Consider the following 115,343-nt stretch of genomic DNA (forward strand, 5'->3'; position numbering starts at 1 on the left):
CCACTCGACGCAATCCTCGATCAACTCGTCGAGATCACCCCACCCACCGACGACCCCACCGGCGTCCACACGTACTCGCAGCTGCGCCGATGGATACTGCTGCGCAACCTCGCCGATCACCAGATCGCCACCCACGCAGCACACCTCGACGATCTCGGCGTCGCGGAAAAGGCGGGTTCGACCACCAAGAAGCTGGTGATCGAGATGGGACTTCCACCTGCAGCAGCCACACGCACCGCCCGCATCGCCGAGCATCTCGGCACGCTGGGCAAGGTCGAAACCTGCGCCGCCGACGGCCGCCTCGCGGGTGAAGTTGTCGACGCCGTCGTGCGCGGAATGTCGACGATCGAGAAACGTTCCCCCACACAGCTCTCCGACGACGACCACGCCATCTACGAAACAGAGCTCCTCACCCAGGCCCTGTCGGGGGCCACCCCCACCGAAATACAGAAACACGCCCAGACGATCGGCAACACCATCGCCGACACCTCCGACAACGGAGTCCCCGCGAGCGACGACCGCACCCTTGACACGCTCTCCCACCACACGACCGATGACAGTCGCGTCGAGATCCACGCCAACGTGACGCAAGTCGTGGGCGAGAAGTTCATCGCCATGATCGACGAACGCAGCGTGCCCCGGCCCGAACCCGACGGGTCGCCCGATCGACGCTCGGCCGCCCAGATCCGCGCGGACGCACTGGAGGTGCTGTTAGATCAAGCTGCCGCAGGTGCGGCGATGGACACCATCGGCACCCCCAGAACCCAAGTGGCGTTGACCATCCCCGCCACCGGCGACCCCGCCACACTCCCCTGGACGGGCTCTGTCACCAACGCCATCGCCCGACAACTGTCGTGTGACGGTTCCTTGACCGAGATCATCATCGACGGCGAGACAGTGCCACTGCAGATGGGTCGCGAACGACGACTCTTCCCAGCCCACCTACGCAAGGCGATCATCATCCGCGACCAGACCTGCATCAAATGCGGTGCGCCGCCATCCCATACACAGGTCCATCACATCCAACACTGGACCGACGACGGTGACACCGACCTCGACAACGGCTGCCTGCTCTGCCAACGCTGCCACACCCAAGTCCACCACAACGGCTGGGACATCGTGCTGGGCTTCGACCGCCACCCGTGGCTCATCCCGCCGACCGCCATCGACCCGCAACGCCGCGCCCTACCCGCCTACAACCGCCGCACCATGCGACTCGACGACATCGCCGCCTGACACAGACTTACGCGCCAGCACCTTCAGCACCCGGCGTTCACCGAACATTAACCGGGACCGCATCCGTACCTTGACAACTCCACAGTGAAACACAGAGCCGCGCAATCGGTTCCGTTCCCGCCCAGCATCGCTGGGCGGGAACGGAACCGGTGACTACGGCGCGGTCGCCGAGAGCCCCGCAACGCGGAGGACTGTAGCCCGTCGAGGACGGCAGCCCGGATTCAGAACCCTTCTTGACCTGAAACCTTGCCAAGAGCAGGGGAATTCAGTATGTCCGGTTCGGCGCTGCACTGCGGCGCGATGGGGCCTACCAGGACCTCCTCGCCAGTCTCACCGCTCACGGACTCGCTGGTTCCGCGGCATCGGACTACGCCGAGATTCGCGACATCGTGGACCGCACCGGACTGTCGGTCGATCAGGTTCGCATGCTTCAGGATTGGGCCGACAGCAACCCGCTGATCCGCCAGCAGTACTTCGCGCGGACCGCGGTCACCGACCGCCTGTGGGATCTGACGTTCGAGATGCGGGGCGGAGTGGCCGCGTCGACCAGAGTCGGTCTACGCGCGCTCGGCCCGGTCGGCACCGTCGTGAGCACGGGCCTGGTGCTCCACGAGTTCGCAACCGCCGAAACGCCGCGCGACTTCGCCCACGCATCCGTCGAGGCCGCTGCAACAGCCGCACCCGTCCTGGGCCTGGTGGGTTGCGTGTTCGGTCCTGCCGGGTGCGTGGTGGGTGTGGCGGCCGGTACCGCGGCCGGCCTCGGACTCTCCGGCGGCAATGCCGTGGCCCGGCTGTGGTGGACTCGCTGGAGGCCTGATGCCCGCTCAGCCGGCGGGGGCCGTCGGCGGAGCCCTCACCGCCGCGTGCTCGGTCTCACCGCCGCGTCCGCGGTCACCGCGTCGAGCGCGTCCGTGAACGGCGGGATGAAGAACCGGGCACCGAGGACGCAGCATGCGTGACCACCGTCGACCTCGAAGCGCTGCGACCCGGGGATGCCGTCGAGCAGCAGTTGCTGACGTTCGGGTTCGACGACGCGGTCGCGGGTGGACACCACGACGGCGGTCGGGACATCGATCTCGTCGAGCCAACCGCGGGAGTCGAATCGCCCCAATCCGTTCCCGAATTCGCCGAGATGTGACAGCGGCGTCGAGAAGAACTGCCGCAGCGCCCAGACGGACGTATGCGACGTCGTCTTGTCGAGGTTCTTATCGGAAATGCGCGGAAGCATCCGGTAGAGCGGCGCGAGAATGCGACCGGTCCGTTGCGACGACCTCTGATGCCGGGGGTCGCTGGTGCTGAAGAACGGTCCCGTCGAGCAGAGCACCAGGCCCGACACCCGCTCGGGATGACGACGCCACACCAACTGGGCGATGCCGCCGCCCATCGAGAATCCGGCGGCGACGAACCGGTCGATGCCGAGGACGTCGGCGACAGCGGCCACGTCGTCGGCGCAGTCACGAAGATCGAAGTTCTCCGACTCGATACCGCGACCGTGCCAGCGGGCGTCGAGGGTGATCACCCGGTAGCGGTCGTTGATCGCCGGGATCGTCGGATACCAGCACAGCAGTCCGGTCGTCAGCACCGAATGCAGCAGGAACACCGCCGGCGCGTCGCGGGGTCCCGAATCGGTGACGTAGGCGCGGCCGCGACCGGGCAGGTCGAGCATCTGACCTTCGGGAATGTCCGTCGCCGGGTACGGCTTGAAGACGTGGCGGACTGCTCTGGCGGCACCGTTGAGAAACTCGGGGATCACGTTTACAAAGCTACGTGAGATGCTGGTCACATGATCGACATCGCCCGTCCGAAGATCGAGGGGTCGATCGCCATGGCCGACGGTGATCGTCGCATCGGGTTCGCCGAATACGGATCAGCCACCGGACGAGCCATCATCTGGCTCCACGGCACGCCCGGAGCGCGCCGGCAGATCCCCGTCGAGGCCCGCGGATTTGCCGCTGAGCGGGGGGTTCGTCTGATCGGACTGGACCGGCCGGGTGTCGGGTCGTCGACGCCGTACCGGTACGACAAACATCGCCGCCTTCGCCCCCGACCTCGCCGACGTGCTCGAAGCACTCGGCATCGACGAGTTCGCGGTCATCGGACTCTCCGGCGGCGGGCCGTACGCGCTCGGTGTGGCTCACGCGATGCCCGACCGGGTGGTCGCGGTCGGCATCCTCGGCGGTGTCGCACCGACCATCGGCCCCGACCGCATCCCCGGCGGCGCGATGCGGCTCGTTCCTGGCGCCGGCGGTCGGTGTCGCGGGGTCGCAGATCGGGCAGGTCCTCAGTGTCGCGCTCCGCTTCGCACGGCCGGTCGCCGAGCCGGCCATCAGCGTCTACGGACGGCTGTCCCCCGCCGCCGACCGCGAACTGCTGCAACGGCCGGAGTTCCGGGCGATGTTCCTCGACGACCTGCTCCACGGCGGCCGACGTGCGATGGAGGCGCCGTTCGCCGACGTCGTCGTGTTCGCCAAGGACTGGGGCTTCCGCGTCTCCGACGTGCAGGTCCCCGTGCGCTGGTGGCACGGCGACCACGACCACATCATTCCCTACGCCCATGGTGAGCACATGGTGTCGTTGCTGCCCGACGCCAAGCTGTTCGAGCTGCCCGGCGAAAGCCACCTCAGCACCCTGCACATGGCCACCGACATCATCGACGAACTGCTCGCCATCTGGGATCAGGCGCGGGCTGTGAAGTAGAGCGCGCCGGATTCCATACCCGCACAATTCACTCGCGCTACGGCTTTTCCGTTCGTCAGCGGCCACTGCAGTAACTGCTGTTGCTGGTGCTCACCAGAGTGGCCCATTTCTTTAGCACGCGTGAAAGATGCTGAAGCACCGTTCTTTTGACGACGCGAAGGCCTGTGGAGAAACCTGGCAGTCGAACGCCTGTTCGAGTACATTGGAGTCATGGCGGAGCTCACCACACTTCTCGACCAGCTCATCGAGATCACCCCACCCACCGACGACCTCACCGGCCGAACAACTTTCGAACAACTCGACACCTGGCGGTTGATAGGCAACGTCGCCGACCACCAGATCGCGACGCATGCAGAAAAACTCGATGATCTACACGTTGCACAGAAGGCTGGTTCAACCACCAAGAGATTGTTGATCGAGATGGGATTCGCACCCGCGGTCTCCACACGCGCGACCCGCATCGCGGAGAACTACTCGAGCTTGAGCAAGGTCGAGGCCTGCGCGGCCGACGGACGCCTCTCCGCCGACGTCGTCGACGCCATCGTGCGCGGCATCACGACCATCGAGAAACGCTCCCCCACACAGCTCTCCGACGACGACCACGCTATCGGCCCCTACCCGCCTACAACCGCCGCACCATGCGACTCGACGACATCGCCGCCTGACACAGACGCTCGCGCAGCAGGGTTTCGATACGGCTCGTCGCAAGCTCCTCGCCTACTCAACCAGCAGGGGTACCCGACATCTGCCGGGACCGCATCCGATCCTTGACAACTCCACAGTGAGAACACAGGGCCGCCCAGTCGGTTCCGTTCCCGCCCACCGTCGCTGGGCGGGAACGGGTCCGGTGACTACGGCGCAGTCGCCGAGAGCCCCGCAGCGAGGCCCAGCACGACGGCCATCAGCACCAGTTCGACGACGGCGTTGCGGATCGACGCGGCCTCGGTCAGTCGGTGGCGTTCGGCGGCGGGCACCCATCGTCGTCGATGCCAGAGGGCGACGCCCACCAGCGCCGCCAGGATGACGACCTTCGCCAGCAGAATCCGACCGTAACCGGTGGTGAACAGGGCTGACAGGCCGTCGATCTCCGTCAGTGCGGCAACCACGCCGGTCACCGCGATCACGCCGACGGCCCACGGCGCACGCTGCGAGAACACCGGCAGGCTGCGCGCCCACCCGGACCGGCCGCGGACCGCGATCACCATCGCAACGAGCAGACCGCACCACCAGGCGGCGGCCAGCGCGTGGGCGCCGACGAGGAACGGGCCGAAGGCGTCGTTGCCGGCGTGCCCGGCGATCGCGGTGGCCAGCACCCCGACCGCCGCGAGCACCCCGACCACGAGGACCGGGATCTCGACCGCGGTCAGCAGATCGAGCACCGCCCACACGACGATGAGCAGACCCGCGACCAGCGCGACCATCTCGGAGGCGCCAGAGTTGAGGACCTCGCCGAAGTCGCCGGCACTCACCTCGAGCACGTCCGTGCCGGACCGATCGGCGGTGCGCACCCAGGCGCTGATCAGCGTCGCCACCACCCAGACGCCCGCGAGTGCACCGATCAGTCTCGACGACGGCTCGGCGTCGACCGTGGGCAACAGGCCGAGGCCGAGAACCACGACGCAGACGCCGAGCGCGAGGGTCGCGGGAATCGCCACCGTGTCCGGCCCGTCGGGGCGGGCGAGCAACCAGCTCACCAGCAGTCCGGCGAACAGGGCCGGGACACCGGCCACGACCCTCACGCGTCAGCTCCGCGTCTTGGGGCGGCGGGTCAGCCAGAACACGACACCGAGACCCACGACCAGCACCACGACGGCACCGACGATGAAGTACCACACCGGGATTCCGTCATCGGACTGGTCAGCGGAGGCGTCGGCGAGCGGACCCGGTTCACCATTGCCGGCGACCGTCAGCTCGAAGCTGCGCTGCCCGCTGATGACATGTCCGTCGGCGGAGGTGACCCGGTAGTTGATCGTGTACTTCCCGGTCGGGCCGAGTTCGCGCACGCCGACACTCACAATGCTGCCGTCGACCTTGGGGTCACCGGACTGCCAGAAATGATCGTCGGGTCCGACGACGTTGAGCACCGCGTACGCCGACTGGATTCCCTCGTTGAAGGTGAGGGTGACGGTCGGCGGACCCGCGGGCAGGCTCGCGCCGTCGGCGGGATCGGAGGACACGAGACGCGAATGCGCCGACGCCACGGGCGCCGACCAGGTGCCGACCAGACCCAGGCAGGCGAGCATGGCCAAGGTCAACAGGAGCGAACGGCTGAGCGGGAGTGCGCGCTTACGCATTGCCACGTCCATTGCGTCGGGCAACCATCAACGCCGCGACACCGAAGACGGTGCCCAGTGCGCCGACGACCAGTCCGATACCGCCGAGCCAGCGGGCGGAGGAGTCGGCCTGGGCGGTCTCCGTCGCCTGCGACTGGGGCACGTCGGTGCCGTTCTCGGGCGCTGCGGCATGGTGTGCGCCGTGTCCGTCGCCGCCCGCCGCGAGGGTGATGGTCGGTGCGGGCTTCTCGGGCTCGGTGCCGTCGGCCGGGGTCGGCTGATTCCAGTCGGCCTTCTCGCCGTCGGCATAGGTCTGCAGCGTCGGGAGGGTGACGGTCTCCTGCTCGGGGAAGGGGCCGCCGGAGAAGCGGAACTGCCCGAACTGGCCGACCGGGACACCGGGCGAACCGGGTTCGGCGGTCCAGGTGATCTCGGTGACCAGGTCGTCCTTCTTGGTGACGACCGACTTCCAGCCGCTCATCACCTCCGGGCGCGCCGACTTCAGGCCGGGCAGGGTCACGCGCAGTGACGTCGTCGGAGCCGCGTCGGACTCGTTGGGGACGACCAGCGTGACGACGCCGTACCCACCCTGGGTGACGGTCGGGGCGTTGGCGGTGACGTGCGCCGACGCCGCACCCGCCCCGGTCAGGGAGGCGACACCGACGACTGCGGCAGCGGCGGCGGGCAGGACGAGGCGGCGAGCGGTCGTGGCCCGCGTCAGGACAAGGTTCTTCATCTGGGTTCTTTCTCAAGAGTTCGGAAGTCTGGCGTTGCGCACGACAGCACCGAACCGTCGAGGGTTCGGTGTGGTGGCGCGGGTCAGAAGCCGAGCGGAGGTCCACGAACGCCGGTCCCGCCGACGGGCGGAGCGGCGAGAACACCGGGTTGCGTCCAGAAGACCGGGCGTGCACCGGGCGCGAGCAATGCGGCGGGCGGCATCAGCGACGCGATGACCGACCCGATGACGGCCAGCATCTGCGCGCCGACGACGATCAGCACGGCGCTGAGCGGGATCGCGACGAGGTGCGTCAACAGCATCGGCAACGCCGGGGCGTCGTGGCCGGCGTGTGCGGCGTCGGCGGCGAGCGACCAGTGACCCGCGACCTGCGCGGCGGCCAGGATGCCGACGGCCGACGCGGTGGCCGGGACGAGGCGTCGGCCTCGGGTCGCCGGTTGCAGGAGCATCGCCGCGACCACACCGATCGCCGCGGTGAGCACCAGGCCACCTGAGCTGGGCATCTGGTCGCCGGCGGCACCGTGCGCGGCGATCGCGACGGCGGGCACCACACCGGCCGCGGCGACGCGTGTGAACACGTCGGGCGTGCGGACGGTGCGTGACATGGCCCCATCCTAAGGAGTGGGTCCCCGCGCAACCGACTCACCCAACCCGGCCAACTCGTCGGTGCGCGGTGAAAGAATCGACAGCATGTCGCTTTCACCGGCTCCTGTCGAGGTACGCACGGTCGAGGTCCGCGAGCTGTCCTCGCCCGACGAACTCGAAGAACTGATGCGGATCTTCGACGACGTGTGGCGGCCGGACCCGACGAGACGCCCGGTGGGCATCGACATGCTGCGGGCGTTGTCGCATTCGGGCAACTACGTGTCCGGCGCTTTCATCGGCGATCACCTGGCCGGCGGAAGTGTCGCGTTCCTGTCGGCGCCGGCCGGCGAGGCCCTGCACAGTCACATCACCGGGGTCTCCCGACGCGGACGCGGCCACCATGTGGGCTACCTGCTGAAGATGCATCAGCGGAAGTGGGCGCTGGCGCGTGGACTGACGACGATCACGTGGACCTTCGATCCGCTGGTCGCGCGGAACGCGTATTTCAACATCACGAAGCTGGGCGCGCTGCCGGTCCACTATTACGAGGACTTCTACGGCGAGATGGGCGACGAGCTGGGCGGCGACGCCGACTCCGACCGGGTGCTGGTGTCGTGGGCGCTCGAGGACCGTCTGCCCGAGGCCGTCGATGGTGTCGGGAGTGTGGAGGCGCTGATCGCCGACGGTGCGGTGCCGGTGATCGACGATTCCGACCGGTCGCGTCCGGTCGCCCATCACGAGCGGGTGGCCCCGGACGCCACCGTGGTGGTGGCGTTGCCGCGGGACGTCGAAGCGATGCGGGTGAGTCATCCGCTCGACGCGGCGCGGTGGCGGATCGCGCTGCGGGACGCGATGTCGCCGTTGCTCCTCGAAGGTGAGGCGCGACGGTCGGTGCGGTTCCTGCGGTCGGGTCACTACGTGTTCGGTCCGGCAGGGTCGGGGGTGCGGTGAGCGTCGAACTGACCCCCGCGGATTGGGGCCGGTACCCGCACACACTCGCCGACGTCCTGCCCGCGGTGTCCTCTGCGCTGGGAATGTCCGCATCGTCGGACCTGGTTGTGCCACCTGGCGATTCGGTGGTGGTGTTGCTCATCGACGGGCTCGGGGCGACGCTGCTGGAGGAGTACGCGGATTCCGCGCCGACGCTGCGCGAGCTGACCGCGACCACGCTGCGTGCCGGATTCCCGGCGACCACGGCGACCAGCATCCTGAGTCTGACGGTCGGGGCGGCGTGTGGCGTGCACGGGATCATCGGATACAGCTTCCGGCCCGACGACGACTGTCGGACACGGGGATCACGCCGGGTGCTGAACTCGCTGCGCTGGAGTCTCGACGACGCGCACGGCCCCTCGGCGCTGGTCACCTATCCCCCGGCTCTGGTGCGGACTCACCCGGGCAGTCTGGAAGCGCTTGCGGATGAGGGCGCTCGGGTGACGTACGTGATGCCCGGGGAGTTCCGCGGCACGGGTCTGACCCTGGCAGCGTTCCGCGCGCCCGGCCAGTACGTGCCGGCGGTGACCCCCGACGGGGTGCGCGACGGCGTCTTGGCCGCCGTGCGCGGACACAGTCGTCATCGCCGGTTCGTGTACGCCTACTACAGCGAGTTGGACACCGCGGGACACATCCACGGTCCTGGTTCTCCGGAGTGGCTGGAGAAGCTCCGGATGGTCGATCGGCTCGTGGCCGATCTCGCCGCCGAGTTGCCCTCCGGGACAACACTGCTCGTCACCGCCGACCACGGGATGATCACCGCCGACCGCGCCATCGACATCGACACCGCGCCAGAACTTCTCGACGGTGTCGACGCCGTGGCCGGTGAGGCGCGTGCGCGGCACGTGTACGCGACGTCCGGTGCTGCCGATGACGTCCTGAAGGCATGGTCGGGGTATCTCGGCGACGCGGCGCACGTCGTCACGCGGGAGCAGACCATCGACGAGGGGTGGTTCGGACCCGAGGTGACCGACGCGGTGGCGCGTCGGATCGGGGACGTGGTCGCGGTGGCGCGGGACTCGGTGACGCTGACACGCTCGACGAGCGAGACGATGGAGTCGAAGATGATCGGCCACCACGGCGCCTGGACGGCCGCGGAACAGCTTGTGCCGCTGGTGATCGCGCAGGGGTGACTCCTGCTGGCCGAGCAGCCCCCGCTGACCGGTAGCTGCCCACGCTGACCGGTAGCTGCCCACGCTGGCCGGTAGCTGCCCACGCTGGCCGGGTACCCCCCCTGCTGGCCGAGTAGCGACGACCGAGCGCAGCGAGGACGCCGCGTATCGAGGTCACGCCACCGGCGCATCCTCGTCGTCGGTCACCAGGTCCAGGCGCACGCCGAGGAGGCGGACCGGGCGGTCGATGTCGAACTTGCTGAGCAGGTCGGCGACCACGCCTTCGAGTTGATCGAAGTCGAGGCTCGGGGCGGGGAGCTTGCGGGATTTGGTGCGCGTGTAGAAGCTGGTGGTCCGGACGGTCACGGCCACGCGGAACGGGAGGCGTTCCTCGGCGACGACCTGGTCGAGCAGCTCGCGCAGCAGTTCGGCTGCCGCGGTACGCATCTCGGACGGTTCGGCGATGTCGGCCGCGAACGTCCGCGACTTGGAGTGCGACCGGGCGAGCCACGGTTCGGCGGTGATCGTCGAATCGCCACCGCCGCGGCACAACACGTACAGCCAGTTGCCCTGGTGCGGGCCGAAGGTGGCGATCAGGTCGTCGCGGGGTGTGGCGATCAGGTCGTTGACGGTCTCGACGCCGTTGGCGGCGAGTTTGGCCGACGTCTTGGGTCCGACGCTCCACAGGTCGCGAGTCGCCCTCTCCCCCATCAGGTCCAGCCAGTTGCGGTCGTCGAGCAGGAACACGCGCGGCGCATCGACGCCGTCGTCGGGCGTGGCACCGGGCGGCCGCTTGGCGAATCCGGTGGCCATCTTGGCGCGCTGCTTGTTGTCGCTGATGCCGACGCAGCTCGTCAGGCCGCAACGGTCGAGGATGTCGCGGCGGACCCGTTCGGCGAAGTCGACGATGGCGGCATCGTCGAACGGGTCGACCTCGGCACCCCGCGCACTGACACCGAGGTACGCCTCATCCCAGCCCCACACCTCGACGGGATGACCGGTCCCGCGCAGCACATCCATGACGTCGGCCGACGCGGCGTCGTACGCACCCATGTCCAGCGGCAGATACACCGCGTCGGGCAGCTTGCGGTAGGCAGCACGCAGCGGCATCCCGGCCCGCACGCCGACATCCCGCGCCTCATACGACGCGCAGGTCACCACCTTGCGGGCCTCGGTCGGATCGCCGTTGCCGCCGACGATGACCGGGACACCGACGAGCTCCGGACTGCGCAGCCGCTCGACCGACACCTGGAACTGGTCGAGGTCGACGTGCAACAGCCACCGATAGCGTTGCGAAACCGACGTGGTCACCCCGCCAGGGTAACCACGGACCGGCGATCAGTCGCCGCAGTCAGTCACCGCAGTCGGTCGCCGAAGTCAGACAGCGATACGGACGTCGATCTCGCCGAGTCCCACGCTCCGGCACGACGTGCGCAGCGAATGCGGGTTGTAGCGCAGCACCGACAACCCGCGGTTCGTCTCGGTCGACCAGCCGGCGAACGACTCACCCGCCTCGGCGATGAACCCGGTCAGCGCCGAGAGCGACGATGCGTCGAATGCGGCCACCGTGTGGGTGAGCACCTTCTCCAGCAGCGCACGGTCACGATGCAGCGGCGGCGGAACCAGATTCAGTGCGGGAGAAGCTGTTCCACAGTTCGTCGGATCGGTGAGCGCATGAACCGCGACGAGCAGGAAAGCGAGCGAGACGACGGCCCGCGAGGTGGGTTCCCCCGCCCGGCCCGGATACGACTGGATGAGGTGGCACACCTGCACCGGGCGCGGCGGCGTGGCATCGGCAGCCTCGCCCGAGCCGGGCTCGAGGAGCCCCAGTGCAGCCAACACCTCTTGCTGAGCGGACGAAACCGTCTCCGCGGCAAGCGCATCGGCATGCATCCGCTGCAATTGGGCGACGATCGCCTGGTGGCGTCGCGCCGCGTCGTCGATCTCACGGACCAGATGTTCGGTCAGTCCGAAGGTCGACGAATAGTGGGTCAGCGCCTGATATCCGGGCAGCACGATGTGCTGCTCGATGGCGATGGCCTCGGCGATTGCCGACGGTTCGAGAAATTTGCGGACGCTTCGCTTGGACGCGCGCGCCGACAGAGTCCTGGTCAACTGAGCCCTCCACACATGTAGACCACTGATGCTCCGAAATGGAATTCCCACCCCGGTGTTGACCCCCTACGCTTCGACACCCCCTTCGATGCCGTTAACGAAGCGCACGATCACAATAGCGAGGATTCGGACAAACCGTGAGTCGAATGACTGAAAACTGCGGAATTCGGTCATTTCGGATACCGATGCGCAGCGCAATGGGCCTTTTTACCCAGACTCGGTCGGCACATCGGCCCCCCGACACTTCACCGAAGACCCTTCCTTTCCCGCGCCCGGCGGGTTTCACTCGATTCAGAGGCTTCGACGGGAGGACTCGAGACGATGCACGCAGTGACGTTGACCGGACATCTCGACGAACCGCTGTCGCGGTGGCTGTGGCTGATCAAATGGTTGCTGGCGATACCGCACTTCCTGATACTGATCGCGCTGGACATCGCGTTCTTCTTCTGCACCGTCGTGGCCGGCTTCGCGATCCTGTTCACCGGTCGCTATCCGCGTGGCCTGTTCGACTTCAACGTCGGGGTCATCCGGTGGAACTGGCGCGTCGCCTTCTACACGCACTCCGCGTTCGCCACCGACCGGTATCCGCCGTTCGCGCTGCGTCGAACCGACTATCCCGCCGACTTCGATGTCGTGTACCCCGAGCGGTTGTCCCGTGGCCTCGTGCTGGTGAAGTGGTGGCTGCTGGCAATCCCCCACTACCTCATCCTCGCGGTACTCGCCGGCGGGTGGCTGGGCGGCCCGCTGGCCGTCGGATATGTGGCCCAGGGCGACGACGGCCGGGTGACCATCGCGCCGGTGCTGGCGCTCGTGGCGTTCTTCGCCGCAGTCGCGCTGCTCTTCACCGGCGCGTACCCGCGCGGACTGTTCGACTTCGCGATGGGCATCAACCGGTGGCAGTACCGGGTGTGGGCGTATGCGGCGCTGATGCGAGACGAGTACCCACCCTTCCGGCTCGATCAGGGCGGGGACGAACCGACCGACTCGACAGGAGCCCGCGATGTTGCGGTTCCTCTCCCGTGAGTTGCACAGCTGGCGGCTGATGCACGCCTCGTCCAACCGGCTCGTCCGTCCGACGGACCGGGTGGAAACACTTGTGCTGCTGGCGCTCTGGGTGTCGGCCCTGGCGGGCCTACTCGTCGCACTGACCATTGGCGGCAACACGTATGCCACCCACAAGGCCGCCGTCGAGGTCCAGGGACCGCGACATTCGGTGAGTGCCACCGTCGTCACGATGCCCAAGCCGGACGACGATTCGACCATCGTCGCCTGGCGGCGGCCCGACGGCTCGCGCGCCACCGCCGCGGTGGACACCGAACGGCACGACCGCGTCGGCCGGGTCCGCATCATCTGGCTCGACGACGAGGACAAGCCGGCGGACCCGCCGCGCACCACCACCACCGACGCCGTCGTGGAGGGCATCATGGCCGGACTCGGTGTCGTCATGCTGACCACCCTGGGCTGGTGGGGGCTGGCCCTTCTGGTCCGGGCGGCCGCCGACCGGCATCGCATGCGACGGTGGGAGGCCGAGTGCTGGAGTTCGACATCGACAGCCACCGCTGAGGGCCGGCCACGATGACCGTGCCCGACGAGATGGATGTCGATCCCCAGGAAGACATCCAGCAGCTGCTGAGCGACCTCGGATCGTCCCCGAACGGGTTGTCCCTGCGCGAGGTCGAGCGGCGCCGCCTGATGCACGGGCCCAACACACTCACCAGAACCCGCGGGAGCCGCTGGTTCGGTCAATTGCTCCGCCAGCTGACCCACCCCCTCGCGCTGTTGCTGTGGGTGGCCGCACTGCTGGCGTGGATCAGCGGTTCGCAGCCGCTGTCCGTGGCGATCGTCGTGGTGATCGTGATCAACGCGGCCTTCGCCTTCGTCCAGGAACGCCATGCCGAACGGGCGGTGGAGGCGCTGGCCGACATCATCCCGGTGACGGCCCGCGTGATCCGGGAGGGGCCGGAGGAGGAGATCCCGGCCTCCGAACTGGTGCCCGGTGACGTCATCCACCTCGCCGAAGGCGACCGGGTATCGGCCGATGCGCGACTCATCGGCGGTTCCGTCGAGGTCGATCTGTCCACGCTGACCGGTGAGTCGGTTCCCGTGCACCTGCAGACGCAGGCCGCCGCCGGCACCGGGCCGATCGTCGAGGCGACCGACATCGTGTTCAGCGGAACGAATGTCGTGGGCGGGGACGGCCGCGCGGTGGTGTTCGCCACCGGGATGCACACCGAACTCGGGCACATCGCCTCGCTGTCGCAGCGGATCGGTCACGACGAGAGTCCGCTGGAGCGGCAGGTGAAACGGGTGGCGTGGCTGATCGCCGCCGTGGCCGTCGCGATGGGACTCGCCTTCATCCCGCTCGGCACGGCGCTGGCCGGCCTCTCGCTGCGCGATTCGGTCAACTTCGCGATCGGGTTGCTGGTGGCCAACGTCCCCGAGGGACTGCTGCCCACCATCACCCTCGCCCTGGCGCTGGGCGTTCGCATCCTCGCGCGCAACGGTTCGCTGGTCAAACGGATCTCGGCGGTGGAGACACTCGGGTCGACGACGGTGATCTGCACCGACAAGACGGGCACCCTGACACAGAATCGGATGACGGTCACGCAGATCTGGACACCGGCCGGCGTCGTCGGACTCCCCCTCGACGGAACCCCGTCGGCCTCGCTCCGACATGTGGCACAGGTGATGACCGATTGCTGTTCGGCGACCATCGATGTCGACGAGTCCGGGACGATCACCGAGTTCGGCGACCCCACCGAGCTGGCGCTGCTCCGGGCGGCGTCCGGTCTCGGGGTCACCCCGCCCCGTGCCGGCGATTCCACGGCCTCCCGCACCACGGGCGGGCCGGCCGCAGTGCGCCGGACGTTCGCCTTCGATCCGGCACTGCGGCGGATGTCCACGGTCGTGCCGACCGCCGACGGCGGACGGGTCAACGTCAAGGGCGCACCGGAGGAGGTCCTCGAGCTGTGCACACACCTCGCCGATCGAGCGCTGACCGCCACGGACCGTGCGGAACTCCACGCGCTCATCGCCCGCTGGGCCGGTCAGGGTCTGCGGCTGCTCGCCGTGGCGTCGAAGTCCGTCGGCCCGGCACAGGTGGGCACCATCGACCGTGCCGGCGCCGAACGTGATCTGACGCTCGACGGCATCGTGGCGATGATGGACCCTCCCCGCACGGGTGTCCGTGAGGCCATCGACGTCTGCCATCGCGCGGGCATCCGCATCATGGTCGTGACCGGCGACCATGCCCTCACCGCACGGGGGATCGCCGAGGGTGTGGGCATCGGCTCCCATCACGGACTCGAGGTGATCAGCGGACCCGATCTGGATGCGATGCCCGAGACCGAACTCGACCGGCTCCTGGAGCGCCGCACCGAACTGGTCTTCGCCCGCACCTCCCCCGAGGCCAAACTGCGGATCACCGACGCGCTGCGCGATCTGGGCGAGGTGGTGGCGATGACCGGGGACGGGGTCAACGACGCACCCGCGCTGCGCAGGTCGGACATCGGTGTCGCGATGGGACGCAACGGCACCGACGTGGCCCGGGAGGCGGCGACGATGGTGCTGACCGACGACAACTTCGCCACCATCGTCACCGCGGTGGCCGCGGGTCGTCGTGTCTACGACAACGTCCGCAAGTTCATCGTGTACATCTTCGCGCACGCCACCCCGGAGGTCGTGCCGTTCCTGATGTACGCCCTGTCCGGCGGCAACATCCCACTTCCGTTGACGGTCATGCAGATCCTCGCCATCGACCTGGGCACGGAGACACTTCCCGCCCTGGCCCTGGGTCGCGAGAAGGCCGAACCCGGTCTGATGAACCGGGCACCGCGCCGCCGGACCCAGAACGTCGTGGACCGGGAACTCCTGTTTCGGTCGTGGGGACTCCTCGGCGGGGTGTCGACGATCCTGGTGGTGGCCCTGTTCCTCGGCACGTTGTGGCGGGGTGGCTGGCACTTCGGCGACCCGGTGGACAGCGGCCCCCTCCACTCGACGTGGGAACTGGCCACGACCATGACCTTCCTCGGCATCGTCGCCTGCCAGTTCGGCACCGCGATGGCCTCACGGTGCCAACGCGCACCGCTGAGTTCGATCGGCGTGTTCAGCAATCGGCTGTTGTTGTGGGGCTTCGCCTTCGAGCTCACCTTCGTCGTGGTGGTGGTCACGGTGCCGGCGTGTCAGGACCTCTTCGGCACGACGACACCGCCGGCGGATCTCCTGGTGTGGCTGCTACCCATGCCCGTCGTGGTCTGGGGTGCCGACGAACTGTACCGGTGGGCGCGGCGCCGAGGGCAGGCGGATGCCCGCTCCGCTCACTGATCGTCCACGTCCTCGAGGTCGGCTCCGGACAACCAGGCCTGCGAATCGTCGATGCCGACGTGCGGAGGCAACGGCGGCAGGCGGGTTCCGAACACCTCGTGGGTGAGTTTGCTCAGTGCGCGACATTCCTCGGCCCAGGACATCCGTCCGGCAGGTGTCGTCTCGTAGGTGCGGCGCTTCTGGTATCCGATCATCTCGTCCTGGGCGGCGAGGAGGCCGCGTCCGATGAGTTCGTCGAGAACCAGACGTAGGTCGCTCGGCTGCACCCGGTAGCCGCGGCGCACCAGCTCCTCGAGGACTCGGTCCTGCGTGCCCGGCTGCAACGCGATACCCAGGATGTGCACCCGTATCGCGGCGCGTTCGATCGCTTTCATCGCCGCTCCTCCCTTCGTCGGGGATCCTTCCACAATGCACCGGATCGGGTGTGCCCGAAAGGGTCGCAGTGCCCCGATTCGACGGGTGTGAGCGCAGGTCAGCCCGCCCGCGTCGAGGAGCCCCGATCTCCTCCCCGGTGCCGGACACCACGGCATGAGTCGAAATGCCCTTACGGGACGGCCCGGACCGGAGGAGATTTGGATCGGAGGCCATCTGGCGACCGCATACCCTTCCGGAGGTGATTCACGTGCCGCACATACTGACCGTCACGATGAATCCCACGCTGGACATCCACTCGACCGTCCCGCGCTTGCTGCCGAGCTCCAAGATGCGTTGTGGCCATCCGCGTTACGACCCCGGTGGGGGTGGTATCAACGTCGCTCGCGCGGCGACGCGGCTCGGCGTCACCGCCACCGCGGTCTTCACGAGCGGCGGGTACACGGGGCAGCGGGTGGAGTCGCTGCTCGCCGCCGACCCCCTCGAGGCATGCCCGGTACCGGTGGCCGAACCCACCCGTGAGTCACTGGTGATCGTCGACGAGCACAGCGGCGAGTGCTACCGGTTCGTGCTGCCCGGTCCCCACCTGGAGGCCGACGAGGAGCTGCGGTGCCTGAAGGTCATCTACGAGAATGCCTCGGCGGCCTCGATGCTGGTGGTCAGCGGCAGCCTCCCGCCGGGGTGTTCACCGGGTTTCTTCGGCGCGGTGTCGCGAATCGCCGCTCATCACGGGTGCCTCCTCGTCGTCGACACCAACGGCGCCGCGCTGCCCTGGGTGACCGGCGCCTTTCTCGTCAAACCCAGTGTGCGGGAACTGCGCGACCTGACCGGCGCCCCACTACCCGATCGTGCCGCGCAGGTCGCGGCCGCCCGGGACCTGATCCGTCACCACATCAGTGAGGTCGTCGTGGTGTCGCTGGGCGCGCAGGGCGCGCTGGTGGTGACCGCCGACGAGGATCACGATGTCGCCGGGGTGCCGGTGCCGGCAGGCGTGGGGACCGGGGTGGGTTCGGGCGACAGCATGGTCGCCGCCATCGCGGTCGCCCTCACGCGGGGATGGCCGATCGTCGACGCCGTCCGCTACGGCACCGCGGCCGGTGCCGCGGCGATGCTCACCCCGGGTACCGAGCCGTGCCGGGCACAGGATGTCGATCGGCTGTACGGGCAGACATCCCCGGTGTCGTCGGCGTGACCACCGGGGCGGGCGACTAGGAGTCCCCGAGCCGTTCGTGGATCACCGCGTCGACGAGCAGGCGCCGTTCGGCTCGAGCGACGTGCAGCCGTGTCGCGGCGACGGCGTCGGGGTTCACCGACACCGAGGTGATCCCCATCTTCACGAGCAGTTCCGCGAATGCCGGGTTGGTCGACGGAGCCTGCCCGCACAGCGACGAGGTGATCCCGCAGCGGCGCGCCGTCGAGATGATCTGGGCGATGGCGTCGAGGACCGCCGGGTCACTCCCGTCGAACAGTTCGGCGCACGATTCGGAGTCACGGTCGACGCCGAGCATCAGCTGGGTGAGGTCGTTGCTGCCGATCGACACCCCGTCGATGCCCGCGTCGACGTACTCCGGCAGCCAGTAGATCACCGAGGGGACCTCGGCCATCACCCAGCGATGCAGCCCGCGGTGATCACCGAGAGGGCTCTCGTCGATCAGCTCCAAGCAGCGTTCGAGTTCCCAGCGGGTCCGCACGAAAGGCAGCATCAGATGCAGGTTCGGGTGGCTCTCGCGTGCCCGTGCGAGCGCCTCGAGCTCGAGCCGGAAGACCTCCGGCTCACGGACGTATCGGTAACAGCCGCGGAAGCCGATCATCGGATTGCGTTCCTCCGGCTCGAACTCCGCACCACCGTCGAGGCCACGGAACTCGTTGCTGCGCAGATCGGTCGTCCGGTACACCACCGGCCGGGAACCGAACGGTCCGGCGATGGAGGACAACGTGTCCGCCATCGCCGAGACGAAGGCGTCCGACTCGCCGGCGGCGATGACCGCCCGCGGATGACGGCCCGACAGCGCCTCGGTCAGCATGAACTCGGCACGCAGCAGGCCCACGCCGTCGACGTCGGTCGCCCCCACCTCCGCGGCATGCGTGGCGGAGGCCAGGTTCACGTAGATCTTGGTCGCGGTGATCACATCCGAACGCGGTTGCGGCGCCGAGGCTTCCGTCGTCCGCGCGACAGTGGGCCGCGCCGTCCGGCCGGCGGTGACCTCACCGGAGCCGCCGTCGACGGTCACCGTCGCACCCTGCTGCAGATCGGTTGTCCCGGTGCGTGTTCCCACGATGCACGGCACGCCGACCTCACGGGCGACGATGGCGGCGTGACAGGTGATGCCACCCCGATCGGTCACCACCGCCGACGCGCGCCGGATGGTCGGCAACCAGTCGGGGTCGGTCATCGGGGCCACCAGCACCTCGCCGTCCACGAGCTGGTGCCCGTCGCGCGGTGAGTGCAGGATGCGGACCTGTCCGGTGGCGATTCCGGGGGCGGCCGCGAGGCCGTGCACCAGCACCTTCGCGCGGGGTGGCGCCACCGACCCCTGCGTATCGGCGCGGCCCGTCGTGGTCTGCTCATCGGACAGTGTGGTGATGGGCCGGGACTGGACGATCCAGATGTGGCCCTCGGGATCGACGGCCCATTCCATGTCCTGCGGGCGGCCGTAGTGTTGTTCGGCCTGCAACGCCATCCGCGCGATGGCCTGCACGGTCGCCGGTTCGATGACCGGCTCGGACCGGCCGGCCGGCACCGGTTCACGGCGATCATGGCCGTCGTCACCGCGCACGATCCGGAACTCCTGGTTGCCCAGACTGGTCTGCAGTATCGAACAGTCCGTTCTCGACACCAGGAAGGTGTCGGGGGTGACCGCGCCGGACACCACGGCCTCGCCGAGTCCTTCGACGGCCTCGACGACCAGATGATCGAGGTTCCCGGTGACCGGGTCGGCGGTGAAGACGATGCCCGCGGTCGCCGACGCCACCATCTTCTGCACGACGACAGCCATCAGGGGCTCGGAGGTCAGGCCCTTCTCCGCGCGATAGGTGATCACGCGGGGTGAGAACAGCGATGCCCAGCACCGCACGATCGCGACCAGCAGATCGTCCGGACCGCCGATGTTGGTGAACGTGGCGTTCATCCCCGCGAAGGAGGCGTCCTTGCCGTCCTCGCCGATCGCCGACGACCGCACCGCCACGTTGACGTCGGAGCCGCCGTCGGCCAGCCGCCGGTATGCGGCGAGCGCCTCGGCAGAGATCTGCGGCGCGATACCGGCCTTGGTCACCATCTCCGCCATCCGGTTGCTCAGGTCGTCCATGCGTGCGTCGTCGCCGACGGCCGACAGCGCCTCCCGATGGGTGGCGAGCAACTCGGCGCGAACCCCGCCGTGTTCCATCGAGACCGCGAACGATTCCGCGGTCAGCGCGAATCCGTCCGGCACCGGGAGTCCCGCGGTGACGAGTTCGCCCAGGTTCGCGCCTTTGCCCCCCACCAGTGACAACTGATCGAATCCGAGCTCCGAGAAGGTCAGCACGTGCGTCATATACCCACGATGGTCTTTCCTCGGGCCTTCCCCTAGTGACCAACGGCGACGGCGGAAGTGACCAAAGTCCATGTCTTCGCTTCGACGAGGTCGACACCAGGTGTGTTCCGACGTTCGTCTCCCGGCCGGAGGCCATTCGGCACTTGAGCCGCGGCGGGTCGGCGGGGTCGAATGACGGTGACGGAACCGTCCGACGGAAGCCGGGGAATCATGGTGACCCTCCGACACTCGACTCGCACCTGAGATGGCCACTCCGCATCCCGTACCGTGGCCGCGGGCGCTGATCGCCTTCGGGCGATGCTCCGCCGAGGTCGTGCGGTCCCTGATCGGGCGGCGACTCCACCAGCCGCTGCCGAACCTCGGGCGCGTCGTCGCCTTCGCCGACGGGACCACCGCCACGGTCTACCGCGAGACGCGTCGCGACAACCATCCGGTCACCGAGCCGGTCTGCCTCGTCGTCTCCTTCCGGTTGCGGTGGGTCGACGGCAACCGGCTGGCGCACCGCGTCTTCCGGGTGGAGAGCGTGTGCAACACCGTTCTGTTCGCGGGCTTCGACGGATTCGTGTCGAAGCTGTGGATGACCGCCGACGGCGACAATCGTTACCGCGGCATCTACGACTGGGACGGGTACGACAGCGCCGTCGACTACGTCAGCGCCCTGTGGTGGCCGCTGATGGTGGTCGCCGAACAGGATTCGATCCACTACCACGTGGTCGGCGACCGGACGCGGGATTCGCTCCTCGCCGGTGGCGGCCCCGTCCCGGATCAGCGTGAGTGGTGGCGACCGGTGAGGCGGGGCGGATGAGGCGTCGGCTCAGCCGGCGTCGAGAATCTCCCGGGCCCACCGATCCACGTCGTCCCAGTCACGGGCGTCACCGTATTTCCCACCCATGAGCCGGAACAGGATCCGGCCGAATCCCGGCCAGTCACCCCGCGCTATGGCACCGGCGAACGCACGATGGGATCGCAGGGCCCCGCTCGCCTCGATCGCGGCGACCGCGCGCGGCAGCGGAGTGCGTGGACGCAGGAAGCGTGCGACCCGCGGTGACAGGAAGGTCGAGGTCGCGCCGACCGAGGAGACCGAGAACGCCCACACCGGGCTTCCGGAGTCCTTCGCCACCGACTCGGCGACCTGCTCGGCTTCCGGCAGCCACTGCCCGTTGTGAATGGCGCTGCCGATCACGAGCCGGTCGGCCCGGTCCGGGCTCCGGTCGCCCTGCAGCGGCCAGAGTTCCACCGAGTCCCCGCCGTTCCGCAACCCGTCGGCGATCCGTTGTGCGATTCCCTCGGTGGCTCCATGAGCGCTCCCGTACGCGACCACGGTGTGCATGTCGAAACCCCGATCTCTCAGCTGGACGACGCCGTCATGGTATCCCCGTTCACCCGCGCTCCGGGCTCACAACGGCCCGCTCGGTCAAGAGGTCGGGTAGATGTCCTTCGACCCTCCTGCCGGGGGTGCGCCCGAGCGTTCAATGGTGGTGTCCCCATTCACTCGCGACGACGGAGGACCATCATGGCCACACCAACACACCACACGACCCGCTCCCTCCTGCCCGACATCGCCGACCTCTTCTCGACCATCCCCGCCGTCGGGATGCTCCGCCCCAGCGGTCACCTGATCCGGGTGGAGGAGGAGCTCGCCGACGACAAGTACGTCGTGCGCGCCGAACTCCCCGGCGTCGATCCCGCCAAGGACATCAACGTGACCATCCTCAACGGGATCATGACGATCACCGCGCAGCGCACCGAACGCAGCAGCCACGACGGCCGCTCCGAGTTCTCCTACGGTGAGTTCACCCGGTCGATGTCCCTGCCGAAGGGCTTCGTCGAGGACGACGTGAAGGCCGGCTACCGCGACGGGATACTCACCGTCACGGTGCCGCTGACCGCACCGAGCAACCCCGGAAAGCAGATCAAGATCGAAAGCTCCTGAAACACTTGAGCACTCGCGTGCGCCTGCTGGCCAAACCGTCGGCCGAGGCGCTCCTGCTGGCGGCGACCGTCACCGCGTTCGTCGCCGGCGGGGCGTTCTGGGTGGCGGGGTCGGACCGGCCCGCTGACGGGCTGTGGATCGCCGGCACCGTCATCGCGCTCATCCCGTCGCTGTGGTGGGTCGTCGCCGGCCTCCGGCGCCAGAACTTCGGGGTCGACATCATCGCGTCCCTCGCCCTCGCCGGGACGCTGATCGTCGGCGAGTACGCGGCCGGAGCGCTGATCGGCGTGATGCTCGCGACCGGCCGGCTGCTCGACGCGTCCGCCTCCCGCCGCGCACGCAAGGATCTCAGCGCCCTCATCGACCGGTCCCCGTCCCTCGCCCGCCGCCGCGACGGTGCCCAGGTCACGGTCATCGCCGTCGACGACGTGCGGCCCGGTGACGTCCTGTCGGTGGGCAACGGCGAGATCGTTCCCGCCGACGGGTGGCTGCACGACGACGCGGTGCTCGACGAGTCCGTCCTCACCGGCGAACCTCTCCCGCGGACCCGTGCACGAGGAGACGGCGTCCGCTCCGGCGCGGTCAACGCCGGCGGCACCTTCGAGCTGACCGCACGTTCGGTCGCCGCGGAGAGCACCTTCGCGGGGATCGTGCGAATGGCCGGCGACGCCGCGGCCGACCGCGCGCCGGTCGTCCGGATCGCCGACCGTCTCGCCGTCTGGTTCGTTCCGCTCGCGCTGGGCGTCGCGGGCATCAGCTGGCTGGTCAGCGGTTCGATGACCCGGGCGGTGGCCGTCCTCGTCGTGGCCACGCCGTGTCCCCTGCTGCTGGCCGCGCCGATCGCGATCGTGGCCGGCCTGTCGCGGGCCTCCCGGATGGGCGTCATCATCCGCGACGGCGGAGCACTGGAGAGCCTCGGGCGCGCCCACACGCTGATGGTCGACAAGACCGGCACCCTCACCACGGGCCGGCCGGAGCAGGTCGCGGTGACCGCGGCCCCCGGCGACGACCCCGTCGAACTCCTCCGGCTGGCCGCGTCGCTGGAACAGCTGTCGCCGCACGTCTTCGCGACCGCCATCGTCGGCGAGGCGAACCGTCGCGGTCTCGAACTGACCGTCCCGACCGCTGTGCAGGAAAGTGCGGGACGGGGCGTCTCCGGCCTGGTCGACGGCCGCGCCGTCGAGGTGGGCGCGCGGAGCACCCCGGACGGCGACTGGGCGCGGGCCGTCGCGCGCGGCAGCGAACTCGACGGTGCCGCCGTCGCCTGGATCGAGGTCGACGGCCGGCCGGCCGGTGCCATCGCGATGAGCGACCCCATCCGCCCGGACGCGCCGCGGACACTACGCCGCCTCCGCAGCGCCGGGATCGAGCGGATCGTGCTGCTCACCGGCGACCATCCGGCCACCGCCGTGGAGATCGGCACCCTGCTCGGCATCGACGAGGTGTTCCCCGACCAGAGTCCCGCCGACAAGGTCGCCCACGTCCGGGAGGAACGGGCGGCGGCGTCCACGGTGATGGTCGGCGACGGGGTCAACGACGCCCCGGCCCTGGCCGGCGCGACCGTGGGGGTCGCGCTGGGCGCACGCGGGTCGACCGCCAGTGCGGCGGCAGCCGACGTCATCCTCACCACCGACAGCATCGAGCCGCTCGCCACCGCGATGGAGATCGCCCGCCGTTCCCGCCGCATCGCGCTCCAGAGCGCCGGGGTCGGGATGGGCCTGTCCCTCGCCGCGATGATCGTGGCGGCGTTCGGATTTCTGCCGCCCACCGCGGGTGCCCTGCTCCAGGAGGCCATCGACGTCGCGGTCATCCTCAACGCGCTGCGCGCGCTCCGGGCACCACAGAGCGACATCAAGATCGACCAGTCGACCGATGTGCTGCTGCACCGGTTCGCCGCCGAACACGATGCGCTGCGGGAGAAACTCGCACTGCTGACGATCACCGCCCAACGGCTCGTCGACCTGTACTCCGCACACCATCCCGAGACCACCGACGAGGCGGCCGAGCTCAACGGGTTACGCGAGGTCGACGACCTGCTGACGACCACGATCCTGCCCCACGAGCACGCCGAGGAGGACTTACTCTACCCGGCACTGGCCAAACCCCTGGGCAGCAGCGAAGCCACGGTGACCATGAGTCGCATGCACGCCGAGATCGACCGCCTGGGCCGCCGGGTGCATGCTCATCGTCTGCGCGCGGATCGATATGGCCGGGTGACCGACGACCAGCGCATCGACGTCATCGCGACCCTGTACGGACTGCATGCTCTGCTGCGTCTCCACTTCTCGCAGGAGGAGCAGACCTACTTCGCGCTGGCCAGCACGTCACCGGCCGATCCCGTGACCGGCGAGACGACGAGTCCCTGATCGCGGCTCAGGGCTTGTGGTGCGTCACCATCACCGGACACGACGCGACCTGCAGGACCGCCCGGCTCGTCGATCCGAGCAGCAGCCCCCGGAAGCCACCACGACCCCGCGTCCCGACGACCACCAGTTGCGCCGACTCCGCGGCGTCGACGATCTCGTCCGCCGGTGACCCGATCTCCACGCGGCGTTCGATCTGCACGTCCGGGTAGTCCTCGGGATATCCGGCCAGCTGTTCGCCCAGCAGTTCCATGGCCTCGTCGCGAAGCTGACGGATGATCTGCTCTTCCTGGCGGCCGTAGAAGGCCGCACCGGAGAAACCGCCGAACGCATGCACCGCGAGCAACGACGTCTGCAGCAGGTCGGCCTGACGAAAGGCATGCTCGATCGCGGTGGTCGACGTCGGCGAACCGTCGACGCCGACGACGACCGGCCCCGTCGTGGGCGGTTCGCCACCGACGACCACCACCGGACATTCGGCGTGCGCGGCGGCGTCGGCGCTCACCGAGCCGAGCAACAGGCCCCTGACCCCGCCGAGCCCTCGACGCCCCACGACGAGCTGGTGCGCCTCGCTGGACGCATACCGCAGGGCGAGCATCGGTGAGCCGCCGACGATCTTGCCGTCGACGGACACGTCCGGGTCGACCTCCTTCGCCAGGGCCATCGCCGCGTCGACGGCACGAGATGCCTCGGCCTGCATGGCCTCGACCACCGCCGGCGAGGTCATCATCACCATCGGCGCATAGGCCCCCGGCACCATCCCCACCGCGGACAGCACCCGCAGGTGCCGCTTCTCGCGCCCGGCGGCACCCACCGCCCACCGGACCGCGGCCAGCGCACACTCCGAGCCGTCGACGGCGACGACGATCGGTGCGGACGGGTCGGTTCCTGCATCTGCCATCTTCATCTCCTCCGTAGAACCGTCTGGACGATGAGGACGATCATCGCCACCGCGGTGCCGGCCATACCCACGACGAGCACGACGCGGACGATCGTCGACCACGGGAAGGTGCTGTCCCCGAAGTCGAATGGGAAAACCTGCCAGAGCCGGATCAGGGCGACCAGTCCGAGCGCGTCGATGACCAGATCACCGAGGGCCTTGATCGCCGGCGGGTCGGCGACGACGTAGATCGCATTCGCGACCACCCCGGCGATCAGCCCGGCGACCACCCAGCCGAGGACCTGACGGAAATCATCGGTGATGAAGGGCAGCACATCCCACCCGGGCACCCTGAGAATCGCAACCAGCAGAACGGAGTTCACGACGATGCTCACCGAGTAACCGACCCGCCGTCGCATGGCGTCCGGCCGGTGGTGCGACAAAGACTCCGAGGTGGTCACGGTCAGCCCTTCCTCTCCGGCACCTCTCATCGTCGCCGTGGCGCCGATACCGACACCGTAGTCGAAGGTCACCGGTGTCGGGCGGAAAGTCCTGTACCGGCGCGGGTTCCCTCAGCCGCTGACGAGGATCCAGATGAGAAACCCGACCCAGGCGATGGTGCCGAGGATGTTGACGCCGAGCGCCGTCATCAGCAGGGCATCGCGGCGACCCTCCGCCCGGTTGAGGCCGATGACGGTCAGTGCCATGCCGACGATGGTGCCGAGACAGATCGGGAACCCGAGGATGCCCACGATCAGTCCCGCCAGGCCGTAGGTGTCGACACCCGACGAGGACGCCGTAACCGGCTGCGCCCCAGCGAGTTCCATCGGACGATAGCCGGGCTGCGGGGGCGGGTACGGCGGCCGCGATGGCGCGTGGACCGGCTGGGGCGGCGCGACCGGTGGGGCCGCGGACACCCCGGCCGGCGCGCGGTGAAGCTGCGCCCACTGCTCGGGGCGGAGATCGGCCGGACCGACCGCACCGAAGACGACGCCGGGTTGGCCGACGACCCCGGGACGCAGATCGAGTCCGTGCAGTACGCCCGCCGCCGGGGCGTCGACCGTCAGCCGGCCGGACGCCGATTCGAGCGTCGCGAGCGGTTCGCCGGCCCGCACCATCTGGCCGGTGCGGGCGAGGACGCCGCTGATCACCGCGCCGGGCGGCAGTGCGGGGAAGGCGATCCGGCGTGCCGAGGCGTCCACCGCGGTCGTCGACGGCTGGTCGTTCGGGCGCGGCTCGTACGGCTGGGCCCGGTGCTGTCGGGCTCCGACCTTCTCCGTCTCGGCGCCGGGCACGACGTTGGTCGAGCGCAGCAGGCCGCCCTGGGCGACGACGACCTTCGGGTCGCCGATCCGGGCGACGCGTCCCACCGAGGACAAGGCCGACTGCAGCATCGGGATGCTGCTGGTGCCGCCGGTGACGTAGACGATGACCGGTCCCTTGGGGCCGGTGCCGGCGGCGTCGGCGCGGGCGATGGCGTCTCGGGTGAGTTCGACCGCCCGCTCCACGAACGGCGCGATCATCGACTCGAACTCGCGGCGGGTCAGCAACAGCGTGTGCCGGGTGCCGGGCAGTTCGATGACGGCCTGCGCGGTGTCGGACAGGGCTTCCTTGGCCGAGCGGACGTGGTCGGCCAGCGCGATGGCGGCGGCCGGGGCGCGGAGGCGGGCCGGGAGTTCGGGGTCGAGTTCGGCCGCTTCGTCGAGAACCCAGCGCGTCATGCGGGCGTCGAGATCGCGGCCACCGAGGTTGTTGTCGCCGCCGGACCCGGTGACCGTGAAGCCGTCGGCCCCGGCGCGGATGAGGACGGCGACATCGCAGGTGCCTGCGCCGAAGTCGAAGACGCACATGCGTTCGTCGCCAGTGACGTCGTGGCCGCGGTAGACGTAATACCAAGCGGCGGCCAGGGATTCGGAGGCGATACGCAGACGGTCAGCGGAGATACCGGCGCGCTCGGCGGCGCGTCGGAGCACACCCTTGCGTCGTTCGCTCCACTTGTCGGGATGGGTCAGGATGATCGAGTCGAAAGCCGCGAGACCACTGTGGTGCAGCGCGGTCCGGTGTACGTGACGCAGCACGGCGCCGATGAGGTCCTCGATCGGCCAGAACCGGTCGCCGAGTTCGATCTCGCCCTCGTCGATCCGCGACTTCGGGGAGTCCTCGTAGGCGTCCGGGGCCTGCACGCGGCGCAGCACGGCGTCCTGTCCGACCACGATCCCGCCGTCGCCGGCGAAGACCGCCGACGGCATGGCCGGGCCGCCCGGGCCCAGCGGCACGATGACCGGCTCGGCCAGCCCGACGCGGTATGCGGCCGCAGTGTTGCTGGTACCGAAGTCGATACAGAGTCGCCTGCGGCTCTCCTGTGTCACCTGAACACCTCCCGCCATCCGCCCCGGGGCACATCGTTACACACGAGACCGGCGTTCATCCGGTGGGCGCCCGGAGAACTCGGGCGATCGACTTGCGGACGTTGTCGACGGCCACGATCTGGTTGCGCAGATCGGCGGCCGTTTTCTCCCGCTCGGCGGCCGACTTCTTGGCCTCTACCGCGGCGTCGTTGATGATCTTCGTCGACTCGGCCAGGAGTCGTTCGAGCAGTTCGTCGTAGGCGATCTGCAGGTCGGCGCTCGCCTCGGATTTGATCGACTGCAGCTGAGACCGCACGTCGGCCTTCATGTCGTTGACCGCCTTGGTCAGCCACTTGCGGTGGTTCTCCTTACCGACCTTCGACGCCCGGAACCCGACCACCACACCCGCCCACACGGGCACGGCCACCACGTTGATCACCGGGATGATGGCCAGCGGGCCGCCGGCGGCGACGATCGACAACAGCACCGGGTCGACCATGTTCTTCCAGGGCGAGATCTTCTCCTGCTCACGCAGCTTGAGGTCGGCGACGTTGCCGGAGATCCGGTCGACGAGTTCACCGGAGATGGTGGCATCGGCGAAGAGGGCGTCGGCGATGCGCTCGATCGCGGCGACGAAGAACGCGCTCACCTCGCGTGCGGCGGCCTCGAGGTCGACGGTCATCTGCCCGATCAGTTCCTGTCCGGCGCGGTGCGGCTCGTAGAAGCGGAGCTTGTCGATCCGCGTCGACCACTGGCCGAGGAGTTTGTCGAAGCGGTCGCGCATCAGGTCGTCGGTCTGCAACGACGCGGCGGTGATGTCCTGGTTGAGCCGTGCGCGCCACTCGCGTCGTCGATCCTTGAGTCGCTGCAGGCGATCCCGTTCGGCTTCGATGTCGGCGCGTCCGGCGGGGGTCGCGGTGGCGGCCGTCATCTCCAGGACGAGGCGCTTGCGGACGTCGTCGAGTCCGGCGAAGGTCAGTTGCAGCGCATTGCGTTCCGGCGACGCGGCGCCCTCGGCCACCAGCGGCGTGAGCGCGTCGACGAGCTCGCCGATGCCCGACGACGCGAAGGCGCGTTCGCGGCGGTCGGGGTCGGTGATGGCGGCCGCCTGTTCGGCGATGCGGTTGGAGATACCGATGATCGGGATGTGCGCGAACCGAGGCGCGTTGGCGCCGATGAGTTTTCGGTTCTCGGCGACGATGGTGCGCCACTGCCGCATCACCACGTCGATCTTGGTGACCACCAGGACCACCGAGGCGACCTCCTCGCTGACGCTTCCGAGGAAGGCGAGTTCGGGGGCCGACAGCGGTGCGGTGGCGTCGCACACCATCACGAGCACCGACGCGCCGCGGGCCGCGCTGACCGCCGCCTCGACGTGTTCGGGGACCAGCGACCCGACGCCCGGGGTGTCGACGATGGTGACGCCCGGCAGCAGCGCGGAGTCGACGGCCACGCGGGCCGAGACCGGCGGCACGAGAACGGAATCGACCGCGGCGTCGGGGGCGAGGCGTTCGGCGGGGACGCCCGCCGCGTGCCGGCCGCCGACGGTGACCCAGGAGGCGAGGTCGGCGACCGGGATGCGGTGTGCCGCACCGGGAAACTCGACGAGTGCCGAACCGGCGGGCAGATCCTCGGTCGCGGGGGTGAACCGGACGTAGACCGAGGTGGTGATCTCGGTGTCGACCGGCGCCAGTCCGCTCACGCCGACGAGGCTGTTGACCAGCGAGCTCTTGCCCCGGCTGACCTCGCCGATCACCACGACGGTCCCCTGCGGGGCGGGCCGGTCCTTCACGCGCAGAGTACGGTCGGCGATGGCGTCCTCGCCGTGTTTGCGCAGCATGTCCACCGCCGTCCGCAGCACGGCGTCGGGGGTGGGAGCGGCGGGCTTGGCGGGTGTCTTCTCCAGACTCATCGGGCCACTCCTCGTCTCACTGCCGGCCGGCTCAATGGGTCCACCGTCCGCGGCGCACCAGCTGATAGGTCTGTTCGAGTACCAGCAACGCCTCTCGTTCGGCCGACGTCGCGGCGAAGGCACGGCGGGTGCGGCAGTCGGTGGCGCGTTCCCGTGCGGCGTCGGCGATCTGGGGCGGTGCGGCATTTGGCGGCAGCGACAACAGCACGCGCACATCGCGACTCGCGACGACCAGGTTCAGCTCGCCGATCAGCTCGCTGTCCGGTTGCCAGCGGGCGAGTGCCTCGAGCGCGGCGACCTCGCGCACCCGGTGCAGCTCGGGAGCGGTCTCGGCCTCCTCGATCGCCTCCAGGAAGGCGTCGCGGCGTGCGCTGCGGTACGCCGCCTCGCGCAGTTCGGCCAGCACCGTGCGGGCCTTGAGGATGTCGCCGACCGCGAGGAAGCGCCGGCCGATCGCGAGGCGGAGTTCGTCGATACCCGAGACCCGGTGCAGCCATTCGCAATACGCACGCGCACCCTGGCCGGCGACGTCGGCGCCGGCGTCCATCGCGTACGTTCCGACCAGTTCCTCCAGCCGGCCGAGCAGGTCGACGTCGAGACCCGGTGGCGGCGGGGCCGCGCCGTCGAGGATGCTGAGCAGCTCCCACGATTCGAGGGCTCCTCGGCGGGAGATCTGCGCGGTCTCACGTTCGGTCACCCCGCAGACCCCGGCCTCGGCCATGAGTCCCGACACCGCGACCACCGCACCCGCGATCGCCGGGAACCGTCGCCAGACCCGTCGGGCGATCTCCTGGGCCTTGAGCATCGGGTTGTCGGCGGCGATGAGGTCGGCGTGCGAGATCACCAGGATCGTGTTCTGCGCCGACGCCCCGGCGTCGGAGAGGAACGCCACCTCGTCGGCCTTGGGGCCCGCGGCGTCGTCGAGCAGGAACAGGATGACGTCGGGTCGCGGGAGGCGGCTCTCCCCGGAGAACACCCGGCGGGTGGCGATCTCGGCGGTGTCGGTGAACCCGGACAGACCCGGGGTGTCGATGACCCGGAACCGTTCGCGGAGCAGGCGTGACGGGGTGTGGACGACCGCGTGGTCGATGTCGTCGGGACGCCGGCCCAGATCGCCGCGCATGGTTCCGGGGATCTCGGTGACGGTGCCGTCGAGGCCGACGACCTCGACGCGCTGCGGGTTGCCCTCGGTGTAGAGAGCGGCGACCTTGGTGCACTCGGCGCGGTCGGTGGGCGCGACGCGGTCGCCGACGAGCGCGTTCAGCAGCGTCGACTTGCCGGCGCTGACGCGTCCCACGAGCGCGACCGTGAGCGGGTTCGCCAGCTGCGCACGCAGGGAACCGATCACCGTGGCGTCGGGCGCGAGCGGGGTGACCTCGTCGAGCAACTGCTCCACGCGTCCCCGCACGGTCATGCGTTGCTCCACGCGATCGGTCCTCCAGTTCACGGACATTGCCTCGTGATAGTCCACCGTGTCGTCACCGCCGGGAACATTCCCGCGTCGCCGACACTCCTAGTCACGTGACGAGAATTCTCCACCACCGTCGACGCCCTGACAGTCGACCGGATGACGGTATCCGGGCCGGCGTCGTGCGCGTCGCAGATCCGAGCAGGAGCCGACGACGATGACCGACAGCAACACCGGTTGGGACGACCCCCTCGACGGGGACGACTTCGACTCCTGGCTGCGCGAGAGCGATCCGCCGAGTGAGCTGGCCGTACCGGCCGCGACCTGGGATTCGGCGGTCGAGACCGCCTTCGACCCGTCGCACGAACTGTCCGAGGACCTCACCGCCGTGCCCGGCCCGGACCCACTGTCCGAGGAATCCGACGATTCCCTCTCCGGCGACACCGAACTCGCGGGATTCGGCGACGATCTCGGTGACGGTCCCGGTGGGGACTTCGAGGACACTTTCGACACCCCGGACGTCTTCGGCGACGACGACGACGGCGGCGAGTCATTCGGGGATACGACTTTCGACGACTCATCCCTCGGTGACGACTTCTGAGGATGGAGACTTCTGGACATGCACTGCCCGAACGTCCCAGGCCATCCACAGGTCTGCGCCCCACGATGAGCGGGTGTGTACGTTGATCGACGAATCCGAGTCGGGCACAGACCTTCTCGAACGTGCGCGCGCCGGCGACCAGCAGGCCTTCACCGCGCTTGTCGAGCAGCACCGGGATCGGCTGTGGGCCATCTGTTTACGCATCACCGGCAACCAGCACGACGCCGAGGACGCCCTTCAGGACGCATTGGTCGCCGCCTGGCGCGCGATCGGCGGCTTCCGGGGCGACGCACAGGTGTCGACGTGGCTGTACCGGATCGGGTCGAATGCGGCGCTCGCGCGTATCCGTAAACGATCCGACGCCGACGACATCGACGACCACGACCCGATGAGTTCGGTGGACGTCGCGCAGCAGGTCGTCGTCTCCGACCGTATCCAGGAGGCGTTGGCGCAGGTCCCGGACGCGTACCGCGCCACTTTCGTGCTGCGGGTCTACGGCGAGCTGAGCTACTCGGAGATCGCCGAGGCCCAGGGCATCGGTTTACAGACCGTACGCAGCCGGATCTCGCGGGCACGGTCGATCCTGGCTGAGTTGCTCGCGGATCTGCGGTAGGGGCCTTCTTCCCGGTTCAGCACACCTTCCAGGTGGGCTTGCCGTCGATCCACAGTTGCCGGTAGGCGATGCGCCCCGCGCAGGTGCCGCGGTCGGTGGCGGTGAGGGTCACAGGCCCACCGCTTTCGGGTGACCCCGCCGGTGCGCACAGCACTCCCCGGCCATTCGCCTCGGGGCCACCCCACGTGGACCAGGTGATGTCGCTGATGGTGTTCGCGCACAGGGAATTGAGTGAAAGCGTCGCCGGCCGCGCGGTGCCATAGCCGACCGAGTACTCATTGTCGGCACGACCGAGGACGACTTCGCCGGCCACGGGGTGGGGAGCCGCCTGGAGTATGCGCGCGAATCCCGCAGGGCCCCTGGCGGGTTAGACGCCTGCCGCAACACCTGCCCCGGCAATCCCGGTGACCGCTGCAACGAGACCTGCGGCCGCGATCCCGACCTGAACACGACGTCCGAGTATCCGCATGACCTCACCGTCGCACGACCACTGCAACGACGGTTTACATTCGGCTGGACATTCCTTCGCGTGAGCGACAGATCCAAGTGCGCGATGCTAACGAATCGCGCTCTGCTGTCGGTTGTTTCAGCCACTTGAATTATGCGTGGACCGCTCGCCGCGCAATTACGATCATCGACGTGTTCACCGGCGGGCACCGGGTCATCTGATCGGATGATCGACGACAAGTCGACTCCTCCCAGGGAACAAACTCCGCCCGGTCCATCTCCAAGTAACCAGAGCACGAAAAACCACAAGCCACACCATCCCTGGAAGGAAACACCATGAGCACCGAGATCCCCGAAGACGCAGTACTCGTCGACACCGACGGCGACGGCACCATCGACGCCGCACTGGCCGACGTCGACGGCGACGGCACCACCGACGCCGTCCTCGACACCGACGGTGACGGCCACGCCGACTCCGTCGCCTACGACACCGACTCCGACGGCGAGATCGACGTCATCGAGGCCGACACCGACGGCGACGGCTACACCGACCTCGCGGTCGCCGACACCGATGGCGACGGCACCTTCGACACCGCCGTCGACGACGAGGGCAATGTCGAGGTAGGCGACTTCGGCAGCGTCGACGGCGGCGACGCGGTCTGATCTGACGAGTCCACTCGCACGCCGAATCCCGGTCGCACGCGACCGGGATTTCGCTGTGCGTCCGGGTGGCCCGAACCCATGTCCGATTCGTCATACTGTCCGGTGTGCGAGCTGACCTGATCCCCCTGGCCGAAAACGATCGCGGAAGCATCGGATCGCTGGAATTCGCCATTCCGGTGTGGGCGACCGCCACCGCGCTGGTGCTGGTGCTGATCGTGGCCTGGTTCTTCGGTTCCGTCGCGAAATGGCTGCTGCGTCACCGGGCACGACTGAACACCACCACCTGCATGGTGCTGTCGATCCTCGGTACGGCCGTCGGATTGTTCATCGCCGGGGCGATCGACCATCGCATGAACGTGTGGCACCCCGTCACCATCGTGCTGGGATTGGCGAGTTCGATCGTGGCGGTCGGCGCCTACGCGATGGTCGCGGCACGGCTGCAGGTCCCGACCGGCATCCCGGTCGCCGAACTGCTCGCATCCGGGGAATCCGAGCGGGTCGAGTTCAAGTCGACCGCCCGCGTGAACCTGCACACCAAGCAGCGGGACGTCGCGATGGAGACGGTGATCGTGAAGACGGTGGCCGCATTCCTCAACTCCGACGGCGGGAACCTGCTGATCGGAGTCGACGACGGCACTCCCCTGGGCCTCGACGCCGACTTCACGACGCTCCGCCATCCCGACGCCGACCGGTTCGAACTGTTTCTGCGGGACCTGCTGACCGCCACGCTGGGCCAGAGCACCGCCGCGGAGGTGGGCATCTCGTTCGAGCAGGTCGCGCGACCCGCCGGCGACGCCGAAGCCTCCGCGAGCCCGACCGACGTCCTGGTGTGCCGGGTGGAGTGCACTCCGTCGCCGAGGCCGGTGTACCTGCGTGGCATGAAGAACAACGCGCTACCCGAGTTCTGGGTGCGGGCCGGCAACTCGAGCCGGCAGCTGAGCGTCGACCAGGCCGCCGAATACGTCATGCACCGCTGGCCGCTCGGCGCCGGTCGTGCGCTCGCCGCCCAGGTTCGGGCGGCGGTGCGGTTCTCGTCGGTCTGAGACCGTTCCGCCGAGCCAGCAGCGCGAAAACTCGTCCATCTGAGGCACTTCGAAGGGCAATCTGCCCTTGCGGGACCGCCAGATGGACGCGAATTCCCCAACTCCGGAAACCGATCGACCTCCGCATGCGTCCAAGTCGTCATGACCTCGGATTCTGGCGTGTACACGCTCAAGGAACTGGCGGCGATGGACTGGTCGCCCGACGACATCACGCGCGCTCGACGGTCGGGAACCCTGATCCCGGTGGCTCACGGGTGGGTACGGTCAGCGACCGCCGACCCCCGAGTGGTCGCAGCGGTGGCGGCGGGGGGCGCGTTGTCGTGCGTCGGCGCGCTGCGCTTTCACCAGACGCACGGATCGAGCGAAATCTGGGTTCCACCCGGGTACACCGAGACCCATGTCCTCTGAGTAAGCACATGAAGGGCAGACCTCGTCCCAGCGGACCCTTCCGATGGTGTCAGGGCTACGGCCAACCACTACCGGTGGTCACCGCGGTCGACTCGATCCCGATCGCACTCGGTTGCGCGGCACGATGTCTCACTGCCGAGGAATGGGTTGCGACCGTCGACTCCGTCCTCAACTCGACCGACTTGACCATCCCCGACATCCAGGCCGAGATGGGTCGCGTGGCCAGGGCGGTGACGGCCATGTTCGGTCGGTGCGATGCCCGCTCCCAATCCGGAACCGAATCGATCGCCCGGTTGCGCCTGATCGCGGCCGGTTTCGAGGTAGAGGTCCAACCCGGCATCGGCACACATGAACACGCGGACCTCCGAGTCGGAGCACTGCTGATCGAATGCGACGGCAGGGCCTACCACTCGGATGTGGAGACCTTTCGCAACGATCGCCGCCGCGACCGCATGACGATGATCGACCGATGGATGACGATGCGGTTGACCTACGACGACGTTCTCTACCACTGGGACGGGGTACTCGAGGATGTTCGGGCCGTCACCCGAAGCGACCGGCACCGCATCAGGCGGGACAACGACCCTCGCCGTCGGGGAACCGCGTCCATCTGAGCGCCACCGAGGGGCAATATGCCCTTGGATCGCGCTCAGATGGACGATTTTCCGGCCGATTCACACACCACGACAAACGAGGACCGAAACCGTCCTCGATTCCTGGGATGGTTGTCTCAGACCGCACGACCCAGGACATCAGGAGGAAGCATGAACTGGACACTCGAAGTCGTCACCCTGCCCGTCACGGACGTCGACCGCACAAGGCGTTCTACGAGTCGATCGGATTCAACCCCGATCACGACCACACCGTGAGCGAGGAGATCCCTTCGTCCAGATGACCCCTCCCGGTTCGAACTGCTCGATCGCCTTCGGCAAGGGCCTGACCGACAAGGCGCCCGGGTCCACCGGCCCGATCATCATCTGCGTCACCGACATCGACGCCGCCCGCGAACAGCTGCTCGCCGCCGGCGTCGACGCCAGTGACGTCGACGTGCAGCCGTGGGGTCATTTCGTGTACTTCACCGACCCCGACGGGAATCAGTGGTCGGCGCAGTACCTGCCGTATCGCGACAACTGAACGCAGCACCACCGAGGGTCGCGGCTACGGTGGGATATGCGATCCCCCATCGACGACTATCTCCACGAGGTTCTCCGCGACTGCCGCGATGACGACGCCGGGGACGTCATGTCCGGAAACCGCGAACTCGAGCGGGCGGACCCGTCGTCCTTCGGGATCGCTCTGACCACCGTCGACGGAACCGTCTACACCGCCGGCGACGCCGACCACGAGTTCTCCATGCAGTCGATCGCGAAACTGCCCGCTTACGCACTCGCACTGCGGGACCGGGGGCTCGATGGCGTCCTCGACCGCGTCGACACCGAACCGTCCGGCGACGCCTTCAACGAGATCTCGCTCGAAGCCGAGACCGGACGACCCCGCAACGCCCTCATCAACGCCGGTGCCATCGCCGTTCACGGGATGCTCGACGGCGACGGCGCCACCGAACGGGTCGACCGCATCGTCGACCTGATGGGCACGCTCGCCGGGCGAGAACTGTCCGTGGACCGGGAGGTTCACTCCGCCGAACTCGCCTCCGACGACCACAACACCGCACTGGCGTATCTGCTGCGTTCCGCGGGCAAGCTCGACTACGAACCCGACGAGGTCGTCGACGGCTACGCCGCACAGTGCGCGATCAAGGTCAGCTGCCGCGATCTCGCCGTCATGGGATCGGTCCTCGCCAACGGCGGACTGTCGACCACGGACGACGAACGCCTCCTCGACGGCTGGATCACCCGGCACCTGCTGTCGGTGATGGCCACCTGCGGCATGTACGACGGTAGCGGCAGCTGGATGGCGACGGTCGGGATTCCCGCGAAAAGCGGTGTGAGCGGGGCGATCCTGGGAGTGCTTCCGGGCCAGGTCGGGGTTGCGGTGTGGTCGCCGCGGCTCGACGAGCAGGGCAACAGCGTGCGTGGCGTCGCCGTCTTCGAAAGACTTTCCCGCGACATGGAATTGCACATGATGCACGTGGCACCGTCGGGAATGCCCGCGCTTCGGTCGGTACACGAACGCGACGGTGCGACCGTCGTCGAACTCCAGGGCGACGTCCGCTTCGCAGGCGCGGAGATCATCGCAAGCCGTGCGTGCGAAGGATTTTCGACCGACGAGGTCATCCTCGACCTCACCCATGTCCGCGTGATGGACGACGCCGCACGGGAACTGCTGCGCGAGGTGGCCCGGCGCCTCGGTGACGACCACGACGTCCACATCGAGGACCCGAACGAGCTCATGGAATCCGGCCCCGACGACCGGGACACCGACGACCGGGACACCAACCAGCCCCGCGCCTGAACTCCCCGGAGATCCCCGTTCCCGGCATCCGCCCGACCCTAGACTGGGCGGATGTCGAGACGAAGATTCCGCCGGCCGTGGGTCGCGACCCTCGCTGCGATCGCCATGTTCTTCGGTGTGACGCCATCGGCGGTTCTGGCCGCACCGGCCGCCCGCCCACCGGTGGTCGTTTCGTCGTCCTCCGTCGCGACCGAATGTGCGGGCAAGCCCATCCGGGTCGCCGCCCGCTGGTACTTCCCGCCCGGCCGGCCCACGGCGCTCGTCTGGTTGCAGCACGGCTTCTCCCGGACCGCGGCCAATCTCGGCGCCGTGGCTCGCGCCTACGCCGACGCCGGTTTCCTCGTGGTGAGCCCGACGCTGGACTCGATCAACCTCGGCGGGTGCGCCGTCGCCTTCAACATCGCCGACAATGCGGCGTTCGCCCGGACCATCGGCGGGGTTTTCGGGTCGGGCCGGGAAGCCGGCAGCCCGCTCGCGACGAGCCTCATCCGAGCCCGGGAAGCCGCCCACCGTCCCGATGTGACGATGCCGTACCGGATGGTCTTCGCGGGCCACTCGGCCGGCGGCGAATTCGTCGTCGTGGCAGCCGACGCACTCCGACGCGCGGACCCGGTCGCCTTCCGGCGCCTGGCCGGGCTGATGCTGTTCGACCCCGTCAACTCCTTCTTCGGTGGCCACTTCGCTTCTGCCGCATCATCTCTCGGCGCTGACCGGCTCCCCATCCGGGTGATCGCATCGCAGCCGTCGGTGTCCAACTCCTTCGGGTCCGGGGTCGCCGTCCTCGAGCGGACGACACGGCAGGAGTTTCTCGGCTCGCGGCTGGTCACCGGCATCCACATCGACGCCGAGGGCGACTCCACCGACCTGATCGGCGAACTGTCAGAGGTCGGCACGCCGCGACCCCGCAACGGTCGGGTCATCCGCGCATTGGCCACCGGATGGTCGTCGGACATGGTCACCGGCTCGGTGACCGCGACCTACTATCCGGGTGGCGATTACTACGACCTGTTGCTCGCGACACGCACCGTCACCACACTCCCTGTGCGCTGAGGCTCGAAGACAAGCGAAAAGCCCTCGCACTCAACGAGTGCGAGGGCTTTTCAGCTCAGTACGGCTTACCGATATTCGTTGGAGAAACCGTAGTCGTCCAGCGGCACCGCAGCGCCGGCCGGAGCACCGAAGGTGCCGTCCGGGCTGTAGTAGGTGTCGTCGTACGACGGCACCGCGTAGGCCGCGGCACGTGCCTCTTCGGTCGGCTGAACCTGGATGTTGCGGTAGCGGTTGATACCGGTACCGGCCGGGATCAGCTTACCGATGATCACGTTCTCCTTGAGACCGATCAGCTTGTCGCTGCGGCTGTTGATCGCCGCGTCGGTCAGGACACGCGTGGTCTCCTGGAACGACGCCGCCGACAGCCACGACTCGGTCGCGAGCGAGGCCTTGGTGATACCCATGAGCACCGGACGTCCGGCGGCGGGCTCGCCACCCTCGGTGACCACCTGACGGTTGGCCGCCTCGAACTCGGCACGCTCGACGAGCGAACCGGGCAGGAACTCGGTCGCACCGTGGTCGATGATCGTCACGCGACGCAGCATCTGACGAACGATCGTCTCGATGTGCTTGTCGTGGATCGACACACCCTGGCTGCGGTAGACCTCCTGGACCTCGTTGACCAGGTGGATCTGCACCTGACGGGGACCCATGACACGCAGGACCTCGTGCGGGTTGGCCGAGCCCTCCATGAGCTGCTGGCCGACCTCGACGTGGTCACCGTCGGCGAGGAGCCGCTCGGAACCGTCTTCGTGCTTGAACACGCGCAGACGCTGACGCTTCGAGATCTTGTCGATGACGACCTCTTCGGAACCGTCGTCCGGGATGATCGTGATCTTGTAGAAGCGGTCGTCGTCCTCGAGACGCACCCGGCCGGAGACCTCCGCGATCGGCGCGACGCCCTTGGGGACGCGGGCCTCGAAGAGCTCCTGGACACGCGGCAGACCACCGGTGATGTCGTCACCGACGCCACCCTGGTGGAACGTACGCATCGTCAGCTGGGTACCGGGCTCACCGATCGACTGGGCCGCGATGATACCCACGGCCTCACCGATGTCGACGAGCTTGCCGGTGGCCATCGAACGGCCGTAGCAGTGCGCACACACACCGGTGCCGGTGGCACAGGTGAGGACCGAACGAACCTTGACCTGCGCGATGCCGGCAGCGAGGAGAGCCTCGATGGCGGGGTCGCCGAGGTCGTGGCCGCGCTCGACGATGACGTTGCCGTCGGCGTCGACCGCATCGGCGGCCAGGGTGCGTGCGTAGGCCGAGGTCTCGACGTGCGCGTCGCGGATGATCGAGCCGTCGGGCTGCTTCTCACCCAGCGGCACGTTGATGCCGCGCTCGGTGCCACAGTCGGTCTCGCGAACGATGACGTCCTGCGACACGTCGACCAGACGACGGGTCAGGTAACCCGAGTCGGCGGTACGGAGAGCCGTGTCCGCCAGACCCTTACGGGCACCGTGCGTGTTGATGAAGTACTCGGCGACGGTCAGGCCCTCGCGGAACGAGGACTTGATCGGACGCGGGATGAACTCACCCTTCGGGTTCGTCACCAGACCCTTCATGCCCGACAGGTTACGAACCTGCGTCAGGTTACCGGTGGCACCCGACTTCGGGATCATGATGATCGGGTTGTCCTCGGGGTAGAAGTCCTCCATGGCCTTACCGACTTCTTCGGTGGCCTGCTTCCAGATCTCCACCAGTGCGTCGCGACGCTCATCCGGCGTGAGGGCACCGCGCTGGAACTTGCGCTCCAAGCCGTCGGCACGCTCCTCGTAACGGTCGAGGATCTCCGCCTTCTGCGGCGGCACGAGCACGTCGGCCATCGACACGGTGACGCCCGAACGGGTGGCCCAGTAGAAGCCGACGTCCTTGAGCTTGTCGACGGTCTGGGCGACCACGATCATCGGGTAGCGCTCGGCGAGATCGTTGATGATCGCGGCCTGACGCTTCTTCGGCATCTGCTCGTCGACGAACGGGTACTCGATCGGCAGCAGCTCGTTGAAGAGCACGCGGCCCAGCGTGGTGATGGTGGTCCACGGCTGACCGAAACGCCATCCCTCGGGGAACAGCTCGGCCTCGACCTCGGCCTGCGGACGCTGCCCGGTCAGGCGCACCTTGATGCGCGACTGAACGGTGAGCTGTCCACGGTCGACGGCCATGATGGCCTCGGCGGGGCTCGAGTAGACACCGCGCTCGACGTCGTCGGCGGTTGCCGGGGTGTACTCGCCTGCCGCGCCCTCCTTGAGGGAGGTCAGGAAGTACAGACCGGTCACCATGTCCAGACGCGGCATGGCGAGCGGGCGACCCGATGCCGGCGACAGGATGTTGTTCGACGACAGCATCAGGATGCGGGCCTCGGCCTGCGCCTCCGCGCTCAGCGGAAGGTGCACGGCCATCTGGTCACCGTCGAAGTCGGCGTTGAAGGCCTCACACACCAGCGGGTGCAGCTGGATGGCCTTGCCCTCCACCAGCTGCGGCTCGAAGGCCTGGATGCCGAGGCGGTGCAGCGTCGGTGCACGGTTCAGCAGCACCGGGTGCTCGGAGATGACCTCTTCGAGGACGTCCCACACCGCGGGGCGCTGACGCTCGACCATGCGCTTGGCCGACTTGATGTTCTGGGCCTGGTTCAGGTCGACCAGACGCTTCATCACGAACGGCTTGAACAGCTCGAGAGCCATCAGCTTCGGCAGACCACACTGGTGCAGCTTCAGCTGCGGGCCGACGACGATGACCGAACGGCCCGAGTAGTCGACGCGCTTGCCGAGGAGGTTCTGACGGAAACGACCCTGCTTGCCCTTGAGCAGATCGCTCAGGGACTTCAGCGGGCGGTTGCCCGGGCCGGTGACCGGACGGCCACGACGGCCGTTGTCGAACAGGGCGTCGACCGACTCCTGCAGCATCCGCTTCTCGTTGTTCACGATGATCTCGGGGGCACCGAGGTCGATCAGACGCTTGAGGCGGTTGTTGCGGTTGATGACGCGGCGGTACAGGTCGTTCAGGTCGGAGGTCGCGAAGCGGCCACCGTCGAGCTGAACCATCGGACGCAGCTCCGGCGGGATCACCGGCACGGCGTCGAGGACCATGCCCAGCGGCGAGTTGCCCGACTGCTGGAACGCGGCGACGACCTTCAGGCGCTTGAGAGCACGGAGCTTCTTCTGGCCCTTGCCGCTGCGGATGGTCTCGCGCAGCGACTCGGCCTCGGCGTCGATGTCGAAGGTCTCGAGGAGCTTCTTGATCGCCTCGGCACCCATCGAACCCTGGAAGTACTCGCCGTAGCGCTCTTCGAGCTGGCGGTACAGCTTCTCGTCGATGATGAGGTCGCCCGGGGCGAGCTTGACGAACTTGTCCCAGATCTCCTCGAGACCGTCGAGCTCACGCTGAGCGGAGTCGCGCATACGACGCATCTCGCGCTCGGCACCGTCGCGCACCTTGCGGCGCACGTCGGCCTTGGCACCCTCGGCCTCGAGCTCGGCGAGATCCTGCTCGAGCTTCTGCTGACGCTCGTTCAGGTCGGCGTCGCGCTGATCGGCGACGGCCTTCTTCTCGACCTCCATCTCGGCCTCGAGGGTCGAGAGCTCGTTGTGACGCAGTTCGTCGTCGACGGCGGTGATCACGTAGGCGGCGAAGTAGATGATCTTCTCGAGATCCTTCGGCGCCAGGTCGAGCAGGTAGCCCAGCCGGCTCGGCACACCCTTGAAGTACCAGATGTGCGTGACCGGTGCGGCCAGTTCGATGTGGCCCATGCGCTCACGGCGCACCTTGGCCTTGGTCACCTCGACGCCGCAGCGCTCGCAGATGATGCCCTTGAAGCGGACGCGCTTGTACTTACCGCAGTAGCACTCCCAGTCGCGGGTCGGTCCGAAGATCTTCTCGCAGAACAGGCCGTCCTTCTCGGGCTTGAGCGTGCGGTAGTTGATCGTCTCCGGCTTCTTGACCTCACCGTATGACCAGTTGTGGATGTCGTCGGCCGTGGCCAGGCCGATCTTCAGTTCGTCGAAAAAGTTGACGTCGAGCACTTGTTACCTTTCCAGAGCTCTGTTGTCAGTGGTGAGGATCAGTTGGCGAGGTCGTCGACGGTTGCCGACTCGTTGCGCGACAGGTTGATTCCGAGGTTGGCAGCAGCGCGCTCCAGGTCCTCGTCGTCGGTGTCGTGCATCTCGATGGCGGCACCGTCGGAGCTGAGCACCTCGACGTTCAGGCAGAGCGACTGAAGTTCCTTCAGAAGCACCTTGAACGACTCGGGGATACCCGGTTCCGGGATGTTCTCGCCCTTGACGATCGCCTCGTAGACCTTCACGCGGCCCACCACGTCGTCCGACTTGATGGTGAGCAGCTCCTGCAGGGTGTAGGCGGCGCCGTACGCCTGCATCGCCCAACACTCCATCTCACCGAAGCGCTGACCACCGAACTGCGCCTTACCACCCAGCGGCTGCTGGGTGATCATCGAGTACGGACCGGTCGAACGAGCGTGGATCTTGTCGTCGACCAGGTGGTGCAGCTTGATGATGTACATGTAGCCGACCGCCACGGGGTACGGGAACGGCTCGCCGGAACGACCGTCGAACAGCGTCGCCTTGCCGTCGCCGTTGACCATGACCTCGCCGTCGCGGTTGGGCAGCGTCGAGGACAGCAGTCCGGTCAGCTCCTCCTCACGCGCACCGTCGAACACCGGGGTGGCGGTGTTGGTGTCGGGCTCCGCCGAGTACATGTCCTCGGGCAGGTTCGAGGCCCACTCCGGGACGCCCTCGGCCACGTTGATGTTCCAGCCGGCCTTGGCGATCCACCCGAGGTGGGTCTCCAGGATCTGGCCGATGTTCATACGACGCGGGACACCGTGGGTGTTCAGGATGATGTCGACCGGGGTGCCGTCGGGCAGGAACGGCATGTCCTCCTGAGGGAGGATCTTGCCGATGACGCCCTTGTTGCCGTGACGACCGGCGAGCTTGTCGCCGTCCTGGATCTTGCGCTTCTGGGCCACGTAGACGCGGACCAGCTCGTTGACGCCCGGCGCGAGATCGTCGTCGTCGTCGCGGCTGAACACGCGCACGCCGATGACCTTGCCGGTCTCGCCGTGGGGCACCTTCAGCGAGGTGTCGCGAACCTCACGGGCCTTCTCACCGAAGATGGCACGCAGCAGACGCTCTTCCGGGGTCAGCTCGGTCTCGCCCTTCGGGGTGACCTTGCCGACCAGGATGTCGCCGTCGCGGACCTCGGCACCGATGCGCACGATGCCGCGCTCGTCGAGGTCGGCGAGGACCTCGTCGGAGACGTTCGGGATGTCCCGGGTGATCTCCTCGGCACCGAGCTTGGTGTCGCGGGCGTCGATCTCGTGCTCCTCGATGTGGATCGAGGTCAGGACGTCCTCTTCCACGAGGCGCTGCGACAGGATGATCGCGTCCTCGTAGTTGTGGCCCTCCCACGGCATGATCGCCACGAGCAGGTTCTTGCCGAGCGCCATCTCACCGTTCTCGGTGCAGGGGCCGTCGGCGAGGACCTGGCCGGCCTCCACGCGCTGGCCCTCGTCCACGATCGGACGCTGGTTGGCGCAGGTGCCGTGGTTCGAACGCGCGAACTTGCGCATCCGGTAGGTGTCACGGGTGCCCTCGTCGGACATGACGGTGATGTAGTCGGCCGAGACCTCTTCGACCACACCGGTCTTGGACGACACGATGACGTCACCGGCGTCGACGGCGGCACGGAGCTCCATACCGGTACCGACCAGCGGCGACTCGTTGCGCACCAGCGGCACGGCCTGACGCTGCATGTTCGCACCCATCAGGGCGCGGTTCGCGTCGTCGTGCTCGAGGAACGGGATCATCGCGGTCGCGACCGACACCATCTGGCGCGGCGAGACGTCGAGGTACTCGACATCGGTGGCGCCCACGAACTCCACCTCGGAGCCCTTCTTGCGCACCAGCACACGCTCGTCGGTGATACGGCCGCTGCCGTCGAAGTTGGTGTTGGCCTGACCGATGAGGAAGCGATCCTCCTCGTCAGCGGTCATGTACTGGATCTCGTCGGTGACGACACCGTCGACGACCTTGCGGTACGGGGTCTCGATGAAACCGAACGGGTTGACCCGTGCGTACACCGAGAGCGAACCGATCAGACCGATGTTCGGACCCTCAGGGGTCTCGATCGGGCACATACGGCCGTAGTGCGACGGGTGGACGTCGCGCACCTCGAGGCCGGCACGCTCACGACTCAGACCGCCCGGGCCCAGCGCCGACAGACGACGCTTGTGGGTCAGACCCGACAGCGGGTTGTTCTGGTCCATGAACTGCGACAGCTGGCTGGTGCCGAAGAACTCCTTGATCGCCGCCACGACGGGACGGATGTTGATCAGGGTCTGCGGGGTGATCGCCTCGACGTCCTGGGTGGTCATGCGCTCACGCACGACACGCTCCATACGCGAGAGGCCCACGCGGATCTGGTTCTGGATCAGCTCGCCGACGGTACGCAGACGACGGTTGCCGAAGTGGTCGATGTCGTCGACCTCGACGGGAACCTCCACACCACCGGGGACGGTCATGTAGGTGGTCGTGTGCGGGTCGGCCTCGTGCAGACGCACCAGGTACTCGACGGTCGCGATGATGTCCTCGCGGGTCAGGGTCGACTCGCCGGTCATCGGGTTGGCCGTCAGGCCCAGCTTCTTGTTGACCTTGTAACGGCCCACGCGAGCGAGGTCGTAGCGCTTGTCCTTGAAGAACAGGTTCTCCAGGAGGTTCTCCGCGGACTCCTTGGTCGGCGGCTCACCCGGACGCAGCTTGCGGTAGACCTCGAGGAGCGCCTCGTCCTGGTTGGCGGTGTTGTCCTTCTCCAGGGTCGACATCATGATCTCGGAGAAGCCGAAGCGCTCGGAGATCTCCTCGGTGGTGAAACCGAGGGCCTTGAGCAGCACGGTGACCGGCTGACGGCGCTTGCGGTCGATACGCACACCCACGGTGTCGCGCTTGTCGACGTCGAACTCCAGCCACGCACCGCGACCCGGGATCACCTTGACGGTGTGCAGGGTCTTCTCGGTGGCCTTGTCGATCGCGGCGTCGAAGTAGACGCCGGGGCTGCGGACCAGCTGGCTCACCACGACACGCTCGGTGCCGTTGATGATGAAGCTGCCCTTGTCGGTCATGATCGGGAAGTCGCCCATGAAGACGGTCTGCGACTTGATCTCACCGGTGTTGTTGTTGATGAACTCAGCGGTGACGAACAGCGGCGCCGCGTAGGTCATGTCCTTGTCCTTGCACTCCTCGACAGAGGCCTTGACCTCGTCGAAGTGCGGCTCGGAGAACGAAAGGGACATCGACCCGGAGAAGTCCTCGATCGGGGACAGCTCGTGGAGGATGTCCTCCAGCCCGCCCGTCGGGTTCTCGTCTCCGCGGGCGATCGCCTTGGCGCGCCACTCCGGGGACCCGACGAGCCATTCGAAGGAATCGAGTTGGAGGTCGAGGAGGCCGGGAACCTCCAGCGGCTCGCTGATCTTTGCAAACGACGCGCGATGCGGCGCGCCGGGGATTGTTGAGGTGGACTGGCGGTTGACTGCCAAGATGCGTCCTTCCAACACGACGTTATTCACAACCTAGATGTGCGGTGGCTTGATGGGCCGTTCGCTGGTGACACCCTGAGATCGGCGATCACCGCAGCACACACAGCTAAGAGTGGCCGTAGAAGGATCGGTAGATGGACAGGAGGCAGCCAGCGCAACGTCCAACTGTAGCAGAAAATAGACGTACTTTGTCAAGCCCGTCAAGAAGCGATTTCGCACGGGTGGCTGCCTGCACGTCGACCGCTGGTCACAGCCTGGCCCGACAACGCCCAAACGTCAAGCGGTACGCGCCAATTTCGCCAACTTGTCCCGCGAGTCACCCGTCCACATGGCGCTCACGCGGCGATCAGAAGGGCTCGACGCCCTGGATCCGCCACGTATCCCCCTCCTTGACCATCGCGAACTGGACACGCGGGGCGAGACTGTTGGTGGCGATGCTGTTCTGTGTCTCGCTGATGATGAGGTTCGCGATGACCGTCGCACGCGCGCCGTCGCCTGCGCCGGACAGGTTGGTGACGCCGACCGCGTCGACCCGGCATTCGGCTCCCGACTTGGTCTGGGTGATCAGGTCGCGCTGGGTCTTCAGCGACTCGTCGAATTCCTTGCGCGCATCTCCGGTGAGCGCGTTCTGGGCGCGTTTCGCCCAGCCGCCGAGGTCGGTGTGCTCGTGTCCCCACACCGCGCAGATCTGCTCCTGCGACTGGCCGATGAGCTCGGTGGTGGCGCTCTGATCGACGAACGCCCGGTTCTCCCCGAGGCCCGGCCGGAAGGCCAGGATCACCGCGGCGACGCCGAGCAGCACGGCCACCCCGGCCAGCATCGCGGTCAACAGCAGCGGATTGCGCTTCTTCGCCGGTCCCCGCTCGGGGGCCGGCCGAGACGGCCCAGAACCGGTCGACGACGGACCGTCCGCGCCTGTCTGCGTTCCGCTGGGACGCAGGGTCGAAACCCGCGACACCGGGCGGGTCCTGGTCGTGGGCGGGGTGGGTTCGGCCCCTTCGAGGCCCGGCGTCTCCGCTCCTCGCTCCTCAGCGGGCACGGAGACTTCCGCGTCGTCGGACTTCGACAGGGACACACCGGATTCGGTGGCCACCTCGTCGGCGTCCGAACGCGCGGCACGAGTGTGTCCGGCGACCTTCGGCGTCGGACGTCGCTTGCGCGGGGGCTGGTTCGGGGTCGGTGCCATCAGTTTCCGCCTCCCGTCGCGGGCGCCTGGCCGGCGTCGGCGTACTCGATGCCCTCGAGACCGGCGACGTTCTCGGCCTTCCAGGTGTCTCCCTCACGGGTCATGCTGACCTGGAAGCCGCGCGTCTGGTCGACGTTCGGCTCCCCGGCGCGCTGGAGAGTCGTGAGGACGTAGACGAGGACCTTCGCCTTGCCACCCTCGTCGTCGACCTCGCTCGGCGCACTGCGCAGCAGCCGCGCACTGAGCTTCGCGGTGTTCTCCCCCGCCTCGGCGAGCACGTCGAGGACGTTGCCGGTCTCGCCGGCCTTCTCGTCGCCGGCCTTCTCATCGCCGTCCGTCGCGTCGCCGAGGACCTCTTGCTTGGCCTTGCCGGTAAGCGAACCCTCCGCGCGCTGACGGAAGTCGTCGATGTTCGCCGGGTCGATCGTGGTGATGTTCAGGACGGCCTGCTCGGCTGCCTGGGTCGCCTCGTCGCGCGCGTCCTTGGTGGCGTACGCACCCATGGCCTGGACACCGAAGACCGCCACGCACACGAGTGCCGCGATCACCGCGACCACGGACAGCGCGAGTAGTCCCACGCGGGTCGTCGTCGAACCCGAGGAATCCGGGGTCTCGGGGCCGGTGATTGTCGAGGTGCCAGTCATAGCAGAAGACACTGTATAGATCGCTCCTGAGCACAGCCTAAGTCCCGATCGGCCCGCGCTGGGCGGGGCGTCGGGCTCGGCAGGCCGCGCGTCGTTACTTGGGCCGCACGCCGAGCAGCGCACTGAGCTGCATGGCGAGCGGGTTGAGGTTCAGCTTGTCCGGGTCCTTCTTCGGCGTGTTGTCCCACGGCTGCGGGTACGCCGGGTTGGCGTACTGCGCACGGTCGGCGCCGCGCACACCCGTCGGGTTCCCGAACGGCACCTTGCATCGGGCCTCGGTGTTGAACGGGAACTCGTCGTAGTGGACGTCGAAGTTCGGGTTCTTGCGCTTCATCTCCGCGATGATCTCCTGGGTCCCCTCGTAACCGCGGGTACACGAGGCCGGGTTGTTGGTCTCCAGGACGATACCGAAGTGGATCTGACCGTCACCGGGAGCCGGCGAGTAACTGCCCGCAGACAGTGCCGACAGCATCGCGAACGTCATCGACGTCGTGTAGGTGACCGGCTCGATCGTGCGCGCCACCTCGGCGAGATCCTTCACCACCTTGGAGATGTCGTTGCCGTTCTTCTGGATCAACTCGGAGATCTGCGTCGCCGACAAGGTGCCGGTGGTCAGCAGCCGGCGCAGATCCGGATCCGACGACGCCAGGGTCGCGGTGATCAGGTCGAGGTTGCGCGACCAGCTGAGGATTGCGTCGGACTGGTCGGCCTGTGTCGCCAGGACGACGTTCGAATCCTGGATCAGCCCGACCACCTCGCTCAGGTTGTCGACGCCGGCCCGCGAGAGCTTGCCGAGGGAATCGACGAGCCGGGTGAGGTTCTCCCCCTGGCCGTTGAATGCGTTACCCAGTTCGGTGATGACGGTGTGCAGGTCGTCGACCGGGATCGACGAGGTGAAGTCGACCGCGGACTTGACCACGTCCTCGAGCGGCTCGGGCAACCGCGATTCCCGGATGGTCGAGCCGTTCTCGAGATAGGGCCCCGACGCCGAGGTCGGCTGCAGGTCGACGTACTGCTCACCGATCGCCGAACGCGATGCCACCACGGCCACCGCCGACGCCGGGATCTTCGGTCCGCCCGAGTCGAGCTCGAGCTTGACGTCGACACCCTCCTGGGTGAGGTCGAGCGCACCGACCCGGCCGACCGGCACACCCAGGTAGGTGACCTCGGCGTTGGTGAAGATGCCGCCGGAGGCGGGCAGCTCGGCGGTGACGGTGTACATGCCGACGCCGACCAGCTTGTCCAGCCGTGCGTACTTCGCGCCGACGTAGGCCAGTGCGACGAGGCCGACGATGACGAAGGCGATCAGCTGGATCTTGACGAGCTTGCCGATCATCGTCCTGCTCCTGTCGGTGACTCAGGGGCCTGGGACTTGGGGGCCAGACCCATGGCCGCGAGCGGGCCGTCGAGAACCCCCTGGCCGGGCGCCGCCGGTACGGGCGCCGAGGCCGGGTAGGTGCCACCCGACGGTGGGGTGTTGGGTCCCGGCCGTGAGTTCGGGGCCGGCGGGAGCAGCGTGATCGTCGGCCAGCCGTACCGCGGCCCGTTGCCGTTGTAGTACGGGTTGCGCGGATTGACCGGCACCTTCACGCGGGCCGGCGGCGAGTACTTCGGTGTCCCCTGCCCGACGCCGAGGGCCTCGAGCTGGTTGAGGATGCGCAGGTCCAGCGTCATGAACAGATTGGCCGAGTCACCGTGGAAGCCCGGGAGGACCCAGTCCGGGAACGGGAGCGTCAGCATCAGCGGCGCCGCGGTGATCAGGTCCGGTGCGGCCTTGGTCAGCTCGCTCAGGATCGGCCGCAGCGCCTTGAGATCGTTGATCAGCGCCGTGCGGGACTTGCCCAGCACATCGGTACCGACCTGACCGAGCTGATCGAGCTTGGTCAGCAGGTCGACGAACTGCGGTCGCTGTTCCTCGAGCACCTCGATGCCCTCGGGGAGCTGCTTGAGGATGCGGTCGATCTGTGCGGTCTGCTTCTCGGTCCGTGCGGACAGATCCGCGAGACCGTCGATCGCGGCGACGATGTCGTCGCGCTGACGATTGAGCCCCGCGATGAGTTTCTCCGTCTGATCGATCAGGCTGCGCACCTCGTCGGTACGGCCGCCGAGCGTCTTGTTCAGCTCCGAGACGATCGGCTGCAGCTGGTTGATGCCACCGCCGGTCAGCAGCAACGCCAGGGCTCCGAGAACCTGCTCGATGTCGGTCGCGGTACGCGTGCGGTCCACCGGGATCGGCTCGGCGGGATTCTGCCGCGGCGCGTTCGCGCTGTTGTCCGGATCGCTCAGCGACACGAACTTCTCACCGAGAAGCGAGGTCTGTTGGACGCTGGCCTGCGCCTCGTCGGACAGGTCGACGTCGTTCTGGACCTCGACGGTGACCTGCGCGAACCAGGCGTCGTTCGGCACCTCGACCTTGGTGACGCGCCCGACGGGGATGCCGTCGCGTTTGACCATCGACTGCGGCACCAGGTCGAGCACGTCGTCGAACTGGATCTTGTATGTGCGCGGGCTGCTCCCGGTGTCGACGCCGCCGGGCAGCGGGATCGACTGGATGCCGCCGGACATACAGCCCGACACCATCACGGTCAGCGAGAGCGCGGCGCCGGCCAGGGTGGTCCGCACGGAGCGTCGGTTCATCAGTTGCCTCCCCGGGGTCGCGGGGCACTCGAGCTCGGTGACGGCTTCGTCGACGGGGTCTTCGTCGCCGACGGTGCAGGCGTGTTGATCTGCGGGTCGGGGTTGCCCGGAACCGTGCCCGGAACCGGTGCCTTCTGCAGCTTGTTGTTGCTCATGATGCCGAAGGGCAGCACCGGTAACACCGGCTCGAGCACCCCGTCGGTGATCTGCTTGCCGATGGCCTCACATTGGTTGATCAGCGGGCGCAGAGTGTTGCTGAACTGCGTGAACTGCGGGTTGCCCGGCATCAGCGCGCCCAGATCGAGCAGGCGGCACTGCGCGCCGATCAGGTCCTGCAGCTCCGGGATCGTCAGACGCAGGGCCAGCGTTCCCGACTCCGCGTCGTAGGCGTTGATCAGGTTGTTCATGGCCACCGGCAGGACCGTCAGGACCTCTTTGAGGTTGTTCTTCTCATCGAGCAGCGCTTGCGTGGTCGGCTGCAGGTCCTTGACCGTCTCCCCGATCTGCTCACGGTTGTCGGCCAGGAAGCCGGCCACATCCCCGAGCGCGATCGACAACTTGTTCAGCGCGGCTGCGAGTTGTTCGCGCTCACCCGCGAGGAACCTGTTGAACGACGCCATCTGGGTGTTGAACTGCCGCACCTGGGCGTCGTTCTCGCGCAGCGCGCCGACGAAGGTGTTGAGGCCCTTGACGGTGTCGAAGAGGTTGTTCCGCGAATCGCTCAGCGTCGTGGAGGCCTTCGACAGGTTCTCGATGGCCTTTCCGAGCTTCTCGCCGTTGCCGGCGAGGTTCTCGGCGCCCGTCGCGACGAGTTCACTCACCGCGCCCTGGCGTCCGGTGCCGTCGGTCTTGTTCGCGCCGTCGGGCCCGAGGGCGTCCGACAGTTCCTTGACGCTGGCATAGAGCTCGTCGACCTCGACCGGGACCATGGTCTGGTCCTCGTTCAGGGTGATGTCGCGACCGGCCTTCGGGCCTCCCGAGTAGGCCGGGGTCAGTTGCACGAAACGGTCGGCGACGACCGATGGGATCATCTGCACGGCACGGACGTTCTCGGGCAGCGTGATGCCGCGGTCGACCGTCATGGTCACCTTCACCGTCTCACCCTGCGGCGTCACCGAATCGACCTTGCCCACGGCCACGCCGAGGATGCGGACGTCGGAACCGGAATAGATGCCGACCGAACGTTTGAACGTCGCGGTGATCTTGGTGGTCCCGATCGCGGAGAACACCCACCACAGGGCGCCCGCGACGACGAGCGCGAGAATCAGCCCGAGGATGAGCGCGACGATGTGCCGCGGGGTGAACCAGCGGCCGGGGCCGGAGATCTGTGTCAGGTCTGGTGCGGTCATCAGCCTGCCCCCGTTCCGCCGTTGTTTTCCATCGCCGTCTTGTTCGGCGGCCGTGTGGTGTTCTGCTGCGGCAGCGCCGGCGGCAGTAGGTTCACCACGACCTGATCGAACCAACGGCCGTTGCCGAGGACGTTGGCGTACAGGCGGTAGAACGGCGCCATGTTCTTGATCGTGTCGCGGATGTTCTGGTTCTGACGCTGCAGCAGCTCGTTCACGCCCTTCAGCGCGTCGAGCGCCGGGCCGATCTGCTCCTCGTTGTCGCGCACGATGCCGGTAAGCGAGTCGCCGAGGCTCGTCGTGCTGGCCAGCAGAGCGGAGATGGACTGCTGCCGGTTGTTCAACTCGTCGAGCAGCTGGCCCGCGCCGCCGATCAGGCGCACGAACTCCTCGTTGCGATCGGCCAGGAGCTTCGAGGTGTCCTTGGTCGCGGCGAGGAGCTTCTGCACCTCCTGGTCGCGGCTGGCGATCGTGTTGGACAACCGCGCGAGACCGTCGAGCGCGGGTCCGGTGTTGCCGGCCGTACCGGAGAAGGCATCCGACAGCACGCGCATCGACTCGGCCAGCTGATCGTTGTCGAAGTCCTCGATCTGCTGCGCCGCACCCGAGAACGCCTCGATGACGTCGTAGGGCGAGACCGTGTCGGTGAGCGGAACGTCGGGGTCGGCCGGTTCACTGCCACGCGGGTTCAGTCCCAGGTACTTCTGCCCCAGGATCGTCTTGATCTGGATCGATGCCTGTGTCTGGTCGCCGATCCAGGTGTTCTCCACCTTGAAGCTGACGTCGACGCGGTCGCCGTTGAGCTTCACGCTCTCGACCTCGCCGACCTTGACGCCTGCCACGCGCACCTCATTACCCGCCCTGAGTCCGGCGGCCTCGGTGAACTGCGCGGTGTAGCGGGCGCCGGCGCCCAGCAGCGGAACCTCGGTCAGGTAGAAGGCACTGAGTCCGAGCATCAGGAGGATCAGGACACCGATGGCGCCGATGCTGACCGGGCTGCGTCGTCCGCCGAAGCGGCGATGCGGGTGCTGCGCCGGCTGCTTCGCGGCGTCGTCGTCGCCGTTGTCGTCGGCGCGGTTGTTCTCGTCTGCCATCGTGGTCACCCCCCTGGCTTCTCGTCAGCCCAGCAACGGGTGGCCGCACTGGTGTAGAGCACGTGATTGATGTCGGGCAGCGGCACCAGCGGCTGTGTCAGCAGCGTCGACTTGCCGTTGCCGGCGACGACGTCGATACCGCACAGATAGAACTGGAACCAGGAACCGAAGGTCGCGGCCCGGCCGACCTTGCGCAGCTTGACCGGGAGGTTGGTCAGCGTCTCCTCGATGTCCTCGTTGCGCTTGTTGATCTCGTCGGACAGCGACTTCAGTCCGGCGATGTCGCCCTGGATCGACGGGCGCGTCGCACCGAGGATGTTCGCGGTCACCGAGGTCAGATTCGACACGGAACTGATCGCCGATCCCACCGAACCGCGTTGCGCGGCAAGCCCGGTCACCAACTTCTCGGTGTTGTCGAGGAGGCTGGTGAACTGCTCGTCGTTGCGGTTGACCGTGTCGAGGACCTTGGTGAGGTTGCCGATCAGCTCACCGATCACCTTGTCCTTGTCGGCGATCGCGTTCGTCAGGTCCGCGGTGTCGCTGACCAGCCGCGTGATCGAGCCGCCCTGACCGTCGAAGACCGCGATGATCTCGGAGGTCAGCTTGTTGACGTCGTCGGCCGACAGCTGTTGGAACAGCGGCCGGAACCCGTTGAACAACTCGGTGAGGTTGACCGGCGGGTGGGTGGAGTCGTCGTCCTCGTCCAACCCGAACGTGTGACCCTGCGACACGGTCCGGGCCGGGTCGCCGGCGCCGCGTTCGAGCGCCAGATACCGCAGGCCGGTGAGGTTGCGATAGCGGATGTAGAGCTGGGTCCCGTCGGGCAACCGGTCGCGGTCGAGGTTGAACGAGACCATCGCCCGGTTGCGGTCGTAGACCTCGACTTTCTCCACCTGTCCCACTCGCACGCCGGCGATGCGGACGTCGTCGCCGGAGTTCAGCAGGGTGGCGTCGTCGAAGACGGCCTTGAACTTCGCGTCTCCGCCGCCGCCGGCGTTCGCGATGGTGATCGCGAGCAGGCTGGTCGTCACGACGGTGACGACCGCGAAGATGATCAGCTTGACCAGGGGCGCGATTATCGACCTCATTTGATCTCGACCTGCGCTCCCTGGAGGGAACCGCCGGCGATCATGGTCACCCAGGTCGGCACCGACTCCGGCGAACGGCCGCTCGTGGCGCCGTAGATGACCTGCAGCTGCTTGCGGTAGTCCGGATCGTCGAACGGGTTGGACCGGACCGATGCGGTACCGGCAGGCACGCCGCTGAACTGCGGCTGCGGCAGCTTCTGAACGTTGCGCGGACCGGCGTTGCGTGACGGCGGCTGGTAGCTGCCGTCGGCGAGACTGCCACCCGGATACTGCGGGAACGGGCGACCGTCGGTGGGGGGCTCGTAGCAGACGGCGGGTGGGTCGAGATCCATGAAGCGGGGTTCGTCCTGGTTCGGTAGATAGCGGCCACGAGGATTGATGAACTGCAGGTTCACCCGCACACCCGGGTTCTTGGTGCCCTCGCCCACGATTCTGCGTGACTCGGGGATCAGACCCACGAAGTTGCGGAACGTGCAGACGAAGGTCGGCGACTGCTTCGCGAGTCCGACGAGCAACTCTTCCGAGTCGACAGCGAGGTCGATCAGGTCGGTGCGGTTCTGGCGCAGCCAGCCGGTGAGGTCGTCGGATGCCACACCGAGGGTCGCGATGAGCGTCCGCAGATCTGCCTGCCGTTCGACGATGGTGTTCGACGTCGTCCGGAACGAGTCCAGTGCGTCGACGACGTCGGGCAGCGCCTGCGAGTAGGTCTGCGAGAAGGTCGCCAGGCCCTCGAGGGTGCCCTCGAGGTCGGGCAGGTTCTTGTTGACCTCGACGAAGATCTGGTCGAGCTCTTCGAGCGTCGTGCCGAGCTGCTCACCGCGGCCCGACAACGCCTTCGACAGCGCGGTCAGCGTGGCGTTGAGATCCTGCGGCGGGATGGCGTCGAGGACCGGAAGCAGCTTGTCGAACAACTCCTGGACCTCGAGTGCGTTGCCGCTGCGATCGGTCTCGATGGTCGCGCCGTTGGTCAGCGTCGGTCCGGTGTTGTCCTCGGGGACCTGCAGCGCCACGTACCGCTCGCCGAAGAGCGTCTTCGGCAGGATCCGCGCGGTGGTCTTGTCCGACAGTTCCTTCGCCTTGTTCGGGTCGAGGCCGAGGATGACCTCGACCGACCCGTCGGGCGCCGGCTTCACCTCACGGACCTCGCCGACGACCATGCCGCGCGCCTTCACGTCGGCGTTCGCGGGCAGCGCGTTGCCGGTGGAGTCGGTCATCAGGGTGACGTCGGTGAAGTCCTGGAACGTCTTGTTGAACTTGGTGATGGTCGCGGTGAGGAACAGTGCGACCACGAGAAAGAAGACCAGGCCGAGCAGCCTTCTACGCAGGACCGACACCGCTAACCTCCCACTCTGACCGTCGTCGTGGTGCCCCAGATCGCGAGTCCCAGGAAGAAGTCGAGGATCGCGATGAGGACCAGTGCCGAGCGGACCGCGTGACCGACGGCCACGCCCACACCTGCGGGTCCACCCGATGCGTAGTAGCCGTAGTAGCAGTGCACCAGGATGATCACGAAGGCGAAGACCAGCACCTTGCCGAACGACCAGAGCACGTCGGCCGGCGGCAGGAACAGGTTGAAGTAGTGGTCGTAGGAACCGCCTGACTGTCCATTGAAGACCGTCGTGACCACCCGAGACGCCAGGTACGCCGACAGCAGACCGAGCACGTACAGCGGGATGACCGCGATGAACCCGGCGATCACGCGCGTCGACACGAGGAACGGGATCGACGGCACGGCCATCGTCTCGAGGGCGTCGATCTCCTCCGAGATGCGCATGGCGCCGAGCTGGGCGGTGAAGCCACAGCCGACGGTCGCGGACAGGGCGAGGCCCGCCACCAGAGGCGCCACCTCACGGGTGTTGACATAGGCCGACAGGAAGCCGGTCAGTGCCTGCGACCCGATCTGGTCGAGTGCCGCATAACCCTGAAGGCCGACGACGACGCCGGTGAAGCCCGACATCAGCACCATCACGCCGATGGTGCCGCCGATCACCGCGAGTCCGCCCGAGCCGAAGGCAACTTCGGCGAGTAGGCGCAGGACCTCACGGGTGTAGTGCACCAGCGTCTTCGGCATCCACGCGAGCGTGCGGCCGTAGAACGACATCTGCTCACCGGCGCCGTCGAGCACCTTGAGTGGTCTGCCCAGCTGTTTGCGGGCCTCGTACATGTAGTACTCGGGCCTGCTCTTGGCGATCGTCACGCCGCCGCCACCATCGGTCACGACTAGCTCCCCTTCGGTGGGACGATCTGCAGGTAGACCGCAGTGATGATCAGATTGGCGAGAAACAGCAGAAGGAATGTGATGACGACGCTCTGGTTGACGGCGTCACCCACACCCTTCGGGCCGCCCTTGGGATTGAGGCCCTTGTAGGCGGCGACGACGCCGGCGAGGACACCGAAGACCGCGGCCTTCAGCGTCGACACCCAGAGGTCGGGCAGCTGGGCGAGGGCACCGAACGACGCCAGGTAGGCGCCCGGGGTGCCGCCCTGCATCACCACGTTGAAGAAGTAACCACCACCGATGCCGATGACGGCGACCAGACCGTTGAGCAGTATCGCGACCAGGACCATGGCCAGCACACGCGGGACCACGAGTCGCTGGATGGGGTTGATGCCCAACACTTCCATCGCGTCGATCTCCTCGCGGATGGTGCGCGAACCGAGGTCGGCGGCAACCGCCGACCCGGCCGCACCCGCGATGAGGAGCGAGGTCACGAGTGGTGACCCCTGCTGGATGACCACCAACACGCTGGCCGCACCGGTGTACGACTCGGCGCCGAGTTGTTTGATCAGCGAACCCGTCTGCAAGGAGACGATCGCGCCGAACGGAATCGCGATCAGGGCGGTGGGCAGGATCGTCACACTGGCGATGAACCACGCCTGCTGGATGAACTCCCGCCACTGAAACGGGCGCACAAAGGTCTGGCGTGCAACATCGACGAAGAGCTGAACGATATTGCCGGTCTGGGCTAGGGCGCCCGTTCCGGCCTGCGCGATTCGGTCGACGCCACGCGTGGTGGCATTGGTCATCCCTGGATCGTCCGCCCTTCGTTTGCGTCTGAAGCACGATGACTGGGCTTGGTCAGTGCGTCGCCGCCACCGGGCGTCTGCCACTGCTCTGTCGGCGCATCGCTGCCGCCGTAGTCGATCACGTCGGTCTTGGCGTCGGCGACGGCCAGGTTCCCCGAGGAAGCGCTCGTCCACTCGTTGTCCCCGCTGTGGCGTCCGTTCGCCACATCCTCGGCGTGGGCGCGGCTCTCCTCGCGGATCTGGTCTTCCTGCTCCTGGCTGCGACGGATGGCCTCCTGCGCGTTCTGCGGCAGGCCGGGCAGCATCGCATGCACGCGCTCACGGTGACGGGCGACCGCCTTGCGTTCGGGCATACCCGGATTGGGCTGGACCTGCGGGATGATCTCGGTGAAGTCCTCCTTGGTACCACCACCGGAGATACCCGCGGCCTGCATGGCCTCTTCCTGCTTCTGGACGGCCTCGTCCTTCTCCTCCGACATACCGATCGGACCGAACCGGTCACCGGAGAGGAACTGCTTGACCACCGGCTGCTCCGAGGTCAGCAACTGCTCACGCGGACCGAACATCACCAGCTCCTTCCGGAACAACATGCCGATGTTGTCCGGGATCGTGCGCGCGATGTTGATGTTGTGCGTCACGATCAGGATCGTCGCATCGATCTGGGCGTTGATGTCGATCAACAACTGGCTGATGTAGGCGGTACGCACCGGATCCAGACCCGAATCCGGCTCGTCACACAAAATGATCTGCGGATCGAGCACCAACGCGCGCGCCAGACCGGCACGCTTGCGCATACCACCGGAGATCTCACCGGGAAGCTTGTCCTCGGCACCGGTCAGACCGACCAGATCGATCTTCTCCATCACGATGTCGCGGACCTCGTTCTCCTTCTTCTTCGTGTGCTCACGAAGCGGGAACGCGATGTTGTCGAACAACGACATCGAACCGAACAGGGCACCATCCTGGAACAGCACACCGAACAGCTTGCGGATCTCATAGAGCTCTTTGGCCGAACACTGCGTGATATCGGTGCCATCGACGATCACCGACCCCTGCTCGGGATGCAGCAACCCGATCAACGTCTTCAAGAACACCGACTTACCGGTACCCGACGGACCGAGCAGCGCAGACACCTCACCCTCCGGGAGGGTCAGCGTGACATCACGCCAAATATTCTGCGAACCAAACGACTTCGTGAGCCCCTCGACACTGACCTCAACACCCACAACTTCCTCCAGACGATCGCTGCCCCCGAAGGCGGCCACGGTGTGACCGCACACCAACCGGTGGCATTTGTGGTTGGGGTCACTGTAACCGACCAGCGACCGCTCACAGAGCGACCGGCACCCTCAGCGTTGGCAGCGGCGGAAGCTACCGGCAGGTAACCACGCCGCGTCGATGACATTAGCTGATGTTAAGTGGTGAGGAAAGTCGGACACCGACCCCGTTGTGACGCCCGACGCAGAGTCCCAGGTCACTCCGGGAGTGTCCGTTTCGGGGACGCATTGAACGGAGATGACGCGTCGTGCGTCCAATCCCCATGACATGGTTCCCGACCGATCGATACGGACTCATACGGCGCGAATCGACGCTGCGGGTCGGCATCAGCGACGACACCGTCGCGGCGGCGGTGGACAGCGGGGACTTGATCCGGTTGGCCCCCGGGGTCTACTTGGAGGCCGATCCCGACGCTGCCGATTCCACCGCGATCCATCGGCTGCAGTCCATCGCAGTGGCGACCTCGGCACGTGATCGCGGCAAGGCGACGCTGAGCCATGATTCGGCGGCAGCCGTCCTCGGGCTCGAACTACTCCACCCCGACCGCGAGGCTGTCCATCTCACCAAGAAGTCCACCGCGGGCGGTTTCGTCCGCGGCCATCGGCACGTACACAACGGCCCGCTGACATCCGGCGACATCAAGATGGTCGACGGGATCGAGGTGACCACGCTCGAGCGCACTGCGGTCGACATCGCCACGAACGGCAACTTCGCGCAAGCACTGGTGGCCTTCGACCGAGCACTGGCGATGAAGGCCGATTCATCCGTCATGACGGCCATCCTCGACGCGCGTCTACGGCGACCCGGGACCAGCACCGCACGACGAGCCCTTTCGCTCGCCGACGCGTCCTCAGAGGGCGTCGGGGAGTCGTGGAGCCGCGCCCAGATGATTGCAGCCGGGCTCCCTCTTCCCCGTCTCCAGCACACGTTCCAGACATCACAGGGCGAGGCGCGGGCGGACTTCGACTGGGAGGGTCGGCTCGTCGGTGAGTTCGACGGGATGCAGAAATACGGTCTGCGCCCCGGAGAAACCCCGCGCGAGGCATTGATCCGCGAGAAGCGGCGCGAGGATGCCCTCCGGGCCATGGGCATCATGGTGGTCCGCTGGACGTGGGCCGAACTCGAACGCGAAGAGCTGGTCGGCCTCCTCAGACCCTGGCTCATGAAGTTGGGGCTCACTGCCGCCTGAGCGCTCGACTCCCAGACTTCATTTCGACGTTGCGACTTCGATCGAGGTCGCAACGTCGAAATGAAGTCTGGGAGTCAGGCCAACACAGCAACGAGCCCGGGACAGCAATGCTGTCCCGGGCTCGTGAGTCGCGTAAGAAGAGTCTTACTTGACGGAGACCTTGGCGCCGGCCTCTTCGAGCTTGGCCTTGGCAGCCTCGGCGGCGTCCTTGTCGACCTTCTCCAGGAGAGCCTTCGGAGCACCCTCGACGAGGTCCTTGGCTTCCTTCAGGCCCAGACCCGAGACGACCTCGCGGACGACCTTGATGACCTGGATCTTCTTGTCGCCGGCACCCTCGAGGATGACGTCGAACTCGTCCTGCTCGGCAGCAGCCTCGGCGCCACCGGCAGCCGGTGCACCGGCAGCGGCAACGGCGACCGGAGCGGCCGCGGTGACCTCGAAGACCTCTTCGAACTTCTTCACGAAATCGCTGAGCTCCAGCAGGGTCAGTTCCTTGAACTGATCGATGAGCTCGTCAGCGGTGAGCTTCGCCATGGTGGCGTCCTTCCTGTAAGTCCCCGTACGGGGTTGGTGTGCATCCCCGTACGGTTCGGGGATCGGCTTGGTGCGGCGAGTTATTCGCCGGCTTCGTTCTTCTTCTCCTGCAGGGCCGCTGCGAGACGCGCGACCTGCGATGCCGGCTGGTTGAACAGGCCGGCTGCCTTAGCCAAGTTGCCCTTCATGGCACCGGCGAGCTTGGCCAGCAAGACCTCACGGGTCTCAAGGTCGGCGATCTGCTCGATCTCGGCAATGGACAGCGCGCGGCCGTCCATGTACCCGCCCTTGATGACCAGAGCCTTGTTGTCCTTGGCGAACGTCTTGATCGCCTTCGCGGCCACAACCGGCTCACCTTCGATGAAGGCAATCGCGGTCGGACCGGTGAACAGCTCGTCGAGCCCTTCCACGCCCGCTTCAGCAGCGGCACGCTTCACCAGGGTGTTCTTGGCGACGGAGTAGGTTGCACCCTCACCGAGGGAACGTCGCAGCTGGGAGATCTGGGTGACGGACAGACCACGGTATTCCGTGATAACCGTCGCCGTGGAGCCCTTGAACTGCTCTGCGATCTCCGCAACAGCGGCGACCTTTTCGGACTTGGCCATACTTCGCCTCCTCTCCTCGTCACTTGAGTTGGTCGGGTTCAACTGAGCGACGGGCCGTGGAGGCGGAAATGACAAACGCCCCGGCGCGCAGGCACGGGGGTGAAGACGCACACACGTAATGTGTGGGACAACATTCCTCGTTCATCCTGCGTGGGCCGGCGACTTCGTCGCGCCTTCGTTCGGGAGTTCCCGACGACCAACGGTCTCTGGTTGAACCGATACGACGCACGGGTGTGCATCACATCGACGATTAGGCTACGTGGTCGTGGGGCAACAATCCAAATCGACCGAGGTGCACGACCCCAATGAGCGCGCGCAGGCCGCCATGGACGCCATCGCGGCACGCCACCTGCAGCGCGCGTTCGGGTTGCCGGCGACGCGCACGGCGGCCGTCGCCTGGCCGATCGGATTCGTCGCGGCGCACCTCGGATCCTGGCACTACTGGTGGCATGCGCATCTCGTCGACCTTCTCGTCGACGCCGCGATCCACCGTGTCGAGGGTGACCGCTCCTTCGATCCGCACATCGCCGACGACGCCAACCGGGTACTGCGCGGGATCAAGGTCCGCAACCTCGGGCGGTGGACCAACAACTACTACGACGACATGGCCTGGCTCGGCCTGGCGATCGAACGAGCCGACCGCCACCTCGACCTCGACCACCGGCGGGGCCTGGAGACCCTGACCCGACGGATGCTCGACGCCTGGGTCCCCGAGGACGGCGGCGGAATCCCGTGGCGCACCACCGATCAGTTCTTCAACGCCCCCGCAAACGGCCCCGCCGCGATCCTGGTCGCCCGCACCGGCCACGTCGAACGCGCCGTCGCGATGTGCGACTGGATGGACGCCAACCTCATCGACCCGAAGACCCACCTGGTCATCGACGGCCTGAAGAAGCAGCCCGACGGTTCGCTGAAGGCCGAGACCGGCACGTACACCTACTGCCAGGGCGTCGTACTCGGCGCCGAACTCGAGGTCTTCCGCGAGACCGGTGAACAGCGTCACCTGGACCGTCTGGCCCGGCTTCTCGGGGCCGTCGAGAAGCACTCGTGCACCGACGGGGTGATCAACGGCGGCGGAGGCGGCGACGGCGGCCTGTTCCACGGGGTGCTCGCCCGCTATCTGGCGCTCGTCGCCACCGATCTGCCCGAGGTCGGCGGATCGGATGAACTGCGCGCCCGGGCAGCCCGGATCGTGACCTCGAGCGCCGACGCGGCCTGGGCCAATCGCACGGAGATCCGCGGGCACGTGGTCTTCCCCAGCGACTGGCGCCGCAGGGCCGTCGTACCAACGGCTTCCGGCAAGAAAGCCCAGTTCGTCGCGGGTGCCGTGACGCCGTCGGAGGTCCCCGAACGTGACCTGTCGGTGCAGCTGTCGGCCTGGATGGTCCTCGAGGCCGCCGCCGCGATCGACCTGTCGCTGCCCGAACGTGATCGTTCGTAGATCCCCCGATGGTCAAACCGACGCCACCCGGTTAGCCATCCGATACCGAAGCTGAGCTATTCTTCAGCGAACGTGTGAGGTGACCTGGAACACACCGGATCCCAAGCAGTCGGATCCGCCTGGCGCCCACGACCGACACGACGGGGCGTCGGTGTCCACCCGGCCATCTCGACCAGCAGCACACACGGTGTGGCACCCCACCCCAGGCAGGGTGATGCACCATGACGTATCAGCTGGATCCCGCGGAACGACGCGCGCGCCCGGTTCCCTCGCCACTTCCCTCGCGGCGCATCACCGAAGCGCCCCACTTCGGCACCCTCCCCCTCGGCGACCCCACGGGTGGCGCCGACGCCATCCGCTGGCGTGAACAGGTCGACGGCAAGCAGCTGTACCCGCGCGTCGTCATCGATCGTGACGTCTCGATCACCATGAGCGACGGTGCCGTCCTGCGTGCCACGGTGATCCGCCCGGCCAACCGGTTCGGTCAGACGGTTCTCACGCCCTACCCCGCGATCATCAACATCAACCCGTACAACCGGGCCGCCATCGACTTCGTCGATCAGGCACTGCACGCTCCTGTGCTCGGCAAAGCCCTGCACACGGCGTCGGCGTCGATCGACGCCAGCGGCACCGCACTCGAGGGCCTCACGACACTCACCCAGACGCTGTCCGGCGGGGTCTTCGACGTCTTCGGCATCAACCGCAACCTGGTGCGCAGCGGCTACGTACAGGTCGTCGTCGACGTACGCGGTACCGGAGCCAGCCACGGCAAGTGGCAGATCCTCGGCCCGCGTGAGCAGCAGGACTCGCTGGAGATCATCGACTGGGTCGCCGAGCAGGAATGGTGTGACGGAACCGTCGGCCTGGCCGGCTGGTCCTATTCGGCGATCAACTCGCTGCAGGCCGCGGACAAGCGACCGCCACAGCTGAAGGCGGTCTTCGCGGTCGAGGGCTGCGACGACATCGTGCGTGACATCTACATCACCGGCGGGATGCCGTCGGCGTTCATCCCGGTGTGGTTGTCGGCGGTCAACATGCTCAAGTGGGTTCCCAACCCCGCCAACATCGTTCGTGACATCGTCAGCGGCCACGCTCTGCGGTGGGCCATCGACCGGGTGAAGTCGCCGGCCACCGATATCCCCTCGCTGCTCTGGGGTTTCCTCACCGCGCGCGACCCACGCATCTTCGACGACCCGTATTTCGACGAACGCGACCCGATCGTCGACCGCATCGAGGCCCCCACGTTCACGGTCGGCGCATGGCACGACCTGTTCGGTCGCAGCGCCACCGGTGTCTACGAACGACTGAAGATGGAACCGGGCCGCAAGCAGATGATCGTCGGCGACGGCTATCACCTCGACGTCGGCTCGGGCTACGGCGGCAAGTTCGCGCCGCCGCGACTCGACGTCCTCGAACGCGCCTGGTTCGACCGTTGGCTCAAGGGGCACCGCAACGGAGTGGAGTTCTACGGTCCGGTCACCATGCTGCAGCAGGGCGGCGCGTGGACGGCCGGACAGAACTTCCCGCGGCCCGGCGTGGCGCCGACCCGGCTCTACCTGACGCCGGACACCTCGTCCACCGCCGATCACGCCGTTCATGACGGAACGCTGGGTTCGACTCCCGCACAAGGTGTCTCATCGCTGCACATCCGTCCCGACACCCGCGGACTGCGGTCGCGCGACATGACCCAGGTGACTGCCGGCGCAACGATGGTCCTCGGCGCCGACTACGCCAAGGACGCTCGTTTCCAGGAGCGGGGTGCGCTGTCGTTCACGACGGCACCGGTTCTCGAGGCGACCCCGGTCAGCGGTGCGATGAACCTGCGACTCAACGTCGCGACCACCGCGCACGAGGCGATCTGGGCGGTGACCGTGAACGACGTTGCGCCCGACGGCACGTCGACCGTACTCACCAACGGCGCACTGTCGGCGTCGAATCGCGCCCTGGACCGCAGCAAGTCGACGTACACCACCGACGGCAGCCTGCTGTCGGCGCACCACTACCTGTCCCACAAGCACAAACTGCCGGTCCCGGCCGACGAACCGGTCCGCATCGATGTCGACCTCGTCCCCACCGACGCGGTACTGCAACCCGGCCACCGTCTGCGCGTAGACGTCTACGCGGCCAGCCTGCCGCGCTACCTCACCGTCGTGCCCGACCTGATCAAGGCACGCGGCCGCAAGCAGCGCCTGGTCCTCGACCCCGCGCATCCGAGTTACCTCACGTTGCTCGCCGGTGAGGGGTTGCGTTCCGACCTGGAGGACGCCGCCACCGTCTGACATCCCGATCCTGCGACCAGCCATTTGGGACGAATATTTTCATCCGTCCCATTGACTCTGCGGCGCCGGAGACCTACGTTTCGATGACAGCCCTGTTCGAAACGTCTCCGATCGGAGTGCACGTCCGATGACCACCTCACGGGTCGCCTCCACCGCACCGCAGGCGCCCCCGGGCCCCGCCGCGCCGATCCCCCCTGCACCGCTCCCCACCGCGACGACGATCCCGACGCGACACCCATCGGGTCCGTGCAAGATCCCGACCGGCCTGTGGGCCGTCGGCCTTCTGCTGGGCCTGCGTAAACCCGACCGAGAACTCTTCCGCCACATCGGCGAGCTCCTCACCGTCGGCGACGAACCGGCCGATCGCCTGGTCGAGTGGATGCACACGGCCGGGATGACGCAGGCGCGTCCGCTGTTCGAGCAGGCGCTGGAGAACGGCATCGCTTCGGTGACCGACGCCCCGGCTCCGCTCCGCGAGTTCTTCGAGGTCTACGAGAAGACCCCGGACTGGGTCGACCGGGACCTGATCGAAGAGGGTGCCCGGATCATGCGCAGCGGCGGCGCCGACGGCCTGTACGTCGCACGTGACGTCGCGTTGCTGGGCGGCTACCAGTTCTCCGGCTTCAACCAGACCCTGTTGCGCACCGGCGCATTGGAGAAGGGTTCGAACAAGCGCTTCGCCGAGACCACCCAGTGGGCCACCGACGTCATCACCGAGAACGGTTTGCTGCCACAGGGAGTCGGCTATCGATCGACGCTGCACGTCCGGCTGATCCATGCATTCGTCCGACGCCACGTCGCCGCCCTCCCGGACTGGGATTCCGACGCCTGGGGACTTCCCATCAACCAGACCGACATGGCCGCGACGCTGATCGGGGCGCTCGTCTCGCCCAGCCTCGGAGCGGTGATGATGGGACTCGTCAATCGGCCCGGCGAGTACGACGCCGTCGCACACCTCACGCGGTACACCGGTTGGCTTCTCGGCGTCCAGGACGAGTTCCTGCCCAGGGATTTTCGCGACGCGATCCGTGTGCTCCACCAAACCTCGTACGTCCTCTCGACCCCGGATGAGACGACCAGGCAGCTCTCGGTTCCGATGGCCGACGACCCACTCCAGTGGGACTATCGCCGGTTCGCGGGTCTGCGGCGCAAGATCGCGCGCTCGCAACATCTCTCGATCACCAGCGCGTTCCTCGGACGAGGTGCGATGCACACCCTGGGACTGCCGTTCGTCCTGCCGTGGTATCCGGCGATCCGGTTCCCCGTCAACATCATCCGTTCGATCGCCGCCCAGCGACCGGGAGGACGGGAACGGGCCGCGGAGCGTGGGATGGCCGAACAGCGCGAGTTCATGCGGATCATGGCCGGGGGCGATGCGACGATCGGCCATTCGGCCAAGGCGATCACCGGCCACTGAACCCGATCAGCCGATCCCCGAGTCGGCGAGGACGACGCGGAAGACGAACGCCGCCTCGGGCCCGAGGACCATACCCACGAGTTCGATGAAGGTGAGCACGAAGCCTCGTCCGTGTCCCGGGCCCCTGGAGTCGTCGAGATGATGGGCGAGTTCGTGCAGAACGACCAGCTCCCGTAATGCCCACCGCCCCTCGGCCGACGACGGGATCGCGATCTCGGCGCGCACGAGTTCGTTTCCGGACACCGTCGTCGACCGGGCGTAGTGCGCCGAGCTCTGACCTCGGCGCTCGCGTACCGACACGGGCTCGGCGGCGCGCGGGAACCGCGATCGTACGCTCGGCAGCTCCAAGACCCGCCGCACGTAGTCACGCACCGCCTCGATCGAGGCGAACCGGGCCTCGGCCGGCAAGGTGAGTTCGGTCCCGGCCAGCTGCACGGTGCGCGACGACGACGCGGTGTCGAAAAGCCGGAACACGAGTCGCTCGGCGTCGTAGTACCGGGCACGCCCGGTGTCACGGGGGCTCACGGCATCACCAATGATGATGAGGGTCCGCTGTACCCGATGGGAGTCTTCATGCGCCGTCCCGACGTGCGCGCGTTCGCCGAACGCGTGCTCCGACTCCCTGGTGCGACGCTCAGCCTGCGCATCCTCACCGACATCGCCCGCGGTGACGTGACCGACCGGGCGATGACCCTCGCCGCGCAGGCGTTCACCTCGATCCTGCCCATCGTCATCCTGGTGCTCACCCTGCCGGGCACGGACGTCGTCGACGACGCGCTGACCGAACTCGGCATCCCGGTGAGCCGCCTCGACCACACGTCGGTCGACGACCCGCAGTCCTTCGCCACCTTCGGGGTCATCGGCGCACTGATGACCATCGCCGGCGCCACCTCCCTGTCACGTGCACTCGGCCGAATGTATGTCTCGATCTGGGGTGTCACCAAACTGCCATGGCGAGCGTTCTGGCGTTGGGTGGTCGTGTTGTTCCTCATCCCGGCCGCCGTGACCGCGCAAGGATTGTCGACGGGATTGCGGGCCGAATCGCTCTTCGGCATCTATCTCGGGGGCAGCGGGCTGCTCGGCATCGTGCTGATCTTCGTGGTGACGGTCATGATCTGGTCCGCCACGTTCACCGTGATCCCGCGACTGCTGGTCTCCACCCAGGTCCCGCTCCGCCTCCTGGTGCTCAACGGCGTGGGCACGGGCCTGCTGATCACGGTGCTGCTGGCCGGGAGCCGCGTCGCGCTGCCCACGCTGGCGTCGAGCACCATCCGCTACTTCGGCACGCTCGGCATCGTCTTCGTCGCGATCGGCTGGCTGTTCGTCTTCGCCGCGATCCTGGTCGTGACCGCCATCGTCGTGCATGCCGTGGTCACCGACGAGGGCCGCGTGGGACGCCGGGTTCAGCGGTGGGCGGGAACGCCTACACCGTTCACCGTGCCGACCGCCTCCTGGTACCGCCCGCCGGTGTGAGCTCCGGGCCGCCCGCTCTCGCACGATAGGCGCTGCCTATCCATCCCCCCTCGTCACCGTCCGCGCCCGACACTGTGTCTGCGCAGATCGTGAACCGGAGGGGACACCATGACCGCAGGAACCGCACGACACCATCCAGATGACCGCCCGGATCGGTCGCTGCCGGAGGCGATCTCGTCGTGAGCCGGATCGAGCTTTCCGGACTCACCAAGGATTACGGGTCCACACGAGCGCTGAACTCGATAGACCTCGACGTCGCCGACGGCGAGTTCATCGTCTTCCTCGGCCCCAGCGGATGCGGCAAGTCCACGCTCCTGCGGATGATCGCCGGTCTCGCCGAGCCGACCGCGGGTGAGATCCGGATCGACGGCCACGACGTCACCGATCTGCCGCCCCGAGACCGGCGTCTCGCGATGGTGTTCCAGAGCTACGCCCTGTATCCGCATCTCACTGTCGCCAAGAACGTCGCGTTCCCGCTGCGGGCCCGGTCTGTCCGGCGCGCTGAGATCACCGGACGGGTCGAGCGGGTGGCGTCGTCGCTCGCACTCACGGAACTGCTCGCACGCCGCCCGGCAGCCCTGTCGGGCGGACAACGCCAGCGCGTGGCCCTCGCCCGTGCGATGGTGCAGGAACCGGGCGCTTATCTGATGGACGAACCGCTGTCGAATCTCGATGCCCGGCTGCGTTCGGCCACCAGGACCGAACTCGTCGACCTGCACGATCGCATCGGCGCCACGTTCCTGTACGTCACCCATGACCAGATCGAGGCCATGTCGATGGCGACGCGCATCGTGTTGCTCGACTCGGGCCACGTCGAGCAGGTCGGCGCGCCCGACGAGCTGTACGACCAACCCGCGTCGACCTTCGTGGCCGCGTTCCTCGGCGCCCCGCCGATGTGCCTGTTCGACGCCGTGGTGGCCTCCGAGAACGACCGGATGGTGGTGCGCGCACCCGGGATTCACCTACCGATCGACCTGCCCACGCCGGCCGGCGGATATGCCCCGCACGAGGTCACCGCCGGAATCCGGCCGGAACGGATGGTGCTCGACCCGCGCGGCCAGATCGCCGCGGAGGTCCTCACCGTCGAGAACGTCGGCAGTGACGAGGTCCTGCACCTGCGCGCCCACACCACGACATTGCAGGCCCGCGTCCGACGCCCGACGGCGCGCGCGGGCGACCACATCCGCCTGTCCGTCGCTGCCGGCGACATCCATCTCTTCGACCGGTCCAGCGGCCGGCGTCTGCAGTGGAAGCCGGACACCTCCACCACCCGCGAGAACACCCTCATCCGACAAGGAGCAGCATCATGAGTCGCAGGTCCCTGCGTCGCAGAGCAGTGGCGATCGTCGCCGCACTCACCACCACCGCCGTCGTACTGTCCGCCTGCAGCATGGGTTCGACCGCCGGGGAGGGAACCGCCGTCGCGGTGCCCGAACTCGATCCGGCCCAGAAGGTCACGATCGTCTTCGAGAGCTACAACTACGGTCTGGCCGGTGCATGGACCGACACCTTCAACACACTGATCGCCGATTTCAGCAAGAAACACCCCAACATCACCGTCAAGGCCCAGAAACCGCAGGGCAACAGCCCCAACCCCGCCCGCGACGCCATCTCGAGCGTGCAGAACCAGTCGGTGGCCGGCTCGGCCCCCGACGTCGCACAGCTGGGCTTCGGCGATTTCGGTTTCGTCGTCGACCAGCTCGGCGCCCAGCCACTCTCGGCACTGTTCGGCACCGACGCCGTCGAAGCGCACTTCGCCGAGCGCCACCCCTACGCGTCGAGCGTGCGAACGCTCGGTGTGTCCGACGGCGTCACCTTCGGAATTCCGTTCGTGATGTCGACCCCGGTGTTCTATTACAACGCCGACCTGTTCCGCCGCGCCGGCCTCGACCCCGACAAGCCTCCCGCCACGTGGGACGAGGTCGCCGGAGCAGCCCGTGCGATCGCCGCCCGGACCGGCAAGGGCGGCGTCTACATCGACTGCCTGACCAAATCGGCCACCGACTGGTGCTATCAGAGCCTGATCCGTTCCGCCGGCGGACAGGTCATCTCCCCGGACCGCACCACCTTGTCATTCGCCGACCCCGCCGCGATCGCGGTCACCACGATGGCCCAGCAGCTCGTGAAGTCCGGTGGCACACCGGCATTCACGCAGAAGCAGGGTTACGAGGCATTCACGCGTGGCGACATGGGCATGATCCTGGAGAGCAGTTCCATGCAGGCGACGTTCCTCGGGGGCGCGAAAGACAAGTGGGAACTACGCGCGGCACCGATGCCGGCCTTCGGCCAACATCCCACGGTACCCACCAATTCCGGTGTGGCACTGTACATCTTCGCCAAGGACCCAGCCAAGCAGCGGGCGGCGTGGGAGCTGATCCGCTATCTGACCGGCAACGACGCGTTCACGACGATCGCCAAGGGCATCGGATACCTGCCGCTCCGTACCGGCCTCGTCGACGACCCGGCTCACCTGAGCGAATGGGCACGCGAGAACCGCGGGCTGATCGATCCGAATCTGGATCAGCTGCAACGACTCGAACCCTGGCGGTCGATGCCGGGCAACAGCTACAAGCAGATCCAGAGCAACCTGATGACAGCCGTCGAGAAGGTCGTCTACCAGGGTGCCGACCCACAGGCCGCGCTGAGCGAGGCGCAGCGCCAGTCGACCCGATTGATGCCGGCTCGATGAGTACGACGAACTGCACCATCTTGCAACTGACCGACACCCACATCGTGCCCCCGGGACAGTTGCTGCGGGGCGTCGTGGACAGCGCCCGCAACCTCGGCGAGGTGCTCGAGCGGATCGTCGCCTCCGGCAGGCGCGTGGATGCGCTGCTGTTGTCGGGTGATCTCACCGACAACGGGGACGTCCGGGCCTACCGCAGGTTGCGCGACCTCGTCGAGCCCGCGGCCGGGTCGATCGGCGCACAGGTGATCTACGCGATGGGCAATCACGATGCACGAGAAGCATTCCGGATCGGATTGTTCGACCAGCCGGGTGATCCCGATGCGCCGCACGACACCGTGCATCTATTGCGCGGAACCCGGGTGATCACCTTGGACAGCACCCGTCCGCGCCGGCATGACGGATGGCTCGAACCCGAGCAGCTGGCCTGGTTGCGCGACGAGGTGGCAACGCCCGCACCGTCGGGCACCACGGTGCTGGCGCTTCACCATCCGCCGTTGCGATCGGCGATCGCGCCGATCGACCTGCTGCGCCTGCGCGAGGCCGACCGGCTGGCAGAGGCCCTTGCCGGATCCGATGTGCGGATGATCGTCTGCGGGCACTCGCATCTCACCGGAGGCGGTTCACTGGCGGGGATCCCGGTGTGGGTCGGGCCGGCACTCGCCTACCGTCTCGACACCCTCGCCCCGGTGGGGCGGCATCGGGGGCACATCGGATACGGCTTCAGTCGCATCGACGTCGTGGACGGCACCGTCGTCGCGACCGCGGTCGAGGCCACCCCGACCGAGACGGTGTACGACGCCGACGAATCACAGACGCTGGCGGCACTGCGTGAGCCGGCACGTCAGGACTGACCCGTGCTGATTCCTCTCGGCAACCCCTCTCCGTCCGGTACGACGCCCCGGGATGTGCCCGCTGCCGCGCCCACCCGGGTACGACGACCATCGCGTGGGCGCATCCTCCGCCGCGCGACACCGTACATGTATCTCGCCCCGGCGGTCGCGTTGCTGGTGATCTGGACGTACCGGCCACTGGCGCAGGCCGTGCAGCTGTCGTTCCACTCGTGGAACCTGCTGCCGGACAACCCGATGGTCGGGGTCGGCGGGGACAACTACCAGCGGCTCACCGAACTCCCCGAGGTCGGTGAATCCCTTTGGCACACAGTGGAGGTCATCGTGGGACTGTTGCCCTTCGCGGTACTGGCCCCGGTCGTGATCGCGTTTGCGAGCCGCAGCGTCACCGGCCGGATGCGGGTGATCTACCAGAGCGTCATCTTTGCACCGTTCCTCGTCGCGCCCGTGGCATCGGCGGCGGCCTGGCGGTGGCTGGCCGAACCGGAGGACGGTGCCATCAATCGCGTCCTCGGTCTCGAGGTCAACTGGATCAACGACACCCGGACGGCGCAGCTCGCGATCATCGTGATCACCGGGTGGCATGTCGTCGGCTTCGCCGTCCTGGTCGTCACGGCCGGCATCGCCGGCATCAACCCCGACTACCACGAGGCCGCCCGCGTGGACGGTGCCACGAACGCGCAGATCGACCGGTGGATAACGCTGCCGCTGCTCTCTCCGTCCCTCGTGCTCCTGACGCTGCTCACCGTGCTCCTGAGCGCGCAGTGGACCTTCCCACTGATCGACACCCTCACCCAGGGTGGTCCGTCCGGTGCCACCACCAACGTGTACTACCTGTTGTGGGAGTACGGCTTCCAGACCTTCGATGCCGGCATGAGTGCGGCGATGGGCATCGTCGTCTTCGTCCTGTTCGGACTGCTCGCCGCCGGGCTGGTCCGCCTATCGGAACGGGTGACCTTCCATGACGACAAGTGACCTGCGGACCCACGACCTGACCGGCGCCGCCACCACGCGTGACGCCGCGACAGCGGTGGGTGCGGTTCCCGCCCGCGAGTCACGCGCCCGCGGCGTCACCCGCGGTGCACGGATACGCGGTCACCTCGTCCTCGCCACCATCGCGGTGGCCTGCGGGTTCCCGATCTACTGGATGGTCGCGACCGCGCTGCGACGACCCGAGGACCAGTACTCGCTGGCCCCGCTGCCGTGGCCGCTGTCATTCCAGAACTTCGCCGACGCGGGGGCGCAGACCGATGTAGTCCGTCTGCTGCTCAACACCTGCGCGGTCGCCACCGGCTCGATGGTCGCGCAGCTACTCGTCGCGTTGCTCGCGGCCTACGGATTCGCCGTCTTCGAATTCCGTTTCAAGGGACTGCTCTACCTCGGTTTCGTCGGCACCTGGCTGGTGCCCTTCCAGGTCACGATGCTGCCGAACTACGTTCTGCTTCAGCAGCTCGGTCTGCTCAACACGCTGGCCGGCGTGGTGATGCCGACGATGTGCTCGGCTCTCGCCGTGCTCATGCTGCGCCAGCACCTGGAGTCCTTCCCCAAGGAGCTGGTGACGGCCGCCGAGTTGGACGGCCGGGGGTCGTGGTCGATCCTGTGGACCGTGGTCGTGCCCAACCTGCGGCCGGCGCTGGCGGCGCTCGGAATCCTCCTGTTCATCAATGCGTGGAATGAGTACTTCTGGCCCGCGATGATCCTGCAGCGGGCGGGTTCGGTCGTGCAGATCGGCCTGCGGAGTTTCATGACGGCCGAGGGCACCAACTGGGGCGCGATGATGGCCCTTGCCGGGATGACCTGCCTCCCGGTGTTCGTCCTGTACCTGCTCATGCAACGCCACGTCGTCAACGCGTTCGTGCGCTCCGGACTGAAGTAGGCGTCGGGTCTTGCTCGAGGTGCCCGCATTCGCGTCATCCCGACGAGCACGCGAGTCGCCCGCGTCAGCCGACCAGACGCCGGGAGTCGGCCTCGTCGCCCAGGCAGTCGAGAAAGCGAGCGACCACCGGGCTGGTGTCGTCGGCACGCCACACGGCGTACAGGTCGATGACCGGGATCGGGTCGAACAGCTTCACCGCGACGGGTCCCGGCCCCGGGACACCCCGTCCCACGGCCACCGCACGCGGCAGCGACGCGAAACCGACCAACGGTTTGGCCGCCACCATGTAGGCAGCCGCGCCCGGATCGTCCGCTGTGCCGGCGAGGGTCATCTCGATACCCGCCTCGGCCGCTGCCCTCACGATCGAGTCGTACATCGCGGGGGTCTGTTCGCGCTGGAACAGCAAACACTGCTCGGCGGCGAGTTCGGCGAAGCGCACCCCGGACCGCCCGGCCCACCGATGGCCGCGGCCGACGATCGCCACGATGGGGATGTCGGCGAGCAACCGACGCGACCGGAACTGTCGGGTGTGCGGACGCCCGTACGCCAGGGCGACGTCGAGCGTGCCGTCCGACAGTGCCGCCAGTTGCGGTCCGGTCCGCTTCTCCCACAGCGAGATCGAGATGTCCGGATAGTCCTTGCTCATCCGCGTCATCACCGTCGGCAGGACGTGGTGTCCGGCCGGCAGGTTGTATCCGACGTTCAGCGACCCGGACAGCCCCTCGGCGGTGGACTTGGCGCTGGTGGCCGCCTTCTCCATCTGCAGGACGATGAGCCGGGCGTGGGACTCGAAGGCCTCACCGGCCGAGGTGAGTTTGACCTCGTGCGAGGTGCGCTGCACGAGCTGCACGCCCAACGACCGTTCCAGTTTCTGGAGCTGGGCGCTCAATGACGGCTGGGTGAGGTGGAGACGGGCAGCGGCCCGGCCGAAGTGGAGTTCCTCGGCTATCGCGAGGAACGAAACCAGGTGCCTGAATTCCACGGATTCCCCCTTGGTCAAGCCGTGATGCGGTCAGGTGATCACGCTATCGACACCGACTAACGTGCGGTGAACTCCGGGCGAAGCCCACCTGTCGGACGGATCCCTGGCCGCAGCACCCTCGATCGGCGAGGGGTCGAGCGCCGTCAGGCCTCCAGAGCCCCTCGGGCACCGCCGAATTCGCGGTCGGCACCGATCTTGGCCCGACGCCCCGCGCGGTCGCCCGCCTTCCGTGCGGCCTCGGAGTAGCCGGCCGATGCACTCGACGGTCGCCACGTGCCGCGTGCGGTGGACTCGGTCTTGTAGAAGTCGGTGACCTCGAGTTCCTTGTTGCGCAACGCCAGCGCCGTCGAACGTTCGGGCTCACCGGACCTCCGCTCGGCGGCGAGGGCTTCTTCGCGGGCGGCGTCGCGCGCCTCGGTGAGCCGCTTGCCGATGCGTTCGGCGAAGGCCGATTGGAAGTTGAGTCGCGCCGTGATGGGCGACAGCGGTTTCTCCTCGATCACCCGGCGGGCACGCCATCCGCTGCCCTTCGTGACGACCCGCGCGAATGTCTCGCCCTTGTACGCCCCCGACCTCAGGTAGGCGTCGCTGGCGGCGACCATCTGGATGATCAGCGACGTGTAGAGCGCCTCGCAGGCGTCGATGTCGGCCTCGTAGCCGTAGGCGAGGACGAAGGTCGAGTTGCTCGCGACGTCGACGGTCACGTCGTTGGCCGCGGTGATGGCCACGAACAGTTGCACGTAGGTGCGCAGGCCGCGCTTGCCCGGCTCGCCGATCTTGATCTGCCGCGAGATGGGGGTGGCCTTCTTGCGGGCGGCCGGATCGTGCGCGCGGGCCACGGCGAGATCGATCGACGACGCCGTGGCCAGACGCTGTGCGGCCTGCATGAACGTCTCGGCTTCGTGCTCGTTGTCGGTGTTCTCCGCCTGTCGCAGGAGGGCGGAGATCCGGGTGAGCAGCTTGTCGTCGCGCATGTATTTCAGACTATCCAGCGGCCCGATCGGTTCCATCGGGCCGCCGACGGGCCGGAAAGGCCAGGGTCGGGAGCTCCGCCCGCGGACAACCAGCGGGCGATGTCGCGCGGGTCTCGCCGAACACGACGCGGGGTGAACACGTCACCGGAGTGGAATCGCGGTCACTGCTTCTCGCAGGCGATGCCGTCCTTGTCGCGATCGCTCTCGTCGTTGGCGTCGTAGAGGGCCTGGTCGACGGTGAAGTTCGTGACCGGGGTGCTGGAGGTCGAATCGACGGCACCGGGCTCGCCGACGCCGTGCGGGTGGTCGGCGTTGAGTGCCGTGCAGTTGGCGTAGTCGGTCGCGGCCGACGCGGGTGCCGCGACCATCAGCGGCGCGACTGCCATCGACGCCGCAGCGACGAACCCCAGAACCATCTTTCGCGAAGCACTCATCGTCGAACTCTCCCTAGACCGATGTGACCAGGCAAAGCTAACCCGGCAGCGTCGTCGGTATCCGCGTTGTGTCGCGAGATTGGTCCGGCCGATGGACAGTGCGCCATGCAAGGTCGTCACGGGACCGAAGGAGCGCGCTACAACCCGAATCGCGCCTGCATCCCGCGCAGGGTCTCGGCCGATACGAGCAGACCCGCCTCCTCGTCCGGCGACAGCGGCACCTCGAGTCGCGTCTGCGCACCACCGCGGTCGACGACCGTCGGCAGGGACAGACATACGTCCTCGAGCCCGGGGAACCCGGAGGCGACCGTCGAGACGGGCAGCACCCGGTGTTCGTCGCCGAGCACAGCTTCGACGATCCGGGTGGCGGCGAGGCCGATGGCGTAGTTGGTCGCACCCTTGCCTTCGATGATCGCGTAGGCGGCGTGCACGACCTCAGACCGAATGCGTTCGCGGGCAACGGAGTCCATGGCCGGTCGGCCGGGCAAGGCCTTCCAGGATGTCAGCGGCACCCCGCCGATCGTCGCCGAAGACCACAGCGGGATCTCGCTGTCGCCGTGTTCGCCGACGATATAGGAATGCACACTCTGGACCGCCACACCGCAGTGCTGCGCGATGAGGAACCGCAAGCGCGACGAGTCGAGAACGGTTCCGGAACCGAACAGCCGATTCGACGGCAGGCCGGTGACCCGCTGGGCGGCGTAGGTGACGACGTCGACCGGGTTGGTCACCATGAGGTAGATCGCATTCGGCGCGACCTCGAGCACACCGGGCAGAATCGATCGTGTCAAACCTATTGTCGCCTCGGCCAATTCGAGACGCGACTGACCCGGCTTCTGCTTGGCGCCGGCCGTGAACACGACGACGTCGGCGCCGGCGCACACCGACACGTCGTCGGAGCCGATGATGTCGGCACGGGGCACGAACTCGAGACCGTGCGACAGGTCGAGCACTTCCGCGGTGACCTTCGTCGCCTTGATGTCCAGCAGGGCGACGGTCCGCGCGACCCCCCGGATCAGTGCTGAGTAGGCGATCGCGGTGCCCACCGCGCCCGCGCCGATGATGGCCAGTTTCGTGGGCCGTCCGTCCATCGGATCACCGTCCGCCTCGGTTCGATTCGCGTCTGGTCGTTGCTCTGCCGGCCCCAGCCTACGACCTCCGGGCTGCACTCGCCCGGCTACGCGAGGGTGGGGCCTCGGTGTCCGTATTGCTAACCTCACCGGAGAGATCGGTCGCACCTGCACAAGCGGGTGCCAGGGAACCTGGTGCGAATCCAGGACTGGCGCGCAGCGGTATGGGGGACGGACCCGACATCAAGCCACTGGGGCAACCCGGGAAGGCGTCGGGTCCGGACGAACCCGAGTCCGAATACCTGCCGTTCTCGTCGAGTCCACCCGGTATCTCGCGCACAGATGCCCAGACCGAAGGCAGTACCACCCGTGCCCCGTCCTCCCGACGGCACGACGATGATCGCCACCGACACGTCGGTAGGGCGACTTCCGTCGATGCCTCTTGCCCTGATCCTTCTCGTTCTCACCCTGGTGAGCATTACTGTCGCCACCGCTTTCGGCGCCGAGACCATACCCATCGGTGATGTCTGGCGTACCGTCGCCGGGCGTCTCCGGGGTGACGAGCTCGACGCCGCCCACTCCGTCATCATCTGGGATCTACGTTTGCCGCGTTCGGTTCTCGCGGCGATCGTCGGCGCCGGTCTGGCCCTCGCCGGTGCAGTCATGCAGGCCCTTGTCCGCAATCCGCTCGCCGAGCCGTACCTTCTGGGCGTGTCCGCCGGAGCCGCGGTCGGCGCCACGGCCGTCATCACGCTCGGTTCGTTTGCCGCCCTCGGCGTCTGGGCGTTGTCCGGCGGCGCCCTGGTCGGCGCACTTGTGGCGTCGGTCACCGTGTACGCGGTGGCCCGGGCGCAGGGCGGACTGACCGCCTTGCGCCTGATCCTCTCCGAGGTGGTCCTGTCGTCGGCGTTCATGGCGCTGTCCTCGTTGCTGGTGTTCACCGCCGCGGACCCGCATGCCGCCGACAACGTGATGTTCTGGATGCTGGGCAGCGTCGCCGGCGCGACCTGGGCGAAAGTCCAGATCGCCGGCGTCGTCGTCGCCCTCACGGTGTTCGCGATGCTGGCGATCCACTCCTGGCTCGACGCCTACGCGGCCGGCACCGACACCGCGACGTCCCTCGGGGTTCCCGTGCGTGCCATGCGGAACGCGTTGTTCGCGGTCCAGGGCATTCTCGTCGGAGTCCTGGTCGCGGTCGCGGGCGGAATCGGATTCGTGGGATTGATCGTCCCCCACGCCGCTCGCCTGCTGGTCGGCGCGACGCACCGGGCGATGATCCCCGTCGCGGTCTGCGGCGGTGCCCTGTTCCTCGTGTGGGTCGATGTCATCTCACGAGTGGCGGCCTCACCACGCGAGATGCCGCTGGGCATCGTGACCGGACTGATCGGCGCACCCATCTTCCTGTTCTTGATGGGACGACGCCAGTACGTGTTCGGCGGCGGGTCCTGATGAGCTCCGGCACACGTTCGATGACCCTGTGCGCGAGCGCCGTCAGCTGTCGTCGTGGGGGCCGCACGATCCTGCGCGAGGTGGACCTCGACGTCCCGGCCGGAACCCGCCTCGCCATCGTCGGCCCGAACGGGGCGGGGAAGAGCACGTTGCTCCGGACCCTGTGCGGTCTCGAGAGACCGGCGACCGGGCGTATCCGGTTGGCCGGCGACGATCTCGATCGTCTTCCCGCGCGGCGTCGTGCGCTGTCGATCGCGGTCGTCGGTCAGGATGAACATCCGTCGGCCGAACTCACGGTCGCCGAAGCGGTCGGCCTCGGACGCACGCCGTACCGGTCTGCCTGGTCCACAGGCAATTCCGACGACCACGAGATCATCCGGTCCGCTTTGGAGCAGGTGGGACTGGGCGGTTGGGAACGCCGGTCGTGTATGCATCTGTCGGGCGGCGAACGGCATCGAGTCGTGCTCGCCCGCGCGATCGCCCAGCAGACGCCGATCGTCGTTCTCGACGAGCCGACGAACCATCTCGACGCGGCCTGGCGGCTGCGGTTGATGCAGATCCTCGACGACCTCGACGCCACGGTCATCGCCGCCATGCACGACCTGGACCTCGTCCTCCGCCATTTCGACTCCGTCGCTGTCGTTTTCGACGGCGGCATCACCGCGCACGGCCCGCCGGTCGAGGTGTTGACACCCGATCTGCTTACCTCGGTCTTCGATGTGTCCGGCACCGTCGTGTCGCACCCCGAGACCGGTCTCCCGCATCTCCTGTTGAACTCTCCCATCACTGCGCAGCAGGCCCACACCAGCAAGGAAAACCGATGAACCGCACCATCACCCGAGTCGCACCCACACTCGCCCCCGTAACCGTTCTCCTAGGGGTGGCCGCAGGCTGCGGCACCGAGTCCGACGCCACCGCATCCGACACCGTGACCGTCACCAACTGCGGCGCCGAGGTCACTTTCGACCAGCCTCTCGATCGGCTGTTCGCCAACGACGGCGGGATGATCGCGATCGCGCTGGCGGCCGGCGCACGCGACAAGATGGTCGCCGTCAGCGCGCTCGCGCGCGACAAGGACGTTCTCCGACTCGAATACGGCCCGCAGGTCGACACGCTCGACGAGGTAGCCACCGAACCGCCCACGCTCGAGAACATCGTCGGGGGCCAAACCTGAGGTCCTGTACGCCGGATACAACTACGGCATGAGTGAGTCCCGCGGGATCACCCCGGAGATCCTGGCCTCGCACGGCATCGACGTGTACCAGCTCTCGGAGGCATGCCGTCAGGCCGACGGTCAGGCACCGCGGGGCACGATGGATCCATGGGTCGCGCTCGACACCGACCTGCGCAACATCGGCACCATCACCGGCAATCCCGAGCAAGGGGCGAAGGCGGCCGACGAGATCGCCGACCGCCTCGAAAGCCTCCGCAGCGCACCGCAACCGACGGAGAAGCCGACGGTCTTCGTCTTCGACAGCGTCTCCGACACCATCTTCTCGTCGGGCGCTTTCGGCGGACCGCAGGGCATCATCGACGCCGCGGGCGCGCGGAACGCCACCGAGGACGTCCAGGACACCTGGACCGCGGTCAGCTGGGAGCGGATCACCACGGCCGACCCCGATCTGATCGTCTTCGTCGACTATCCCGGCCAGTCCGTCGAGCCGAAGATCGAGGCGCTGCGCACGAATCCGGCCGGCCGCAACCTGAAGGCCGTGCGCGAGAACCGCTTTGTGAACCTTCCCTATGCGATGTGGGTGTCGAGTCCGCTCAACATCGACGCGGCCGAGACCTTGCGGTCGGTCCTCGAGGCACATGATCTCGTCCCCGCGTCGGGGATCACCCCCACCCTCGACGTCCGGCAGCTGGGTCTCGGCGGCAACGACTGGCTGAACTGAGCCGTCACCCCATCCCGGAAGTGGCGATGCTGCGGGCGGTTCAGCGGATGGTGACCGGCTGCCCGGCGACCATGAGAACCACCTCGTCGGCGAGGTCGGCGATTCCGGCGTTCAGACGGCCGAGCTCGTCGCGGAACAACCGGCCCGACGCGGTGGCCGGGACGACACCGCTGCCGACCTCGTTGCTGACCGCGACGACCGGGACCGCACAGGTCCGCCAAGCGTCCAGGAGATGGTCGACATCGGCTCGCATGGTGTCCAGATCGCCCTTCTCCCAGGCATTGTGGTGATCGATCCGGGCGGTCAGCCAGGTACCGAGGCAGTCGACGAGGACCGGCTGAGCCGCCGACCGCAGGACACCGGCGACGTCGGTGTCCTCGACCGTCGTCCACGACGCCGGCCGGCGCCGGCGGTGGCTTTCGACACGGCGCTCCCATTCGGGATCGCCGGTGCGCGGACCGCCCGCAGCGACATAGACGACGTCGTCGACGCCGGCCAGCAGGCCTTCGGCGTACCGAGACTTCCCCGACCTCGCTCCGCCGGTGACGAAGACCCGACGCCGCACCGGTCCACCCATGTCGAGCACCTCCCCGTCTCGTCCCGCGCGCGCACCCAGACCTCGAAGCCGCTCGCGCAGCGTGCCGACCGGCGGATTGTGGTGTCCCAGGTGAACTGCCACGACGTCGGTGGAGTCGACGACGGCACCGACCTTCCGCATGGCCTCGACCATCGTCGCGAAACCGGTCAACCCCAGATGACCGTCGGAGAGGTCCTCGCGATCGCCGAAGGTCTCCTCGAGGAAGACCGCGTCGAATGCGGCGCCCGCGACCGCCCCGAACCACTCACCCGGCCAGACGCCGGTGTCACTCGCCCAGAGCAACCGCGTGCCGTCGGGGCCGGTGACGTCGTAGAGGACCGCATCACCGTCGCGAAAGACCTTGTGGCGTGCGGGAAGCACTCGCACGTCATACTCCCCGACCCGCACCTGATCACCGGCGACGACGGGAGTGAACCGCACCGGGTCGCCGGGACCCACCCACGCTCGACAGGAGTCGAGGGCATCAGCCGGCCCGATGACCTCCAGATCGCCGGAGCGCTCGACCCATGACCGGAACAACAATGATTGCGGCGCAAGGTGATCGGCATGTGCATGAGTGACCAGGACATGTCGCACCCCGGCGAGCGAACATCCGTGGCGGACCGCCGCGCCGGGCGCGTCGGGCCCGAAGTCGAGCATCAGCACGTCGTCGACGAGTGCCGCGGTCTGGGCACGGAAGTCGCGGAGACGGCGCGCATCATCACAGGAGACGCAGTGGCAGAACGCATTCGGCCAACCGTCGGCGGCGCCCGTGCCCATTAGCGTGACCTTCATCGCGATGTTCCCGAATCCCGAACCGGCAGCACGGCCGGGCCGTCACGACGGTCGAGCACCTCCACCTTCGCGGCGTAGACATCCCGCAGGCGTTCGGCGGTGAGCACCTCGGCGGGCGGACCGTCGGCGACGATGCGTCCCCGGTCGAGGAGCATGAGTCGTTGCCCGTACTGAGCCGCGGACGTCAGGTCGTGCATCGCGGCGATGACGGTCAGCTCGCTGGCCCGCCGCATGGAGTCGACGAGGTCGAGGACCTGCTGCTGATGGCCGATGTCGAGGGCGCTGGTCGGTTCGTCGAGGAGCAGCACACGCGGTTGCTGGGCCAGCGCCCGCGCGAGCACGACCCGCTGCAGCTCACCACCCGACAGCGCGGACGCGGACCGGTTCGCGAACTCCTGGAGGTCGAGGCGCTCGATGACGTCGTCGACCACCTCACGGTCCGAACGGGTTTCACCACTGAACCGGGCGATGTGCGGGGTGCGGCCCAGACCGATGAGCTCGCGCACCGACGTGCCCTCCGGCACGATCGGCCGCTGCGGCATCAACGCCACGGCGCGGGCTGTCTCGCGGCGACGGGCGCGACCGGGGTCGACGCCCGCGACGTCGATCCGTCCGGTCGAGGCCACCAGACCGGCGAGTGCGTGGAGCAGCGTCGTCTTGCCCGAACCGTTGGGGCCGACCAGGGAAACCCAGGCGCCCGAGCCGATCTCGAGGTCCACGTCGTGCAGGACCTCCACTCCCCCACGGGATGCGCAGACACCACGGCAGGTGATCGAGGCGGTCATTGCGGACTCCGACCGCTGCGCCGGAGGACGACGAGGAAGAACGGCGCGCCGATGGCCGCGGTGACCACACCGATCGGCAGCTCGGACGGCGACATGGCCGTCCGAGCGACCACGTCCGCGAGCACCAGGAACGCCGCGCCCACCAGCAACGACAGCGGCAGCAGTAGTCGATGTCCGGGTCCGACGAGAAGCCGGACCGCATGCGGGATCACGATGCCCACGAACCCGATCAACCCGCTCACCGACACCACGGCCGCGGTCCCCAGGGTCGCCACGCAGACGAGCAGCAGTCGCGCCCGTTCGGGTCTGATCCCCAGACTCGACGCCTCGATGTCGCCGACCGCCATGACGTCGAGTGTGCGCCCGAACAGCACGATGACGGCGACACACGCGACGACGTACGGCAGTACGGTGATGACCTCGGACCAGCCGTCGGTGGCCAGGCGCCCGAGCATCCAGTTGTAGACCTGCCGCAGCGTGTCGTCGTGCTGCTGCATGAGGAAGGTCTGGATGGCGTTCGCGAAGGCCGCGACCGCGACGCCGGCGAGGATGATGACCACCTCGGTGCGGCCACCGCCGACGGTGCGGCCCAGCGCATACGTCGCTGCGACGGCCACGATGCCGCCGACGAACGCCGCGGGCGGCAGGCCGATCGTGCCGGCCGCGCCGCCGAGGACGATCGCGACGGTCGCGCCCAGCCCGGCGCCGCTGGACACGCCGAGGAGATACGGGTCGGCGAGCGGATTGCGGAAGACGCCCTGATAGGCGGCACCGGCGACGGCGAGCATCGCACCGACCAGCGCGCCCAGTGCCACCCGCGGCATCCGCACCTCCCAGAGGATCGTCTGCTGACGCCGGGTGAGCCCGGACTCGACGTCGACGAGCGGGAGGCGGTCGAGAAGGTCGAGCAGAACGCCCTTCGGTGTCAGTCCGGCCGGGCCGACGAGGACTGCGAGCAGACATGCGCCCAGCAGCACCGCGACGGCCCCGCAGATGACCCCGACCCGACGGCTCACCATCTCAGTTCGAGGGTTGTCCGTCGACGCCGGAAACGATCTGGGCAACGTCCCGGACCAGGTCGACGACGCGCGGACCCCATCGGCTCGCGATGTCCTCGTCGAGGACGTGGACCTGCCCGTTCACGACGGCACGCAGGTCGCTCCAGCCGGCACGCGCGGCGACCTTCTCCGGTGTGACCGCGCAGCACTGGGAGTCCGCCAGGAAGATGATCTCGGGATCGCTCTCCAGGATGTACTCGGTCGACAGCTGCGGATAGCCGTTCTGCCCGGATGCGATCGACCGCAGGCCGAGAAGCCCGTAGATCTGGCCGAGGTAGGTGTCGTCGGTGACGGTGTAATACGTGTCGTCGAGCTCGTGGAAGTAGGTCAGCGGCACCTCGCGCAGCGGGACGGTCCGGACGGTCCGCTCGATCTCGTCTCGCATCGACGCGACGAGCTGATCGGCCTTCTCGGCGTGGCCGGTGGCCTCGCCGATCTGCTGGATCTGTGCGTACGTCTCGTCGAGGTTCTTCGCCGCGGGGAGCCGCAGCACCTCGACGCCCACCCGGTCCAGACCGGCGATGATGTCGTTGTTGTCGTCGGTCAGGACGACGAGATCGGGGTCGTAGGCGAGGATCGCCTCGAGGTTCGGGGTGTACCCGGACAGTGTGGTACGCGGGGCCTCGGCGGGATAGTCGGACTGGTCGTCGACGGCGACCACCTGATCACCCGCACCGACGGCGAACAGCATCTCGGTGGTCGTCGGACTGAGCGACACGATCTTCGACGGCGTCCCCGACCCCACCGCGACGTCGTTCCGGCCATCGTCGGCACCACAGCCGACGAACACAAGCAACATCGTCAGCAGCGCGGCGGTCACCGCACCACCACGACGACGGGTTCCGGCAGGGATTCTCACCACGAGCCAATGACCTCCGAGGAAAAGAACGGGGAGACAGAACACGAGGGGCCCGGCAGTGATTTGCCGGACCCCTCGTGGTCTCTGTCTACGCGAGAGCGCCTACTACCGGATCAGGCCTGCGGCGCTTCGGCGAAGTTGCGGCTCACCTGCGGGTCGACCGGGATGCCCGGACCCGTGGTGGTGGAGACGGTGACCTTCTTGATGTAGCGGCCCTTGGCTGCCGACGGCTTCGCACGCATGATCTCGTCGTACGCGGCGCCGTAGTTCTCGGCCAGCTTGGCCGGGTCGAACGAGGCCTTGCCGATGACGAAGTGCAGGTTGGCTGCCTTGTCGACGCGGAAGTTGATCTTGCCGCCCTTGATGTCGTTGACGGCCTTGGTGACGTCGGTGGTCACGGTGCCCGTCTTCGGGTTCGGCATCAGGCCACGCGGTCCGAGGACACGCGCGATGCGGCCGACCTTGGCCATCTGATCCGGGGTGGCGATCGCGGCGTCGAAGTCCAGCCAACCACCCTGGATGCGCTCGATCAGGTCCTCGGCGCCGACCTCGTCGGCACCGGCGGCGGTGGCCTCGGCGGCCTTGTCGCCGGCGGCGAACACGATCACGCGGGCGGTCTTACCCGTGCCGTGCGGCAGGTTGACGGTGCCTCGAACCATCTGGTCTGCCTTACGGGGGTCGACGCCCAGCCGGATCGCGACCTCGACGGTCGCGTCGGTGTTCTTCGACGAGGTTTCCTTGGCCAGCTCCACAGCCTCCAGCGGGCTGTACAGCTTGGACTTGTCGACCTTCTCGGCCGCGGCCGCGTAGGCCTTGCTCTTCTTGCTCATTGCTCTGTTCCTTCTCCGCACTGAAACGGCGGGGTGTGTGGTGCGGGCCGAGCCGGCCCTCCCACGGGGTTCTGTTTGCTGATCAGCGGACCTGCCGGTCCTGCTGATCGAGTAGTCCGAGGCGCTAGCCGAGGACGTATCGAGATCAGCCCTCGACCGTGATGCCCATGGACCGAGCAGTACCGGCGATGATCTTCGCGGCCTGGTCGATGTCGTTGGCGTTCAGGTCCTCGGACTTGGTCTTGGCGATCTCACGGACCTGGTCCATGCTCACCTTGCCGACCTTGTTGGTGTGGGGCTCGCCGGAGCCCTTCTGGAGACCTGCGGCCTTCAGGAGCAGCTTCGCAGCCGGCGGGGTCTTCAACTTGAAGTCGAAGGAGCGATCTTCGTACACGAAGATCTCCACCGGGATGACGTTGCCGCGCTGCGACTCGGTCGCCGCGTTGTAGGCCTTGCAGAACTCCATGATGTTCACGCCGTGCTGACCGAGCGCCGGACCCACGGGCGGGGCCGGGTTGGCCTGGCCTGCCTGGATCTGGAGCTTGATGATCCCGGCGAGCTTCTTCTTCTTGGGAGGCATCTTCTGTTCCTTGCTTGTTTCCTTGCGAATCCACGCCCGCTGGAGACGTAGAAGTCTTGTGTTTAACCTGCTCCCCGCTCCCTGAGGTGCGAGCGAAGCTGCTTTCCCCGCTCCCTGAGGTGCGAGCGAAGCTGCTTTCCCGCTCCCTGAGGTGCGAGCGAAGCTGCTTTCCCCGCTCCCTGAGGTGCGAGCGAAGCGAGCCTCGAAGGGTCAGATCTTCTCGACCTGATTGAACCCGAGCTCGACCGGTGTCTCGCGACCGAAGATCGACACGAGCACCTTGACCTTGCGCTGCTCGGCGTTGACCTCGCTGATCGACGCGGGCAGCGTCGCGAACGGGCCGTCCATGACGGTGACCGATTCGCCGACCTCGAAGTCGACCTCGATGACGTTCGACGCGGCGGCAGCTGCGGCTTCGACGCCCTCGGCGGCCCCACCCTTGGCGGCGGGCTTCTTGGCCTCCACACGCGGCATGAGGAACTGCAGCACCTCGTTGAGAGACAGCGGCGATGGCTTGCTGGTCATCCCGACGAAACCGGTGACACCCGGGGTGTTGCGAACGGCGCCCCACGACTCGTCGTTGAGTTCCATGCGAACGAGGATGTAGCCCGGAAGCACCTTGCGGTTGACTTTCTTGGGCTGACCGTTCTTGATCTCGGTGACCTCTTCGGTCGGGACCTCGACCTGGAAGATGTAGTCACCGACGTCGAGGTTCTGCACGCGGGTCTCGAGGTTGGCCTTGACCTTGTTCTCGTAGCCGGCGTAGCTGTGGATCACGTACCAGTCGCCGGGCGCGCGGCGCAGTTGCTTGCGCAGCTCCTCGACCGGATCGACCTCTTCTTCAGGCGCTTCTTCGGCGGACGCGTCCTCAGAGGCGACGTCGGTCGCGGGAGCGTCGTCGCCCTCGGCGGCCGCCTCGACGTCGGTGTCACCGGCCTCGTCGACTGCAGCCTCGTCGACCTCGTCGGTCACGGCCGCGTCGACGTCGGTGTCAGCCACGTCGACGGCGTCGGTCGATGCGAGTTCGTTCTCCGGGGTGCTCACTGCAGCCCACGCTCCTTATGGTTCATCTCCGGTCGGCTCCCGCTCGCCCGGCCACCCACCGCGTGGGTCAGCCGAACAACCAGAGGACGCCCTTGGCAAAGGCCAGGTCGAGGCCGGAGATGAACGCGGTCATCACGATGACGAACACGAGCACGACGATCGTGTACGTGATCATCTCGCGCCGCGTCGGCCAGATGACCTTCTTCAGCTCGGCGACGACCTGCGTGAGGAACAACCAGATCCGAACGAACGGATTCCGACTGTCCTCAGCAGACGCCTTTTTCTTCTTCTTGCGTTCCTTGACGGCTACCGACGACCCCGTGTCGGAGTCGGCGTCTCCGTCGGTTCCGGATACACCGGTCGACGAGCGACGTCCACGAGCCGAGCGCTTGCCGGACGGACGCAGCTCCTTGGCGGCGCCGGTCGACGTCTCGTCGGCCGCTGCACCGCCAGTTGCCTCGTCGCGACCGTCGAGCTCAGCCGCTGCCGAATCGGCCGCAGAACCCTCGGCGGCTTCTTTGGCGCGGGCAGCCCGGTCTCGCTTGCTCAACTTCGCGGTCCTCTCGTCAACGTGTGCCCTTCACCAGGGCAGGGGCGACAGGACTTGAACCTGCAACCTGCGGTTTTGGAGACCGCTGCTCTGCCAATTGAGCTACGCCCCTTTGCGACTTCCCCACCGAGGTGGTTCCGCTGCCATCCGATCGAATCCCGGTCTCGCGACCGGCGCCTGCGATTCATCGCCGACAAAACCAACGCGCCACCCTATGGGTAGCGCGCAAGCCTGAATCAATCAGACACTTCAGTGTAGATCACCGGGGCTGTGGACCCAAAACGCGCTCCATCTGCTCCCTCGACGACCGTACACGCCGCGGGCCCCGCGACACCCGGCGAGCCCCCGAGACACCACCACCGACATGGCTGACATCGCGCCGCGACCTGCAAAGACGCTCACGTCCCGGGGTGTCGAAAGCCGGGCCGGCTGCGCCGGATCGACACCCAGACGCCCTGAACCGAGGACACGAAGTCGCACGCGACATCGACCCGGATGCACGACTCGATCCACGTCGCACCGCCTGAACCATGTCGCATGCGAACGCGGTTCGGTCGGCCCCGTCGGTGTCGGGAAGCGTCAGTTGAACTGAACGACCACCGTGGCGCGGCCGAAGATCCGGCGGTCGCCCTGTTTCGCGGTGATCGCGATCGTGCCGCGCCGGGTCTCCGGGTCCAGGGACTTGACCTTGCCGGTGAAGTCGACGGCGGCGCTGTCGTCGGCCGGGACGTACACCGGACTGGTGAAACGCACGTTGTACTCGCAGAAGGCGGCCGGATCACCGATGAACTCGGAGACGAAGCTGGCACCGAGGCCCATCGTCTGCATGCCGTGGGCGACGACGTCGTCCATCCCGGCCGCGTTGATCACATGGTCGGAGAAGTGGATCGGGTTCGGGTCGCCGGCGACACCGGCGTAGTTGGACAGGTTGCCGCGCGTGAGGAAGTACCGCTTGGGCGTGAGTTCCTGCCCGACGGAGAGAGTGTCGAAGTTCACCGCGGCGTAGGCGCCGGGCGACTGGGTCGGGTCGGGCAGGTCATACCGACCGGCCTTGGGCTCGACGGTGTGCCCGGGTTCCCCGATCGCGTCGATCTTCATCATCACGTGGTCGAGCGAGGCCTCGAGCTCGGGATCGACGTCCATGCCGGGACGAGCGGCCAGCGACGTCCAGGTGGTCATGACCGGCTCGTCGTGCTGGTTCCAGATGACGTTCTTGGTGACCATCAGGTCGATCATCTCGGGGCTGCTGACGTGACGGAACGACTCGAGCGAGACGTCGCAGATCAGGCGGTCCCCGACCTTCATCGGCTGGTGGTAGACGAGGCGCTGATCGGTCTGCATGATCTGCCACATGTCGTAGCCGGTGATCACGTCCTCGAACAGCTTGCGCTGCGCGATGATGCCGAGGACCGAGACGTATGTGGGCGCGGCGATCAGGGTCTCGTGCCCGAATTCGCGGGCACCCTTCTCACTCCAGTGGGTCGGGTGCGCGTCCTGCACAGCCATGGCGTGCTTACGCACCTCTTCGCGGCCGATCTCGTAGTAGTCGTCGACGGTGTAGTGGAAGCCGACAAGCGACTGGGTGTGCGCGGCGATCTCCTCGGGGGTGAGCTTGGCGCCGCCGTTCCTCGACTCGGCTATCCGCTCCTGGAGGTCTGTTCCACTCGCGTCTGACATTGACTACTACTCCCTTCGCATGACCGATCCGGGAGGGCCCGGACCGGACTACGTGGGCCGCTTGTCGACGACCCACCCGCGCCGCGCTGCGCGTGTTGTCTCGATTGAGTCTATTTAGTTGTGCGAAGCACCTCGTGACCGGGCGACCCCCTACCCGGTAACAAGCAAAACGAGCCGCCTCTTCGCAGAGGCAGCCCGTGTGCTGGTTCTTGTACCGGAATCGCCGACAGGCGTTGTCTAGCGCGATTCCTTGTGCGCCTGATGCTTGCCGCAGTTCGGGCAGAACTTCTTGATCTCGAGGCGATCGGGATCGTTGCGGCGGTTCTTCTTGGTGATGTAGTTACGGTGCTTGCACACCTCGCAGGCCAAGGTGATCTTGGGGCGAACATCTGTTGAGGAGGCCACTTGATTGCCTTCTTTCGGGTGGTACGTGGTCGGGTTCGGCAGTTCCCTCAGGGCTGGCGACCCTTGCGCTCGGTTCCGGTCGGACCCGATGTGTAGCGGTGGAGGGACTCGATCCCTCGACCTCACGATTATGAGTCGTGCGCTCTAACCAGCTGAGCTACACCGCCCCGCGGACTTCTCGTCCAGCGAGCCCCCTGACGGAATCGAACCGTCGACCTTTTCCTTACCATGGAAACGCTCTGCCGACTGAGCTAAGGGGGCGTGCCCCGGGCATTTCTGTCCGAGAGCCTTAACGAGGTTACACACTCACGTCCGTGCTAGACAAATCGCTGGTCAGAGACCGTCTGTCGGGCAGTTTTCGTGAACATCGACCACGCCGTGGCAGGTATAGGATTCGAACCTATGTAGCTTGCGCGACGGATTTACAATCCGCTCCCTTTGGCCGCTCGGGCAACCTGCCGTGCTGCTCCCACGGCCGCCGTGACGGTCGTTCGAACAACGCGGTGAAGAATACAACGAACCATACGTCCGCATGCAAACCGGCTGGTCAGGGACGGGTATCTGCGGGCTGTCACCGATCCCGCGGCGGCAATGGCATAACCTGTCGGACATGGCTGATTCATCGTTCGACGTGGTGAGCAAGGTCGACCGCCAGGAAGTCGACAACGCCCTCAACCAGGCTGCCAAGGAGCTGTCGCAGCGCTACGACTTCCGCGGTACCAACACCGGTATCGAGTGGTCCGGCGAGGAGACGATCGTGATCACCTCCGACGCCGAAGAGCGCGCGCAGGCCGGTCTCGAGGTGTTCAAGGAGAAGCTGATCCGCCGTGACATCTCGCTGAAGGCGTTCGACGCCGGCGAGGTCGTCGGATCGGGCAAGACCTTCAAGATCAGCGGAAAGCTGGTCCAGGGCATCGACTCCGAGCACGCGAAGAAGATCTCCAAGAAGATCCGTGACGAGGGCCCGAAAGGCGTCAAGGCTCAAATCCAGGGCGACGAGCTGCGCGTCTCCAGCAAGAAGCGCGACGACCTGCAGGCCGTGATCGCGCTGCTCAAGGGCGAGGATTTCGGCATCGCCCTGCAGTTCGTCAACTACCGCTGACCTCGACGACGTCCCCGCCCGCCATCCGTGCCGGGCGGGGATGTCGCCGTTCACCCCACCGAGCCCACGACGCCCGGCCGCTTGCGATGTGTGTGCAAGATCGCACCGGGTCCGCCGGAAACCCAAACGGACGTTGCGTCGTTTGAATGAACGAGGCGCCTTTCATCCACCGGTCGGCGCGCGACAGACGAGGACCCGCGATGCATTTCAACGGATTGAAGACCGCAGCCCTGTTGGGTGTGATGTCGGCGATCATCGTCGGAATCGGTGCGCTGTTCCAGAGCCCCCTGATCCTCTGGGGCTCGGTTGTCCTCGCCGTGGGCATGAACGCCTACGTGTACTTCAACAGCGCCAAGATGGCGCTGAAGGCGATGCACGCCCAGCCCGTCACCGAGCTGCAGGCGCCCGTCATCTATCGCATCGTGCGTGAGCTGGCGACCTCGGCCCACCAGCCGATGCCTGCGCTCTACATCTCGCCCACCGAGAACCCCAACGCCTTCGCGACGGGCCGCAACCCCAAGAACGCCGCCGTGTGCTGCACGACGGGCATCCTGCAGCTGCTCGACGAGCGCGAGCTGCGTGCCGTGCTCGGTCACGAGCTGTCGCACGTCTACAACCGCGACATCCTGATCAGCTCGATCGCGGGCGCGATGGCCGCCGTCATCAGCGGCCTGGCCAACTTCGCGATGTTCATGGGTGCTTTCGGCGGCCGCGACAGCGGGCCCAATCCGCTCGCGATGCTCCTCATCGCCTTCCTGGGACCGATCTCGGCCACCCTGGTGAAGATGGCGGTGTCACGTTCACGCGAGTTCCAGGCCGATGAATCAGGCGCCGAACTGACCGGCGACCCGCTGGCTCTCGCCTCCGCGCTGGCGAAGATCTCCGGCGGGGTCCAGGCCGCCCCGCTGCCGCCGCAGCCCGACATCGCCGCGCAGTCACACATGATGATCGAGAGCCCGTTCCGCGCCGGCGACCGCATGGCGAAGATGTTCTCCACCCATCCGCCGACCGCCGAACGCATCCGGCGTCTGCAGGAGATGGCCCGCAACGGGCAGTGACCTCGATACGCGGCGTCCTCGCTTCGCTCGGTCGTCGCTACTCGGCCAGCAGGAACTGCCGGCTGAGCCCACCTGCCAGTTGAGCCCCCTGCCGGCTGAGCCGGTACCGAGCGCAGCGAGGCACCGCGTCGAAGCCCCTACCCGACCCGCTCGACGGTGTAGTCCACCAACGACGACAACGCCTTGTGTGCCGGCGTCTCCGGCAGCTCCGCGAGCATGGTGTGGGCCTCGTCGGCGAAGCTCTGCAGCTTGGCCCGCGCGGCGGCCATACCGGCCGACGAGCCGAGCAACTCGAGTGCCTCGGCGACCTCGGCGTCGTCGGTGAGCGGGCGTGATCCGCCCTCGGCACCGACGAGCAGTTCACGCAGCCGCGCCGACGTGGCGTCGTCGCCGGTGAGCGCGTAGAGGACGGGCAGGGTGTGGACACCCTCGCGCAGGTCGGTGCCCGGGGTCTTCCCCGACTCGACCGAGACCGAACTGATGTCGATGATGTCGTCGGAGACCTGGAAGGCCACGCCGACGATGTCGCCGATCCGGGACAGCCGCTCGATGTCGTCCGCGGTCGCCCCGGAGGCCATCGCGCCGAAGCGTGCGGCGGCGGCGATCAGCGAACCCGTCTTCTCCCACACCACCTGCAGGTAGTGGTCGATGGGGTCGGCGCCGGGTTTGACCCCGACGGTCTCCCGCATCTGGCCGGTGACGAGTTCGGCGAAGGTCTCGGCGATGATGCGCACGGCCTCGGGGCCCAGCGTCGACACCAGGCGGGAGGCGCGGGCGAACAGGAAGTCGCCGGAGAGAATCGCGATGGAGTTCGTCCAGCGGGCGTTGGCGCTCGGGGCGCCGCGGCGCATCGAGGCCTCGTCCATGACGTCGTCGTGGTACAGCGTCGCGAGGTGAATCATCTCGACGACGGTCGCCGACGTGATGACGTCCTGCGAGTCGGGACGCGGCCCGAACTGCGAGGCGAGAATGGCGAACATCGGCCGGAACCGCTTGCCACCGGCCTTGGCCAGGTGGGTCGCCGCCTCCGTCATGACGTCGTCCCCGGACGAGAGCTCGCTCAGCAGCAGGTCCTCGACCTTCTGCAACGAGGAGCGCACCGTTTCGGCGAACTCATCCGATACCAGGTCCAACCCGGCGAATGTGGACTTCACAGCTAGGCCGCCCCATCTCGTCTGATCCGGCAAATTCGTGGTGGCGGATGCCCGAGTGTCCTCGTCGCCCCACCTGCCTGCCGAGCCTATCCGGTCGGGGCTACGGACATACTGTTCGGGTGAGCCCTGAGAAGACGACGCCCCAGGACGCTGCCCCCTTCCCCGACCACGCGGACGTGTTGGTGGTCGGCGCGGGACCGGGCGGGTCGGCGGCCGCCGCGCATGCCGCCGCGGCCGGACGCGACGTCGTCCTGGTCGACGCCGCGGTGTTCCCGCGCGACAAGACGTGCGGCGACGGACTCACCCCGCGCGCCGTCGCCGAGCTCGACGCCCTGGGCCTCGGCTCTCTGGTGGCCGACCGGCCGCGCATCGACGGCCTGCTCCTCAACGGGTGGGGCGCGCGTCAGCAGGTCCGCTGGCCCTCGGGACGCTTCCCCGCCTACGGCAGCGCGGTCGCCCGCACCGAGTTCGACGACGCGATCCGTGCCCACGCGGTGCGCACCGGCGTCCGAATGGTGGAGGGCGCCAAGGCAATCGACGTGACGATGGACGGCGACCGGGTCGGCGCGGTGACGTTCTCCGCCGGCGGCGACACCCACACCGTGCGGGTGGGTGACCTCATCGTCGCCGACGGCGTGCGGTCGGGATTGGGCAAAGCCCTTGGCCGCGAATGGCATCGGGACACGGCCTACGGCGTCGCGGCGCGCGCGTACGCGCCATCGGCACGTGCCGACTCCCATTGGATGGGTTCGCATCTGGAGCTGCGCGGCCCCGAGGGCGAACTCCTCCCCGGCTACGGATGGGTGTTCCCCCTGGGCGCCGCGGGCGGCGGACTGGTCAACGTCGGAGTGGGCGCGCTCGCGACCTCGAAACGACCGGCGCACATGGCACTTCGACCGATCCTCGAGCACTACGCCGCCATGGTGCAGGACGAATGGGCACTGGGCGGACCGCCGGTCCGTATCGCCTCGGCCCTGCTGCCGATGGGTGGCGCGGTGACCGGGGTCGCGGGCCGCAACTGGATGCTGATCGGCGACGCCGCCGCCTGCGTCAACCCGCTCAACGGCGAGGGCATCGACTACGCGATGGAAACCGCCCGGCTGGCCGTCGAACTCCTCGGTGCCGACGACTACACCGACCGCTGGCGCGACATCCTCGTCGGCCACTACGGGCTGGCGTTCTCCGCCGCCCGACGCCTCGCCGGACTCCTGACGATGCCGCAGACGGTGCCCACGCTCGGCCGTCCGGGCATCCGCTCACCGCAGCTGATGTCACTGGTCGTCCGCGTCATGGGCAATCTGATCACCGACGAGGACGCCGACCTCGTCGCCCGCGCCTGGCGGACCGTCGGTCGCATCTCCAGCCGCATCGATCCGCGGCCGCCGTTCGCCTGAACCTCGATACGCGGCCGGCGGGCGCAGTCCCGCGGCGTCGTTTCCCAGCCGCCGATCGAATCCGGTCAGCGGCCGGGAAGCGGTCGCCGACCGGACCGAAACGTGCACGCGGGAAAAATTGCGACGTCTCACCACCCCGGCACACCCAATGAGACATAGAGGCGGTAATGTTCCAACCTGTGTGGCCTCGGCCACACACATGCAACAATCGAGACCACCGCCGACCCAGGAGATGCACGATGCCCACTGCATCCACTCTCGCCACCCGCGCCAAGCACGCCGTCCAGAACCGGGTGACGCAGCGCTATCACCTGCGTGGCGACATCGATCGGATGGACGCCGACAACGACCCGACGTCGATCGCACGGGCACTCGGCACCCAGGAGTTCCCCTGGGGAATCACCCAGGCGCTGAGCTTCGCCCTGTTCCGCACCTACGCGGTGCCGTCGATCGGCGACCTGCTGTACAAGACGAGCCAGTTCACCGAGTCGACGCAGAAGCGCTACGACGACACGGTCCTCCTTCTCGACGCCCCGATCGAGCACGGCGCGACAGTCCACTGGGACGCGCCGGCATCCGGCGCATCAACCAGATGCACGGCATGTACGACATCTCCAACGGCGACTTCCTCTACGTGCTGGCGACCTTCGTGGTGTGCCCGGTGGAGTGGGTCAACGCCTACGAGTGGCGCAAGCTCACCAGCCACGAGATCCGGGGCCTCACGAACTACTATCGCCGGCTCGGTCAGCTGATGGGCATCAAGGACATCCCGGAGACCTACGAGGGCTTCAAGCAGTTCTACGAGGACTACGAGACGGCCAACTTCGCGTTCAGCCCCGACGCCCTGGCCGTCGCGGACTCGACCCTCGACCTGCTCGGCACCTTCATGCCCTACAAGCTGCTCTCCCGCGCGGTCGTACGCCGGATGTCGTTCGCGCTCATGGACGATCGCCTGCTCAACGCGTTCAAGTACCCGAAGCCGACCCTCGTCGAACGTATTCTGGTGCGTGGTGGACTGAAGGCCCGCGGTCTCGCGATCCGGCTGTTCTTCCCGCCGCGGACCGAGCCGCTGTTCGGCCGTCAGACGAAGCAGATCCGCAGCTACCCCAACGGTTATCGCCTCGAGGAACTCGGCACCTTCGGGGCCGGTTGCCCCGTCCCCGGCGCGTCGAATCCCGAGAAGGGTTCCGGCGCAGCACAGTCCGCGCCTACCGGCTGCCCGGTCCCGCACGACCTGATCGCCGAGGACGCGCGGCAGGCCACCGGCTCCTGACCCTGCGGTTCTCCGAGCTCGGAGAGTCACCGCGCTGGAGGGGTTCAGATCTTGTTGAGTCCGAGGAGTGCGGCGCATCGCAGTTCGATGGGCGACAGGTCCTTGAGAGACAGACCCCGGTTTACGGGCGCCTCGGATTGGTGGCCGATGACTTCGCGGATCTCGAGGCGTGTTTCATCGCCGGACGCCGGGTCGGGTCCGTGGATCTCCTCGCGTACCTGTTTCAAATGTTCGGCGAACCGGCGCGGTAGATCAGGTCGCCGATTGATCCGCTCCGGATTCGGAGGGGCACCGGGTTCGACGTTCAGCTGCCAGGTACAGCGGCCTTCATCGGGTCCTTCGCGGACCATGCGGGTGGTGTATTGGCCGGGTTGGTTACCGACCATGTGGTGGTGTCGGGTGCAGGCGGGAGTGAGGTTGGTGATGTCAGTGAATCCGCCGTCACCCCAATCGATTTGGGCGTGATGCATTTCCACGTGGGCGGCGGGTACGCGGCAATCGGGAGTGGAGCACGATTCGCCGTCGGGCCGGGCGAAGGACACCAGGCGTTGTTCGCGAGTGGCCAATCGTTTGCCTTGTCCGAAGTACAACGGGACCGCGGTGGCATCTTCGAACACCGCCAACCACGGTTGCGCATCAGCGGCCAGCTTGATCAGATCCGGGATCGGGATCAACGTGCCGGTCGCCGTCGTCGCCACCCCGGCTTCACGGATCAGATCATTGAGGTCAGCTTTGACGATCAACTGCTCCGGCAGTCCGCGGTGACTGGTGCCGAGCATGCCGTCGTCGAACACTGCTTTGAGTAGCGCGTTGAACGCGTCATGGTTCAACTGCGCCGGGCTGCGGTCATCACGCTCGGCCGCGGCTGCCAGCTGGTCGGGGTCGGCGTCCTCGATCGACCCGCACGGGGATTCAGCATCATGCGGGTTGTTCATGCCGGGTTTCGCCCACACGGCCAGCATCATCTCCAACCGCGCCACCAACTCGGGGGTGAGGGTGCCGTTGAGTTTCGCGGTCCCGTCGGCACGTTGCCGGTTGAGCCAGAAGTTGCGGCGACGTTGCCGATCCGCATCATCGGCGAGGGTGCCGTCCGGGTCGAGATGGCCCAGGAGTCGGGCGCCGAGGTGGGTGATGTCGGCCGGGGTGTGCTCGACCGCGATCTCGGCCATCTGCTGTTCGGCCGCGACCTGCACATCATGGGCGACGGCGTGCGGAATCTGGTCGAGCACGTCGAGCACCGCGTGCACGTGCGCGGACCCGACTCGCCCGGCGGCGAACGCCTCGGCCAGCGCCGGATGTGCGGGTGCGAGGGGTTCACCGGTGGTCAGATCAGGAAACGATGCGGTGGCCCGGGTTTGTTCGAGACGTTTACCGGGATTGGCCATCCGCAGGCGGTGGGTCATGAACTGGATGATGCTGCGATGCCCGGTCTTGCGCGGCAGATCACGTTCGGTGGCTTCCACGATCTGACGATCGCCGGCGAAAGTCAGTCGCGCGATCGCCCGTTCGGTCTCTACCGCGACATCGACCAGTTCGGCATCCGAACACCCGGTCAGGTTCACTGTCTGCAGCTGATCGATGAGGGTGTGGATCTGGCCGACCAACACGGCGGGACCCGAGGGTGGCGGTGTGGTGGTGTCATCGCGCAGTGCGTGATCGGTCATGTGGTCACCCCCTGGAGACGTCGACTCGAATACGTGTTCGATAACTCGACTGTAGGCGCAATTCGGCTGCCTCGCAACGAGTATCGAGGATCAGATTCATTTCCGGACTTGTCGGTGGTGTCTGGTAGAGGGGCCTTTCGATACGCTCGCAAGCTCGCTACTCAAGGAACAGAAAGACCGCTCGCAAACTCGCTACCCAAGGAGCGGAAGGTTCCTCGCAAACTCGCCTCAGAGAGCGGAGAGTTGCTCGCAAGCTCGCTACTCAAGGAACAGAAAGACCGCACGCAAGCTCGCTACCACGGTAGCGAAGGGTTCCTCGCCAGCTCGCTACCCACCGATCGGACTGCACGCACTCCTACCTCGTTGCCCCACAACCGAAGTCGCATGCGACACCGATTCGGGATCTGCGACGCCAGCTGACGTCGCCGGACCGGATCGAGGTCGCATGCGACGTCGTTTTCGAAGTGGCGTCGGGGACGTCAGGCCCGGGCGGAGTGGATCGCCGCGATCCCGCCGGTCATGTTCTGCCAGCGCACCTGGTCGAAGCCGGCGTCGCGGATCAGGTCGCCCAGCGCGAACTGGTCGGGCCAGGCCCGGATCGATTCGGCCAGGTAGACATACGCGTCCGGGCTGCTCGACACCTTCGTCGCCACCGCCGGCAGCGCCTTCATCAGGTACTCCATGTACACGGTGCGGAACGGCTTGAACGTCGGCGTGGAGAACTCGCAGACCACCAGTCGCCCACCGGGTTTCAGCACACGACGCAGCTCGGCGAGCGCAGTCGGGACATCGTTGACGTTGCGCAGCCCGAAGGAGATGGTGGCCGCGTCGAAGGAGTCGTCGGCGAACGGGAGCGAGAGCGCGTCGGCCGCGACCTTGGGCACGTCGCGGTGGGCGCCGGCCTTGAGCATGCCGAGTGAGAAGTCGGCGGCCACACAGTGGGCACCCGACGACGCCAGTTCGACCGTCGACACCGCGGTCCCGGCCGCGAGGTCGAGCACGATGTCACCCGGACGCAGGTCGAGCGCCTTGCGTGTCTTCTTGCGCCACCCGCGATCCTGCCCGAAGGACAGCACCGTGTTGGTGATGTCGTAGCGTCGGGCGACGCCGTCGAACATGGCCGCGACCTCGGCCGGATCCTTCTCCAGACTTGCTCGCTGAGGTGGGTTCGCGCCCGTCGATGCCATGCCGCTCACGCTACCGCGCGCCGGCGCCACGACGAGCGTGAGGTACGCCGCACGCCGCCACCGCGACCGGTGTCCCGGCGATCAGGCGGGCCGGTCGAACTCGGCCGCGGCACCCGCCCCGGTCACCGACCGGTAGTGCCCCACCAGCTCGGCGCACACAGACGGCCAGGTCCGTGACCGCACCGCCTGGAGTGCCGCCCGACCGAACGCGGCCCGCACCGCATCGTCGTGCAGCGAGTCGACGATTGCCGGCAGGGCGGCCTCGAATCGCGCGACCTCGAGCAGGTACCCGGTGCGGAACGGCGTCACCAGATCGCACGGTCCGCCGGCAGCGGGGGCGATGACCGGCAGGCCGCTGGCCATCGCCTCCTGGATCGTCTGACAGAACGTCTCGTGTTCGCCCGCGTGCACGAAGACGTCGAACGAGGCGTACGCCCGGGCCAGCGCGTCGCCGCGGAGCTCGCCGGTGAACACCGCATCCGGCATCAAGCGTTCGAGGCGAGCGCGTTCGGGACCGTCGCCGACGATCACCAACCGCACCCGCGGGTCCCCGGACAGCCCGGCCAACCGTTCGACATGCTTCTCCGGCGCCAGCCGACCCACGAATCCGCACACCAGCGCGTGGTCGCGGTCCTGCCGCCACTGCGCGCGCAGAGCCTCGTCCCGACGGTCCGGCGCGAACAGGTCGAGGTCGACGCCGCGCCCCCACTTCCGGAGCCGCGGCACGCCGCGCACGGCGAGGGCGGTCATCGTCTCGCTCGACGGCGCCAGCGTCAGATCGCACATCTCGTGCAACAGGCGGGTGTATCGCCAGGCCGCCTTCTCCACCGCACCCAGCCGGTACGACGCCGCGAACCCGGCCACATCGGTCTGGAAGACCGCGACCACCGGCACGCCCAGCGCGCGCGCGGCGACCGCGCCCGCCGCGCCCACCACGAACGGGGAGGCCAGGTGCACGACGTCGGGCCCGAAGTCGCGCAGCACCCGGTACAGCAGCGGCATCGGAACCCCGACCGGCAGCGACGTCACCCGCGGAACCCGCACCGACGGCACCAGGTGCACCGCGGTCCGCCGCCCCACGATCCGCGGCGCAGAAGAACATCTCCGCGGTGTGTCCGGGGCGATGACGACCACCTCGTGGCCGGTGGATTCCAGATGCTCGACGACCCGCAGGACGGAGTTGACCACCCCGTTCATCTGCGGGAGGAAGCTCTCGGCGACGATCGCGACGCGCATGCCCCGACCCTGACCCGTCGACCTGACGGGCAGTGACGCAGTGCGTGACACGTCCCGCAACACCCGGTGAACACCCGACGACCCGAATCCCGGGCGTGATGCACAGTGGACGTGTGCCCGACACCGACCTACTCCTGCTGAGCCGATGGCTGACCCCGGTGCACGACTTCCTCGTGCCGCGCGTCGGCACCGGTGCGCGCATCGGCTTCATCCCGACCGCGTCGTCGATCTATCCCGACCAGGCCTGGCTCGACCTCGACCGCGGTTCCCTGCGCGAGCAGGGATTCGAGGTCGTCGACATCGATCCGGAACTCATCCCGGCGGCCACGTTCACCCGCGCGCTCGGCGAGGTCGACGCGGTGTTCGTCGCGGGCGGCAATGTCTTCCATCTCCTGGGTGCTCTCCGCCACGCCGGGGCCGACCGTCCTCTCGTCGCAGCGGTCCGGCTCGGTCTGCCCTACATCGGGGTCAGTGCCGGCGCGGCCGTCACCGGTCCCGACATCGCGCCGCTCGCGCTACTCGACAACCCGGCCGAGGCGGCGCCCCTGGCCTCGACCACCGGCCTGGAACTGATCGACGTCACGGTCGTACCGCATGCGGAGGGAACCGTCGGAGGGCGCGGACCGATCGACCGGACGCGTCAGGAGTTCGCCGACCATCCGCTGCACTTCCTGCGCGACGACGAGGCACTCGTGGTCTCCGGAGGAACCACCACGGTCATCGCGGGCTGAGGGACTCCGCGTCGGTCGCGCCCGGACCGGGGTCCTCGACAACGTCGACAACCGGGTCCTCGGCGGCAGCCGCCGAGTCCGCGTTCTCGCCGACCAGGTCGGCATCGGCCGAATCGTCACTGCCCGAATCGGCACCGGCCGAATCGTCACCGCCGGACTTCTCCGCATTCCGGCGAGCCAGGCGTCGGCTGAACTCCGCAACCCCGACCATCAGCAGGCCGACGACCAGCCACCCGACGACGGCCACCGACAGCCCCGGGATGATCGAGAGCATCGCGGTACGCCCGGTCGGTCGCGCGAGATCCGGGTTGTACGCGGCATATTCGACGCTGATGCGCTGTCCCTCGCTGAGCTCGGTGGGATACAGCAGACCGAAGCGCGGACTGTGGAACGAGCCGTCGGGGGTTTGGAAGTCGACGGCGGCGTGCAGTGCGTCCACCGAGACCACCTCGGCCATCACGGTGGCCTTGCTGGCCTCGATCGCCGAGTCGTTCTTGAAACAGCCGGCGATCAGCGACAGCGCCATCGCGGTGATGGTCAGACCGACGACGAGCAGCCCGAGCTGCACGCGCCGCTGGATCACCGGATTCATGCCGTTCAGGGTAACCGGCGGCGTCGGTCGCGACGGGACCGCCGTCGCGGGACTACCGCAGCCGGGCGGCGATCGCCGCGTGCACCGATCGCAGCCGATCGCGATCGGTGGCGACCTCGATCACCTCTATTCCGCCCGCCGCCGGTTCCTCGGCCAGTACGGCGCGCAGTTCGTCGACGCCGACCCGCCGGTGTGGGATGCGGAATCCCGCGCACATCGACGCGATGTCGGTGTGATGCGGGGTTCCGAAGACACGCTCGTAGGCGCCGGCGTACTGCCCGGTGTTGTAGCGCGGGTCGCCTTGCTCGAGCAGACCGAAGATCCCACCGCCGTCGTCGTTCGCGACGACGATCCGCAGCGAGTCGGGCCGCGGCTCCCCCGGCCCGATGACCAGACCGGTGGCGTCGTGGACGAAGGTGAGGTCACCCATGAGGGCGATGGTGCGAGCCCCGGGACGTTCGTGGTCGAGGGCCAGTGCGGCGCCGATGGCCGTCGAGTTGGTCCCGTCGATGCCGGCGACGCCACGGTTGGACAGGACGCGCACGCCCTCGGCGACCCGCCCGGCCAGCGCGATGTCGCGGATCGGATTCGACGCGCCGACGACGAGTTGGTCGCCCGGCGCCATCGCGTCGCTGACGGCACGGGCGACGTGGAGGCCGGTGGTCGGACCCGGTTCGTCGAGTTCCGCGGCGACCGCCCCGACCACCCGCTCCTGCACCGCGGCGCACTCCTTGAGCCAGTCCTCCCGTGGTTCACCGGCCACCTCGATGCGGGTACCGGTCGCATAGACGTTGCCCGAGACGTCGGGCCACCGCGGGCCGGTGGTCAGCGCGTAGACCCGGACCTCGGGGTCGGCGAGCAGCCGGGAGACCCCGCGGTGCAGGGTCGGACGACCGCAGATGATCGCCTGGCGGGGACGCACCGAGTCGAGGGCGAGGGGATGCAGCGGGGTCGCCGGATGCGGGGCGGTCGGTTCGGCGACCGTCGGCACACCGGCGAGCGCGGGATGTTCACCGGAACCGTGACCGGACACCACCACGGTGTCCAGCGACAGGTCGATGGACAGCGGGACGTCGAGCTTGCCGACCGGCGCCTGCGTCCAGGGCAGTCCGCCGGGTCGTCCGGCGAACGAGCCCAGGTCATCGTCACCGACCTCGTCCGGATCGGGCACGAGGGGCTCACGCAGCGGGATGTCGAACTGGACCGGGCCGGCGTTTCCGGTACGTGCACCGCGCGCGGCGGCGAGCACGCGTCCGACGGCCGACCGCCACTGGCTGTTGGTGTCCAGGTCCTGCTCGGCGAGGCCGAGGCTGATCGCGGCACGCACCTGGGTGCCGAAGATGCCGAACTGCTCGACGGTCTGGTTGGCGCCCGATCCGAGCAGCTCATAGGGCCGATTGGCGCTGATCACCACGAGCGGCACGCGGGCGTAGTTGGCCTCGAAGACCGCCGGCCCCATGTTCGCCACGGCGGTGCCGCTCGTCATGACGATCGGCACCGGCTCCTTCGACGACACCGCCAGTCCCAGTGCCAGGTAACCCGCCGATCGTTCGTCGATGCGGACGTGCAGCCGCAGCCGGCCCGCGACGTCGGCGGCGTGCAGCGCGAAGGCCAGCGGCGCGTTCCGGGACCCCGGGCACAGCACGGCTTCCCGCACGCCACCCCGGATCAACTCGTCGACGATGACCCGCGCCTGCAGCGTCGATGGATTCGGACCCGGTCGATTCATTCCTCAAGCCTAGGGACTCGAACTCCGGGCGATGCGCCGGGAGCGGCGTTACCCTGGTCGCGTGGGGTTATATGACGACCGCGTCGTCCCGCATCTGGTTCACCTGGCATGCGGGATGACCGCCCTGACACCACTGCGGCAACGCGCCTGCGCCCCGCTGAGCGGGCGGACGCTCGAAGTCGGCTTCGGCTCGGGTCTCAATGTCGGCCTCTATCCCGACACGATCACCGAGGTCGCTGCGGTCGAACCCTCCGATGTCGGCTGGCGGATGGCCGCCGACCGGGTCGCGGGGTCGTCCGTGCCCATCGAGCGCTCCGGGCTCGACGGCCAGGTACTGCCGTTCGACGACGACTCCTTCGACGCCGCGTTGTCGACGTTCACGCTGTGCACGATCCCCGACCTGCGCGCAGCCCTCACCGAGATCCGCCGCGTCCTGCGTCCGGGCGGCACCCTCGGCTTCCTCGAACACGGTCTCGCGCCCGACGAGAAGGTGCGCCGCTGGCAGCACCGCCTCGAGCCGATCCAGAAGCGCCTCGTCGGCGGCTGTCACCTGACCCGTGACGTACGAGACGAACTGACGGCGGCGGGCTTCACGCTCGGCAACGTCGACTCCTTCTATCAACCGGGAGTCCCGAAACCGCATGGGGCCCTGAGCCTGGGCACCGCAGTACCTGCCTGACCCCGCCTCGCCCTCGCGCGGCGCCCGCCGGGGTGCTGCCCTACTGTGGTTCCAATGCGTCGCTGGACACTGCTGGCCGTTCTGACCGCGGCCGCGACGCTGATCCTCGACATCTTCGACGTCGACGCGGCGGCCCTGTTCGCCGGTCTCGTCGTCGCCGGCCTGCTGGCCATCGCCGGGCGGGCGCCGCGACGCCGCACCTCCACGGACGATCCCGACGCCCCGATCGTGCCACGCTGGGCGTTCGTGTCGTCGCAGGGCGTGCTCGGCGTCTACATCGGCACGGTGGCCGATCCAGAGACGGTGAGCGGACTCGGCTCGTCGTGGTTCCCGGTGCTGGTGATCGGCGTCGCAACCCTGGCCATCTCGATCGTCTGCGGTGCTCTGCTCGGACTGCATCGCGACGTCGACCCGCTCACCGGTTCGCTCGCGCTCGTGGCGGGCGGCGCCTCCGGGCTGGTCGCCCTCACCCGCGAGTTCGGCGGCGACGAACGGATGGTCGCGGTCATCCAGTACCTACGGGTCGCGCTCGTCACCGTCACCATCCCGCTCGTCGCGTCCCTCGTCTTCGGAGCAGGCGAAGGCGCCGTGGAGATCCTCCCGGCGTCGTGGACCGATCAGGCGTGGGGTCTGTTGCTGCTCGGGGTGTGCCTGGGAGTCGGCATCCCCGTCGGACGACTACTGCACCTCCCGGCCGCCGGGCTGCTCGGTCCGCTCGCGTTCTCGGCGGCCGCCGAGCTCACCGGTATCGCCGGCGACGCCGCGGTCTCTCCGATCCTGCTCACCGTGGCCTACGCGCTGATCGGCTGGCAGGCGGGACTCGGCTTCACCATGGAGCGTCTTCGAGAGATCGGACGCGTTCTGCCCTATGCGCTCGTCCTCATCCTGGCCATCGGTGTCGGTTGCGCGCTGCTCGGCGTTGCACTGTCGGCATGGACCGGGGAGTCCATGTTCGACTGCTATCTCGCGACCACCCCCGGCGGCATCTACGCCGTCCTGGCAGCGGCCACCGGCGCGGGCGGCAACGTGGCCTTCGTCGTCGCGGCCCAGATCCTGCGGGTGCTCCTCATGCTCTTCGTGGCGCCGTTCGCGGCACGGGCCGCGTCCCGGCGCGGCGGCGGAACAAGGATCTGACTCCCCGGTCACATGTGACCCGCGTCCCACGTAAGGTCAGAGAGATGAGCGGGGAATCCACCACCGAGACATCCAGCAACGAGAACCGGCCCGCCGCCGGTTCGCACGGCCGCGAGTTCGACGTCGTCGTCTACGGCGCCACCGGCTTCGTCGGCGAGATCACCGCCCGGTATCTCGCCGACCACGCTCCGATCGGCACCAAGGTCGCGCTCGCCGGCCGCAACGAGTCCAAGCTCGCCAAGGTGCGCGAACGACTGCCGCTCCGGGCGCACGACTGGCCCCTGATCGTCGCCGACTCCAACTCGCCGGCCGCGCTCGATGCGATGGTGGCCCGCACGCAGGTCATCTGCACCACGGTCGGCCCCTACCTGAAATACGGCGAGGCACTCGTGGTCGCGGCCGCGACCGCCGGGACCGACTACGTCGACCTCACCGGCGAGGTCCCCTTCGTCCGCTACTCCATCGACAAGGCGCACGACACCGCCGTCGCCTCGGGTGCACGCATCGTCCACTCCTGCGGATTCGACTCCGTCCCGTCCGACCTCACCACCTACGCGCTCTACAAGAAGGTCGCCGAGGACGGGGCGGGCGAGATGACCGACACCACCCTGGTGGTGAAGTCGATGCGCGGCGGCCTGTCCGGCGGCACCATCGACTCGATGCGGGTCATCGCCGACGAGGCCAGGAACTCGCAGGCCCGGCGCCTGATGCTCAACCCGCAGGCCCTGTCCGGCGGTCCCGGCGAGGTCCCGCGGGTCAGCATGTCCGACGAACCGAGCGACCTGTCGATCATCAGCGCCAAGAAGGTCGACCCCTCGCTGCGCGGCACCCTCGCCCCGTTCTTCATGGCGGCACACAACACCCGGATCGTTCGTCGTTCGAATGCGCTGCTGGACAACGCCTACGGCACGAACTTCCATTACGCGGAGACGATGAACGTCGGCGGCGTCCCGGCCGTGTCGACGCTGGCGGCCGGCGCGGTCGCGGTCGGCACCGGCGTCTTCATGGGGGCGATGAGCTTCGGCCCCACCCGCCGCCTCCTCGACCGCGTCCTGCCCAAGCCGGGCGACGGCCCCAGCGAGAAGTCCCGCAACAGTGGATATTTCGTGGTCGAGACGTTCACGCGGACGACCACCGGCCGTCGCTACCGATCGCAGATGCGCGCCCAGGGCGACCCGGGATACAAGGCGACCGCGGTGATGCTCGCCGAGAGCGCCCTGGCGCTGGCGCTCGACCGCGATCGGCTACCGTCCCGCACCGGGGTTCTCACGACCGCGGCAGCGATGGGCGATGCACTCATCGACCGCCTGCGCGACGCCGGATTCACCATCGAGGCAACCGAACTCGGCTGAACCGGCCGCTCGAGCACCGGTTCGCACATCGTCTGGCACTCTCTACCCGAGAGTGCTAGACGAGTGCGCGAACCGGTGCTATCTTCGGTGTCAGTACAGCGTTGAGCTGCTCGCCTGCCGAGTGGCGAGCAGCCTTGTGAGACAGGAGGTGAACTGCTGTGCTGCGTTTCGATCCCTTCTCCGACATGGATGCCTGGGCCCGGGGCATGCTGACCGGTTCGGCGGCCGGAACCGCGCGTACACCCAAGTTCATGCCCTTGGACCTCTACAAGGTCGACGACCACTACATGCTCGTCGCCGACCTGCCGGGCGCGGACCCTGGCTCGATCGACGTGAGTGTCGACAACGGCGTACTCACGTTGTCCGCCCAGCGAAGTGCCCCGTCCGACGAGGGTGTCCAGTGGCTGGCCAGCGAACGGTTCTCCGGCACCTACCGCCGCCAGGTCACCCTCGGTGACTCCATCGACAGTGCCGGCATCTCCGCGCGCTACGACAACGGCGTGCTCACCGTGACCATCCCGGTGGCCGAGAAGGCCAAGCCGCGTCGCATCGAGGTGGAGAGCCACAACAGTCCGCAGGCCATCGAGACCGGAACTGTCACCTAACCCGAAACCCATGTCCCCGAGCATCATCGGGGAGATCGCACCGGACGGTCGGTTCGCCGGACAACGGCGCACCGGCCGTCCGGGTGTGTCACCGGCGGTCCGTTACCGGACTATCGGCCGGTCCACGTGGACAGCGGTTCCGGACGGCCGAAGAAGAAGCCCTGCGCGTAGTCGAAGCCGAACTCGGTGAGGACCTCCAGCACGTCGTCGCTCTCGATGCCCTCCGCCACCATCCGCAGACCGGTGGCCGCCGCCATCTCCGAGATCGCCCGCACCACAGCACGATCGGAATGACTGTGGACCAGCTGGTCGATCAGCGTGCGATCGACCTTCAGGACGTCGACCGGCAGGTCCCGCACATAACGAAGGGCGGAGAAGCCGGCGCCGAGGTCGTCGACGCAGATGGTGCACCCGAGGTCGTGCAGCGCGTTGACGGTCCGGGCCGCCGAGGTCTCGAGGCGGATCACCTGATCCTCGCGGACCTCGATCCAGACCCGGGCCGGATCGACGCGGTAGTCGCGGATCAGACCGTCGATGTAGGCGACGAGGCCGTCGTCGGACAGCTGCTGGCAGGACAGGTTGAGCGAGACGAAACCCTCGTCACCGGTCATCCGGGAGATGTCCGCGGCGAGATCCCGGATGGCTTCCCCGATGGCATGCCGGCCGATCGGCGCGAGCAGCGAGATGCCTTCGGCCACCGCGAGAAACGCATCTGGGGCAAGCACTCCGGATTCGGTGTGCCAACGCAGTAGCGACTCATAGCCGACCACCCGACGGTCGGGCATTGCGACGATCGGTTGGTAGAAGACCGAGAAGTCCCGCTCGACGGACCGGGTGAGCCATGCCGTGAGGTCGACCTCCGCGCTGATCTGCCGCACCATACTCGGGTGCGCGAACTCGACATGCACCCGGCGGGTGAGGGCGACGCACAGGGCGGCGTCGGCGTGACGCACCAGATCGGCCTCGTCCGAGACCCCGTCGAGGTCGGCGCCGACGGCGACGCCCATGCAGACGTCGAGGAATCCGCTGCGATCTCCGTCGCTGACGGTGTGCGCACCGAGTTTGCGCCGTGCCGCGTCGATGAGCGCGTCATGGCCGCCATCGGTGGCCGAGAGAGTTATCAGCCACTGCAGATCCGACCTGCGTTCGAACCGCGCACGTGGACTGATCGGCATCAGGACCTGGGCGACGAACGATTCGGCGATGGACACGACGGCGCCGTGCCCGTAGGCGACGACGGCACGGTGGTAAGGGTCGACCTCGACGGCGATCACCGTTGCGCCGCGACTCAACACTGCATCATCTACTGTCGTCCGATCCCCCCGCCGCGGCCCGAACGCCACGTTCCTCGGCAGGATTTTAACCGCAGACCGGCTCGTCCTGTACAGGACAACCCCGACCCGAAACCGGTGCAATACATCGGATATGATCCGCGGACTCAGAGGAAGTGGCGCCACGGCAATCGTCGATGCAGCGCATGATCCGTGTCGTGACGGTGGAAATCTGCGCCTTCTGTATCCGGCGACTCTCGTTGTCGATTGACCTCCATCGGATTCGGGGGTGCCGCGGGCCGCATTCTCTTTTGATCACGCCCCGCAAACAATTAGAAAGGCTAGAAAACGGCTGCTAAGGTGGGAGCCAGTCCTGTGTGCAACGCCACTCAGGATTCGTTAGTTCGGGTTATGATTTTGATCCCGTAAATCACCGAGTTCGGAGAACCCGTGGTCGCTCGCTCGGCCGAAACGACGGAAAGCGGTCCCGGCGTATGGCCTTGATCAGAAACATGATGCGCCGCTACGATGCGCGGTCCATGGCAACGCTGATCAGTACCGGTGGCGTGCTCCCGCTGCCCATCATCAGCGTCCTCGCACCCGACACCCTGAAGCCCGGAAAGATGATCATCCTGATGGTCATCTGGTCGTTCATCGCGCTGGTGTTCACCGTCACGATGCTCCGTCGCCGGCTGACCGATCCGGAGTTCGCGGTCCTGGGCGGCCTCGGCATCGTCGGCATCGGTGGCACATCCTTGATCCTCGCCGACCCCCGCTCCTCGGCCCTCGTGCTCGCGATCGTCGCGGCCATTCCCGCCATCGGCGCGATCACCGCGTCGACCCGGCTCATCCTGTCGCATCTGGCGATCGCGACCCTCTGCGCGGTGGTCGTCCTCGGCGTCACCACGACGTCGGGGCCGGCGTTCCTGATCAGCTTCGGGTCCATGTTCGGGATCATCGTGGTGCCCGTGTTCCTCGTGGTGGCCCTCCGCAAGTCGATGGAGGCCGTACTCGACCAACAGACCCGTCTCTGCGGGATCGATCCCCTGACCGGACTGCTCAACCGCCGCGGATTCCTCATCCGCGCGTCGCAACTGTTGTCCGCCGCACGCTCGTCCACCGGACGGATCGGCATCCTGCTTCTCGACGTCGACCACTTCAAACGGATCAACGACGAGTACGGGCACCTCGCCGGCGACGGCGTCCTACTGTCCGCGTCCGCCGCCATCCGCGAACACGCCCCTGTCGGTTCCGAGGTGTGCCGCTACGGCGGCGAGGAGTTCCTGCTGTTCCACGTGGTCCACGACGAGAACGAGCTGTGGCTCTGCGCCGAACGTCTCCGGGCCGCGGTGGCCGCCACGGCTCCGGTGACGGTCAGTGTCGGGGGCGTCTGTGCACCGCTGGTGTCCTCGCGCAACGGCGATGCCGGCTCCACCGACGACGTGATCGGGAACCTGCTGGGCCGCGCCGACGAATGCGTGTACCGGGCCAAGGAGAGCGGCCGGGACACCACCGTCATCGACACGATCGATCCGGTCGTGTGGAACGACGGCACGCTGAGCGCCCACGCCGCCGAGGACCCACCGGCATCGCCGCCGGCGGCAAGCCTGTACGAGGTCTTCTACCAGCGTCCGGCCGACTTGCTGGAGATGGACACCCGGCCCGGGAGACGCTGAGCATGTCGCGGCGACTGCAGGATATCGGCTTCCATCCGCATCCGGCGCCAGGTCTCCTCGGTGGTGTGTTCCTGGAGGCGGGCCCGATCCCACCACATGAGTCGGGTCCGGTAGCGCTCGTCGGGGAACGGCGTCGGCGGCACCGACTCGTCGACGCGGCCGCCGCCCGACTGCCAGCGCCGCAGCACGTGATCGGCCGCAGTGGCCATCATGTGATCGGTGCCCGACATCTCCATGATGACCAGCCCCAACCGTGACAGCTGCCCGGCCACAGACCTGGCGATGGGTGATCGCTCATCCACCCAGGCCGTCTTGACCTCGACGATCCCGCCCGCAAGCCGCTCTTCGATGGCGTTCACCAACTGCACCTGACCGGGCTGTCCGGCCCACTCGACGAGCGCGTGCGACTGCGCCGCCGCGCTGAACCGCGGCTGGACGCGCAGGCCGCCGCGGACCTGATCGGACTCGTCGAGCACGGCGAAGAACAGGGCCGTTCCCGCACCTGAGGAGACCTCGTCGTAATCGAGTGCGGCCGCACAGCCGTGCCGGTCGTACGACGCGGCGGCCCCGGCGAGGTACTTGTCCCACAGGAGCCGCTCCCGTCGCGGACTGGCCGCGATCACCGTGTACTCCGTACCGGCCTCCGGGGCGGTGGCCCGAAGCATGCCGGTCTGTACCACTTCACTGGCGGTTTTCATCGTTTTCATCGCAGTATTGCGCCTTCCATAAATAAGGAATTCGTTGCGAGATCTCCCCCGACCCCGCGTGTTATGTTGCCACAGCGGCAATTTTATGCTGGTGCAGAACCGTTCTTCTCGTCCAAAATCCGCACATATAGCCCCGGTTGGCGACGCCGAGTCGGGTAAGCCACCATGAGGTATGCACTACACGCCGGCCACTGCGGCCAACGTCTACTCGGAGTCCGAAGTCCCCGTTTCTCTCCTGGACGACGACGCGATCGACGTGACAGACATGACCACCCAGACCCGACGTGCACTCGACGAGATCCTGCCTCCGGTCGACCCCTCGGTCCGGGATGAAGAATGTCGATTCGCGTACTTTCCGTGGCGCAAATCGCTGGTGAAGATCCCCGGTCCGATCTCTTATCGTCGGCTGCGGCTGGACCGTAACAGGCATAAGCTGACCGCGGCCGATCTCGACGCCGCCGCCAAGCTGCGCATCGGGATCGTCGGATTGAGCGTCGGCCACGCCATCGCCCTCACCCTGGCCCTCGAGGGACTGGCCGGCGAATTACGTCTGGCGGATTTCGACGACCTCGAATTGACGAATATGAATCGAATTCCGGCAACATTGCTGGATATCGATACAAATAAGGCCATCGTGGCTTCCCGACGTATTTCCGAAATCGACCCGTACCTGACGACTTCGGTGTTCACAGAGGGCATAACCAACGAGAACATCGACGAATTCCTCGACGGCCTCGACCTCGTCGTCGAAGAATGTGATTCATTCGACGTAAAGGTGCTGGTACGGCATCGTTGCCGCGAACTGGGTATTCCGGTGCTGATGGAGACGAGTGACGGCGGAACCCTCGACGTGGAGCGATTCGATCTCGAACCGGAGCGCCCGCTGTTCCATGGTCTGGCCGGGGATCTCCGCATCGAGGACCTGGTGGGTCTGGACCGGGCACATCTCACCCCCCTGGCCGTCAAGGTCCTCGAACCGGCGAGGGTCACCGCGCCGATGGCGGCGTCGGCGATCGAACTCGGGCACACGGTCACGGCCTGGCCGCAACTGGCCGGCGACGTGCTGCTCGGCGGTGCGACCGTCGCCGCCGCGGTCCGCCGCCTCGTCCAGGGCCGTCCGCTGCCGTCCGGGCGCGTGCGCTTCGACCGCGACACCTGGCTCGACGGCCTCAGCGATCCCCTCGACGGTGCCGGCGGCACGGACGCAGGTACCGCCGAATCGCTCGCGCACAACGAGATCCCGGTCGACGAGATGTCCGACCTCGATCTCATCACGCACGCCGCGGCGCGAGCCCCGTCGGCGGGCAACCAGCAGCCGTGGCGGATCAGCGTCGACGACGACACCGTGACCATCGCCCTCGACCGGGACCGCACCTCGACGCTCGACGTCGAGCACCGCGCCTCCGCGGTCGCGGTCGGTGCCGCCCTGCACAACGCCCGTGTCGCCGCGGCCAGTCGCGGTGTGCTCGACGACATCGAGATCGTCGAGGACGACCAGACGGTTCTCGGACGTGTCCGGCTCAAAGGCCTCGGTGCGGGAGTGCACGCGCCCGAGTACGAAAGCGACCTTCAGGCGCTGCTCGCGCGGAGCACCCGGCGTGGACCCGGCGACGGCTCACCGCTCGGCGACGAGGACCTGCTCCGACTCACCGCTGTGGCCGACACCGAGACCACCCGACTCGTGCCCCTGTCCGACCGCACGCGGATCGCGACCTTCGCGACGATCTCGGATCGCTCCGACCGGGCGCGCTTCCTGACCCCCGCGCTGCACCGCGAGATGTTCGCCGAACTCACCGCCGACCCCGCGGCCGGTGCCGGGATCGACATCGCGTCTCTCGATCTGCCGCCGGCGATGGCCGGGATGCTCGACGTGCTCCGGCGGGGCGACGTGATGTCCCTGCTCGACGAGTGGGGCGGCGGCGCGGCGCTGGGGGCGGACGCCGCGGCGCGGGTCGCCTCGGCGTCGGGAATCCTGCTCCTGGTCCAGAGCGGGCGTACCCGGGCGGACTACATGCGAGCCGGGCTCGTCGTCGAACAGCTGTGGGTGGCCGCCGAGCAACTCGGCTATACCGTGCACCCCATGACGCCGGCCTTCCTGTACGCCCTCGACGACGCGACGGCGCACACGCTGTCGGACAACCACGGCGACCTTCTCGCGGGCCTGCGTCGCGAGATGGACGAGTTGTGTCCGGTCGCCGACGACGAGGCCGTCACCATCGCCTTGCGGGTGTCCCGATCGGATTCGCCGGCGGTACGCAGCCGGCGCCTCGAGGTCTGATCAGCCGCGCCTGACCGGCCAGGCCGGCCGACCGTCTAGGCCTGGCCGGGATTGAGCTTGATGAACAGCGCGTCCATCTCGGCGCACAGGCGGTCACCGTCGTGCATGGTGCCCTTGAGGAAGACCTTGCGGCCCTCGACCCGCTCCGCCCAGGCGTGTACGCGCAGGGTCGTGTTCAGCGGGGTGATCGAGCGGTACTGCACGTTCAGGTAGGCGGTGCGGCTGATGTGCTGCACGGCGACGGCCGAGGCGAAGCCGCCGATGTCGTCGAAGGCGACGGCGATGTGCCCGCCGTGCGCGGCGTTGTTGCCGCCGAGGTGGAAGTCGCGGAAGACGAGGTCGGCGATCACGCCGGTCTCGGTGACCTCGACGACCTCGTAGGGCGGGAGGGTGATGTTGCCGCGGGACGGCAGGTCGATCCGGGTGCCGGCCGGCGAATGCCATTCGTCGATGCGGACCTTCGCGAGGCGCTCGTTGACGGCGGTGAGGTGCTCGATGAGGTCGTCGACCAGTTCGTCGTCGGGGCAGGCGTAGCGCGCATTGTCCATCAGCAGGCGTACCTGTTCGCTGAACTCGCCGTACCGTGAACCGCCACGATCGGTGCTGACGTCGATGTGGGCGCGGAACCCGCCCTCGTGCGGGTCTTCCTCGACGGTCTCTACGGCATGGTCGTTAACGGTCTCTACGGCATGGTCGTTGACTTCACTCACCGGTCAACCGTATACGAAGACCGGTTCAGTGGCCGGACCGGTGCTCCCCGCCGGGGTCCGGACGGTGCCGATCGAAACGACGGTGCGCATCCAGATCGACGCACGTCCCGTGTCGGGCCAGGTCCCGTGCCTGGCCGGGAACGAAGTCGGGGACGCCGCGTGGCCCACGCTCTTTTTCGTCCCGCATCTTCACCGCCCGCCCCACGATGACGGCGACGACCGCGGCCACTGCGCACCACACGGCCACGACGACGAGAATCCACCCCCACGTGTTCATAGGTAAAGCAAAGCACCCCGAACTGGTAATTTACTGAAAATTCGCATCATATATGGTCCGCGACCAAGCGGTACTCAACAGGACATTTGTTCCACTCCACCGGGTTCCGGCTCCTCCGGACCGCCGCGACCACGGCCGTCCGCGGTCACTAGTCTGAGCGCATGAGCGCCGACGACACCCAGACCACCGACCAGCCGTTCGATCCGGCCCAGTGGGCCGAGGTGCCCGGATTCACCGACCTCACCGACATCACCTACCACCGGCATGTCGGTGAGGGCCGCGAGAACGGCATCGTGCGAGTGGCTTTCGACCGGCCGGAGGTCCGCAATGCCTTCCGCCCGCACACCGTCGACGAGCTCTACCGGGTACTCGACCACGCGCGCCGCTCGCCCGACATCGGCACGATCCTGCTGACCGGCAACGGCCCGAGCCCCAAGGACGGCGGCTGGGCTTTCTGCAGCGGCGGCGACCAGCGCATCCGCGGCCGTTCGGGCTACCAGTACGCCACCAGCCACGACACCGACGTCGTGGGCGCCGGCGCCGGCTCGGTCGACGAGGCGCGGGTGAAGGCCGAGGGCGGACGGCTCCACATCCTCGAGGTCCAGCGGCTCATCCGGACCATGCCGAAGGTGGTCATCGCAGTGGTCAACGGGTGGGCGGCGGGCGGCGGCCACTCGCTGCACGTGGTGTGCGACCTGACCCTCGCCTCCGCCGAACACGCCCGGTTCAAGCAGACCGACGCCGACGTGGGCTCCTTCGACGCCGGATACGGCAGCGCCTACCTCGCCAAGCAGGTCGGCCAGAAGTTCGCCCGGGAGATCTTCTTCCTCGGCGAGGCCTACGATGCGGAGACCATGCACCGGATGGGCGCGGTCAACCGCGTCGCGCCGCACACCGAGCTGGAGAACACCGCCATCGAGTGGGCCCGCAAAATCAACGGCAAGTCACCCACCGCTCAGCGCATGCTGAAGTTCGCGTTCAACCTCACCGATGACGGGCTCATGGGACAGCAGGTGTTCGCCGGTGAGGCGACGCGCCTGGCCTACATGACCGACGAGGCCGTGGAAGGCCGGGACGCGTTCCTGGAGAAGCGCGATCCCCGCTGGGACGACTTCCCGTACTACTACTGAGGCGACCCGCACGCGGGCACGGTCACTTCCGCGACCCGCACGCGGGCACGTCGACCGTGACGGTCGGGTCGTCGACCAGCGGCTGAACCGGGACGACGGCCTCGCCCGCCGCGGAGGTCGGCTCGTCGATCTTCAACGTGATCGTGGTGCTCTGTCCCGGTGCCACGCCGACCCGGGTCGAGTAGTACGGCCGGCCGTGCAGGGTCTGTTCGACGTAGAAGGCACCGGCGTCGCCGAGAGTCATCTCCTTGAGGACCGCGCCCTTGGTGGCGAGGAACTCCACGTTGGCGAGGTTGGTGCCCTTCTGCACCGCCAGTTCCGTGCCGAGGCCACCGGCGACGTAGTCGGTGAGCCCGGTCTGGTCGAGGGTGTTGGTCAGGGTGACGGTGATCGTGCTCTCTCGGGTGTCCCCGCTGCAATCGCCTGAGGTGTAGTCGATCTCGCGACGCAGGTAGTAGTCGAGCTTGCTGCCCGACGCATTGCCGATGGCCACCTGCAGGTACGGCGCGTCGGTGTCGGAGATCTGGTGACCGAGTTTGGTCGTCTCGAGGATCTCCTGTTCGGCGGGCGTGGTGCTGTAGACCATGATCCGGCGTTCGTGGACGCCGCGTCCGAGCGCCTCGAGCAGGCCGCGCGTGCTGCCGCCCGAGGTGATCAGCTTCTTGACGACGGCCTCGGAGATGGACTGTAGGTACGCCTTTCGCGCCTCGTTGTCATCGGCGAACCGCTGATACGAGGTCGACAGCGTGATGGGCACGACGTTGTCGGCGGTGATCTTCTCCCCACCGGGCAGTGTCACCGCTCCGACGACCTCGAGCACGTATTTCAGCGCGATCGGGTCGAGTGCGATGGCGCCGTCGAGCTGCTGGCCGGTCTGGGCGCGCCAGTTGGCCAGCCAGATCTTCGCGGCGTCGGGGAAGTGCGCGCTGAGGTTTCCGTTGCGGAAGTCGGTGTAGGGCTTGTAATACGAATAGACCGAGTCGTACTCCGGCCCCAGGTTGATCTTCGGCGTCGCCGGGTCGCGGAACTCCGAGTTGGCCCCCAGCTCCGGAACCGTCACGCGCCCCCCGGTCGCGTTGAGCAGGCCGAAACCGCCGACCAGGCCGCCGGTTCCGCGGGCTTCCGACGGCGTCTGGAAGGCCAGGAAGTAGTTGCGCGGCCCCGACGAACCCAGCATCGGCGGGATGAGCTTCGCGGCGATGTCGGTGGCGACCAGGGTGGACTCGGCTGCGTCGACCTGTTCGGCGAGTTGGGTTCTCGCGTCGGCGACCACGCCGAGCCAGCTCGGGTCGATCGCCGCCACCTCGCCGGCCACCTCGGTCGAGCGGGCGGCGACCTTGCTGAGTTCCGGCTGTGCCTCCCGCAGCAGCTTCAGGTTGACGGTGTTCCCCGTCCGGAGCCGATCCGGGTTCAGCACGCCGGCGAGGTCCGCGGCCGGGAGGAGGACGTCGGCGGAGAGCGCCTCGACGGCGTCGCTCATCTGTTGCACCGACTCGAGGGGAGACCCGATCCCCGGGATCGCGGCCACCGCGGACCAGATGATGCCGTGGGACCGATCGGACGCGGCCTGCGCACTGTCGGCAGCAGCCGCGGCGGCCTGCGCGGCTCCGGCCTGATCGCCGTCGAGCATCAGGGTCCGGGCCTTCGAGGCGTCGGTCCGGACCGACTCCAGATCGCCCTTGACCTTCAGCGCCGAGTACGCGAGCCAGGCGACGAGCGCGCCGGCGAGCACCACGATCACGGCGACGATCTGGACCGCCCGGTTTCCGGCGATGCGGCGGATCATCGGCTCTCCCCTGTCGTCTCGGTGACCTGTTGTGCCGCCAGCCATCCGGCGACGGTCTCGACCTTCGGCTCGATCTCGGCGAAGACACGATCGAAGTCCTCACGCGGACGGCCCATCGGGTCGACGATGTCGAGGAGCGAGGAGTTGGGATCGACGCGCCCCCGTCCCGCCATGATTGCTGCGAGTGTGCCGTTCTCGTCCGGGGTGCCGGTCTCCGACAGCGCGGCGAACTCGGTGAGGGTGAACACCCGCTTCCAGCGCGCGGGCGCCATCTGCTGGGCCGCGGCGCGGTGGTCGCGGCTCATGCACAACACGAGGTCGGCCTGCACCAGCATCGGCGGACGCAGGTATCGGGACTCGAAACCCGAGGCGTCGTAACCGTGTTCGGTGAGAACCGCGGCCGA

96 protein-coding genes, 4 tRNA genes, 8 pseudogenes and 1 riboswitch (1 of these 109 running past the window's edge) are annotated in these 115,343 nt (G+C 67.7%); of the genes and pseudogenes, 46 read left to right on the forward strand and 62 right to left on the reverse strand.

What is annotated here, in order from left to right:
• Both BPODLACK_RS14135 and BPODLACK_RS14140 read left to right on the forward strand, forming a co-directional pair.
• The coding region (locus tag BPODLACK_RS14135; RefSeq protein WP_159405506.1) for an HNH endonuclease at positions 1-1,236 on the forward strand (1,236 nt) is incomplete at its 5' end.
• Between the two features lie 425 nt (positions 1,237-1,661).
• Positions 1,662-2,195: a hypothetical protein gene (locus tag BPODLACK_RS14140; RefSeq protein WP_157228267.1), complete on the forward strand. Its 534-nt coding sequence runs from the start codon at positions 1,662-1,664 to the stop codon at positions 2,193-2,195.
• Here the strand turns inward: BPODLACK_RS14140 and BPODLACK_RS14145 are convergent.
• The gene (locus BPODLACK_RS14145; RefSeq protein WP_006435368.1) at positions 2,090-2,989 is read right to left on the reverse strand and encodes an alpha/beta fold hydrolase; all 900 of its coding nucleotides are present in this window, start codon (positions 2,987-2,989) and stop codon (positions 2,090-2,092) included. The two genes, BPODLACK_RS14140 and BPODLACK_RS14145, sit on opposite strands and share 106 nt — an antisense overlap.
• Before the next feature lie 93 nt (positions 2,990-3,082).
• On the opposite strand from BPODLACK_RS14145, the pseudogene BPODLACK_RS14150 reads away from it, so the two are divergent.
• Both BPODLACK_RS14150 and BPODLACK_RS14155 read left to right on the forward strand, forming a co-directional pair.
• A pseudogene (locus BPODLACK_RS14150) lies at positions 3,083-3,933 on the forward strand (alpha/beta fold hydrolase).
• Between the two features lie 210 nt (positions 3,934-4,143).
• Positions 4,144-4,539 (forward strand): annotated as a pseudogene (locus BPODLACK_RS14155) (HNH endonuclease); the annotation flags it as partial.
• Between the two features lie 245 nt (positions 4,540-4,784).
• Here the strand turns inward: BPODLACK_RS14155 and BPODLACK_RS14160 are convergent.
• From BPODLACK_RS14160 to BPODLACK_RS14175, 4 genes are all read right to left on the reverse strand, one after another.
• A complete protein-coding gene (locus tag BPODLACK_RS14160) occupies positions 4,785-5,672 on the reverse strand; it encodes a copper resistance D family protein (protein ID WP_006435365.1) in 888 nt (295 codons plus the stop codon).
• Positions 5,673-5,675: 3 nt separating this feature from the next.
• Entirely contained in the window at positions 5,676-6,227 is a 552-nt protein-coding gene (locus tag BPODLACK_RS14165) for a copper resistance CopC family protein (protein ID WP_006435364.1), read from the reverse strand.
• On the reverse strand, positions 6,220-6,942 hold the full coding sequence (locus tag BPODLACK_RS14170; RefSeq protein ID WP_006435363.1) for a YcnI family copper-binding membrane protein: 723 nt from the start codon (positions 6,940-6,942) through the stop codon (positions 6,220-6,222). The genes BPODLACK_RS14165 and BPODLACK_RS14170 overlap by 8 nt, the downstream gene beginning before the upstream one ends.
• 83 nt (positions 6,943-7,025) lie before the next feature.
• Complete coding sequence (locus BPODLACK_RS14175) at positions 7,026-7,547, reverse strand: hypothetical protein (protein WP_006435362.1); 522 nt, start codon at positions 7,545-7,547, stop codon at positions 7,026-7,028.
• Between the two features lie 85 nt (positions 7,548-7,632).
• Between BPODLACK_RS14175 and BPODLACK_RS14180 the strand changes: the two genes are divergently transcribed.
• Together BPODLACK_RS14180 and BPODLACK_RS14185 are read left to right on the forward strand one after the other, a co-directional pair.
• Positions 7,633-8,478, forward strand: a complete 846-nt coding sequence (locus BPODLACK_RS14180; RefSeq protein ID WP_006435358.1) for a GNAT family N-acetyltransferase — start codon at positions 7,633-7,635, stop codon at positions 8,476-8,478.
• Complete coding sequence (locus tag BPODLACK_RS14185; protein ID WP_006435357.1) at positions 8,475-9,650, forward strand: alkaline phosphatase family protein; 1,176 nt, start codon at positions 8,475-8,477, stop codon at positions 9,648-9,650. The genes BPODLACK_RS14180 and BPODLACK_RS14185 overlap by 4 nt, the downstream gene beginning before the upstream one ends.
• A 153-nt stretch (positions 9,651-9,803) precedes the next feature.
• On the opposite strand, the gene BPODLACK_RS14190 is transcribed toward BPODLACK_RS14185, so the two are convergent.
• On the reverse strand, positions 9,804-10,940 hold the full coding sequence (locus BPODLACK_RS14190) for a DNA polymerase IV (protein WP_159405507.1): 1,137 nt from the start codon (positions 10,938-10,940) through the stop codon (positions 9,804-9,806).
• Positions 10,941-11,006: 66 nt separating this feature from the next.
• Positions 11,007-11,744 (reverse strand): hypothetical protein, encoded by a 738-nt coding sequence (locus tag BPODLACK_RS14195; protein ID WP_159405508.1) that lies wholly within the window; start codon positions 11,742-11,744, stop codon positions 11,007-11,009.
• A 336-nt stretch (positions 11,745-12,080) separates the two neighbouring features.
• On the opposite strand from BPODLACK_RS14195, the pseudogene BPODLACK_RS14200 reads away from it, so the two are divergent.
• From BPODLACK_RS14200 to BPODLACK_RS14210, 3 genes and pseudogenes are all read left to right on the forward strand, one after another.
• A pseudogene (locus BPODLACK_RS14200) lies at positions 12,081-12,767 on the forward strand (DUF4389 domain-containing protein); the annotation flags it as partial.
• A pseudogene (locus BPODLACK_RS14205) lies at positions 12,745-13,307 on the forward strand (Rv1733c family protein). The pseudogenes BPODLACK_RS14200 and BPODLACK_RS14205, both read left to right, overlap by 23 nt.
• A 12-nt stretch (positions 13,308-13,319) precedes the next feature.
• Entirely contained in the window at positions 13,320-16,067 is a 2,748-nt protein-coding gene (locus BPODLACK_RS14210) for a cation-translocating P-type ATPase (RefSeq protein ID WP_159405509.1), read from the forward strand.
• On the opposite strand, the gene BPODLACK_RS14215 is transcribed toward BPODLACK_RS14210, so the two are convergent.
• Positions 16,061-16,441, reverse strand: coding sequence for a hypothetical protein (locus tag BPODLACK_RS14215; RefSeq protein WP_006435347.1), 381 nt, complete (start codon positions 16,439-16,441; stop codon positions 16,061-16,063). The two genes, BPODLACK_RS14210 and BPODLACK_RS14215, sit on opposite strands and share 7 nt — an antisense overlap.
• 248 nt (positions 16,442-16,689) lie before the next feature.
• Here BPODLACK_RS14215 and BPODLACK_RS14220 point away from each other — a divergent pair, with 248 nt between their 5' ends.
• Complete coding sequence (locus BPODLACK_RS14220) at positions 16,690-17,631, forward strand: 1-phosphofructokinase family hexose kinase (RefSeq protein ID WP_040004579.1); 942 nt, start codon at positions 16,690-16,692, stop codon at positions 17,629-17,631.
• Positions 17,632-17,647: 16 nt separating this feature from the next.
• Here the strand turns inward: BPODLACK_RS14220 and ppsA are convergent, their stop codons facing one another.
• Complete coding sequence (ppsA, locus tag BPODLACK_RS14225) at positions 17,648-19,969, reverse strand: phosphoenolpyruvate synthase (RefSeq protein ID WP_096273261.1); 2,322 nt, start codon at positions 19,967-19,969, stop codon at positions 17,648-17,650.
• A gap of 244 nt (positions 19,970-20,213) precedes the next feature.
• Between ppsA and BPODLACK_RS14230 the strand changes: the two genes are divergently transcribed.
• Complete coding sequence (locus tag BPODLACK_RS14230; RefSeq protein ID WP_096273259.1) at positions 20,214-20,774, forward strand: hypothetical protein; 561 nt, start codon at positions 20,214-20,216, stop codon at positions 20,772-20,774.
• 9 nt (positions 20,775-20,783) lie between these two features.
• Here the strand turns inward: BPODLACK_RS14230 and BPODLACK_RS14235 are convergent, their stop codons facing one another.
• On the reverse strand, positions 20,784-21,299 hold the full coding sequence (locus BPODLACK_RS14235) for a flavodoxin domain-containing protein (RefSeq protein ID WP_096273257.1): 516 nt from the start codon (positions 21,297-21,299) through the stop codon (positions 20,784-20,786).
• A gap of 183 nt (positions 21,300-21,482) precedes the next feature.
• Here BPODLACK_RS14235 and BPODLACK_RS14240 point away from each other — a divergent pair, with 183 nt between their 5' ends.
• A complete protein-coding gene (locus tag BPODLACK_RS14240) occupies positions 21,483-21,902 on the forward strand; it encodes an Hsp20/alpha crystallin family protein (RefSeq protein ID WP_159405510.1) in 420 nt (139 codons plus the stop codon).
• A 5-nt stretch (positions 21,903-21,907) separates the two neighbouring features.
• Positions 21,908-24,268, forward strand: a complete 2,361-nt coding sequence (locus BPODLACK_RS14245; RefSeq protein WP_236577680.1) for a heavy metal translocating P-type ATPase — start codon at positions 21,908-21,910, stop codon at positions 24,266-24,268.
• A 7-nt stretch (positions 24,269-24,275) separates the two neighbouring features.
• Here BPODLACK_RS14245 and BPODLACK_RS14250 read toward each other — a convergent pair whose 3' ends face one another.
• Genes BPODLACK_RS14250 through BPODLACK_RS14270 form a run of 5 tightly spaced genes read right to left on the reverse strand, consistent with a single transcriptional unit; the run spans position 24,276 to position 30,819 of the window.
• On the reverse strand, positions 24,276-25,166 hold the full coding sequence (locus BPODLACK_RS14250; RefSeq protein WP_159405511.1) for a universal stress protein: 891 nt from the start codon (positions 25,164-25,166) through the stop codon (positions 24,276-24,278).
• A gap of 2 nt (positions 25,167-25,168) precedes the next feature.
• On the reverse strand, positions 25,169-25,678 hold the full coding sequence (locus tag BPODLACK_RS14255) for a hypothetical protein (protein ID WP_159405512.1): 510 nt from the start codon (positions 25,676-25,678) through the stop codon (positions 25,169-25,171).
• Positions 25,679-25,717: 39 nt separating this feature from the next.
• Positions 25,718-27,514: an Hsp70 family protein gene (locus BPODLACK_RS14260; RefSeq protein WP_159405513.1), complete on the reverse strand. Its 1,797-nt coding sequence runs from the start codon at positions 27,512-27,514 to the stop codon at positions 25,718-25,720.
• 55 nt (positions 27,515-27,569) lie between these two features.
• Complete coding sequence (locus BPODLACK_RS14265; RefSeq protein ID WP_159405514.1) at positions 27,570-29,405, reverse strand: dynamin family protein; 1,836 nt, start codon at positions 29,403-29,405, stop codon at positions 27,570-27,572.
• A gap of 31 nt (positions 29,406-29,436) precedes the next feature.
• Positions 29,437-30,819, reverse strand: coding sequence for a GTPase (locus BPODLACK_RS14270; protein WP_236577681.1), 1,383 nt, complete (start codon positions 30,817-30,819; stop codon positions 29,437-29,439).
• A 211-nt stretch (positions 30,820-31,030) separates the two neighbouring features.
• Here BPODLACK_RS14270 and BPODLACK_RS14275 point away from each other — a divergent pair, with 211 nt between their 5' ends.
• Positions 31,031-31,414: a hypothetical protein gene (locus tag BPODLACK_RS14275; protein WP_024499819.1), complete on the forward strand. Its 384-nt coding sequence runs from the start codon at positions 31,031-31,033 to the stop codon at positions 31,412-31,414.
• A 73-nt stretch (positions 31,415-31,487) separates the two neighbouring features.
• On the forward strand, positions 31,488-32,027 hold the full coding sequence (locus BPODLACK_RS14280) for an RNA polymerase sigma factor (RefSeq protein ID WP_024499818.1): 540 nt from the start codon (positions 31,488-31,490) through the stop codon (positions 32,025-32,027).
• A 16-nt stretch (positions 32,028-32,043) separates the two neighbouring features.
• Here the strand turns inward: BPODLACK_RS14280 and BPODLACK_RS14285 are convergent, their stop codons facing one another.
• A complete protein-coding gene (locus tag BPODLACK_RS14285; protein ID WP_024499817.1) occupies positions 32,044-32,340 on the reverse strand; it encodes a hypothetical protein in 297 nt (98 codons plus the stop codon).
• A 470-nt stretch (positions 32,341-32,810) separates the two neighbouring features.
• Between BPODLACK_RS14285 and BPODLACK_RS14290 the strand changes: the two genes are divergently transcribed.
• From BPODLACK_RS14290 to BPODLACK_RS14315, 6 genes and pseudogenes are all read left to right on the forward strand, one after another.
• Positions 32,811-33,137 carry a hypothetical protein gene (locus BPODLACK_RS14290; RefSeq protein ID WP_024499816.1) on the forward strand — a complete coding sequence of 109 codons (327 nt, stop codon included), beginning with the start codon at positions 32,811-32,813 and terminating at the stop codon, positions 33,135-33,137.
• Positions 33,138-33,241: 104 nt separating this feature from the next.
• Positions 33,242-34,180: an AlbA family DNA-binding domain-containing protein gene (locus BPODLACK_RS14295; protein ID WP_159405515.1), complete on the forward strand. Its 939-nt coding sequence runs from the start codon at positions 33,242-33,244 to the stop codon at positions 34,178-34,180.
• A gap of 141 nt (positions 34,181-34,321) precedes the next feature.
• A pseudogene (locus BPODLACK_RS14300) lies at positions 34,322-35,202 on the forward strand (endonuclease domain-containing protein).
• A gap of 150 nt (positions 35,203-35,352) precedes the next feature.
• A pseudogene (locus tag BPODLACK_RS14305) lies at positions 35,353-35,722 on the forward strand (VOC family protein).
• 36 nt (positions 35,723-35,758) lie between these two features.
• Positions 35,759-37,000, forward strand: a complete 1,242-nt coding sequence (glsA, locus tag BPODLACK_RS14310; protein ID WP_024499814.1) for a glutaminase A — start codon at positions 35,759-35,761, stop codon at positions 36,998-37,000.
• Between the two features lie 51 nt (positions 37,001-37,051).
• Positions 37,052-38,050 carry an alpha/beta hydrolase gene (locus BPODLACK_RS14315; RefSeq protein WP_024499813.1) on the forward strand — a complete coding sequence of 333 codons (999 nt, stop codon included), beginning with the start codon at positions 37,052-37,054 and terminating at the stop codon, positions 38,048-38,050.
• A gap of 65 nt (positions 38,051-38,115) precedes the next feature.
• Here the strand turns inward: BPODLACK_RS14315 and BPODLACK_RS14320 are convergent, their stop codons facing one another.
• The 13 genes from BPODLACK_RS14320 to BPODLACK_RS14380 all read right to left on the reverse strand — a co-directional run bounded on the left by BPODLACK_RS14320 (position 38,116) and on the right by BPODLACK_RS14380 (position 57,847).
• Complete coding sequence (locus BPODLACK_RS14320; protein WP_159405516.1) at positions 38,116-42,072, reverse strand: DNA-directed RNA polymerase subunit beta'; 3,957 nt, start codon at positions 42,070-42,072, stop codon at positions 38,116-38,118.
• Positions 42,073-42,110: 38 nt separating this feature from the next.
• Positions 42,111-45,599, reverse strand: coding sequence for a DNA-directed RNA polymerase subunit beta (gene rpoB / locus BPODLACK_RS14325; RefSeq protein WP_159405517.1), 3,489 nt, complete (start codon positions 45,597-45,599; stop codon positions 42,111-42,113).
• Positions 45,600-45,945: 346 nt separating this feature from the next.
• A complete protein-coding gene (locus BPODLACK_RS14330) occupies positions 45,946-46,785 on the reverse strand; it encodes a hypothetical protein (RefSeq protein ID WP_024499810.1) in 840 nt (279 codons plus the stop codon).
• Positions 46,785-47,429, reverse strand: coding sequence for a hypothetical protein (locus tag BPODLACK_RS14335; protein ID WP_210735179.1), 645 nt, complete (start codon positions 47,427-47,429; stop codon positions 46,785-46,787). Before BPODLACK_RS14335 ends, BPODLACK_RS14330 begins: the two co-directional genes overlap by 1 nt.
• A 94-nt stretch (positions 47,430-47,523) precedes the next feature.
• Positions 47,524-48,765, reverse strand: a complete 1,242-nt coding sequence (locus BPODLACK_RS14340) for an MCE family protein (protein ID WP_137809769.1) — start codon at positions 48,763-48,765, stop codon at positions 47,524-47,526.
• On the reverse strand, positions 48,762-50,066 hold the full coding sequence (locus BPODLACK_RS14345; protein ID WP_024499809.1) for an MCE family protein: 1,305 nt from the start codon (positions 50,064-50,066) through the stop codon (positions 48,762-48,764). The genes BPODLACK_RS14340 and BPODLACK_RS14345 overlap by 4 nt, the downstream gene beginning before the upstream one ends.
• Positions 50,066-51,415, reverse strand: coding sequence for an MCE family protein (locus BPODLACK_RS14350; protein ID WP_005199668.1), 1,350 nt, complete (start codon positions 51,413-51,415; stop codon positions 50,066-50,068). The genes BPODLACK_RS14345 and BPODLACK_RS14350 overlap by 1 nt, the downstream gene beginning before the upstream one ends.
• Positions 51,415-52,506 carry an MCE family protein gene (locus BPODLACK_RS14355; protein ID WP_024499808.1) on the reverse strand — a complete coding sequence of 364 codons (1,092 nt, stop codon included), beginning with the start codon at positions 52,504-52,506 and terminating at the stop codon, positions 51,415-51,417. The genes BPODLACK_RS14350 and BPODLACK_RS14355 overlap by 1 nt, the downstream gene beginning before the upstream one ends.
• 5 nt (positions 52,507-52,511) lie before the next feature.
• Positions 52,512-53,594, reverse strand: coding sequence for an MCE family protein (locus tag BPODLACK_RS14360; RefSeq protein ID WP_005199666.1), 1,083 nt, complete (start codon positions 53,592-53,594; stop codon positions 52,512-52,514).
• Positions 53,591-54,928: an MCE family protein gene (locus BPODLACK_RS14365; RefSeq protein WP_005199664.1), complete on the reverse strand. Its 1,338-nt coding sequence runs from the start codon at positions 54,926-54,928 to the stop codon at positions 53,591-53,593. The genes BPODLACK_RS14360 and BPODLACK_RS14365 overlap by 4 nt, the downstream gene beginning before the upstream one ends.
• 2 nt (positions 54,929-54,930) lie before the next feature.
• Entirely contained in the window at positions 54,931-55,758 is an 828-nt protein-coding gene (locus tag BPODLACK_RS14370) for an MlaE family ABC transporter permease (protein WP_081598192.1), read from the reverse strand.
• Positions 55,759-55,814: 56 nt separating this feature from the next.
• A complete protein-coding gene (locus BPODLACK_RS14375) occupies positions 55,815-56,621 on the reverse strand; it encodes an MlaE family ABC transporter permease (protein WP_005199661.1) in 807 nt (268 codons plus the stop codon).
• Positions 56,618-57,847 (reverse strand): ABC transporter ATP-binding protein, encoded by a 1,230-nt coding sequence (locus BPODLACK_RS14380; protein WP_005199659.1) that lies wholly within the window; start codon positions 57,845-57,847, stop codon positions 56,618-56,620. Before BPODLACK_RS14380 ends, BPODLACK_RS14375 begins: the two co-directional genes overlap by 4 nt.
• Positions 57,848-58,146: 299 nt before the next feature.
• Here BPODLACK_RS14380 and BPODLACK_RS14385 point away from each other — a divergent pair, with 299 nt between their 5' ends.
• Positions 58,147-59,088, forward strand: coding sequence for a type IV toxin-antitoxin system AbiEi family antitoxin domain-containing protein (locus tag BPODLACK_RS14385; RefSeq protein WP_006435323.1), 942 nt, complete (start codon positions 58,147-58,149; stop codon positions 59,086-59,088).
• A 144-nt stretch (positions 59,089-59,232) separates the two neighbouring features.
• Here BPODLACK_RS14385 and rplL read toward each other — a convergent pair whose 3' ends face one another.
• Positions 59,233-59,622 (reverse strand): 50S ribosomal protein L7/L12, encoded by a 390-nt coding sequence (gene rplL, locus BPODLACK_RS14390; protein WP_005199657.1) that lies wholly within the window; start codon positions 59,620-59,622, stop codon positions 59,233-59,235.
• A gap of 80 nt (positions 59,623-59,702) precedes the next feature.
• Complete coding sequence (gene rplJ, locus BPODLACK_RS14395; protein ID WP_006435322.1) at positions 59,703-60,227, reverse strand: 50S ribosomal protein L10; 525 nt, start codon at positions 60,225-60,227, stop codon at positions 59,703-59,705.
• A gap of 265 nt (positions 60,228-60,492) precedes the next feature.
• Here rplJ and BPODLACK_RS14400 point away from each other — a divergent pair, with 265 nt between their 5' ends.
• From BPODLACK_RS14400 to BPODLACK_RS14410, 3 genes are all read left to right on the forward strand, one after another.
• A complete protein-coding gene (locus tag BPODLACK_RS14400) occupies positions 60,493-61,668 on the forward strand; it encodes a glycoside hydrolase family 76 protein (protein ID WP_024499807.1) in 1,176 nt (391 codons plus the stop codon).
• Between the two features lie 221 nt (positions 61,669-61,889).
• Positions 61,890-63,947, forward strand: a complete 2,058-nt coding sequence (locus BPODLACK_RS14405; RefSeq protein WP_006435320.1) for a CocE/NonD family hydrolase — start codon at positions 61,890-61,892, stop codon at positions 63,945-63,947.
• 127 nt (positions 63,948-64,074) lie between these two features.
• A complete protein-coding gene (locus BPODLACK_RS14410) occupies positions 64,075-65,364 on the forward strand; it encodes an oxygenase MpaB family protein (protein ID WP_006435319.1) in 1,290 nt (429 codons plus the stop codon).
• A 6-nt stretch (positions 65,365-65,370) separates the two neighbouring features.
• On the opposite strand, the gene BPODLACK_RS14415 is transcribed toward BPODLACK_RS14410, so the two are convergent.
• On the reverse strand, positions 65,371-65,889 hold the full coding sequence (locus tag BPODLACK_RS14415) for a TIGR04338 family metallohydrolase (protein WP_006435318.1): 519 nt from the start codon (positions 65,887-65,889) through the stop codon (positions 65,371-65,373).
• 48 nt (positions 65,890-65,937) lie between these two features.
• Here BPODLACK_RS14415 and BPODLACK_RS14420 point away from each other — a divergent pair, with 48 nt between their 5' ends.
• The 6 genes from BPODLACK_RS14420 (at position 65,938) to BPODLACK_RS14445 (ending at position 72,250) form a co-directional block, all read left to right on the forward strand.
• The gene (locus BPODLACK_RS14420; RefSeq protein WP_006435317.1) at positions 65,938-66,837 is read left to right on the forward strand and encodes a YhjD/YihY/BrkB family envelope integrity protein; all 900 of its coding nucleotides are present in this window, start codon (positions 65,938-65,940) and stop codon (positions 66,835-66,837) included.
• Between the two features lie 179 nt (positions 66,838-67,016).
• Positions 67,017-68,147, forward strand: a complete 1,131-nt coding sequence (locus BPODLACK_RS14425; RefSeq protein ID WP_006435316.1) for an ABC transporter ATP-binding protein — start codon at positions 67,017-67,019, stop codon at positions 68,145-68,147.
• Complete coding sequence (locus BPODLACK_RS14430; protein WP_159405518.1) at positions 68,144-69,526, forward strand: ABC transporter substrate-binding protein; 1,383 nt, start codon at positions 68,144-68,146, stop codon at positions 69,524-69,526. Before BPODLACK_RS14425 ends, BPODLACK_RS14430 begins: the two co-directional genes overlap by 4 nt.
• The gene (locus BPODLACK_RS14435; protein ID WP_159405519.1) at positions 69,523-70,377 is read left to right on the forward strand and encodes a metallophosphoesterase; all 855 of its coding nucleotides are present in this window, start codon (positions 69,523-69,525) and stop codon (positions 70,375-70,377) included. The genes BPODLACK_RS14430 and BPODLACK_RS14435 overlap by 4 nt, the downstream gene beginning before the upstream one ends.
• Before the next feature lie 3 nt (positions 70,378-70,380).
• Positions 70,381-71,349, forward strand: a complete 969-nt coding sequence (locus tag BPODLACK_RS14440) for a carbohydrate ABC transporter permease (RefSeq protein ID WP_201450617.1) — start codon at positions 70,381-70,383, stop codon at positions 71,347-71,349.
• Positions 71,336-72,250: a carbohydrate ABC transporter permease gene (locus BPODLACK_RS14445; RefSeq protein WP_236577682.1), complete on the forward strand. Its 915-nt coding sequence runs from the start codon at positions 71,336-71,338 to the stop codon at positions 72,248-72,250. The genes BPODLACK_RS14440 and BPODLACK_RS14445 overlap by 14 nt, the downstream gene beginning before the upstream one ends.
• A gap of 64 nt (positions 72,251-72,314) precedes the next feature.
• On the opposite strand, the gene BPODLACK_RS14450 is transcribed toward BPODLACK_RS14445, so the two are convergent.
• The 4 genes from BPODLACK_RS14450 to BPODLACK_RS14465 all read right to left on the reverse strand — a co-directional run bounded on the left by BPODLACK_RS14450 (position 72,315) and on the right by BPODLACK_RS14465 (position 75,731).
• Positions 72,315-73,232 carry a LysR family transcriptional regulator gene (locus BPODLACK_RS14450; RefSeq protein ID WP_159405520.1) on the reverse strand — a complete coding sequence of 306 codons (918 nt, stop codon included), beginning with the start codon at positions 73,230-73,232 and terminating at the stop codon, positions 72,315-72,317.
• 143 nt (positions 73,233-73,375) lie between these two features.
• Entirely contained in the window at positions 73,376-74,206 is an 831-nt protein-coding gene (locus BPODLACK_RS14455; RefSeq protein WP_159405521.1) for a DUF2786 domain-containing protein, read from the reverse strand.
• A 161-nt stretch (positions 74,207-74,367) separates the two neighbouring features.
• Positions 74,368-74,640: an excalibur calcium-binding domain-containing protein gene (locus BPODLACK_RS14460; RefSeq protein ID WP_096273232.1), complete on the reverse strand. Its 273-nt coding sequence runs from the start codon at positions 74,638-74,640 to the stop codon at positions 74,368-74,370.
• A 137-nt stretch (positions 74,641-74,777) separates the two neighbouring features.
• A complete protein-coding gene (locus tag BPODLACK_RS14465; RefSeq protein WP_096273230.1) occupies positions 74,778-75,731 on the reverse strand; it encodes an L-lactate dehydrogenase in 954 nt (317 codons plus the stop codon).
• 121 nt (positions 75,732-75,852) lie between these two features.
• Positions 75,853-76,034: riboswitch (cobalamin riboswitch) on the forward strand.
• 72 nt (positions 76,035-76,106) lie between these two features.
• On the opposite strand from BPODLACK_RS14465, the gene BPODLACK_RS14470 reads away from it, so the two are divergent.
• From BPODLACK_RS14470 to BPODLACK_RS14480, 3 genes and pseudogenes are all read left to right on the forward strand, one after another.
• A complete protein-coding gene (locus BPODLACK_RS14470) occupies positions 76,107-77,159 on the forward strand; it encodes a FecCD family ABC transporter permease (RefSeq protein ID WP_159405545.1) in 1,053 nt (350 codons plus the stop codon).
• Positions 77,159-77,983: an ABC transporter ATP-binding protein gene (locus BPODLACK_RS14475; protein WP_096273226.1), complete on the forward strand. Its 825-nt coding sequence runs from the start codon at positions 77,159-77,161 to the stop codon at positions 77,981-77,983. The genes BPODLACK_RS14470 and BPODLACK_RS14475 overlap by 1 nt, the downstream gene beginning before the upstream one ends.
• A pseudogene (locus BPODLACK_RS14480) lies at positions 77,980-79,054 on the forward strand (ABC transporter substrate-binding protein). Before BPODLACK_RS14475 ends, BPODLACK_RS14480 begins: the two are co-directional and overlap by 4 nt.
• A 40-nt stretch (positions 79,055-79,094) precedes the next feature.
• Here the strand turns inward: BPODLACK_RS14480 and BPODLACK_RS14485 are convergent.
• The 14 genes from BPODLACK_RS14485 to BPODLACK_RS14550 all read right to left on the reverse strand — a co-directional run bounded on the left by BPODLACK_RS14485 (position 79,095) and on the right by BPODLACK_RS14550 (position 88,674).
• Positions 79,095-80,426, reverse strand: coding sequence for a bifunctional adenosylcobinamide kinase/adenosylcobinamide-phosphate guanylyltransferase (locus tag BPODLACK_RS14485; RefSeq protein ID WP_096273225.1), 1,332 nt, complete (start codon positions 80,424-80,426; stop codon positions 79,095-79,097).
• On the reverse strand, positions 80,423-81,211 hold the full coding sequence (locus tag BPODLACK_RS14490; RefSeq protein WP_096273224.1) for an ABC transporter ATP-binding protein: 789 nt from the start codon (positions 81,209-81,211) through the stop codon (positions 80,423-80,425). Before BPODLACK_RS14490 ends, BPODLACK_RS14485 begins: the two co-directional genes overlap by 4 nt.
• Entirely contained in the window at positions 81,208-82,230 is a 1,023-nt protein-coding gene (locus tag BPODLACK_RS14495; RefSeq protein WP_024499802.1) for a FecCD family ABC transporter permease, read from the reverse strand. The genes BPODLACK_RS14490 and BPODLACK_RS14495 overlap by 4 nt, the downstream gene beginning before the upstream one ends.
• A gap of 1 nt (position 82,231) precedes the next feature.
• Positions 82,232-83,131, reverse strand: a complete 900-nt coding sequence (locus BPODLACK_RS14500; RefSeq protein ID WP_024499801.1) for an ABC transporter substrate-binding protein — start codon at positions 83,129-83,131, stop codon at positions 82,232-82,234.
• A gap of 110 nt (positions 83,132-83,241) precedes the next feature.
• Complete coding sequence (gene rplA, locus BPODLACK_RS14505; RefSeq protein ID WP_006358216.1) at positions 83,242-83,958, reverse strand: 50S ribosomal protein L1; 717 nt, start codon at positions 83,956-83,958, stop codon at positions 83,242-83,244.
• A gap of 145 nt (positions 83,959-84,103) precedes the next feature.
• Complete coding sequence (gene rplK / locus BPODLACK_RS14510) at positions 84,104-84,538, reverse strand: 50S ribosomal protein L11 (protein WP_006435298.1); 435 nt, start codon at positions 84,536-84,538, stop codon at positions 84,104-84,106.
• A 210-nt stretch (positions 84,539-84,748) separates the two neighbouring features.
• A complete protein-coding gene (gene nusG / locus BPODLACK_RS14515) occupies positions 84,749-85,582 on the reverse strand; it encodes a transcription termination/antitermination protein NusG (RefSeq protein WP_006435297.1) in 834 nt (277 codons plus the stop codon).
• 67 nt (positions 85,583-85,649) lie between these two features.
• Positions 85,650-86,132 (reverse strand): preprotein translocase subunit SecE, encoded by a 483-nt coding sequence (gene secE / locus BPODLACK_RS14520; protein ID WP_006435296.1) that lies wholly within the window; start codon positions 86,130-86,132, stop codon positions 85,650-85,652.
• 39 nt (positions 86,133-86,171) lie between these two features.
• A tRNA-Trp gene (locus BPODLACK_RS14525) sits at positions 86,172-86,244 on the reverse strand.
• A 467-nt stretch (positions 86,245-86,711) separates the two neighbouring features.
• Entirely contained in the window at positions 86,712-87,809 is a 1,098-nt protein-coding gene (locus BPODLACK_RS14530; RefSeq protein WP_006435295.1) for a fused (3R)-hydroxyacyl-ACP dehydratase subunits HadA/HadB, read from the reverse strand.
• Between the two features lie 237 nt (positions 87,810-88,046).
• Positions 88,047-88,214 (reverse strand): 50S ribosomal protein L33, encoded by a 168-nt coding sequence (rpmG, locus tag BPODLACK_RS14535; RefSeq protein ID WP_003929651.1) that lies wholly within the window; start codon positions 88,212-88,214, stop codon positions 88,047-88,049.
• A gap of 93 nt (positions 88,215-88,307) precedes the next feature.
• Positions 88,308-88,381, reverse strand: a tRNA-Met gene (locus tag BPODLACK_RS14540).
• Positions 88,382-88,402: 21 nt separating this feature from the next.
• Positions 88,403-88,475, reverse strand: a tRNA-Thr gene (locus BPODLACK_RS14545).
• A gap of 118 nt (positions 88,476-88,593) precedes the next feature.
• Positions 88,594-88,674 (reverse strand) — tRNA-Tyr (locus tag BPODLACK_RS14550).
• Positions 88,675-88,824: 150 nt separating this feature from the next.
• Here BPODLACK_RS14550 and BPODLACK_RS14555 point away from each other — a divergent pair.
• Positions 88,825-89,316, forward strand: coding sequence for a YajQ family cyclic di-GMP-binding protein (locus tag BPODLACK_RS14555; protein WP_006435294.1), 492 nt, complete (start codon positions 88,825-88,827; stop codon positions 89,314-89,316).
• 200 nt (positions 89,317-89,516) lie between these two features.
• Positions 89,517-90,374, forward strand: a complete 858-nt coding sequence (gene htpX / locus BPODLACK_RS14560; RefSeq protein WP_006435293.1) for a zinc metalloprotease HtpX — start codon at positions 89,517-89,519, stop codon at positions 90,372-90,374.
• A gap of 137 nt (positions 90,375-90,511) precedes the next feature.
• Here the strand turns inward: htpX and BPODLACK_RS14565 are convergent, their stop codons facing one another.
• Positions 90,512-91,528 (reverse strand): polyprenyl synthetase family protein, encoded by a 1,017-nt coding sequence (locus BPODLACK_RS14565; protein WP_159405522.1) that lies wholly within the window; start codon positions 91,526-91,528, stop codon positions 90,512-90,514.
• Positions 91,529-91,647: 119 nt separating this feature from the next.
• Between BPODLACK_RS14565 and BPODLACK_RS14570 the strand changes: the two genes are divergently transcribed.
• Both BPODLACK_RS14570 and BPODLACK_RS14575 read left to right on the forward strand, forming a co-directional pair.
• Complete coding sequence (locus tag BPODLACK_RS14570) at positions 91,648-92,922, forward strand: geranylgeranyl reductase family protein (protein WP_006435291.1); 1,275 nt, start codon at positions 91,648-91,650, stop codon at positions 92,920-92,922.
• A 239-nt stretch (positions 92,923-93,161) separates the two neighbouring features.
• A pseudogene (locus BPODLACK_RS14575) lies at positions 93,162-94,195 on the forward strand (oxygenase MpaB family protein).
• Positions 94,196-94,239: 44 nt separating this feature from the next.
• Here BPODLACK_RS14575 and BPODLACK_RS14580 read toward each other — a convergent pair.
• The 3 genes from BPODLACK_RS14580 to BPODLACK_RS14590 all read right to left on the reverse strand — a co-directional run bounded on the left by BPODLACK_RS14580 (position 94,240) and on the right by BPODLACK_RS14590 (position 98,282).
• The gene (locus tag BPODLACK_RS14580; protein WP_006435289.1) at positions 94,240-95,859 is read right to left on the reverse strand and encodes an HNH endonuclease signature motif containing protein; all 1,620 of its coding nucleotides are present in this window, start codon (positions 95,857-95,859) and stop codon (positions 94,240-94,242) included.
• 479 nt (positions 95,860-96,338) lie between these two features.
• Positions 96,339-97,046, reverse strand: coding sequence for a demethylmenaquinone methyltransferase (locus BPODLACK_RS14585; protein WP_006435288.1), 708 nt, complete (start codon positions 97,044-97,046; stop codon positions 96,339-96,341).
• 81 nt (positions 97,047-97,127) lie between these two features.
• Complete coding sequence (locus BPODLACK_RS14590) at positions 97,128-98,282, reverse strand: glycosyltransferase family 4 protein (protein ID WP_024499799.1); 1,155 nt, start codon at positions 98,280-98,282, stop codon at positions 97,128-97,130.
• Positions 98,283-98,395: 113 nt separating this feature from the next.
• On the opposite strand from BPODLACK_RS14590, the gene BPODLACK_RS14595 reads away from it, so the two are divergent.
• Positions 98,396-99,013, forward strand: coding sequence for a Type 1 glutamine amidotransferase-like domain-containing protein (locus BPODLACK_RS14595; RefSeq protein ID WP_006435284.1), 618 nt, complete (start codon positions 98,396-98,398; stop codon positions 99,011-99,013).
• On the opposite strand, the gene BPODLACK_RS14600 is transcribed toward BPODLACK_RS14595, so the two are convergent.
• Both BPODLACK_RS14600 and menD read right to left on the reverse strand, forming a co-directional pair.
• Positions 99,000-99,605, reverse strand: coding sequence for a hypothetical protein (locus tag BPODLACK_RS14600; RefSeq protein ID WP_006435283.1), 606 nt, complete (start codon positions 99,603-99,605; stop codon positions 99,000-99,002). The two genes, BPODLACK_RS14595 and BPODLACK_RS14600, sit on opposite strands and share 14 nt — an antisense overlap.
• Positions 99,606-99,657: 52 nt before the next feature.
• Complete coding sequence (menD, locus tag BPODLACK_RS14605) at positions 99,658-101,334, reverse strand: 2-succinyl-5-enolpyruvyl-6-hydroxy-3-cyclohexene-1-carboxylic-acid synthase (RefSeq protein WP_006435282.1); 1,677 nt, start codon at positions 101,332-101,334, stop codon at positions 99,658-99,660.
• 61 nt (positions 101,335-101,395) lie between these two features.
• Here menD and BPODLACK_RS14610 point away from each other — a divergent pair, with 61 nt between their 5' ends.
• The 4 genes from BPODLACK_RS14610 (at position 101,396) to BPODLACK_RS14625 (ending at position 105,104) form a co-directional block, all read left to right on the forward strand.
• Positions 101,396-102,013 carry a class I SAM-dependent methyltransferase gene (locus BPODLACK_RS14610; protein ID WP_159405523.1) on the forward strand — a complete coding sequence of 206 codons (618 nt, stop codon included), beginning with the start codon at positions 101,396-101,398 and terminating at the stop codon, positions 102,011-102,013.
• A 54-nt stretch (positions 102,014-102,067) separates the two neighbouring features.
• Positions 102,068-103,147, forward strand: a complete 1,080-nt coding sequence (locus tag BPODLACK_RS14615) for an AbrB family transcriptional regulator (RefSeq protein WP_159405524.1) — start codon at positions 102,068-102,070, stop codon at positions 103,145-103,147.
• A 44-nt stretch (positions 103,148-103,191) separates the two neighbouring features.
• Complete coding sequence (locus BPODLACK_RS14620; protein ID WP_024499797.1) at positions 103,192-104,499, forward strand: saccharopine dehydrogenase family protein; 1,308 nt, start codon at positions 103,192-103,194, stop codon at positions 104,497-104,499.
• Between the two features lie 158 nt (positions 104,500-104,657).
• Complete coding sequence (locus BPODLACK_RS14625) at positions 104,658-105,104, forward strand: Hsp20/alpha crystallin family protein (RefSeq protein ID WP_006435278.1); 447 nt, start codon at positions 104,658-104,660, stop codon at positions 105,102-105,104.
• A gap of 110 nt (positions 105,105-105,214) precedes the next feature.
• Here BPODLACK_RS14625 and BPODLACK_RS14630 read toward each other — a convergent pair whose 3' ends face one another.
• Positions 105,215-106,399, reverse strand: coding sequence for an EAL domain-containing protein (locus tag BPODLACK_RS14630; RefSeq protein ID WP_024499796.1), 1,185 nt, complete (start codon positions 106,397-106,399; stop codon positions 105,215-105,217).
• 515 nt (positions 106,400-106,914) lie between these two features.
• On the opposite strand from BPODLACK_RS14630, the gene BPODLACK_RS14635 reads away from it, so the two are divergent.
• Entirely contained in the window at positions 106,915-108,051 is a 1,137-nt protein-coding gene (locus BPODLACK_RS14635) for a sensor domain-containing diguanylate cyclase (protein WP_232513064.1), read from the forward strand.
• Here BPODLACK_RS14635 and BPODLACK_RS14640 read toward each other — a convergent pair.
• The gene (locus tag BPODLACK_RS14640; RefSeq protein ID WP_159405525.1) at positions 107,997-108,758 is read right to left on the reverse strand and encodes a hypothetical protein; all 762 of its coding nucleotides are present in this window, start codon (positions 108,756-108,758) and stop codon (positions 107,997-107,999) included. The genes BPODLACK_RS14635 and BPODLACK_RS14640 overlap by 55 nt on opposite strands.
• A 172-nt stretch (positions 108,759-108,930) precedes the next feature.
• Between BPODLACK_RS14640 and BPODLACK_RS14645 the strand changes: the two genes are divergently transcribed.
• On the forward strand, positions 108,931-111,036 hold the full coding sequence (locus BPODLACK_RS14645; protein ID WP_159405526.1) for an Rv1355c family protein: 2,106 nt from the start codon (positions 108,931-108,933) through the stop codon (positions 111,034-111,036).
• Positions 111,037-111,071: 35 nt separating this feature from the next.
• Here the strand turns inward: BPODLACK_RS14645 and BPODLACK_RS14650 are convergent, their stop codons facing one another.
• Positions 111,072-111,746: a PaaI family thioesterase gene (locus BPODLACK_RS14650; RefSeq protein ID WP_159405527.1), complete on the reverse strand. Its 675-nt coding sequence runs from the start codon at positions 111,744-111,746 to the stop codon at positions 111,072-111,074.
• A 25-nt stretch (positions 111,747-111,771) separates the two neighbouring features.
• A complete protein-coding gene (locus BPODLACK_RS14655; protein ID WP_191834762.1) occupies positions 111,772-112,023 on the reverse strand; it encodes a hypothetical protein in 252 nt (83 codons plus the stop codon).
• Between the two features lie 161 nt (positions 112,024-112,184).
• Between BPODLACK_RS14655 and BPODLACK_RS14660 the strand changes: the two genes are divergently transcribed.
• The gene (locus BPODLACK_RS14660) at positions 112,185-113,153 is read left to right on the forward strand and encodes a 1,4-dihydroxy-2-naphthoyl-CoA synthase (protein WP_006435270.1); all 969 of its coding nucleotides are present in this window, start codon (positions 112,185-112,187) and stop codon (positions 113,151-113,153) included.
• A 22-nt stretch (positions 113,154-113,175) separates the two neighbouring features.
• On the opposite strand, the gene BPODLACK_RS14665 is transcribed toward BPODLACK_RS14660, so the two are convergent.
• Together BPODLACK_RS14665 and BPODLACK_RS14670 are read right to left on the reverse strand one after the other, a co-directional pair.
• Positions 113,176-114,939: a DUF4012 domain-containing protein gene (locus BPODLACK_RS14665; protein ID WP_159405528.1), complete on the reverse strand. Its 1,764-nt coding sequence runs from the start codon at positions 114,937-114,939 to the stop codon at positions 113,176-113,178.
• Positions 114,936-115,343: the 3' portion of a low molecular weight protein-tyrosine-phosphatase gene (locus tag BPODLACK_RS14670; protein WP_006435268.1), read on the reverse strand. It continues 204 nt past the right edge of the window; only the last 408 of its 612 coding nucleotides appear in the window; its start codon lies beyond the right edge, outside the window — the gene reads right to left on this strand; its stop codon occupies positions 114,936-114,938. The genes BPODLACK_RS14665 and BPODLACK_RS14670 overlap by 4 nt, the downstream gene beginning before the upstream one ends.

The organism is Gordonia sp. YY1 (genome assembly GCF_009872315.1).
GTDB lineage: Bacteria > Actinomycetota > Actinomycetes > Mycobacteriales > Mycobacteriaceae > Gordonia > Gordonia amicalis.

What these genes read in the sequence shown, in the direction of transcription:
- BPODLACK_RS14585 (WP_006435288.1), bottom strand. Translation starts at nt 97,046, where the DNA reads ATGGCATCGACGGGCGCGAACCCACCTCAGCGAGCAAGTCTGGAGAAG.
- BPODLACK_RS14370 (WP_081598192.1), bottom strand. Translation starts at nt 55,758, where the DNA reads ATGTACGAGGCCCGCAAACAGCTGGGCAGACCACTCAAGGTGCTCGAC.
- BPODLACK_RS14265 (WP_159405514.1), bottom strand. Translation starts at nt 29,405, where the DNA reads ATGAGTCTGGAGAAGACACCCGCCAAGCCCGCCGCTCCCACCCCCGAC.
- BPODLACK_RS14345 (WP_024499809.1), bottom strand. Translation starts at nt 50,066, where the DNA reads ATGAACCGACGCTCCGTGCGGACCACCCTGGCCGGCGCCGCGCTCTCG.
- BPODLACK_RS14170 (WP_006435363.1), bottom strand. Translation starts at nt 6,942, where the DNA reads ATGAAGAACCTTGTCCTGACGCGGGCCACGACCGCTCGCCGCCTCGTC.
- BPODLACK_RS14620 (WP_024499797.1), top strand. Translation starts at nt 103,192, where the DNA reads ATGAGCGGGGAATCCACCACCGAGACATCCAGCAACGAGAACCGGCCC.
- BPODLACK_RS14230 (WP_096273259.1), top strand. Translation starts at nt 20,214, where the DNA reads ATGGCCACTCCGCATCCCGTACCGTGGCCGCGGGCGCTGATCGCCTTC.
- BPODLACK_RS14335 (WP_210735179.1), bottom strand. Translation starts at nt 47,429, where the DNA reads ATGACTGGCACCTCGACAATCACCGGCCCCGAGACCCCGGATTCCTCG.
- BPODLACK_RS14435 (WP_159405519.1), top strand. Translation starts at nt 69,523, where the DNA reads ATGAGTACGACGAACTGCACCATCTTGCAACTGACCGACACCCACATC.
- htpX (WP_006435293.1), top strand. Translation starts at nt 89,517, where the DNA reads ATGCATTTCAACGGATTGAAGACCGCAGCCCTGTTGGGTGTGATGTCG.
- BPODLACK_RS14460 (WP_096273232.1), bottom strand. Translation starts at nt 74,640, where the DNA reads ATGAGTGCTTCGCGAAAGATGGTTCTGGGGTTCGTCGCTGCGGCGTCG.
- BPODLACK_RS14530 (WP_006435295.1), bottom strand. Translation starts at nt 87,809, where the DNA reads ATGTCAGACGCGAGTGGAACAGACCTCCAGGAGCGGATAGCCGAGTCG.
- BPODLACK_RS14490 (WP_096273224.1), bottom strand. Translation starts at nt 81,211, where the DNA reads ATGACCGCCTCGATCACCTGCCGTGGTGTCTGCGCATCCCGTGGGGGA.
- BPODLACK_RS14355 (WP_024499808.1), bottom strand. Translation starts at nt 52,506, where the DNA reads ATGGCAGACGAGAACAACCGCGCCGACGACAACGGCGACGACGACGCC.
- BPODLACK_RS14495 (WP_024499802.1), bottom strand. Translation starts at nt 82,230, where the DNA reads ATGGTGAGCCGTCGGGTCGGGGTCATCTGCGGGGCCGTCGCGGTGCTG.
- BPODLACK_RS14580 (WP_006435289.1), bottom strand. Translation starts at nt 95,859, where the DNA reads ATGACCGATCACGCACTGCGCGATGACACCACCACACCGCCACCCTCG.
- BPODLACK_RS14140 (WP_157228267.1), top strand. Translation starts at nt 1,662, where the DNA reads ATGCTTCAGGATTGGGCCGACAGCAACCCGCTGATCCGCCAGCAGTAC.
- BPODLACK_RS14655 (WP_191834762.1), bottom strand. Translation starts at nt 112,023, where the DNA reads ATGAACACGTGGGGGTGGATTCTCGTCGTCGTGGCCGTGTGGTGCGCA.
- rplJ (WP_006435322.1), bottom strand. Translation starts at nt 60,227, where the DNA reads ATGGCCAAGTCCGAAAAGGTCGCCGCTGTTGCGGAGATCGCAGAGCAG.
- BPODLACK_RS14330 (WP_024499810.1), bottom strand. Translation starts at nt 46,785, where the DNA reads ATGGCACCGACCCCGAACCAGCCCCCGCGCAAGCGACGTCCGACGCCG.
- rplL (WP_005199657.1), bottom strand. Translation starts at nt 59,622, where the DNA reads ATGGCGAAGCTCACCGCTGACGAGCTCATCGATCAGTTCAAGGAACTG.
- BPODLACK_RS14210 (WP_159405509.1), top strand. Translation starts at nt 13,320, where the DNA reads ATGACCGTGCCCGACGAGATGGATGTCGATCCCCAGGAAGACATCCAG.
- rplA (WP_006358216.1), bottom strand. Translation starts at nt 83,958, where the DNA reads ATGAGCAAGAAGAGCAAGGCCTACGCGGCCGCGGCCGAGAAGGTCGAC.
- ppsA (WP_096273261.1), bottom strand. Translation starts at nt 19,969, where the DNA reads ATGACGCACGTGCTGACCTTCTCGGAGCTCGGATTCGATCAGTTGTCA.
- BPODLACK_RS14410 (WP_006435319.1), top strand. Translation starts at nt 64,075, where the DNA reads ATGACCACCTCACGGGTCGCCTCCACCGCACCGCAGGCGCCCCCGGGC.
- rplK (WP_006435298.1), bottom strand. Translation starts at nt 84,538, where the DNA reads ATGCCTCCCAAGAAGAAGAAGCTCGCCGGGATCATCAAGCTCCAGATC.
- BPODLACK_RS14485 (WP_096273225.1), bottom strand. Translation starts at nt 80,426, where the DNA reads ATGAAGGTCACGCTAATGGGCACGGGCGCCGCCGACGGTTGGCCGAAT.
- BPODLACK_RS14420 (WP_006435317.1), top strand. Translation starts at nt 65,938, where the DNA reads ATGCGCCGTCCCGACGTGCGCGCGTTCGCCGAACGCGTGCTCCGACTC.
- BPODLACK_RS14455 (WP_159405521.1), bottom strand. Translation starts at nt 74,206, where the DNA reads ATGCGCGACGACAAGCTGCTCACCCGGATCTCCGCCCTCCTGCGACAG.
- BPODLACK_RS14660 (WP_006435270.1), top strand. Translation starts at nt 112,185, where the DNA reads ATGAGCGCCGACGACACCCAGACCACCGACCAGCCGTTCGATCCGGCC.
- BPODLACK_RS14375 (WP_005199661.1), bottom strand. Translation starts at nt 56,621, where the DNA reads ATGACCAATGCCACCACGCGTGGCGTCGACCGAATCGCGCAGGCCGGA.
- BPODLACK_RS14590 (WP_024499799.1), bottom strand. Translation starts at nt 98,282, where the DNA reads ATGCGCGTCGCGATCGTCGCCGAGAGCTTCCTCCCGCAGATGAACGGG.
- BPODLACK_RS14645 (WP_159405526.1), top strand. Translation starts at nt 108,931, where the DNA reads ATGCACTACACGCCGGCCACTGCGGCCAACGTCTACTCGGAGTCCGAA.
- BPODLACK_RS14180 (WP_006435358.1), top strand. Translation starts at nt 7,633, where the DNA reads ATGTCGCTTTCACCGGCTCCTGTCGAGGTACGCACGGTCGAGGTCCGC.
- glsA (WP_024499814.1), top strand. Translation starts at nt 35,759, where the DNA reads ATGCGATCCCCCATCGACGACTATCTCCACGAGGTTCTCCGCGACTGC.
- BPODLACK_RS14430 (WP_159405518.1), top strand. Translation starts at nt 68,144, where the DNA reads ATGAGTCGCAGGTCCCTGCGTCGCAGAGCAGTGGCGATCGTCGCCGCA.
- BPODLACK_RS14240 (WP_159405510.1), top strand. Translation starts at nt 21,483, where the DNA reads ATGGCCACACCAACACACCACACGACCCGCTCCCTCCTGCCCGACATC.
- BPODLACK_RS14465 (WP_096273230.1), bottom strand. Translation starts at nt 75,731, where the DNA reads ATGGACGGACGGCCCACGAAACTGGCCATCATCGGCGCGGGCGCGGTG.
- BPODLACK_RS14615 (WP_159405524.1), top strand. Translation starts at nt 102,068, where the DNA reads ATGCGTCGCTGGACACTGCTGGCCGTTCTGACCGCGGCCGCGACGCTG.
- BPODLACK_RS14475 (WP_096273226.1), top strand. Translation starts at nt 77,159, where the DNA reads ATGAGCTCCGGCACACGTTCGATGACCCTGTGCGCGAGCGCCGTCAGC.
- BPODLACK_RS14250 (WP_159405511.1), bottom strand. Translation starts at nt 25,166, where the DNA reads ATGGCAGATGCAGGAACCGACCCGTCCGCACCGATCGTCGTCGCCGTC.
- BPODLACK_RS14215 (WP_006435347.1), bottom strand. Translation starts at nt 16,441, where the DNA reads ATGAAAGCGATCGAACGCGCCGCGATACGGGTGCACATCCTGGGTATC.
- BPODLACK_RS14235 (WP_096273257.1), bottom strand. Translation starts at nt 21,299, where the DNA reads ATGCACACCGTGGTCGCGTACGGGAGCGCTCATGGAGCCACCGAGGGA.
- BPODLACK_RS14555 (WP_006435294.1), top strand. Translation starts at nt 88,825, where the DNA reads ATGGCTGATTCATCGTTCGACGTGGTGAGCAAGGTCGACCGCCAGGAA.
- menD (WP_006435282.1), bottom strand. Translation starts at nt 101,334, where the DNA reads ATGAATCGACCGGGTCCGAATCCATCGACGCTGCAGGCGCGGGTCATC.
- BPODLACK_RS14270 (WP_236577681.1), bottom strand. Translation starts at nt 30,819, where the DNA reads ATGACCGTGCGGGGACGCGTGGAGCAGTTGCTCGACGAGGTCACCCCG.
- BPODLACK_RS14665 (WP_159405528.1), bottom strand. Translation starts at nt 114,939, where the DNA reads ATGATCCGCCGCATCGCCGGAAACCGGGCGGTCCAGATCGTCGCCGTG.
- BPODLACK_RS14350 (WP_005199668.1), bottom strand. Translation starts at nt 51,415, where the DNA reads ATGACCGCACCAGACCTGACACAGATCTCCGGCCCCGGCCGCTGGTTC.
- BPODLACK_RS14640 (WP_159405525.1), bottom strand. Translation starts at nt 108,758, where the DNA reads ATGAAAACGATGAAAACCGCCAGTGAAGTGGTACAGACCGGCATGCTT.
- BPODLACK_RS14600 (WP_006435283.1), bottom strand. Translation starts at nt 99,605, where the DNA reads ATGAATCCGGTGATCCAGCGGCGCGTGCAGCTCGGGCTGCTCGTCGTC.
- BPODLACK_RS14360 (WP_005199666.1), bottom strand. Translation starts at nt 53,594, where the DNA reads ATGAGGTCGATAATCGCGCCCCTGGTCAAGCTGATCATCTTCGCGGTC.
- BPODLACK_RS14635 (WP_232513064.1), top strand. Translation starts at nt 106,915, where the DNA reads ATGGCAACGCTGATCAGTACCGGTGGCGTGCTCCCGCTGCCCATCATC.
- BPODLACK_RS14165 (WP_006435364.1), bottom strand. Translation starts at nt 6,227, where the DNA reads ATGCGTAAGCGCGCACTCCCGCTCAGCCGTTCGCTCCTGTTGACCTTG.
- BPODLACK_RS14290 (WP_024499816.1), top strand. Translation starts at nt 32,811, where the DNA reads ATGAGCACCGAGATCCCCGAAGACGCAGTACTCGTCGACACCGACGGC.
- BPODLACK_RS14445 (WP_236577682.1), top strand. Translation starts at nt 71,336, where the DNA reads ATGACGACAAGTGACCTGCGGACCCACGACCTGACCGGCGCCGCCACC.
- BPODLACK_RS14175 (WP_006435362.1), bottom strand. Translation starts at nt 7,547, where the DNA reads ATGTCACGCACCGTCCGCACGCCCGACGTGTTCACACGCGTCGCCGCG.
- BPODLACK_RS14405 (WP_006435320.1), top strand. Translation starts at nt 61,890, where the DNA reads ATGACGTATCAGCTGGATCCCGCGGAACGACGCGCGCGCCCGGTTCCC.
- BPODLACK_RS14315 (WP_024499813.1), top strand. Translation starts at nt 37,052, where the DNA reads ATGTCGAGACGAAGATTCCGCCGGCCGTGGGTCGCGACCCTCGCTGCG.
- BPODLACK_RS14275 (WP_024499819.1), top strand. Translation starts at nt 31,031, where the DNA reads ATGACCGACAGCAACACCGGTTGGGACGACCCCCTCGACGGGGACGAC.
- BPODLACK_RS14340 (WP_137809769.1), bottom strand. Translation starts at nt 48,765, where the DNA reads ATGATCGGCAAGCTCGTCAAGATCCAGCTGATCGCCTTCGTCATCGTC.
- BPODLACK_RS14470 (WP_159405545.1), top strand. Translation starts at nt 76,107, where the DNA reads ATGATCGCCACCGACACGTCGGTAGGGCGACTTCCGTCGATGCCTCTT.